At 71.7% G+C, this 98,444-nt stretch carries 86 protein-coding genes and 2 pseudogenes; 33 read left to right on the forward strand and 55 right to left on the reverse strand.

Going from position 1 to position 98,444, the window contains the following annotated elements:
* From ABZ342_RS26770 to ABZ342_RS26790, 5 genes are all read right to left on the reverse strand, one after another.
* On the reverse strand, positions 1–404 hold a 404-nt coding region (locus ABZ342_RS26770), incomplete at its 3' end, for an ATP-binding protein (RefSeq protein WP_360478290.1).
* A 20-nt stretch (positions 405–424) separates the two neighbouring features.
* Positions 425–784 carry an STAS domain-containing protein gene (locus tag ABZ342_RS26775; RefSeq protein ID WP_155541455.1) on the reverse strand — a complete coding sequence of 120 codons (360 nt, stop codon included), beginning with the start codon at positions 782–784 and terminating at the stop codon, positions 425–427.
* A 46-nt stretch (positions 785–830) separates the two neighbouring features.
* On the reverse strand, positions 831–1,271 hold the full coding sequence (locus ABZ342_RS26780) for a response regulator (RefSeq protein ID WP_155541454.1): 441 nt from the start codon (positions 1,269–1,271) through the stop codon (positions 831–833).
* Positions 1,255–2,787 carry an ATP-binding protein gene (locus tag ABZ342_RS26785; RefSeq protein ID WP_360478295.1) on the reverse strand — a complete coding sequence of 511 codons (1,533 nt, stop codon included), beginning with the start codon at positions 2,785–2,787 and terminating at the stop codon, positions 1,255–1,257. The genes ABZ342_RS26780 and ABZ342_RS26785 overlap by 17 nt, the downstream gene beginning before the upstream one ends.
* Positions 2,777–3,979, reverse strand: a complete 1,203-nt coding sequence (locus ABZ342_RS26790) for a SpoIIE family protein phosphatase (protein ID WP_360478298.1) — start codon at positions 3,977–3,979, stop codon at positions 2,777–2,779. The genes ABZ342_RS26785 and ABZ342_RS26790 overlap by 11 nt, the downstream gene beginning before the upstream one ends.
* Before the next feature lie 196 nt (positions 3,980–4,175).
* On the opposite strand from ABZ342_RS26790, the gene ABZ342_RS26795 reads away from it, so the two are divergent.
* Positions 4,176–4,535: a hypothetical protein gene (locus ABZ342_RS26795; RefSeq protein WP_360478301.1), complete on the forward strand. Its 360-nt coding sequence runs from the start codon at positions 4,176–4,178 to the stop codon at positions 4,533–4,535.
* Here the strand turns inward: ABZ342_RS26795 and ABZ342_RS26800 are convergent.
* The 5 genes from ABZ342_RS26800 to ABZ342_RS26820 form a co-directional block, all read right to left on the reverse strand.
* Positions 4,522–5,691 (reverse strand): DUF6596 domain-containing protein, encoded by a 1,170-nt coding sequence (locus ABZ342_RS26800; RefSeq protein WP_360478304.1) that lies wholly within the window; start codon positions 5,689–5,691, stop codon positions 4,522–4,524. The two genes, ABZ342_RS26795 and ABZ342_RS26800, sit on opposite strands and share 14 nt — an antisense overlap.
* A 50-nt stretch (positions 5,692–5,741) precedes the next feature.
* Positions 5,742–6,080 carry a YciI family protein gene (locus ABZ342_RS26805; RefSeq protein ID WP_360478307.1) on the reverse strand — a complete coding sequence of 113 codons (339 nt, stop codon included), beginning with the start codon at positions 6,078–6,080 and terminating at the stop codon, positions 5,742–5,744.
* A 66-nt stretch (positions 6,081–6,146) separates the two neighbouring features.
* A complete protein-coding gene (locus ABZ342_RS26810) occupies positions 6,147–7,484 on the reverse strand; it encodes a DUF2252 family protein (RefSeq protein WP_360478310.1) in 1,338 nt (445 codons plus the stop codon).
* A gap of 34 nt (positions 7,485–7,518) precedes the next feature.
* Positions 7,519–8,574: a DUF6801 domain-containing protein gene (locus ABZ342_RS26815; protein WP_360478313.1), complete on the reverse strand. Its 1,056-nt coding sequence runs from the start codon at positions 8,572–8,574 to the stop codon at positions 7,519–7,521.
* Positions 8,575–8,640: 66 nt separating this feature from the next.
* Complete coding sequence (locus tag ABZ342_RS26820) at positions 8,641–9,867, reverse strand: DUF6801 domain-containing protein (protein ID WP_155541447.1); 1,227 nt, start codon at positions 9,865–9,867, stop codon at positions 8,641–8,643.
* A gap of 318 nt (positions 9,868–10,185) precedes the next feature.
* Here ABZ342_RS26820 and ABZ342_RS26825 point away from each other — a divergent pair, with 318 nt between their 5' ends.
* On the forward strand, positions 10,186–10,749 hold the full coding sequence (locus tag ABZ342_RS26825; protein ID WP_230862347.1) for a hypothetical protein: 564 nt from the start codon (positions 10,186–10,188) through the stop codon (positions 10,747–10,749).
* Entirely contained in the window at positions 10,746–11,933 is a 1,188-nt protein-coding gene (locus tag ABZ342_RS26830; protein ID WP_360478317.1) for a lipase family protein, read from the forward strand. Before ABZ342_RS26825 ends, ABZ342_RS26830 begins: the two co-directional genes overlap by 4 nt.
* Here ABZ342_RS26830 and ABZ342_RS26835 read toward each other — a convergent pair whose 3' ends face one another.
* The gene (locus ABZ342_RS26835) at positions 11,934–12,533 is read right to left on the reverse strand and encodes a hypothetical protein (protein ID WP_360478320.1); all 600 of its coding nucleotides are present in this window, start codon (positions 12,531–12,533) and stop codon (positions 11,934–11,936) included.
* Between the two features lie 39 nt (positions 12,534–12,572).
* Here ABZ342_RS26835 and ABZ342_RS26840 point away from each other — a divergent pair, with 39 nt between their 5' ends.
* Positions 12,573–13,106: a GtrA family protein gene (locus ABZ342_RS26840; protein ID WP_360478323.1), complete on the forward strand. Its 534-nt coding sequence runs from the start codon at positions 12,573–12,575 to the stop codon at positions 13,104–13,106.
* Here ABZ342_RS26840 and ABZ342_RS26845 read toward each other — a convergent pair.
* On the reverse strand, positions 12,996–13,691 hold the full coding sequence (locus ABZ342_RS26845) for a GNAT family N-acetyltransferase (RefSeq protein WP_360478326.1): 696 nt from the start codon (positions 13,689–13,691) through the stop codon (positions 12,996–12,998). The genes ABZ342_RS26840 and ABZ342_RS26845 overlap by 111 nt on opposite strands.
* 120 nt (positions 13,692–13,811) lie before the next feature.
* The gene (locus ABZ342_RS26850) at positions 13,812–15,008 is read right to left on the reverse strand and encodes a helix-turn-helix domain-containing protein (protein ID WP_360478329.1); all 1,197 of its coding nucleotides are present in this window, start codon (positions 15,006–15,008) and stop codon (positions 13,812–13,814) included.
* Positions 15,009–15,204: 196 nt separating this feature from the next.
* Here ABZ342_RS26850 and ABZ342_RS26855 point away from each other — a divergent pair, with 196 nt between their 5' ends.
* From ABZ342_RS26855 to ABZ342_RS26870, 4 genes are all read left to right on the forward strand, one after another.
* Complete coding sequence (locus ABZ342_RS26855) at positions 15,205–16,413, forward strand: helix-turn-helix domain-containing protein (protein ID WP_360478332.1); 1,209 nt, start codon at positions 15,205–15,207, stop codon at positions 16,411–16,413.
* A 337-nt stretch (positions 16,414–16,750) separates the two neighbouring features.
* Positions 16,751–17,683 carry an alpha/beta hydrolase gene (locus tag ABZ342_RS26860; protein ID WP_360478335.1) on the forward strand — a complete coding sequence of 311 codons (933 nt, stop codon included), beginning with the start codon at positions 16,751–16,753 and terminating at the stop codon, positions 17,681–17,683.
* A gap of 216 nt (positions 17,684–17,899) precedes the next feature.
* Positions 17,900–19,255, forward strand: a complete 1,356-nt coding sequence (locus ABZ342_RS26865) for a helix-turn-helix domain-containing protein (protein ID WP_155541440.1) — start codon at positions 17,900–17,902, stop codon at positions 19,253–19,255.
* Positions 19,256–19,284: 29 nt separating this feature from the next.
* Positions 19,285–20,484, forward strand: a complete 1,200-nt coding sequence (locus tag ABZ342_RS26870) for a helix-turn-helix domain-containing protein (protein ID WP_360478338.1) — start codon at positions 19,285–19,287, stop codon at positions 20,482–20,484.
* A gap of 33 nt (positions 20,485–20,517) precedes the next feature.
* Here ABZ342_RS26870 and ABZ342_RS26875 read toward each other — a convergent pair whose 3' ends face one another.
* From ABZ342_RS26875 to ABZ342_RS26935, 13 genes are all read right to left on the reverse strand, one after another.
* Complete coding sequence (locus tag ABZ342_RS26875) at positions 20,518–25,791, reverse strand: acyltransferase domain-containing protein (RefSeq protein ID WP_360478341.1); 5,274 nt, start codon at positions 25,789–25,791, stop codon at positions 20,518–20,520.
* A 281-nt stretch (positions 25,792–26,072) separates the two neighbouring features.
* Complete coding sequence (locus ABZ342_RS26880; RefSeq protein ID WP_360478344.1) at positions 26,073–26,657, reverse strand: hypothetical protein; 585 nt, start codon at positions 26,655–26,657, stop codon at positions 26,073–26,075.
* Positions 26,654–27,151, reverse strand: coding sequence for a hypothetical protein (locus ABZ342_RS26885; RefSeq protein WP_360478347.1), 498 nt, complete (start codon positions 27,149–27,151; stop codon positions 26,654–26,656). The genes ABZ342_RS26880 and ABZ342_RS26885 overlap by 4 nt, the downstream gene beginning before the upstream one ends.
* On the reverse strand, positions 27,148–28,254 hold the full coding sequence (locus tag ABZ342_RS26890; protein WP_360478350.1) for an MlaD family protein: 1,107 nt from the start codon (positions 28,252–28,254) through the stop codon (positions 27,148–27,150). Before ABZ342_RS26890 ends, ABZ342_RS26885 begins: the two co-directional genes overlap by 4 nt.
* Positions 28,254–29,225 (reverse strand): MCE family protein, encoded by a 972-nt coding sequence (locus ABZ342_RS26895; RefSeq protein ID WP_360478353.1) that lies wholly within the window; start codon positions 29,223–29,225, stop codon positions 28,254–28,256. Before ABZ342_RS26895 ends, ABZ342_RS26890 begins: the two co-directional genes overlap by 1 nt.
* Positions 29,222–30,220 carry an MCE family protein gene (locus ABZ342_RS26900; RefSeq protein ID WP_360478356.1) on the reverse strand — a complete coding sequence of 333 codons (999 nt, stop codon included), beginning with the start codon at positions 30,218–30,220 and terminating at the stop codon, positions 29,222–29,224. Before ABZ342_RS26900 ends, ABZ342_RS26895 begins: the two co-directional genes overlap by 4 nt.
* Positions 30,220–31,230 (reverse strand): MCE family protein, encoded by a 1,011-nt coding sequence (locus ABZ342_RS26905; RefSeq protein ID WP_360478359.1) that lies wholly within the window; start codon positions 31,228–31,230, stop codon positions 30,220–30,222. The genes ABZ342_RS26900 and ABZ342_RS26905 overlap by 1 nt, the downstream gene beginning before the upstream one ends.
* Positions 31,227–32,243, reverse strand: a complete 1,017-nt coding sequence (locus ABZ342_RS26910; RefSeq protein WP_360478362.1) for an MCE family protein — start codon at positions 32,241–32,243, stop codon at positions 31,227–31,229. Before ABZ342_RS26910 ends, ABZ342_RS26905 begins: the two co-directional genes overlap by 4 nt.
* Positions 32,240–33,430: an MCE family protein gene (locus ABZ342_RS26915; protein ID WP_360478364.1), complete on the reverse strand. Its 1,191-nt coding sequence runs from the start codon at positions 33,428–33,430 to the stop codon at positions 32,240–32,242. The genes ABZ342_RS26910 and ABZ342_RS26915 overlap by 4 nt, the downstream gene beginning before the upstream one ends.
* Entirely contained in the window at positions 33,427–34,242 is an 816-nt protein-coding gene (locus tag ABZ342_RS26920; RefSeq protein WP_155541430.1) for an ABC transporter permease, read from the reverse strand. The genes ABZ342_RS26915 and ABZ342_RS26920 overlap by 4 nt, the downstream gene beginning before the upstream one ends.
* Positions 34,243–35,028 carry an ABC transporter permease gene (locus ABZ342_RS26925; RefSeq protein WP_155541429.1) on the reverse strand — a complete coding sequence of 262 codons (786 nt, stop codon included), beginning with the start codon at positions 35,026–35,028 and terminating at the stop codon, positions 34,243–34,245.
* Positions 35,025–35,753 carry a hypothetical protein gene (locus ABZ342_RS26930; protein WP_360478368.1) on the reverse strand — a complete coding sequence of 243 codons (729 nt, stop codon included), beginning with the start codon at positions 35,751–35,753 and terminating at the stop codon, positions 35,025–35,027. Before ABZ342_RS26930 ends, ABZ342_RS26925 begins: the two co-directional genes overlap by 4 nt.
* Before the next feature lie 118 nt (positions 35,754–35,871).
* Positions 35,872–37,443 (reverse strand): DUF6801 domain-containing protein, encoded by a 1,572-nt coding sequence (locus ABZ342_RS26935; RefSeq protein WP_360478371.1) that lies wholly within the window; start codon positions 37,441–37,443, stop codon positions 35,872–35,874.
* A gap of 254 nt (positions 37,444–37,697) precedes the next feature.
* Here ABZ342_RS26935 and ABZ342_RS26940 point away from each other — a divergent pair, with 254 nt between their 5' ends.
* Positions 37,698–38,633 (forward strand): ATP-binding cassette domain-containing protein, encoded by a 936-nt coding sequence (locus ABZ342_RS26940; RefSeq protein WP_360478374.1) that lies wholly within the window; start codon positions 37,698–37,700, stop codon positions 38,631–38,633.
* Positions 38,630–39,463: an ABC transporter permease gene (locus ABZ342_RS26945; protein ID WP_360478377.1), complete on the forward strand. Its 834-nt coding sequence runs from the start codon at positions 38,630–38,632 to the stop codon at positions 39,461–39,463. The genes ABZ342_RS26940 and ABZ342_RS26945 overlap by 4 nt, the downstream gene beginning before the upstream one ends.
* Positions 39,464–39,587: 124 nt before the next feature.
* On the opposite strand, the gene ABZ342_RS26950 is transcribed toward ABZ342_RS26945, so the two are convergent.
* The 5 genes from ABZ342_RS26950 to ABZ342_RS26970 are packed head-to-tail and all read right to left on the reverse strand — an operon-like array spanning position 39,588 to position 51,331.
* Complete coding sequence (locus ABZ342_RS26950; RefSeq protein WP_360478380.1) at positions 39,588–40,700, reverse strand: nucleotide disphospho-sugar-binding domain-containing protein; 1,113 nt, start codon at positions 40,698–40,700, stop codon at positions 39,588–39,590.
* Positions 40,697–41,473, reverse strand: a complete 777-nt coding sequence (locus ABZ342_RS26955; protein WP_155541424.1) for an alpha/beta hydrolase — start codon at positions 41,471–41,473, stop codon at positions 40,697–40,699. The genes ABZ342_RS26950 and ABZ342_RS26955 overlap by 4 nt, the downstream gene beginning before the upstream one ends.
* Entirely contained in the window at positions 41,461–41,745 is a 285-nt protein-coding gene (locus tag ABZ342_RS26960) for an acyl carrier protein (RefSeq protein WP_155541423.1), read from the reverse strand. The genes ABZ342_RS26955 and ABZ342_RS26960 overlap by 13 nt, the downstream gene beginning before the upstream one ends.
* Complete coding sequence (locus ABZ342_RS26965) at positions 41,742–45,566, reverse strand: beta-ketoacyl synthase N-terminal-like domain-containing protein (protein WP_360478384.1); 3,825 nt, start codon at positions 45,564–45,566, stop codon at positions 41,742–41,744. The genes ABZ342_RS26960 and ABZ342_RS26965 overlap by 4 nt, the downstream gene beginning before the upstream one ends.
* Positions 45,563–51,331, reverse strand: coding sequence for an SDR family NAD(P)-dependent oxidoreductase (locus ABZ342_RS26970; RefSeq protein ID WP_360478387.1), 5,769 nt, complete (start codon positions 51,329–51,331; stop codon positions 45,563–45,565). The genes ABZ342_RS26965 and ABZ342_RS26970 overlap by 4 nt, the downstream gene beginning before the upstream one ends.
* 214 nt (positions 51,332–51,545) lie before the next feature.
* Between ABZ342_RS26970 and ABZ342_RS26975 the strand changes: the two genes are divergently transcribed.
* Positions 51,546–52,334 (forward strand): SDR family oxidoreductase, encoded by a 789-nt coding sequence (locus ABZ342_RS26975; RefSeq protein ID WP_360478390.1) that lies wholly within the window; start codon positions 51,546–51,548, stop codon positions 52,332–52,334.
* A gap of 2 nt (positions 52,335–52,336) precedes the next feature.
* Positions 52,337–53,320: an aldo/keto reductase gene (locus tag ABZ342_RS26980; RefSeq protein WP_360478393.1), complete on the forward strand. Its 984-nt coding sequence runs from the start codon at positions 52,337–52,339 to the stop codon at positions 53,318–53,320.
* On the opposite strand, the gene ABZ342_RS26985 is transcribed toward ABZ342_RS26980, so the two are convergent.
* The 3 genes from ABZ342_RS26985 to ABZ342_RS26995 form a co-directional block, all read right to left on the reverse strand.
* Positions 53,312–55,921, reverse strand: coding sequence for a CHAT domain-containing tetratricopeptide repeat protein (locus tag ABZ342_RS26985; protein WP_360478396.1), 2,610 nt, complete (start codon positions 55,919–55,921; stop codon positions 53,312–53,314). The two genes, ABZ342_RS26980 and ABZ342_RS26985, sit on opposite strands and share 9 nt — an antisense overlap.
* Positions 55,922–56,012: 91 nt before the next feature.
* Positions 56,013–56,201, reverse strand: coding sequence for a hypothetical protein (locus tag ABZ342_RS26990; RefSeq protein ID WP_155541417.1), 189 nt, complete (start codon positions 56,199–56,201; stop codon positions 56,013–56,015).
* Positions 56,202–56,728: 527 nt separating this feature from the next.
* Positions 56,729–57,877: a serine hydrolase domain-containing protein gene (locus ABZ342_RS26995; RefSeq protein WP_360478399.1), complete on the reverse strand. Its 1,149-nt coding sequence runs from the start codon at positions 57,875–57,877 to the stop codon at positions 56,729–56,731.
* 101 nt (positions 57,878–57,978) lie between these two features.
* Here ABZ342_RS26995 and ABZ342_RS27000 point away from each other — a divergent pair, with 101 nt between their 5' ends.
* The 5 genes and pseudogenes from ABZ342_RS27000 to ABZ342_RS27020 all read left to right on the forward strand — a co-directional run bounded on the left by ABZ342_RS27000 (position 57,979) and on the right by ABZ342_RS27020 (position 61,802).
* On the forward strand, positions 57,979–58,401 hold the full coding sequence (locus tag ABZ342_RS27000; RefSeq protein WP_360478402.1) for a hypothetical protein: 423 nt from the start codon (positions 57,979–57,981) through the stop codon (positions 58,399–58,401).
* Between the two features lie 30 nt (positions 58,402–58,431).
* A complete protein-coding gene (locus ABZ342_RS27005; protein WP_155541414.1) occupies positions 58,432–58,794 on the forward strand; it encodes a VOC family protein in 363 nt (120 codons plus the stop codon).
* An 81-nt stretch (positions 58,795–58,875) separates the two neighbouring features.
* Positions 58,876–60,546: a hypothetical protein gene (locus ABZ342_RS27010; protein ID WP_360478405.1), complete on the forward strand. Its 1,671-nt coding sequence runs from the start codon at positions 58,876–58,878 to the stop codon at positions 60,544–60,546.
* A 15-nt stretch (positions 60,547–60,561) separates the two neighbouring features.
* Entirely contained in the window at positions 60,562–60,957 is a 396-nt protein-coding gene (locus ABZ342_RS27015) for an NUDIX domain-containing protein (RefSeq protein WP_360478408.1), read from the forward strand.
* A 77-nt stretch (positions 60,958–61,034) separates the two neighbouring features.
* Positions 61,035–61,802 (forward strand): annotated as a pseudogene (locus ABZ342_RS27020) (DDE-type integrase/transposase/recombinase).
* Here ABZ342_RS27020 and ABZ342_RS27025 read toward each other — a convergent pair.
* The 3 genes from ABZ342_RS27025 to ABZ342_RS27035 all read right to left on the reverse strand — a co-directional run bounded on the left by ABZ342_RS27025 (position 61,799) and on the right by ABZ342_RS27035 (position 63,263).
* Positions 61,799–62,536 (reverse strand): dihydrofolate reductase family protein, encoded by a 738-nt coding sequence (locus ABZ342_RS27025; RefSeq protein WP_155544258.1) that lies wholly within the window; start codon positions 62,534–62,536, stop codon positions 61,799–61,801. The pseudogene ABZ342_RS27020 and the gene ABZ342_RS27025 overlap by 4 nt on opposite strands.
* The gene (locus ABZ342_RS27030) at positions 62,533–62,799 is read right to left on the reverse strand and encodes a hypothetical protein (RefSeq protein ID WP_360478411.1); all 267 of its coding nucleotides are present in this window, start codon (positions 62,797–62,799) and stop codon (positions 62,533–62,535) included. The genes ABZ342_RS27025 and ABZ342_RS27030 overlap by 4 nt, the downstream gene beginning before the upstream one ends.
* Before the next feature lie 164 nt (positions 62,800–62,963).
* Positions 62,964–63,263, reverse strand: coding sequence for a hypothetical protein (locus ABZ342_RS27035; RefSeq protein WP_155544257.1), 300 nt, complete (start codon positions 63,261–63,263; stop codon positions 62,964–62,966).
* Between the two features lie 213 nt (positions 63,264–63,476).
* Between ABZ342_RS27035 and ABZ342_RS27040 the strand changes: the two genes are divergently transcribed.
* From ABZ342_RS27040 to ABZ342_RS27060, 5 genes are read left to right on the forward strand one after another with little or no spacing between them, the layout of a single operon-like run.
* Complete coding sequence (locus ABZ342_RS27040) at positions 63,477–64,385, forward strand: hypothetical protein (RefSeq protein WP_360478414.1); 909 nt, start codon at positions 63,477–63,479, stop codon at positions 64,383–64,385.
* A 33-nt stretch (positions 64,386–64,418) separates the two neighbouring features.
* Positions 64,419–65,600, forward strand: coding sequence for a histidinol-phosphate transaminase (locus ABZ342_RS27045; protein WP_230862345.1), 1,182 nt, complete (start codon positions 64,419–64,421; stop codon positions 65,598–65,600).
* A gap of 11 nt (positions 65,601–65,611) precedes the next feature.
* Positions 65,612–66,541, forward strand: a complete 930-nt coding sequence (locus ABZ342_RS27050; protein ID WP_360478417.1) for a phosphotransferase — start codon at positions 65,612–65,614, stop codon at positions 66,539–66,541.
* Positions 66,542–66,569: 28 nt separating this feature from the next.
* Positions 66,570–67,259, forward strand: a complete 690-nt coding sequence (locus tag ABZ342_RS27055) for a TetR/AcrR family transcriptional regulator (protein ID WP_360478420.1) — start codon at positions 66,570–66,572, stop codon at positions 67,257–67,259.
* 28 nt (positions 67,260–67,287) lie between these two features.
* Positions 67,288–68,139: a TIGR03620 family F420-dependent LLM class oxidoreductase gene (locus tag ABZ342_RS27060; RefSeq protein ID WP_360478423.1), complete on the forward strand. Its 852-nt coding sequence runs from the start codon at positions 67,288–67,290 to the stop codon at positions 68,137–68,139.
* On the opposite strand, the gene ABZ342_RS27065 is transcribed toward ABZ342_RS27060, so the two are convergent.
* Positions 68,140–68,856, reverse strand: a complete 717-nt coding sequence (locus ABZ342_RS27065; RefSeq protein ID WP_360478426.1) for a nitroreductase/quinone reductase family protein — start codon at positions 68,854–68,856, stop codon at positions 68,140–68,142.
* 172 nt (positions 68,857–69,028) lie between these two features.
* Entirely contained in the window at positions 69,029–69,856 is an 828-nt protein-coding gene (locus tag ABZ342_RS27070) for a hypothetical protein (protein ID WP_360478429.1), read from the reverse strand.
* Between the two features lie 61 nt (positions 69,857–69,917).
* Here ABZ342_RS27070 and ABZ342_RS27075 point away from each other — a divergent pair, with 61 nt between their 5' ends.
* Together ABZ342_RS27075 and ABZ342_RS27080 are read left to right on the forward strand one after the other, a co-directional pair.
* Positions 69,918–71,441: an AMP-binding protein gene (locus ABZ342_RS27075; RefSeq protein WP_360478432.1), complete on the forward strand. Its 1,524-nt coding sequence runs from the start codon at positions 69,918–69,920 to the stop codon at positions 71,439–71,441.
* Positions 71,442–71,506: 65 nt separating this feature from the next.
* The gene (locus ABZ342_RS27080; RefSeq protein ID WP_360478435.1) at positions 71,507–71,812 is read left to right on the forward strand and encodes a hypothetical protein; all 306 of its coding nucleotides are present in this window, start codon (positions 71,507–71,509) and stop codon (positions 71,810–71,812) included.
* A 119-nt stretch (positions 71,813–71,931) separates the two neighbouring features.
* On the opposite strand, the gene ABZ342_RS27085 is transcribed toward ABZ342_RS27080, so the two are convergent.
* The 9 genes from ABZ342_RS27085 to ABZ342_RS27125 form a co-directional block, all read right to left on the reverse strand.
* The gene (locus tag ABZ342_RS27085; RefSeq protein WP_360478438.1) at positions 71,932–72,369 is read right to left on the reverse strand and encodes a transposase; all 438 of its coding nucleotides are present in this window, start codon (positions 72,367–72,369) and stop codon (positions 71,932–71,934) included.
* A 184-nt stretch (positions 72,370–72,553) separates the two neighbouring features.
* Positions 72,554–73,657 (reverse strand): epoxide hydrolase family protein, encoded by a 1,104-nt coding sequence (locus tag ABZ342_RS27090; RefSeq protein WP_360478441.1) that lies wholly within the window; start codon positions 73,655–73,657, stop codon positions 72,554–72,556.
* Entirely contained in the window at positions 73,654–74,199 is a 546-nt protein-coding gene (locus tag ABZ342_RS27095; RefSeq protein ID WP_360478444.1) for a dihydrofolate reductase family protein, read from the reverse strand. Before ABZ342_RS27095 ends, ABZ342_RS27090 begins: the two co-directional genes overlap by 4 nt.
* A 53-nt stretch (positions 74,200–74,252) precedes the next feature.
* Positions 74,253–76,568 carry a molybdopterin-dependent oxidoreductase gene (locus ABZ342_RS27100; protein ID WP_360478447.1) on the reverse strand — a complete coding sequence of 772 codons (2,316 nt, stop codon included), beginning with the start codon at positions 76,566–76,568 and terminating at the stop codon, positions 74,253–74,255.
* On the reverse strand, positions 76,565–77,590 hold the full coding sequence (locus ABZ342_RS27105) for an LLM class flavin-dependent oxidoreductase (RefSeq protein ID WP_360478450.1): 1,026 nt from the start codon (positions 77,588–77,590) through the stop codon (positions 76,565–76,567). Before ABZ342_RS27105 ends, ABZ342_RS27100 begins: the two co-directional genes overlap by 4 nt.
* Complete coding sequence (locus tag ABZ342_RS27110) at positions 77,587–78,078, reverse strand: SRPBCC family protein (RefSeq protein ID WP_155541399.1); 492 nt, start codon at positions 78,076–78,078, stop codon at positions 77,587–77,589. The genes ABZ342_RS27105 and ABZ342_RS27110 overlap by 4 nt, the downstream gene beginning before the upstream one ends.
* A 69-nt stretch (positions 78,079–78,147) precedes the next feature.
* A complete protein-coding gene (locus tag ABZ342_RS27115; RefSeq protein WP_360478453.1) occupies positions 78,148–78,651 on the reverse strand; it encodes a helix-turn-helix domain-containing protein in 504 nt (167 codons plus the stop codon).
* Positions 78,652–78,683: 32 nt separating this feature from the next.
* Entirely contained in the window at positions 78,684–79,259 is a 576-nt protein-coding gene (locus tag ABZ342_RS27120; RefSeq protein ID WP_360478456.1) for a GNAT family N-acetyltransferase, read from the reverse strand.
* A 9-nt stretch (positions 79,260–79,268) separates the two neighbouring features.
* Positions 79,269–79,658: a cupin domain-containing protein gene (locus ABZ342_RS27125; protein WP_360478459.1), complete on the reverse strand. Its 390-nt coding sequence runs from the start codon at positions 79,656–79,658 to the stop codon at positions 79,269–79,271.
* Positions 79,659–79,701: 43 nt separating this feature from the next.
* Between ABZ342_RS27125 and ABZ342_RS27130 the strand changes: the two genes are divergently transcribed.
* Complete coding sequence (locus ABZ342_RS27130; RefSeq protein WP_360478462.1) at positions 79,702–80,667, forward strand: helix-turn-helix domain-containing protein; 966 nt, start codon at positions 79,702–79,704, stop codon at positions 80,665–80,667.
* On the opposite strand, the gene ABZ342_RS27135 is transcribed toward ABZ342_RS27130, so the two are convergent.
* The gene (locus ABZ342_RS27135) at positions 80,664–81,329 is read right to left on the reverse strand and encodes a TetR/AcrR family transcriptional regulator (protein ID WP_360478465.1); all 666 of its coding nucleotides are present in this window, start codon (positions 81,327–81,329) and stop codon (positions 80,664–80,666) included. The genes ABZ342_RS27130 and ABZ342_RS27135 overlap by 4 nt on opposite strands.
* Here ABZ342_RS27135 and ABZ342_RS27140 point away from each other — a divergent pair.
* Positions 81,310–81,771, forward strand: a complete 462-nt coding sequence (locus ABZ342_RS27140; protein WP_360478468.1) for a GNAT family N-acetyltransferase — start codon at positions 81,310–81,312, stop codon at positions 81,769–81,771. The two genes, ABZ342_RS27135 and ABZ342_RS27140, sit on opposite strands and share 20 nt — an antisense overlap.
* A 995-nt stretch (positions 81,772–82,766) precedes the next feature.
* On the opposite strand, the gene ABZ342_RS27145 is transcribed toward ABZ342_RS27140, so the two are convergent.
* The gene (locus tag ABZ342_RS27145) at positions 82,767–85,901 is read right to left on the reverse strand and encodes a TIM-barrel domain-containing protein (RefSeq protein ID WP_360478471.1); all 3,135 of its coding nucleotides are present in this window, start codon (positions 85,899–85,901) and stop codon (positions 82,767–82,769) included.
* Between the two features lie 480 nt (positions 85,902–86,381).
* Between ABZ342_RS27145 and ABZ342_RS27150 the strand changes: the two genes are divergently transcribed.
* Positions 86,382–86,708, forward strand: coding sequence for a hypothetical protein (locus tag ABZ342_RS27150; protein ID WP_360478474.1), 327 nt, complete (start codon positions 86,382–86,384; stop codon positions 86,706–86,708).
* A 40-nt stretch (positions 86,709–86,748) separates the two neighbouring features.
* On the opposite strand, the gene ABZ342_RS27155 is transcribed toward ABZ342_RS27150, so the two are convergent.
* Positions 86,749–88,233 carry an FGGY-family carbohydrate kinase gene (locus ABZ342_RS27155; protein WP_360478477.1) on the reverse strand — a complete coding sequence of 495 codons (1,485 nt, stop codon included), beginning with the start codon at positions 88,231–88,233 and terminating at the stop codon, positions 86,749–86,751.
* Between the two features lie 95 nt (positions 88,234–88,328).
* On the opposite strand from ABZ342_RS27155, the pseudogene ABZ342_RS27160 reads away from it, so the two are divergent.
* From ABZ342_RS27160 to ABZ342_RS27180, 5 genes and pseudogenes are all read left to right on the forward strand, one after another.
* Positions 88,329–88,418 (forward strand): annotated as a pseudogene (locus ABZ342_RS27160) (LacI family DNA-binding transcriptional regulator); the annotation flags it as partial.
* Between the two features lie 92 nt (positions 88,419–88,510).
* The gene (locus ABZ342_RS27165; protein ID WP_360478480.1) at positions 88,511–88,927 is read left to right on the forward strand and encodes a hypothetical protein; all 417 of its coding nucleotides are present in this window, start codon (positions 88,511–88,513) and stop codon (positions 88,925–88,927) included.
* Between the two features lie 77 nt (positions 88,928–89,004).
* Entirely contained in the window at positions 89,005–90,366 is a 1,362-nt protein-coding gene (locus ABZ342_RS27170) for an MDR family MFS transporter (protein ID WP_360478483.1), read from the forward strand.
* Positions 90,367–90,449: 83 nt separating this feature from the next.
* Entirely contained in the window at positions 90,450–91,946 is a 1,497-nt protein-coding gene (locus ABZ342_RS27175; protein ID WP_360478486.1) for an alpha/beta hydrolase, read from the forward strand.
* An 80-nt stretch (positions 91,947–92,026) separates the two neighbouring features.
* A complete protein-coding gene (locus ABZ342_RS27180) occupies positions 92,027–92,839 on the forward strand; it encodes an SGNH/GDSL hydrolase family protein (RefSeq protein WP_360478489.1) in 813 nt (270 codons plus the stop codon).
* Position 92,840: 1 nt separating this feature from the next.
* Here the strand turns inward: ABZ342_RS27180 and ABZ342_RS27185 are convergent, their stop codons facing one another.
* Positions 92,841–93,626 carry a DeoR/GlpR family DNA-binding transcription regulator gene (locus ABZ342_RS27185; protein WP_155541385.1) on the reverse strand — a complete coding sequence of 262 codons (786 nt, stop codon included), beginning with the start codon at positions 93,624–93,626 and terminating at the stop codon, positions 92,841–92,843.
* A 229-nt stretch (positions 93,627–93,855) separates the two neighbouring features.
* Here ABZ342_RS27185 and ABZ342_RS27190 point away from each other — a divergent pair, with 229 nt between their 5' ends.
* Complete coding sequence (locus tag ABZ342_RS27190) at positions 93,856–95,247, forward strand: DUF222 domain-containing protein (RefSeq protein ID WP_360478492.1); 1,392 nt, start codon at positions 93,856–93,858, stop codon at positions 95,245–95,247.
* Between the two features lie 326 nt (positions 95,248–95,573).
* On the opposite strand, the gene ugpC is transcribed toward ABZ342_RS27190, so the two are convergent.
* The 3 genes from ugpC to ABZ342_RS27205 are packed head-to-tail and all read right to left on the reverse strand — an operon-like array spanning position 95,574 to position 98,406.
* The gene (gene ugpC / locus ABZ342_RS27195) at positions 95,574–96,620 is read right to left on the reverse strand and encodes a sn-glycerol-3-phosphate ABC transporter ATP-binding protein UgpC (protein WP_360478495.1); all 1,047 of its coding nucleotides are present in this window, start codon (positions 96,618–96,620) and stop codon (positions 95,574–95,576) included.
* Positions 96,621–96,626: 6 nt separating this feature from the next.
* Positions 96,627–97,535 carry a carbohydrate ABC transporter permease gene (locus ABZ342_RS27200; protein ID WP_360478498.1) on the reverse strand — a complete coding sequence of 303 codons (909 nt, stop codon included), beginning with the start codon at positions 97,533–97,535 and terminating at the stop codon, positions 96,627–96,629.
* Positions 97,516–98,406 carry a sugar ABC transporter permease gene (locus ABZ342_RS27205; protein WP_360478502.1) on the reverse strand — a complete coding sequence of 297 codons (891 nt, stop codon included), beginning with the start codon at positions 98,404–98,406 and terminating at the stop codon, positions 97,516–97,518. Before ABZ342_RS27205 ends, ABZ342_RS27200 begins: the two co-directional genes overlap by 20 nt.
* Positions 98,407–98,444: the final 38 nt, after the last annotated feature.

The following is a 98,444-nucleotide window of genomic DNA, read 5'->3' on the forward strand; positions in this document are numbered from 1 at the left end:
TGAGGAACTCGTCGGTGCGCGCGTACCGGGCGTCGTGGTCGTGCCAGTCGCCGAAGCGCCGCTGCTCGACGGCGTCGCCGCCGGTGACGATGTTGCCCTCGCGCGGAAACCGGGCGTGGGTCCACCACCGGGGTCCGCCACTGCCCGTGGTCGCCGATGACCACTTCGATCCGGTCCGGGTACACCGCCGCGTCGAGGTCGACCACCCCGGAGCCCGTCGCGTCGTACGCGTGGTCGGCGACGTTCGCCAGCGCCTCGTAGCTCGCCAGCACGATGTCCTGCGCCCGGCCCTCGTCGACGCCCGCGGAGAGGACCCACGCCATCAGATCGTGCCGGAGCCGCCGCAGGGCCTGGGGCTCCGCCTGCACACCGTGGCAGCGGAACGGTCCCGGGGGTTCGTCCATCGGTCGCCTTTCCGGGCCCGTCACTGGCTGAGCGCTTCGTCGACCGTCGCGTGGATGCCGATCCACGTGTCGAGGCCCGTGGTCTTCAGCGGCCCCGACGTCACCTGCGAGTCGCTCACCACCCGCAGCCCGCGCTCGGGCAGCTTGCGGTGCGCCGCCGCGAGCACCTGCAGGCCCGCCGAGCAGAAGAACGTCACCGCGCGCAGGTCGACCACCAGCGTCCGCGGTTCGCCCGCCAGCACGACGCCGACGACTTCCTCGAACTCCGGCGCGCTCACCAGGTCGATCTCCCCCGCCACGGACAGCACCGCGGCCGAGTCCCGCCAGTCGAGCGTGACCGCCAGCTCGACGGCGGGAAGATCCCGGGATGAAGAGGTCACGGCGCTTTATGGTGCCCCAATCTCCGCCGCCACGCCATCGATGCCCTCACCGGTGCGGCAGCTGGACCACCGTGACCCAGAAGTCGTCGATCTTCCGGACCACCTCGACGAACTTCTCGAAGTCGACCGGCTTGGTGACGTAGGCGTTGGCGTGCAGGTCGTAGCTGCGCACGATGTCCTCGTCCGCTTCGGACGTCGTCAGCACGACCACCGGGATGGTGCGCAGGTCCGGGTCCTGCTTGATCTCGCCGAGCAGCTCCCGGCCGTCCTTGCGGGGCAGGTTGAGGTCGAGCAGGATCAGCCCCGGCCGCGGCGCCTTCCCGAAGCGCCCCTTCCGGTTCAGGAACTCGAGGGCCTCGACGCCGTCGCTCGCGACGTGCAACGCGTTGCGGATCTTGTGGTACTCGAAGGCTTCCCGCGTCATCAGCACATCGCCGGGGTCGTCTTCGACGAGCAGGATGTCGATCGGGTCATGCGCCTGCGTCATGCGTCCCCCTGTCCTCGGCCGCCGGGATGGTGAAGCGGAACGTGGTGCTCTCGGCCTCGGTGTCGAGCCAGATCCGGCCGCCGTGGTACTCGACGATCCGCCGGCACAGGGCCAGGCCGATGCCGGTGCCCGGGTACGCGGTGCGGGTGTGCAGCCGCTGGAACAGCGCGAAGACCCGTTCGGCGTACTCCGCGTCGATGCCGATCCCGTTGTCCGCCACCGAGAACACCCAGTCGTCGCCGTCGCGGTGGGCGGTGACCCGCACCTCCGGCGGCGTCTCGCCCTTGAACTTCAGTGCGTTGCCGATCAGGTTCTGGAACACCGCCGTCATCAGCGCCGGCTCGACGCGCACCTCGGGCAGCTCGCCGTGGTCGACCTTGCCGGCGCTCAGCGAGAGCGCGACTTCGAGGTTCGCGAGCGCGTCGTCGACCAGCCGGCCCGCGTCGACCACGACGTGCTCGCCCGGGTTCCGGCCGACCCGCGAGAACGCCAGGAGGTCGTTGATCAGGACCTGCATGCGTTTCGCGCCGTCGACGGCGTACTCGATGTACTGCTCGCCCCGCTCGTCGAGCAGGCCCTGGTAGCGCTTCTGCAGCAGCTGGCAGAAGCTCGCCACCTTCCGCAGCGGCTCCTGCAGGTCGTGCGAAGCGACGTAGGCGAACTGCTCCAGGTCGGCGTTCGACCGCTCCAGCTCGCGGGTCCGGCGGTCCAGCATCGCGTGCGCCCGCTCGAGCTCGGCGACCTCGTCGAGGATGCGCTGCCGCATGGCCTCGACGTCGGCGCCGAGCTGGGCGATCTCGCGCGGCCCGCTCCCGCTCACCGGCCGGTGGACGTCTTGGTCGGCGGCCTGGCGGACCTCGCCCGCCAGCCGCAGGATCGGCCGGGTGATGACCTGCCGCAGGCCGAGGAACAGCACCACGAACAGCAGGACGACCAGCACCGCGATGGCGACGAGCATGGCGGTCAGGAAGTTCCCCGCGCGCTCGAGGTCCGCCCGGCCGGCGTCCCGGACGGTGGTGAGGTGGTCGAACTGCGTGCCGAGCGCCTGCCGCACGGCGTTGAACAGGGTCCGGCCGCGCTCGATCTGCGCCTGCGTGAGCGGGCTCGCGCCGGGTTCGGCGCCGGGGGCGGCCACGGCCTGCCAGGCCACCGCCGCGCGCAGGACGGCTTCCAGGTCGTCGCCGGCCTGGGTGCCGGGGAGTGCGCCGAGCTGGCGCAGCTGGCTGACCGCGTCGCCTTCCGCCTGGCGGCCGTCGGTGTACGGGGTGAGGAAGTCGGGCTGCCGGCCGAGCTGGTAGCCGCGGATGCCGGTCTCCTGGTTCAGCAGCGCGGTCGACAGCTGCGTCGCGGCCAGCCGCTGGGGTCCGATGACGTCGAGGAGGCTGGTGCGGGCCTCGGTGAGGTTGTTCAGCGCGATCACCCCGCCGGCCACCGCGGCGAGCAGCAGGACGGCTTCGACGACGGCGAACAGGCTCAGCCAGCGGCGGATCGTCCACCCGGGTGCCTCAGCGCTCATCGGGCGCGCTCCCCGCGTCGTGGCTGAGCAGGGCGAGGGCGACGTCGTCGTCGAGCGGGCCGGAGTTGAGCCGTTCGGCGCGCGCGATCAGCTCGTCGAGCAGGTCGGTGCCGTCCAGCCCGGTCTGGTGCTGGATGTCGAGGACGATGGCGGCCATCCGCTCGTGGCCGAGCCGTTCCGACCCGGCGCCGACGCGGCCTTCGAACACGCCGTCGGTGTAGAGCAGCAAGGACCAGCCGGGTTCCAGCGGCACCTCGAGGGCCTCCCACTTCGTGCCTTCGACGACGCCGAGCGGGACGCCGAGCCGTTCGCCGGAGAGCAGGTGCCCGTCGGCGGGGGTGAGCAGCAGCGGCGGCAGGTGCCCGGCCAGCGACAGGCGCAGGGACCTCCGGTCCGGCGCGACGACGACCATGCAGACGGTGGCGAACAGCGGCTCGATCCGCTCGTGCACCAGGACCCGCTCGACCATGCTCAGCACGTCGGCCATCGGCAGGCCGGCCATCACCAGCGAGCGCCACGCGATCCGCAGCGCGACGCCGAGCGCGGCCTCGTCCGGGCCGTGGCCGCAGACGTCGCCGATCATCATCTGCACGGTGCCGTCGGCGAGCTCGATCGCGTCGTAGAAATCGCCACCCAGCAGGGATCCGTTGCGGCCCGGGCGGTAGCGGGAAGCCAGTTCGAGGTGCTTGTCGCGCAGCAGCGGGACGGGCAGCAGGCCGCGTTCGAGCCGCGCGTTCTCGCGGGCGAGCAGCTGCTGCTGCAGGAACTGCTGTTCGACCTGCTCGGCGCGCTTGCGTTCCCGGGCGAAGCGCAGCGCCTTCACCAGCAACGGCCCGTCGACCTGGTCCTTGACGAGGTAGTCCTGCGCGCCCGCGGCGACCGCGGCGACTCCCGTGGCCTGGTCGTGCCCGCCGGTCAGGACGACGATCGCGACGCCGGGCGCGTGCTGGCCGAGCTTCGTCAGCCCGCTCAGGCCCATGGCGTCGGGCAGCTGCAGGTCGAGGAGGACGCAGTCAGCGGTGAGCGGACCGGCCAGCGCGGCGGCCAGCGTTTCGACGCGTTCGAGCGAGAACGGCACGGACGTGTCCGCCAGCATCTCCTCGACCAGCAACGCGTCGCCGTCGTCGTCCTCCACCAGCAGCACGCGCAAGCGGGTGCCGGAGTCCCACGATGAGTCGTGCGCGGCGGTCACCGGCTTCTCCCGTTCGGCTGCTCGCGAGCCAGCACATCCAGACGATCACCCTAGCGGCACCGGCGGCGGCCGCCTACGGCCGTGGAACCGGTCCCACTGGGGTAGCGCTTTATAGCACCCCGCCGTGTCACCGGGCGGGTAACGGTTCGGGTCGTGACCGTGCCGGAACCGGACGGTCCGGTTCTACGCTGCGGCCATGTCCCCGACGCGGGCGCCGCGCGCCGCTTTCGCCTGGTGGGGCGCGACTGCGTGCTGGTTCCTCGGCTCGCTGCTCGGCGGGCGCCGGACGGCCGTCGAAGCCGCCGTCCCGCTTCCGGTGGCGATCCTCGCCTACGCGGTCTGCGCCGGGCTGTGGGCGTCGCTCACCTACGGCGTGTACCGCGGCGTCAAGGGGACTCGGGTGACGCTGGCCGTCGTCGGCGCGCTCGGCGTCGCGGACCTGGTGCTGCAACTGTTCGCGGACATCGCCGTGGGCGCCCTCGTGCACGGCGCGTTCTTCCTGGCCGCGCTGCTCCTTTCGGCCGCCGGGTTCGTCCTGCTGCTCAGGCCCCGCTGAGCCGCGCGGCGAGGAACTCCTGCTCGACGGCGTTTTCGCTCAACGCCAGCGCGGCGCGGTAGGCGTCGGCCGCTTCGGCGTCGCGGCCGAGGCGGTGCAGCAGGTCCGCTTTGGTGGCGGGCAGGTAGCGGTAGCCGGCGAGCCGTCCGTCGTCCTCCAGCCGGGCGATCTCGGCCAGCGCCGCCGCCGGGCCGTCGACCATCGCGACGGCGACCGCGCGGTTGAGCGCCACCACGGGCGAGGGCCACAGGCGCAGCAGCACGTCGTAGAGGGTCAGGATCTGCGGCCAGTCGGTTTCGGCGTAGCTCGGCGCCTGGGCGTGCAGGGCGGCGATCGCGGCCTGCACGCCGAACCGTCCGGGCGGGCCGCCCTCGAGCGCCTCGACGACGAGCCGGTCGGCTTCGGCGACCATCGCGGTGTCCCAGCGGGACCGGTCCTGGTCTTCGAGCCGCAGCAGGCGGCCGGCGTCGTCGGTGCGGGTGGCCCGGCGGGCCTGGTGGACCAGCAGGAGCGCGAGCAGCCCGGCGACCTCGGTGTCGGCGGGCAGCAGGGCCCGCAGCATCCGCGCCAGGTCCAGCGCGCGCCCGGTCAGCTCGTCGCGCACGAGGTCGTCACCCGACGGCGCGGTGTGCCCGGCCGCGTAGAGCAGGTGCAGCACGGTCAGCACGACGGACACGCGTTCCGGCAGGTCCTCGGCCGCCGGCACCGCGTACGGGATCCGCGCGGCGGCGATCTTCTTCTTGGCGCGGGTGATCCGGGCCGCCATCGTGGGCTCGGGCACCAGGAAGGCGTGCGCGATGTCGGCCGTCGCGACGCCGCACACGAGCCGCAGCGTCAGGGCGATCTGGGCCTCCTGCGCCAGCGCCGGGTGGCAGCAGGTGAAGACCAGCCGGAGCCGGTCGTCCGGGATCGGCCCGGCGGGCTCCGGCGGCTCGGCGGTGTCCGGCTCGACCAGCAGCGGCAGCTTGCGCCGCAGCACTTCCCGGTGGCGGACGCCGTTGAGCGCGGTCCGGCGCGCGACCGTGGTCAGCCACGCGCCGGGCCGGTCCGGGACGCCGTCGTCCGCCCAGCGCTTCAAGGCCTGGAGGTAGGCGTCCTGGACGGCCTCTTCGGCCTCGTCGAGGTCGCGGGTGACCCGCACCGTCGCGGCGAGCACGTAGGCCCACTCGCGACGGTGCGCCTCGGCGACGGCGTCCGGGACGGAGCTCAGTCCGGCACCACCTGGAAGTCGACGAGCGGCCGGACCTCGACGCCGCCCTCGACGACCGGCGTCAGCTTCGCGCACGCCAGCGCGTGGTCGAGGTCGCGGGCCTCGAGGACGTACACCCCGGCCAGCACCTCCTTGGTCTCCACGAACAAGCCGTCGGTCACCAGGTCGCCGCGGATCGCGGTCGCCGTCTCGTTGGGCTGCAGGGCCAGGCCGGCGGTCACCTTCCCGCCCAGCGCCGCGATCCGGTCCGGCAGCCCCATGTGCCCGTCCATGATCTCCTTCGGCAGGTCCTCCGGGGGCACTCGCTCGTAGATCAGCACCGCGTACTGCGCCATGGCCGTTCCTCCTGGTCGTCGGTTCCTTTCCTACTCCGTCACGCGGGAGGGGACCAATTCGACAGCTCAGAACAACGGGCGTCCGGAATTTTTCGCGGCGACGTAAGCGTGCCAGTCGGCGGTGACCTGGTCGGCGTAGCTCGTCGCGAACGCGCGGGTCTCGCTCTGCAGCCCGGAGACGGACGTGATGGCGCCGTCGATCGCCGCGTCCGCCGAGTACGCGAGCCCGGTCCCGGGGATGTCCTGGTCGGCGCGGGAGTGCGCAGCCGCGAGCAGGCGGCCGACGTCGCGGACGGTGTCGTCCCAGATCGCCGACGACGTCAGGTCGCCGATCTCCAGGTCCTCGGCGAACGGCGACTTCTCCTTGACCAGCACCGGGGTGCTCCCGACGCTCGCCCAGCCGGCCAGCGGGTCGGACTGGTTCGCGAGCCACCGCAGGGCCAGCGCCGGCCGCTGGCCGCCGGTGAGCGTCGTGGCGTTCGGCGCGAGCTGCTTCGGCGCCGGGTCGACCTCCTGCTTGAGTTCAAGGATCCGGTCGTCGGACGACGACGTCGTGTCGCCCTCGACGAGGACGTACCAGCGGAACCGGCCGAGGCTGCCGGTGCCCGCGCCGGTCCGCCGCCGCACGTCCTTCACGACCGCTTCCGACGTCTTCAGCGGCCGGCCCGCGGTCGTCCGGTAGGCCGCGACGGCGTCGACGAGCTGGGTGCGCGTCGCCGAGGACACGGTCTGCAGCTCGGGGTCGGCCTTGAAGTGGCCGCCGGTGGTCCACTTCGCGACGAGGTCGGCGCGCTTGTCCCCGGCCGACCGGTCGATCAGGTCGCCGACGAGGTCGGAGGTGGTGCTCGAAGTCAAGCGCCAGCTCGCCTCGTCGCCGGTCCCGTGGAACTTGGCGATCCACTGGGCGTATTCGGCGACGAACGTGTCGACGTCGGTGGCGATCTGGCTCGCGCCGCGCCCGTCCGCGCGGCCCGCCAGCACGATCGAGACGGCTTCGCGGCGCAGCTCCCACGTCCACGAGCCGCGCCAGGCGTCGTCGGTGTCGTTGATCGCGAACTGCTCTTCGTTGTCGGCCCCGCGGTCGGCGCCGGTGTTCTCCAGGTGGGCGTCGCCGGTCAGCCAGACGTCGCCGGCCGCGGTGGCGTACGCGGACTCCGGGAGTTCGCCGAGGTCGCGGTAATAGAGCGGCGACGTGCCGCGGAAGAACGCCCACGCGCTCGACGCGAGCGTCTGCGTCCGCAGCGTCAGCTCGTCGTCGGTCGCGCCGGCGTTCAGGACGTGGAGGGCGTGGTCGCGGTCGTACACCACCGCCACCGGGTCCCGGGTGAGGCCGGCGGTCTCCCCGGGCGCGGCGGTGGCGAGCAGCGTGACGACGACGAGGATCCCCACAGTGGTTCGGCGCATTCGCTCACAGCTACCGGACCGACGTGAACCCCGGTCAGCGCGCGGTCAACGTGACGGCGAACGTGTTGCTGTCACTTTGGAAGAGTGAACTCAGGTACGCCGTGAACGCGCCGCAGCCGGTCAGCGGCGGGATCGCGTACTCCCCGCTGACCGGGCCGCCCGACGCGAGCACGAACCCGCTGCCCGTCTTCAGGTCGACCGGGATCGGCGCGCTCGCCCGGCAGCCCGCGTCGGCGACCGGCAGCCCGAAGAGCGTCACCTGCGGGAGCGCGAGCGCGAGTTTCGCGTGCGCGACGAAGCCGTCACCGCTCAGTTCGCCGGTCTGCGGGCCGTCCGGGCTGAACACCAGGTCGGCCGTCCCGGGCACGAACCCGAAGACCTTGAACTCCGCCCGCGTCCGGTCGAACGCCGGGCTGAACCCGGTGAACGACCCGGTGACCGGCGCGGTCGCCCCGAGTGCCCTCAGCGTCGTCGAACCGGTGACGCCGTAGCTGTACTGCTGCGTGCCACCGAGGTCGAAGCTCAGCAGCACCGGATCCTGACCGGCGTCGAGCGTGCAGTCCGAGGTGAACGAGCCGAGCCCGGTGAACGAGCCGTCCGCCTTCTTCGGCGTCAACCGGGTGCTGAAGTCCCCGATGGTCAGCGTCGTCTTCCCGGCGTTCGGCAACCGCACCGGCGGAACCGAGCCGGTCGCCCGCGTGGTGAACGCCCCCGAGGACGGGACCGCCGTCTTCGCCACGGTCAGCGGCAGGGCGAGCGGCAGCGTCAGCGCACCGTTGGCCAGCGTCACCCCTGCGGACGCCGTCCCTTCGATGCTCGCCGCGCCGACCAGGGCCAGTCCGCGGGTGGACTTGTCCGGCACGGTCACCGTGACCGCGAGGTCGGACGTCGTGAACGTGCCGCCGGGCGCCGAAGGCACCTCGAACGACGCTTTGATCTCCACGTCCAGCTTCTGCAGGCCGATCAACGGGAACGGGCAGGTGTAGCCGAGCTTCTTGGTGACCGGCGTCGACGCGTCCGCGGCCGGGGCGGCGAACGGCAGCACCAGGCAGGCGAGGCCCGCCGCGAGCAACGACCGCGCTTTCCGCACGGGCTCTCCTTTCTCCGGGCATGGCACCGGCCCCCGCCGCGGCGCGGCGGGGGCCGGCAGTTCGGGTCACTTCTTGGCGAGCACGAGGTCCAGCTTGTTGCCGTCGCTCTTGGCGAACGCGCTGATGATGTCGTTGAACGAGCCGCAGTTCTGCAGCGCGGACAGCGAATAGGTGCCCGACAGCTTCCCGCCCTTGAGCAGGTCGAAGTCGGCGCCGGTGGTCATCTCGCTGGTCGACGACGTGGTCGTGCCGCACTTCGGGTCCGTGCTGATCGGGATGCCGAACAGGTTGACCGTGGTGAGGAACGTGTCGAACTTGATGTGCGCCTTGAAGCCGGTGCCGACCAGCTCACCGGTCTGCGGGCCGTTCTGCACGACCTTGACGTCCGAGCTGCCCTGGATGAACCCGAACAGCTTGAAGTCGGTGTGCGTCGGGTTCAGCTTCAGGTCGCCGGTGAACGTCTTGGCCGACAGGTTGACGTCGGCGTCGAACGAGCCGGTGATCGGCGCGGTGCTGCCGAGCGACTTCAGCGAAGTCGACCCGGTGATGCCGAAGGAGTACTTGATGCCCCCGCCCGGCGGGGTCGTGGTGGGCGGGGTGGTCGTCGGCGGCGTGGTGGTCGGGGGTGTCGTCGTCGGCGGGGTGGTGGTCGGCGGGGTCGTCCCGCCCCCGCCGGCGATGGTGATCGTGGCCAGGGTGTTGTTCTGGCCGGCGTCCTGCGTGCAGGGCGCGTCGATCGTGCCGTCCGGCGTGATGCCGGTGACCGAGCCGTCGGCCTTGCGCGGGGTGACCTTGAGGTTCAGGTCTCCGACGGTGATCTTCGCCTGGCCGGGCTGGGTGAACGTCAGCGACGGCGTCTTGCCCGCCGCGTTGATGTTCAGCTCACCCGAGGCCGGGATGTTCGTCTTGTCCAGCGTGATCGGGACGTTGACCGGCAGGTTGAGGCTCGGCGCGGCGACGGTCGCGGCCGCCGTCGCGGTGCCCTCGATCGTCGTGGCGCCGATCAGGCTGAGCCCGGCGACGGTGTCCGCGTTGATGGTGGACACGGCCTTGATGTCGAACGCGCCGGTCGGCTGGCCGGTGTTCACCGTGGTCGGCAGGTCGGTGTTGATCACCACCTTCAGCGACTGCGAACCCACCAGCGGCAGCGTGCAGTGGTAGTTCAGCGTCAGCGAGATCGGGTCGGCGGCACTGGTCTGCGCCCCGAGCACCAGTGCGGTGGCGACCAGCCCCACCGCCGCCGTGGCCGCGGCGGCCGCGACCGTCTTCTTCTTGCCTCTTGGGTGACTCACAATGGTCCTTCCGTGTATCAACAGTGATACGAAACGGCGCGCGTTCCCTGGAAATCGCGACCGGAACGTAAGTTAACGAGCGCCGCTGGCGCCGTTCAAGAGCTTTCGGTAAAAAGGTCACACGGCCACCGCAAATTGTCACACCGGCACGTCGGCCGGGCCCGGTTCCTAGCAGGCGCGGAAAGGTTTCCCCAGCACAGGGTGGCTGTCGAACCGCTGACGCACGTGACAATTCCTCACCGTGAAACGTTGACCCGGATGCCAACCGGCTATTCTCTCCTTGCTCACGCACAACCGCGCCGCGTAGCTTCGAAACCCATGAAAAGAATGCACAGCGCGGTGCTCGCAATGGCGGCGGCCGCACTTCTGTCGTGCGCCGCCTGCGGGTCGGACGCTCCGGCCGACCCCGGCCGGCACGCCGACCCCGCGGCGCTGGCCTGGGTCGACAAGGTCTGCACGGGGGTGGCGACGGGCTCGGCGAAGCTGGCGCAGCCGCCGGCGGTCGACGAGGCCGACCCGGTGAAGACCCGGGACGCGATGGTCGACTTCCTGGGCCGCCTGGGCTCGGCCCTCGACGACATGGCGGGCGGCCTGCGCACCGCCGGCGTCCCGCCCGTCCCGGATGGACAGTCCGCAGTGGACAAGGCGACCGGCAACCTCACCCAGACCCAGACGAAGCTGGCCGAGACGAAGTCCAAGATGGAGCAGGCGAAGGTGACCGACCAGCCGAGCCTGCGCCGGGTCATCTCGGAGGCCGACTCGACGATGGGTCAGCTCGCCGATCCGGAGGGCCCGATCAAGGACCTCAAGGCGAACCCCGAGCTGAACCTGGCCTTCAGCGAGTCCGCGACCTGCAAGCGCGTTTACGGGACGGGCTCGTGACGGCCCGCCGCGCGCTCGCCGCCCTGGTGGCGCTGGTGCTCGTCGCGGCGGTCGCGCCGGCGGCTTCGGCGGCGCCGGTGGGCACCGGCCCGTTCGACGACTCCTTCTACACTCCGCCTTCGCCGCTCCCGGCGGGCAAGCCGGGCGACGTCATCCGCTGGCGGACGTCGAACGCCGGGCCGCGCAAGGCATCCGTCGACGCGTGGCAGGTCATGTACCTGTCCACCAACGCACTCGGACAGCCCGACGCCGTCACCGGGACCGTGCTGGTGCCGAAGAACGCCGACCGCGCGACCGCGCCGATCGTGTCGTTCGACCCCGGTACGCACGGCCCGGCCTTCGAGTGCGCGCCGTCGAAGATGATCGACATCGGCGCGTTCTACGAGCAGCCCGGCCTCGACGACCTGCTCGACGCGGGGTACGCCGTCGCCGTCCCCGACTACGAGGGCTACCAGAGCGCGCCGAAGACGACGTACGTCGTGGGGAAGTCCGAAGGCCCGGCGGTGATCGACGGGGTCCGCGCGGCCCAGCGGCTCCCCGCGGCCGGGCTGTCCACGACGTCGAAGGTCGTCTTCCGCGGGTACTCCCAAGGGGGCGGCGCCGCGGCGTGGGCCGGGGAGCTGCAGCCGGCGTACGCGCCGGAGCTGAACCTGGTGGGCATCGCGGCCGGCGGGGTGCCCGCCGACCTCGTCCAGGTGACGCTGCAGCTCGACGGCAAGTTCGGCTTCGGCGTGTTCGCCTACGCCCTGCTCGGCCTCGACCAGGCGTACCCGGAGCTGCGGCTGGACTCGTTCCTCAGCGACAACGGCCGCGCGAGGCTGGCCGAAATGAAGCAGAGCGCGTGCACGTTCGAGCTGCTCACGACGTACGCGAACCAGAAGATCGCGGACTACACGACCGGCCCGGGCTACATCAAGCCCGCGTGGGTGGCGCGGCTGACCGAGAACAAGCTCGGCGGCAGCCCGCCTCGGGTTCCGGTGTTCCAGTACCACGGGACCGGCGACCAGCTGGTGCAGTTCGCGCAGGCCGACGCGCTGCACAAGGCGTACTGCGCGGCCGGGGTGGCGGAGACGTGGAAGACCTACGACACCGACCACATCACGCTGGTCTACACCGGCAACGCCGACGTGCTGGCGTTCGTCAAGGACCGGATCGCCGGGAAGCCGGCGACGTCGAACTGCTGATCAGCGGTTCGGCCTGCCGTGCGGGTGCTGCTGCTGCCACGAGCTGACCACCGAGCTCACGTACTGCTGCCACTGGTCCTCGGCCGGCGGCGCCGACGTCGTGGGGGGCGCGGGCTTGCGCCCCGCGGCGGCCGGCGGGTTCGTCGTCCGGACGGGCGAGTCGCGCACCTTCGCGGTGAGCGGCGGCGGCTCCGCCGAGGCGCTCATCGTTTCCACGGCGTCGCTCGAAGCCGGCGGCGCGGCCGGAGCGGTGGCGCCGGGCGGCGGCGTCGCCGTCCCGCCGACCTGCTGCGGCTGGAGGAGCACGACGGCGGCGAGCCCCAGCGCGACGGCCGCGCCGGCGGCGAGGACGTACGGCTTGGTCCGGCGGGACTCGGCGGGCGGCGCTTCCCGGGGACGTTCGTCCTCGGGCTCAGGGGCCGCCAGCTCGGCGTCGAGGATGGCCAGCGGGTCGGGCTTGGGGTCGGGCTCGGTCTCGATCCCGGCTTCCCTGGCGAGCATCGCGTCGAGGTCACCGCGGATCATCAGCGGTTTCGTCTGCGAGAGGTTCACCAGCTCGGCGACCGAGGGGAGCTCACCCTCACCGCCCGTGCGTGCCATCGAAAGACCTCCACCCTGTCGGCATCACCTGGAGGAACCATGCCCGAGCCGCGAGAGCTGCTCCGCTTCGCCGTCGTCGGCCTGGCCGCGTACGGGGTCACCCTACTGGGCGACTACAGCCTGAAGCTCACCGTGTTCCGTGAGAAACCGGTAACGGCGCTTTTCTTCGCGACGGTGGCCTCGACGGCGTTCGCGTACCTGCTGTCCCGCCGCTGGTCGTTCGCGGGCCGCGGCGGCCACCGGCGGGCCCGGGAGGCGGTGTTGTTCTTCGTGGTCAACGCGGGTGCGGTGGCCGTGAACCTGGTACCGCCGCTGGTGTCGCGCTACGCGCTGGGGCTGGCGGTGCCGCACGTGAGCTACCTGGCGCAGGAGGTCGCGGACTTCGTGGCGGGGATGGTCCTCGGCACGCTGGCCGGGACGACGTTCCGCTGGTACGGCTACCGGCGGTGGGTTTTCCCGAGGTCAGCGCCACCAATCGGCGACGCCCAGAGTGGTGAAGCCGAGCTTGTCGTAGAGCGGCGCGCCGGACCGCGAGGCGGTCAGCGTGACGGGGCGGTCCTCGAAGTGCCGTAGCACGGCGTGCATGAGGGCGCGCCCGACGCCTTTCGACCGGTGCTCGGGCATCGTGGTGACCCAGTAGACGCCGCCGACCTGGTCGTCGGCCATGGCGAGGCAGGCGCCTTCGCCGTCCTTGAGGAAGAAGGCCTGGCCCGGGGTGCCGGCCGGGAAGACTTTCCCGGGTTCGAGGGGCTGGTACTCCTCCAGCGGGAAGCCGTGGACGACGATGTCTTCGGCTTTCCGAAGCTCGGCGCGAGTTTTCACGCGGGTGACGGTGGGTTCTTCGGGGACGGGCGCGGGTTCGCGGACCATGACGGGCAGCTGCCGCGCGGCCATCCCGATCCCGCGCAGATCGAGCACCCGGAACGGGTCTTCCACCACGACGGTCCGGCCGTTTTCCCGCTGCCGCCGGGCAAGCGCGGCCAGCTCGGCCCGGTCCGGGTCGGCGGTCCTGACCATGATCCGGAACCGCCGGCCGTCGACGGCGGTGAAGGTGGGGCGTTCGCTGACACGATCACCCCGAGCCCGGGCCAGGGCGCTCCACATGGCGACGGCGTTGCCGGAGGCCTGACTCAGCCGCTGGTCGAGCAATCCGGTCATGCGGAGCAGCTTAGAACGGCAGTGGCCTGCCGGTCCCACGCGCCCGACATGGCGTTCATCGCCGGCCCTACCGCGAAGGGCAGAGCCAGCCCCACACAGTTCATCGCCCGCCCAGACCGCTCACTCCTCCCCCGGCAGCGCCCGTTCCGCCAGCAGCGCCAACTCCAGCCGCAGCCGCTCGCCCGGGTCCTCCAACCGCGCCCCGAACAACTCACCAAGCTTCTTCAACCGGGCCCGGATCGTCTGCGGGTGCAACTCCAGCAGCCGCCCCAGCTCGGGAGCGCTCCCTCGGGTCTGGACCAGCGCCAGCAACGTCTCCGCCAGCTGCTCCCGCCGCCGCCCGGACAGCTCCGACAGCGGCTCCAGTGTCGTCGATGCCAGCTGGGCCACCAGGAACTCGTCCGCCAGCAGCAACAACGTCGTCAGGTGGTCGCGGCACCACACCACCGGGCCCGGCGCGTCCAGCAGTCCGCGCGACGCCAGGTCGAGCGCGCGCCGGGCGACTCTGAACGACTCCGGGGCCGCTGCCGGGTTCACCAGGGGGCCGACCGCCGCCATCCAGCCGGCCGGTAGCGACGCTAGGCCCGCCAGGTCCGTGTCCGGGGCCGGCGTCAGCGCCGCCGGTGGGTTGCCCGACGGGTCGGCCGGGACGTGCTCGGGCAGCAGGCCCGGCGGGAACTCCGGTGCTCCCGGCAATGCCCGGAACGCCACCGCCGCCACGTGCGAAGGCGCCGGCAGCCCGGACGCCGCGACCAGACCGTCCACTTCGGCCGGTGTGCGGCCGCCGATCAGCGCGCGCAGCAGCCGGCGGTGCCTTTCGCCGGTGCCGGACATCGCCGCCTCCGCCGCGCTGTATCCCTCGGCGACCGCCGCCATCGACGTCTCGACGTCGGCGAACATCCCCTCGGCCGCGCCGTACAGGACATCGCCGGACAGGCCGGCATCCCGGGCGACGTCGGCGATCCACCGCCACGTCACCCGGCTCGACACGCGCACCGCCGCCTGCACCGCCTCGCGGCTCAGACCACTGTGGAACGCTTCACGCCCGTGCCCGCGGAACTCGGCCAGCCGGTCGGCCTGGTACATCGCGGGCGTGCCGACGCGGTCGATGTCCCGCTCGATCCCGCGCCGCGCCTGCTCGATCGCCGCCGTCCGGGTGGGACCGCGGCCGAAAGCAGCGGAATATTCCGGAATCTCGGCGGCGATGCCGTCGACGCAGGCCCGCGCGATCTCCGGGATCCGCGGGCGCACCGCGTCGCCGAGCTCGTGGGGCAGCCTGGCCCACACGGAGCCGTCCGAGGCAGAGGAACCGCGCATGGGAATTCGGTCCTCCACCGGAAATTGACACCGCAGAAATAGCCCCCACCATCTGACACGGAGCGTAGATCCGCCCACCCGTCCGTGTCAAAAGGACGTCACCGCGTCACCCTTTCCGGGATCATCTCGTTGATTTTTCAGTGACACAACGGTCGGATACGCTCTGCTCCGCCCGGACGAACTCGAAGGGGGATTCGTGGTCGAGTACCGCAGCTTCCGCCTGCTGGCCTCGCTGCCGCGCGCGCTGGGCGCGGGCCTGCGCCCGCACGTCGGGCACGCCGCGGCCTCGATGATCCAGGAGGTCCAGCGCACGGTCCCCGCCTACGGCCTGCCACTCAAGGGCGTGTTCGGAAAAGTCCTGGTCAAGAGCGTCGAGTACGCCGTGCGGCACTGCATCGACTCGATGGGCGAGCCGGGCCTGTCCCATGAGCACTGGGTCGACTTCTACCGCGGGCGCGGCCGCATCGAGTTCACCGAGGGCCGCAACCTCGACGCGTTGCAGGACAGCGCCACCATCGGGGCCCGGGTGGCGTGGCGGGCGATGCACCCCGGCGTCGTCGCCGCGGGGGTCGACCCGGCCGTCATCTCGGTCGCCGCCGAGGCCATCTTCGCCTACGTCGACGAGCTGTGCGCCACCGCGATCGAGGGCTACCAGCAGGCGCAGGCCGAGGCCGAGGGCGCCGTCCCGGTCCGGCGGCGACGGCTCCTGGAGCTGATCGTCCAAGGCCCCGAAGGCGCGGCGACCAGCATCGCCGGGCTCGCCGGCGGGGCGGGCTGGCCGCTGCCGGAGACCGCCGCGATGGTCGCTCTCGAACGCGGCCCCGACGCCGCCGACTTCCCGGCCGACCTGCTCGGCGACGGCGTCCTGGCCGACCTCGAGAGCCCCGAGCCGCACCTGCTCACCCGCGATCCCGACGCCGACCTCGCGCCCCTGGAGGCCAAGCTCGACGGCTGGCGGGCCGCGGTGTCCCCGACCGTGCCGCTGGCCGACGCCCCGGCCGCGCTGCGCACCGCCCGCCGCGCGCTGCTGCTGTCCGGCCCGGACATCCCCGGCCCGATCATCTGGTGCCGCGACCACCTCGCCACGCTCTGGCTGCTCGCGGAGGACTTCCTGGCCGCCGAGCTGGCCCGCCAGAGCCTCGACCCGTTCGCCTCCCTCAGCGAAAAGCAGCGCGACCGGCTCAGCGAGACGCTGCTGGCCTGGCTGGAGACGCGCGGCGGGGCACCGGAGATCGCGCAGCGCCTCGGCGTGCACCCACAGACCGTGCGCAACCGGCTGCGGCAGCTGGAGGAGCTGTTCGGCGACCGGCTCAAGGACGCCGACGACCGCCTCGGCATGCAGCTCGCCCTGCGTGCTCAGCGGCTCATGCGCGCGCACCGGCCGGACGGTGAGCGGGAGCGCTGAGGGCGCGGTCGAGCGCGTGCACGGGCATCGGCAGCACGCGCCGCCACGGACGGCGCCCCGGCCGCGGCGGCCGGAGCCGCTGACCGGGGGACGGAAAACTCGCGCGGCAGGACATCAGCGCATCCGGTGCGTCATTGCGACCATGCCTTCGAGGAATACGCGGATACCGGCGGAATGTCGATCCGCATTACCGGTGAAACCGCGAGAACGCGCACCCTCGATCGCCTTTCCGGCGCCGTTCTTGTCACGCGCACCCGCATTCGGGCGCAGTGGTGTTCACCACACCGCGTGCGAGTAGTCGGATGCCCTATTTTCGGGTTCGCGAGAAAGGCCGCCGATGACCCTCGAGACGTACACGCTCACCCTCCACGGCCGCCGGATCCGGCTGCACGAGCACTTGCCGCCGCCGGGTGCGGGCGACGAAGCGATCGTGCTGCTGCACGGGATCGCGGGCAGCGCCGAAACCTGGGCGCCGGTGTTGGCGCGGTGCGCCGCGCTGGGCCGCCGCGTGCTGGCGCCCGATCTGCCCGGCCACGGCGAATCGGAGGCGCCGCGCGCGGACTACGGCCTCGGCGCGATGGCGAGCACCGTGCGGGACGTGCTGGCGGTTTCGGGCGTGCGGCACGCGACCGTCGTCGGCCACTCGCTCGGTGGTGGCGTCGCGATGCAGTTCGCCTACCAGTTCCCGGAAATGTGCGACCGGCTGGTGCTGGTCGGCAGCGCCGGGCTGGGCCCGGAGGTCAGCCCGGTGCTGCGGGCCACGGCGCTGCCGGGCGCACCCGCCGTGCTGGCACTGACGGTGAACCGCGTGACGCTCGCGATCGCGCGGGCGTCGGCCCGCCTGGGACGCCGGCTCGGCGGGTCGTTGAAAACTGAAACACGGGAGCTGGCCAGGCATTTCGGCTCACTGGCCGACCCGGCGCGGCGGCGCGCGTTCCTCTTCATCGCCCGCAGCCTCATCGACCTGCGCGGGCAGCGCGCGAGCGCCGTCGAGAAGCTCTACCTGGCCGAAGCCGTGCCGACGCTGCTGGTCTGGGGTGCGCGGGACCCGCTCATCCCGCTGAGCCACGGCCGCCGGACCGCCGAGGTGCTGCCGAACGGCCGATTGACCGTGCGGGAAAACGCGAAACACTTTCCACATGTGTCCGATCCGGACGGGTTCTGCCTGCTGCTGAACGAGTTCGTCCGAGGGACCGAACCCGCACGGCTGGCCCTGGACGACGTCGTCGAGCGCCTGATCGCCCGGAATCCGGCGCGCGAGCCCCGCTGAAAAGTTGTCACTCGCGCACCATCCGCCCGAAGCGGAAGTGTCACCTCTCACCGCGCCGTTCCACCCGTTCGGGTGTAGTCCGGACGGGTTACCGCAAAGTCAGCGGAGAACCCGTTGACAGTGCCGTTCGTGCGAAATTATGTTGCCTGAGCCACAAAATCCGGACCGGCTTCGACGACGAAGAGGCCAGTTTTGTTGCCAGCAAGGATAAAACACATGACCGACGTGGACACCGGGTTTGCCACCGCCGCACTGCGGGCGGGCCGGCCTCACCCTGGCGAACGCTCTTCCGGACCGGCGTACCGGCAGCAGTCCGTGTCGGCCGACCGGCCCAGGACCACCTACCCACCGACCCAGCGGACCTCGGGGGAACCCCGGCCCGGGCGCGCTTCCGGCGCCATCGGCCTCTGGGCGTCGCTGCCCCGCGAGCTGGCGATCCGCTTCAAGCCGCGGGTCGACCCGCTGGCCCGCGCCATCCTGCAGGAGGTCCAGCGGGCGGTGCCCGAGTACCGCCAGCCCCTCGAAGGCGCGTTCGGGCACATCATCACGCAGGGTGTCCGGCAGGCGATCATCCAGTGCCTCGACAGTGTCGGCACCCCCGGTGCCGTGGCGCTCGAGACGTGGACGACCGTGTTCCGCAACCTGGGCAAGATCGAGTTCAACGAGGGCCGCAGCCTCGACTGCCTGCAGACGGCCTACCGCGTCGGCGGGCGCGTCGCGTGGCGGCACATCTCGGAGTTCGGGCAGGCCAGCGGCGTCGCCGCGGACACGCTGTGCACCAGCGCCGAGGCCATCTTCGCCTACGTCGACGAGATTTCCGCGCTCTCGATCGAGGGCTACACGGCGGCGCAGACCCGGGCCGCCGGCACCCGCGCGCGCCGCCGGAGACGGCTGCTCGAACTGCTGCTCGCCGACCCGCCGTCGGCCCCGCAGACGATCAGCGCGCAGGCCGCGACCGCCCAGTGGGCGCCGCCGGCCGAGGTCACGGTCGTCGCCCTCGAACCGCGTGCCGACCAGCACAGCCTCGCCGCGCCGGACCTGCACTCCGACGTCCTCGTCGACCTCGAGGGCAGCGAGCCGTGCCTGGTCACCGGCGACCCGGAGAAGCACCTGAAGAACCTCGCCGAGCGGCTGGGCGGCTGGCGCGCGGTGATCGGCCCGACCGTGCGGCTCACCGACGCACCGAGGTCACTGTTGTGGGCGCGCCGGACGTTGAAGCTCGTCCAGCGCGGCGTGCTGCCGGACGCGCCGGTCACGCGCTGCACCGACCACCTGTCCACGCTGTGGCTGCTCGCCGACGAGTTCCTGGTCCGCGAGCTGTGCACCCGCAGCCTGGAGCCGTTCCGGGACCTCACCCCGAAGCAGCGGGCGCGCCTCGGCGAGACGCTGCTGATCTGGCTGCAGTCCCGCGGCAGCGCGCCCGAGATCGCCAAGAAGCTCAAGGTGCACCCGCAGACCGTGCGGTACCGCATGCACCAGCTCATCGACCTGTTCGGCGACCGGCTCAACAACGCCGACGACCGGCTCGACATGGAGATCGCGCTGCGGGCGGAGGCCCTGCTCGATTCCTAGCTCCCTCAGGCGACGAGGTGGTGTGGCGTGTGACGGGACCGTCGGGCGAAACGACCTTCGGGCCGATGCTGGGCGGCGACGGCCGGCCGGGACAGCTGTGGGCCCTGCTCCCCCGGGAGCTGGCCGCGGTGTTCCGACCGCGGATGCTCGACGTCGCCGACGAGGTGCTGCGCGAGATCCAGCGGACCATCCCGGACTACGCGCGGCCGCTCGACGGCGCCTTCGGCAAGGCGCTGCGGGCGGGCGTGCAGGGGGCGATCCTGCAGTTCATCGACCGGATCGCCGCGTCCGGACCGCTGCCGGACTCGCGCCGGAAGCTGTTCGTCGGGCTCGGCGTGCACGAGCTGGCGCAGGGCCGCAACCTCGACGTCCTGCAAGCCGCCTACCGCGTCGGCGCGCGCGTCACCTGGCGGCGGATGGCCGAGGTGGGGACGCGGGCGGGCGTGCCGTCGCCGACGCTGTGCCTGCTGGCCGAGGCGATCTTCGCCTACATCGACGAGCTGTCGGCGTTGTCGATCGAAGGGCACGCGGCGGCGCAGGCCCGGGCGGCGGGCGCGCTCGAACGGCGTCGCCGCCGGCTGCTGGACCTGCTGCTGGCGGACCCGCCGGCACCGTCGCGGACGGTCCAGGAAGCCGCGACGGCGGCAGACTGGCCGTTGCCGCACCGGCTGGTCGCCGTGGCGCTGGACGGGCCGGTGGACATCGCCGGGCCGGACGTGCTGGAGGACTTCGAAGACGGGATGCCGCGGCTGCTGCTGCCGGCACCGCCGGACCGTGCGGAGCTGACGGCGGCGCTGGCCGGCCACCGGGCCGCGGTCGGCCCGCCGGTGCCCCCTCGCCAGGCCGCGCGGTCACTGGCGACGGCTCAGGAAGCGTTGCGGCTGGCGGCGGCCGAAGTCCTCCCGGACGAGCCGCTGACCTGGTGCGACGATCACCTGGCGACGTTGTGGTTGCGCAAGGAGCCGTTCCTCGCGACGGAGGTGTCCCGCCGCCGGCTGGCCCCGCTGACGGCGTTGAACCCGAAGCAGTACAACCGGCTGGCGGGGACGCTGCTGGCGTGGCTGGAAACGTGCGGCAACGTCCGCGAGGTGGCGGACCGCCTGGCGATCCACCCGCAGACGGTCCGCGCGCGGGCCCAGGAGCTGGAGACGTTGTTCGCGGATCACCTGCGCGACCCGGACGACCGCTTCGAAATGATCCTCGCCCTCCGCGCCACCTTGACGACCTAGCCGTCCGACCCTCCGGATACGCGGGCCGACCTCTCAGACCGGGGTGATGCCGGGGCTCGTGCGGCCGGCCAGCTCGGCGGTGAGGAGTCGAGCCGGCACCGCCACGTGCGGCGGGTCGAGCATCGTCCGGTGATCCCCCGGCACGGTCTCGACGTGCAGGTCGGCGCAGCACGCGGCCCAGCCCGCTACGGCCGCGTCCCCCGCCTGGTACAGCACGACGCGGCCCGCGTACGGCTCCGCTCCGAGCGGCGCTTCGGAGTCGAAGAGCACCACGACGTCGACTCGTTCGCCCGATGCGGCCAGCCGTCGCGCGGTCTCGAAGGCCAGCACCCCGCCGGCCGCCCAGCCACCCAGCCGGTACGGCCCGGACGGCTGCACCTCCCGCAGCGACGCGACGCAACCCTCCACATCGGACGCTTCGACGCCGCGGCACGGAACGCCCTCGAGCCGGTCCAGGAGCGGCCGGTACACCATGGACTCACCGAACAGGACCAGCGGCGGAATCCCCGGCCGCCGGTCGGGGGTGGCGACGGGCGCCCGGGTGCCCGTCACGTACTCGGCGAGGTCGTTCAGGTTCGCGCCGCCCAGCAGCAGCGGCACCGGCAGGGTCACGCCGAATTCGCGCTCGGCCGCCGCCCGCGCCCGCATCGCCGTCAGGGAGTCCAGGCCCAGCTCGACCAGCGGAACGTCCCGGGGTACCGCGTCGCCGAGCAGCCTGGCGACGATCGTCGTGAGCCGCTCGTGTGCGGTCTCCGGCACGGGAACGGCCGGCAGCACGGCCGAGAAGAACGGCCGCCGGCCGAGCTCCGGGAACCGCCCGGCGACGCGGCCCGCGTCGAGCCGCGCGATCCCGACCGACGACCGGTCCGCGGCGAGCACCGCGGGCAGGGCTTCGAGGGCCTCGGCCACCGGCATCGGGTCCAGCACGGGATCCGCGCCCCAGTTCACCGTCGTCGCGGGCAGCCCGCGCGTCCGCCGCCAGGTGGCGAACGCGTCCAGCCACGCGTCCGCGGTCGCGAGGGCCGTCCGGCCGGGCGCACCGATCAACGACGCCGACGACGAATACAGCAGCCACCAGTCCGGGGGCGCGTCGGCGGTCGCGTCGTGGAGCCGTCGCGCACCGAGCACTTTGGACCGCCAGAGCGACGCGACGTCATCGCCTGCCGCGTGCACGATTCCCCGCAGCGGCAGGCCGTCCGCGGTGGCGGCGGCGACGAGCTGTTCCGCGACGCCGGGCTCCGCGATGTCTCCGGCGACGACCACGACGTCCACTCCGGACAGTCCGATGTCGTCACCGGACAGTCCGCAAAGGACGATCCGGGTCGCACCGTTGCCGGCCAGCCAGCGCGCGGTGGCCGATCCCCGCGCGCCGGTGACCACGTACGCGCCCGGCCCGGTCGACACGCCGTCGACGAGCGGGACGCGGGTCAACCGGGCCGCGTACCGGACGTCGCGGCGCCAGCGCACCTCGTCGTCGGGCGCGCCCGAACGCAGTTCGCGCGCGAGAACGTCCACCTCGGACCGTGCGTCGCAGTCGACGAGCGTCGCCCGCAGTTCCGGTCGTTCGAAAGCGAGCACGCGCACCAGACCGCGCAGGAACGCCAGCCCCGGCTCGCCGCTCGACTGCGTGACCAGGTGGAAGCGGACGTCGAAGGCCAGGCGGGCGAGCACCGAGCGCACGGTGCGCAGCAGGTCCTGGGCGTCCTCGGGATCACGGTAGGCGTGCGGCGCCCCGGTGAGGAAGACGACGCCGCGCACCGGCCGTTCGGCCAGGAACGCGGGCAGCTCGTCGAGGTCGTCCTGCGGCAGGGAAAGCGCTTCGTCTCCGGCGGCGGCCAGCGCCAACGCGAGCGCGACGGCCCGGCCGAGCGCGGCCGGGTGCTCGTCGGTGAGCAGCAGCCACGAATTCCGCCTCCCCGAGGGAACCGGCGGCAACGGCGTTCGTGGCCAAGTGATCCCGAACGCGCGGGCGGCGAGCGGGACGGTGCCGGGAGCCTGGAGGCGGATGTCGCGGAAGTCGGCGACGACCTCGCCGTCTCGGGTGACGAGCTGCACGGTGCCGGCGTCGTCGGCCAGGCACCGCACGCCCCGGCCCGGGTCGCCGAGCAGCCGGACGCGGCCGAATCCGTCAGGCAGCGAGCCTTCGGGCAAGGTCGCGGCGAGAGTGCCAGCGAGGCTGGACTTCGGTGCGATTGGACGAGTTCGTTCGTCCACTTCGGACAGAATGGCCGGTGCGGGTTCGGTGTCGGCCGAGACCCACGCCGTGGCGTGGCGGACCCAGCTCGCTCCGGCCTTCGCCCGCACGACGGCGGCACCGTCGTCCCGGATCTCCGTGCTGAGCACCGTTTCCCCGGTCACCGCGAGCATCCGGTGCACCTCGAGACCGTCGACGCGGACGCTTCCGGTGCCGAACCGCTCCCGGGCGCCGGCCAGGACCAGCTCCAGGAACCCGGCCGCCGGGAAGACCGGGACGTCGTGCACCCGGTGCTCGTCCAGCTCCTCGGGCGCGATCGTCGTCTGCCACAGGTGGCGCCCCTCGTCGGGCACCTCGACGCGGGCGCCGGGCAGCGGATGGCCGGCCGGCCGTGGCCGGAACGTCCGGCGCTCCCAAGGGGGTGGGGGCAGGTCGAGCACCGGCGCCTCCGGGTACCGCCGATCGAGCACCGCCGGGTGCCCGGCGGTGTGCAGTTCGGCCAGGGAACGTGCGAAAGCGTTTTCTTCGCCGTCGCGCCGGCTCAGGGTGGGCAGCGTCCGGACGCTCCCGGCCGTCTGCTCGACGGCGGGCAGCGCGATCGGGTGCGGCGAGACCTCGACGAACCACCGGTGCCCGTCGGCGACGGCGGCGGCGACGGCTTGGGTGAACCGGACCGGACGCCGCAGGTTGGCCATCCAGTAACCGGCGTCGAACGCGGGTGTCGCACGCGGGTCGTCGAGCACGCTCGTGTAGTAGGCCGTCTCGGGTGGTCGTGGCCGCAGGTCGCCGAGCCCGGCCCGGAACCGGTCCAGAATCGTTTCGACGGCGGCGGAGTTCGCGGTTCCGGCCAGCCGGCGAGCCCATCGGCCGAGTCCGTCCACATGGGATACGAGCACGGCGAGGTCCTCGGCGGTGCCGGCGACCGTGCATTGCGCCGGCGACGCGTGCTCGACGACAGTGATGCCCGGAAAGTCCAGCGCGCGCACCTCGGCGGCGGACAGCTCGACGACGGCCATCGTCCCGGCGGGCAGCTGCGAGAGCAGGTTCGCCCGGCTGACGACGATGTCGAGCCCGGCGCCGGCGTCGAGCGCGCCGGCCACGACGGCCGCCGCTATCTCACCGGCCGAATGCCCGAGAACGGCAGCGGGCTCGACGCCGTGCGCTCGCCACCACCCGGCCAGGGCGACCTGCAGGCCGAACACGAGCGGCGGCACCACGGCGGGATCACCGAACGGCCGGCGCAACGCGCCCCGCAGCGAGAAACCGGCTTTGGCCAGGAACAACGGTTCGAGCGCGCCCACCGCGGCCCGGAATTCGGGCTCGGCGCCCAGCATCCGCCGTCCCATGGCGGGCCACTGCGCCCCGGCGCCCGAGAACACGAAGACCGGGCGCGGCGGCACCTGACCGGCCGTGCCCCGCACGACGTCCTTCGTGGTCCCACCGTCGGCGAGGGCGCGCAGGCCCGCCACCAGCGCGGCCCGCGACGACGTGACAACAGCGGCCCGCAGAGGCAGGTGTTCCCGCCGCCGGGCGAGCGCGGCGGCGAGGTCACCCGGGGCGGTGACACGGCCGGGCCCGGCGAGCCAGTCCGCCAGGTCGCCGGCCCGCCGCCGCAGGGCGGATTCCGACCGGGCCGAGACGGTGAAGACCTGCGGCCGGCCGTTCCACCGCGAGCCCGGAGTGGCGGGTTCCAGCGGTTTCGGCCATTCCTCGACGACGACGTGTGCTCCGCTGCCACCGGCCCCGGAAGCCGAAACACCGGCGCGCGCGGTTCCGGCGTATCGGGGCCAGCCGGTGGATTTGTCCACAGGGGACAGCCGAGGCGAGTCGCCGGGCGAGGCCCTCGGGTGGCGGTCACGACCAGGTGCGGACCCGAGCCGAGCGCGCCCAGTCGCGAGTTCAGCCGCGTCGGCTAGCGGACCCGGCGACGGCGCGAACCGATCGTGCCCCGTCGCGGGCTCGTTCCCACTCGGCAACCGACCCCGTGATGGCGGGAGCCGGTCGTGCCACAGGGCCAGCACCACCTTGATCAACCCGACGATCCCCGATGCCGCGCCGAGATCACCGAAGCTGCCCGACATCGAACCGACCAGCATGGGCCGCTGCAGAGAGCGGTTTCGGGCGAGGGCCTGCGCCTCGGCCGAGCCTCCCTGCGTCTCGACATAGTCCACAGTAGACAAGCTCGACCCGGCGACAGCATGAGCATCGGCCAAGATCTGATCCTGGGCGGCCCAGCCCGTCGCACTGCCGCGGATCACCGCCAGTACCCGGTCCGCGTCCCTGCGGGCGTCGGTGAGCCTCTTCAGCACCACCACCCCGCACCCCTCGCCGTACACCGTGCCGTCGCGCGGTGGTGGGGACAGCACCTGGACCCCGGCAGCCAGCGTCAGGTCCGCCTCGCCCGCGGCCAACGCTCGAACCGCCTGGTGGACGGCCACCAGCGCCGACGACCCTGCCGTATCCACCACCACGCTGGGCCCGCGCAGGTCGAACCGCTCCGACACCCCGTTCGCGATCATCGACGCCGCGAACAGCGCGTGGTCCGCGGCCGAAGCTCCGACGAACACGCCCGTCCGGCTGCCGCGCAGGGTGCCGGGCGCGATACCGGCGTGCTCCAGTGCAGCCCACGTTGTCTCCAGGAGGATCCGCCGGCGCGGGTCCATCGCCGCTGCCTCGGCCGCGTCGAACCCGAAGAACGCCGCGTCGAACCCGTTGACGTCGGAGAGGAAGTCGCCCGGACGGGGGTCGGGCGGCGGCCCGGTGACGTCGGTGCTGGTCAGCAACGCGTGCCACAGCTGGTCCGCCGACTCGATGCCGCCCGGCAGCCGGCAGCCGATGCCGAGCACCGCCACGGGCTCCGCGGTCCGCGGCCGGGTATCCGGTCCGGCCAGCGCCGTGACCAGCGCGGCGATCGACGGGTGCCGTCCGAGCAGGCCGAGATCGGGTTCGCGGCCGAGCCGCTCACCGAGTTCGGCCGCGACGGTCACCGCGTCCCGCGACGACAAGCCCAGCTCGGCCAGCGGGACGCGTGCGTCGAGGTGTTCCGGTGCGACACCGGTGAGCCCGGCGATCCGCTCGGTGAGCCACCGGCGCAGCTCACCGGGGCCGGTCATCGCCGGCCGTCCGGGGTGAGCCGGACGCCGGGGCACCGGGCGGGTTCTTCGACGATATCGACCACCCCATGCCCGCCGGTGTCCCGGAGGGAAAGCGCGGCGGCTTCGCCGAAGACCCGTTCAGAACTCGTGAGCATGGATTCCTCGCGCATTTCTCGCGGCGGGCCGGTGATTCACCGTATTTCCCCCGTTGAATCCCTGTCAACGACCCGGGAATGCGCGGAAATACTTTGTCATTTCGCTCACTGCGGCACGGGCACCACGTGTTGTCACCGTGATAGTCACGCGGCGGACATCCCGGTGACGCGCCACTTTCCGGCCACGCGTTCGGCCGTGACGCTCAGCTGGGCGGCACCGGTGCTGTGCTGCCCGTCGCCGCGCGTGCCGGTCTGGTCGAGGAACACGAGCAGCGCCGCGCGGTCGCCGTCCAGCAGCTTCACACCGGACGCGACGGCGGTCGAGGTGACCACGAGCTTCTGCTCCGCGGCGAGCTTGCGGACCTGGCCGAAGAGCTGGTCGTACTGCGCGAGCGCGGGACCGCTGAGGAGATCCTTCGCCGCCCGTTCGTTCTTGGCCGGGTCGTCGTAGCGGTAGGAGAACAGCGTGCCGAGCGCGGCGCTGACCTGTTTCCCGGCGTCCGCGGTGCCCGCGACGTCGGAAAGCGCGGTGTTGTGCGTGACGACCGCGTTGGTGCTCCGCGCCTCCAGCGTGAACCACACCGCGAGCCCCGCCATCACGACGGCGACCGCGACGGCCACCCACGGCACCCGGCGACGGGGTTCCGCCACCTCCTCCGGGAGCTCCGGCGCCGGCTCGTGGTGACGGCCGGCGACCTTCACCGAACGCTTCTTCGTGGGCACGGTCATGGTGCCTCCCCGGTCGGGACCTGTCCCAAGCCGGTGACCCGCCAGCCGTCGGAGCCGCGGGTCAGGTCGGCCTGGAACCGGTTGCGTTTCGTCACGGCGTCCCCGCCGTCGGGCGCCACCACCAGCTCGACCGACGCGATCAGCTTCGCCGTGCCCGCGCCGGTGTCCACTTCGGTCACCGCCGCGTCGGTCACCTTGCCGGTGGTGACGGTCTTCGCCTGCGCGATCCGGTCGAGGCTGCCCTGGCGATCGGCGGCCAGCTCGTCGTGCAGCGCGCCGCCCGACAGGTCGAGCCAGCGCTGGTACCCCGGCGCCGCCTGCCGGTAGTCCAAAGTGGTCAGTCCGGCGACGGCGGCCCGGCCGGCTCCCAGCGCGTCCTCCCGGACGACCGCGCGCGCGACGCCGTCGTCGTGCGCCGCCTGCCACCAGGTGAACCCCGACCACCCGGCCGCCGCGGTCGCCAAGACCGCGGCCAGCCACACGAAGATCTTCACGGCCGTCCTCCCGGTGCGTTCTGCGAACCCCGCACGTTCGTCGGGTCGCCCTTCGGCAGCGCGCAGCGCGCGGCCGTGTTCAGCGGGCGGGTCGAGGTGTCGAGGCCGTCGTGGTACGGCGTCGTGTACCCGGTGGTGCACGGCGGCGGATCGAAGAAGGTCAGTGACAGCCCGAAGTGCGCGCCGTCCGGCCGGATGACCGCGGTGCCCGCGGCGACCGCCTGCGGCGCGGTGATCAGCAGCTGCCGCAGCCCGCCCCGGCGCGCTTCGAGGACGTCCGCGGTGGTCAGCAGGTTGGCCAGCAGCACCCCCAGCTGCGGCCCGGAATCGCGGATCAGCGCGCCGACCTCGTTCGCCGCCGCGGGCACCGCCGGGATGAGCGTGCGCAGGTCGCCGTCGGACTGTTTCAAGGTCGCCGCCAGCAGCTTCGCGTTGGCACCGAAGCTGCGGATCGCGCCGGCCTGCTGCACCTGGGTGTCGAGCACGACGTGCGCGTCGGTGACGAACCGGGTCAGCGGCGCCACGTGCGCGCTCGCCGCCTGCACGAACTCGATGCCGCGGCCGACGAGCTGGTCGAGCGCCGGGCCGGCGTCGGACGTCGCGCTGTACAGCTCGTCGACGACCGTGCGCAGCGCCGGCTGGGGCACGGAGTTGGCGAAGGAATCCACTGTCGACAAGACGACGTCGACCGGCAGCGGGATCTTCGTGTCGGCCTGCGTGATCACCGAGCCGTCCCGCAGTTTCGGCCCGCCGTCCGTGCGCGGGCGCAGGTCGACGTACTGCTCGCCGACGGCCGAGCGGTCGGCGACGACGGCTTCGGTGTCGGCCGGGACCGGCGCGGTGCCGGAGTCGATCTCGAGGTCGGCTTCCATCCCGGCCGCGGTCAGCCGCAGCTCGCCGACGCGGCCGATCGGCACGCCGCGGTAGGTGACCTCGGCGTTCGTGAAGATGCCGCCGCCGGTCGGGAACTGCGCCTTCACCGTGTAGCCGCGGTCGAAGAACACCTTGTCGAGACCCGCGTAGGTGGCGCCGACGTAGGCGACGCCGAGCACGGCGATGACGACGAAGAGCGTCACCTGCACGCGCACGAACCGGGTCAGCATCAGTGGCCCACCTTGAGGAACCCGTTGAGGTAATCGCCGCGGATGGCGTCCAGCGCGGCGTCCGGGAACGGGAAGGTGAAGATCATCTCCATCGCCTTCGGCAGCTTGTCCCCCGAATCGGCCAGTCTCCGCAGCAGCGGTTCGAGGGCCTTGAGGTCCGCGACGAGGTCGTCCTTGCTGCGGTTCACCGTGTCGACGGCGACCGACGTCAGCCCGTCCAGCGCCTTGAGCATCCCGACCAGCGCCTCGCGCTGCTGGTTGAGGACGCCGATGCCGGGCGTCAGGCCGTTGAGCGTCGTGGTGATCTGGTCGGTGTGCGCGTTCAACGTCCGCGCGAGCTTGTTGACGCTCTCGATGGCCCGGGTGATCTCGGTCCGGTGCTCGTCGAGGCCCTTGACGAAGGCGTCCAAACTGGACAGCAGGCTGCGCGCCGCGGTTTCGCGGCCGCCGAGGGCTTCGTTGAGCTGGTGGCTGATGTTCTGGATCTGCGCGACGCCGCCGCCGTTGAGCAGCAACGACAGCACGCCGAAGACCTCCTCGATCTCCGGCGTCAAAGTGGACCGATCGAGCGGGATGGCCGCCCCGTCGAGGAGCCGGCCCGACGGCGTCGCGTCGTCCGGCGGAGCCAGCTCGACGAACTTCTCGCCGAGGATGCTCGCCTGCCGCAGCCGCGCGACGGCGTTGCCCGGCAGGTCGACGTCGCCGTTGAGGAGCAGGTCGACGAGCGCGCTGTGCCCGTCGGGCGCCAGCTCGACCTTGACGACCTGCCCGACCGGCACGTCGTTGACCTTGACGCCCGACTGCGGCACCAGGTCGAGGACGTTCGTGAAGCTCGCGGTCACGTGGATCGGGTGGTCGCCGAGCGCGGCGCCGCCGGGCAGCGGGATGTCGTAGACGCTGACCCCGCGCCCGCAGCCGGTGGTGACCAGCGCCAGCGTCACCACCGCGGCGACCTTGACCAGGGACTTCATTTCGGCTCCGGGAACTCGAGGAGGTTGCCGCGGCCGTCGATCGTCCCGTTCGCCTGGTCGTAAGCGGCCAGCAGGTTCGTCAGGGCGTTCGGGGCCGCTTGGAGGGCTTCGGCGAGGGAGTCCTTCTGGTTCACCAGCACCTTCGTGACGTCGGCCAGCTTGTCCACGTTCGACTGGACCTTGCCGCGGTTGTCCTTGATGAACCCCTGGACGACGCTCAGTGCCTGGGTCAGCTCGGTCAGCGCGCCGGAGAACTGGTCGCGCTGGTCGGCCAGCACCTCGCTGAGCGACGCGATCTGCGAGATGGCCTGCTTGACCTGCCCGTCGTTGGCGGCGAGCATCGCGGTGAACTTGCTGATGTTGTCGACGGAGCCGAAGAGGTCGTCCTTGGAGTCGCTCGCGGCGCGGGCGAACTCGCCGAGGTTCTTGATCGCCGTGCCGATGGTCTGCCCGTTGCCGTTCAGGTATTCCGCCGACTTGGTCAGCACCTCGCTGACCGCGCCGTCCTTGTTGGCTCCCTGCGGGCCGAGCGCCGTCATCAGCTGGTTCAGGCTGTGCAGGAGGTCGTCGACCTCGACCGGGGTCGCGGTGCGCTCGCGCGGGATCGACGCGCCGTCGGCCAGCTGCGGCCCGCCCCGATAGACGGGCGTGATCTGCACGTACCGGTCGGCGACCAGGCTCGGCGTGATGACGACGGCGCCCGCGTCGGCCGGCAGCTGGACGTCGGGCTTGAGCGTCATGGTCACCTTGACGTCGGTGCCGTTCGGTTCCACTTTGGACACCGACCCGATCGCGACGCCGAGGACGCGGACGTCCGAGTTCGCGTAGATGCCGACAGCGGCGGCGAAGTACGCGGTCAGCGTGCGCTCGGCGGGCCGGGTCGCGAGTGGCCAGACGGCCGAGACCACGAGCGCGAGCACGACGCCGAGCGCGAGCGCCCGCAGCCGCGTCCGGCGTCGCGCCCGGGCTCCCAGGTCGATGAGCTGGTGCGCCATCAGCGTCCCCCGTTCTTGGGCGGCAGGCAGCTGCCCGGCGTGGTGCCGGTGGGGATGAGCCCGCAGATGTAGGTGTCGATCCACCGGCCGTTGCCGACGGCGTTGCCGAGCAGCCGGTAGAACGGGCCGGCCAGGCGCAGGCTGTCCTCGAGCTTGCCCTGGTTCCGCTGGAGCACGGTCGCGACGCGGTCGAGCTGGTCGAGGGCCGGGCCGAGCGTCTTCTGGTTGTCCGCGACCAGCCCGCGCAGCTGGATCGAGAGGTTCTTGATGCCGCTGAACAGGGACGCGATCGCGTCCTTGCGGGCGTTCAGCTCGGTCAGCAGCGTGTTGCCGTCGCGGATGAGGGCCTGGATCTGGCCGGAGCGCTCACCGAGCGTCTTGGACACCTGGTTGGTGTTCTGGAAGAGCTTGACCAGCTCGTCGTCACGGGACGCAAGCGTTTGCGACAAGGCGGCGATCCCGTCGAACGCGGTCCGCACGTCCTGCGGAGCCGATGCGCCGAGCGTGTCGGAGAGGACGCGGAACGCCTGCGCGAGCTGGTTCGTGTCGATGGCCCCGACGGTGCCGGCGAGGTCGTTGAACACCTCGGTGACGTCGTAGGGCGAACTGGTCCGCTCGGGCGGGATCGGCTGGTCGGGGTTCAGCTCGCCGTTGCCGACCGGGTCGAGCACGAGGTTCTTCTGACCCAGCAGCGTCTTGATCTTGATCGCCGCCGTCGTCCGGTTGCCGACCCAGGTGTCCTTGACCCGGAACAGCACCTCGACGTGGTCGCCGGCCAGCCGCACGTCGGTGACCTCGCCGACCTTCACCCCGGCGACGCGGACCTCGTCGTTCGGCTTGAGCCCGGCGGCCTCGTGGAACTCGGCCTTGTACGTGGTGCCGCCACCGACGAGCGGCAGGTCGTCCGAAAAGAACGTCGCACTGCCGATCAGCGCCATGACCAGCGCGGTCACCGCGCCGACGGCGATCGGGTTGCGGCTGCGGAACGGTTTGATGCGCGGCGGTTTCATCGGCACCTCGCGGCGGTCACGGGGATGCCCGGTGGGGGTCCGCCCGGCGCGGGCTGGGCGTCGGACTCGACCGCACAGAGGTAGAAGTTCGCCCACGAGCCGTAGGAGAAGAGCGTGCCGATGCGGTCGAGCTTCTTCGGCAGGTTGTCGATGAACTGCTGGAACACCGGGGTGTTGTCGGCGAGGTTCTTCGACAGGTCGCCGAGCGCGGTGATGCTGTCCTTGAGCGGCTGACGCCCTTGCTGCAGCAGCCCGGCGGTGGCCGTGGTCAGCTCGCCGAGCCCGCCGATCGCCTGCCCGATCGGCTTCGCGTCCGCGGCGAGGCCGGTGACGAGCTGCGCGGTCGTGTCGACGAGCGCGTCGAACTGGTCACCCTGGGCGTTCACGGTGTCGAGCACCGTGTTGAGGTTGCCGATCACCTGGCCGATCACGGCGTCCTTGCCGGCCAAAGTGGACGTCAGCGACGCCGTGTGCCGCAGCAGGCTTTCGATCGTGCTGCCCTCGCCCTGCAGGACCTGGATGATCTCGAACGACAGCTGGTTGACGTCGCCGGGCGACAGCGCTTGGAAGAGTGGCTTGAATCCGTTGAACAACGCGGTGAGGTCGAGCGCGGGCTTGGTCCGCTCGAGGGGGATCTGCGCGCCTTCGCCGAGGGTCGGCGACGTGTCGGTGGCGCCCGGGTCGACCGAGAGGTACCGCTGGCCGACGAGGTTGCGGTAGCGGATGGTGATCGAGGCCGACGCCGTCAGCCGGTGCGTGCGGTCGACCGAGAAGCCGACGTCGGCCAGCCGGTGGTCGACGACGCGCACGTCGTCGACCTGGCCGATCCGGACGCCGGCCATGCGGACCTCGTCGCCGGGGTTGACCGAGGTGGCGTCGGTGAACCGGGCCGTGTAGCCGATGGTGGCGCCGACGCTGGAGTTGGCGATGGTGATCGCGAGGATCCCGGTGGCCACCGCGGTGACCAGGAAGAAGATCAGGCCCTTGATCGCGGGGCCCGCGACGCTCCTCATCGGACGGTCACCTCCGTCCCGCGCAACGCCGGTCCGATCAGGACACTGCTCCAGTCCGGCACGTCCCCCAGGGCAGGCTTGAGGATCTCCGCGACGAGCTGCCGTTCGGCCCGCGAGTTGGCCGGACCGAGGTCGCCGTCTCCTGGGGCCGCCGCGCCGCCGCCGTAGCACTTCGGACCGCCGGTGGCGTCGAACCGCGGGGTGTCACGGCCGGGCACGTACTTGCCGCGTGGGTCCCGCACGGTGAGCGTCACGTGCAGGCCCGGCTCGTTCGTGCCCTTGCCGAGGGCCTTCTCCATCAGCGGCTTGAGCCGGTTCACCGCGTCGAACAGGCACGGGAACTCGGGCGAGTACTGCGAAAGCAGCTCCAGCGACGGCCGGCTTTCCACCGAGACGCCGATGATGTTGTCCTTGTTCTTCCGCAGGAAGTCGTTCAGGTGCCCGGTCGCACTGGTGACGCTCGTGTAGAGGTTGTCGAGGTCCGCGCGGGTGTCCACAATGGTCTTGGCGGTCGTCGAGAGGTCGGTGAGCGCCTGCAGGATGTCCGGCGCGGCGCCGGTGTAGACGTCGGCCGCGTTCGCGAGCCCGGTGATGCCCGCCTTGAACTGCGGCATCAGTGGGTTCACCTGGGCCAGCAGGTCCTGGAGCTTGACGATGCTGTCGCCGATCGGCTGCCCGCGGTTGTCGAGCGCCTGCGAGATCGCGCCGAGGGAGCTGTTCAGCTTCTGCGGCTGGACGGCGCGCAGCAGCGGCAGCAGGTCGCCGAGGACGCGTTCCAGCTCGATCGCGTTCGACGAGCGGTCCTGGGCGATGACGTCCCCCGCGCCGAGTTTCCCTTGTGGACGGTCCGGCAGCACGAGGTTGACGTACCGCTCGCCGAAGACGGTCTTCGGCAGCAGCCGCGCGGAGACGTTCCCGGGCAGCGTCCCGATCTTCGCCGGGTCGAGCGCGAGGACGATCTCGGCGCCGGTGCGCGTGCTGCGCACCGCCCGGACCTTCCCGAACGGCACGCCCTTGACCTTCACCTCGGCGGTCGGCGCGAGCTGGTTGCCGACGCGGTCCGCCCGCAGCGTCACCAGCTCGGAGTCGTCGAAGTCCTTGTCGTAGATGGCGACCGCCAGGTAGCCGAGCAGGACGAGCACCCCGAGGAAAGCGACCCCGGCGAGCTGCGTGCCGAACCGGCTCATCCCGACACCTTCACCGTGGTCGTCGCGCCCCAGATGGCCAGGGACAGGAAGAGGTCGAGCACGCTGATCAGCACGATCGACGTCCGCACCGCGCGGCCCACCGCGACGCCCACGCCGGCCGGTCCGCCGCTGGCCCGGTAGCCGTAGAAGCAGTGGGTCAGGATCACGCCGACGCTGAACACCAGCACCTTGCCGAACGACCAGAGGACGTCACCGGGTGGCAGGAACAGCGTGAAGTAGTGGTCGTAGGTGCCACCCGACTGTCCGAAGAAGACGACCGTCGTGAGCCGCGAGCCGAGGTAGGAGATCAGCAACCCGATGACGTACAGCGGGATGATCGCGATGAACCCGGCGACGATCCGCGTGGTGACCAGGTACGGCATGCTCCGCACGGCCATCACCTCCAGCGCGTCGATCTCCTCGGAGATCCGCATCGCGCCGAGCTGAGCGGTGAACCCACTGCCCACAGTGGACGACAGGGCGAGCCCGGCGACCAGCGGCGCGATCTCGCGCGTGTTGAAGTACGCGGTCAGGAACCCGGTCATCGCGGAGATGTTGATCTGGTTCAGCGCGCTGAAACCCTGCAGCCCCACGGTGACACCGGTGAACACGCACAGCCCGACCATCACCCCGATCGTGCCGCCGATCACCGCGAGCGCGCCGCTGCCGAACGTCACCTCGGCCAGCAGCCGCACCACTTCGCGGGAGTAGCGGGTCACGGCGAGCGGGACGGCGGCGAGCGCGCGGACGTAGAAGAGCAGCTGGTCGCCGAGGTCGAACAGCCGGTCGCCGGGTTTGCCGAGGATGGCCACTCAGGTCCCCTTCGCCGGAACGAGTTGCAGGTACAGGGCGGTGAGCACGGTGTTGACGAAGAACAGCAGCAGGAAGGTGATGACGACGGACTGGTTGACGACGTCACCGACGCCTTTGGGGCCCCCCTTGGGGTTCAGGCCGCGGTAGGACGCGACGACCCCGGCGAGGTAGCCGAAGATCACCGCCTTCACCGAGCTGACGACGAGGTCGGGCAGCTGCGCGAGGGCGTTGAAGCTGGCCAGGTACGCGCCGGGCGTGCCGCCTTGGATGATCACGTTGAAGAAGTAGCCGCCGAGCACGCCGACCACGCTGACCAGGCCGTTGAGCAGCACGGACGCGCAGACGGCGGCCTGCACCCGCGGCACGACCAGGCGCTGGATCGCCGAAACGCCGAGCACCTCCATCGCGTCGATCTCCTCGCGGATGCTGCGCGCGCCGAGGTCGGCGCAGATCGCGCTGCCGCCCGCGCCGGCGATGATCAACGTCGTCACGATCGGGCTCGCCTGCTGCACGACGGCCAGGACGCTCGCGGCGCCGTTGAACTGCTGGGCGCCGATCTGGCTGGTGAGCGAGCCGAGCTGCAGGGAGATCACCGCGCCGAACGGGATGGAGACGAGGATCGCCGGCGCGATGGAAACGCTGGCGATGAACCAGAACTGCTGGACGAACTCGCGCACCTGGTAAGGGCGGCGGAACATCGCGAGGATGATGTCGAGGCCCATCGCGCACATGCGGCCGAACTCGCGCAGGCCGTTCGCGGCTCGCTGCTGCACCTGGATCGTCATGCCTTGCACCCGGTGCTGAAGCAGCGCAACGTGAGGTTCGAGACGAAGGTGTTGCCCGGTCCCGAAACCAGGCCGGTGAGCAACCGGCTCAGGTCCTCGTGCCCGACGCAGCCGGCGAACGCGGGCGTGGTGAAGGTCGAGGTCACCTTCACCGGCGGGGCCGGCAGCGAGATCGGCACCAGTGCCTTGATGGTCACCGCCGCGGGCTGCGCCGTCCGGCAGTCCGGCCCGACGGCGAGGGCCTTGCCGTCCACTTCGACGTCCGAGAGCTTGATGAACACCTTCGCGGTCACGTCGGTGTCGGCGCAGATGTTCGTCTGCGTGGCCTTGCAGTCCTTGTCCTTGCCCGTGTGCACGGTGGCCGTGCCCGTGGCGTCCCCGTCCGGGATGATCTCGACCCGGCCGGTGGTGGCCATGAACCGGAACGCGACGAAGTAGCCGTTTGTGGCTGGGATGGCCAGTTTTCCGGTGATCGGCACGGTGCTGGTGAGGCCGCCCAGTGCGCCGTCGAAGGTGCCTGGTGGGAAAGCGATGTCGGAGCCGAGCTTGGCGACGTGGCTCGTGGTGGGCTGCTGCGCGTCCCCGAGGGTGAACCCGAACGGGATCGACGTGGCCGCTTGGGGCTCGACGGCGTTCTCGCCCGGCGCGGCTTCCGCGGCGCCGAGCGAGAACGCGGTCAGCGCCAGCACGAGCAGGAGCGGCACCGCGCGTGTCAGCACTGACATCCGGAGTTCCTCATGGTTCGTAGTTACTCACGATTCCCTTTGTCACACAAGGAATCCGCTTTTCTTGTCACGCCGCTCAGTGGTGCGCGGCGCGGTTTTCCCGCGCCGCGTCACAACTTCACTTCCTGGTCAGGTTCACTTCCAGCTTGTTGCCGGGGCCGGAGGTGATGCCGGTGATCAGGCCGGTCAGGAAACCGCAGCCGGTGAACTGCGGGATGCCGTACGTCGCGGTCAGCTTGCCGCCCTTGAGCGGGTCGAAGCCGGGCGCCGAGGCGAGCGGCACGTCGGCCGGCTTCACCGTGTGGCAGGAGTTCGACGACAGGATCGGGAAGCCGAACACGCGGACCTTGGTGAGCTGGACGTCGACCTGCGCGTTCGCCTTGACCGCACCGCCGGTGAGCGTGCCGTTGATCGCGCCGACCTGATCGAGCTTCACGGTCGCGGACGCCGGGATGAAGCCGAGCACGCGGAAGTACACATCGGACTTCGGCAGCGAGAGCTGGGCACCGAACTTGCCGGACGTCGCGTCGAGCTTGGCGTTCAGGCTGCCCGGGCCGAGCGGCAGCGTGGCGTGCAGCTGCTTGAGCGTCGACTTGCCCTTCACCGAGTACTTGACGTCGATGCCGCCCGGCGGCGTGGTCGGCTGGGTCGTCGGCGTGGTGGGCTCGGTGGTCGGAGTCGTGGGCGTCGTCGGCTCGGTTGTCGGGGTCGTCGGCTCCGTGGTGGGGGTCGTCGGTTCCGTCGTCGGGGTGGTCGGCTCCGTGGTCGGAGTCGTCGGCTCCGTCGTCGGAGTCGTCGGCTCGGTCGTCGGAGTCGTCGGCTCCGTGGTCGGAGTCGTCGGCTCCGTCGTCGGAGTCGTGGGCTCGGTGGTGGGAGTCGTCGGTTCCGTGGTGGGCGTCGTCGGCTCGGTCGTCGGCGTGGTGGGCTCGGTGGTCGGAGTCGTCGGTTCCGTCGTCGGAGTCGTGGGCTCCGTGGTGGGCGTCGTGGGCTCGGTCGTCGGGGTCGTCGGCTCCGTGGTCGGAGTCGTGGGCGTCGTCGGCGTGGTCGGCGTGGTCGGCGTGGTCGTGCCGCCCACCGGCTTGATCTCGAAGGTGCCCAGCTGCTGGTTCTGCCCCGGGACGGCGACGCAGTCCGAGGTGAACGTCCCGAGGTCGGTCGGCTGGCCGTCCGCCGTGCGCGGCGTCATGGTGGTGCTGAAGTTCCCGACCGTCACCGACGCGGTGCCGGGGCTGGGGAACGTCACGGCCGGCGCCTTGCCGCTGCTCTTGACGTGGAACGCGCCCGACGCCGGCACCGGCGTCGACGCGATGGTCAGCGGCAGGTTCAAGTTCAGCGTCTTGTCCACCGGGTACTTGAGCTGGGCCGCGGCCTTGGCCGAGCCGTCCAGTGAGGTGGCGCCGACCAGCGTCAGGCCCTCGGTCGCGGTCTCCGGCACGGTGACGTCGACGTCGAACGTGATCGGCGTCGACGACGAGCCCGCGACGGCGTCGTCGGGCAGGTTCGTGTCGATCTTGACCGCCAGGACCTGGTCGCCGATCAGCGGGAACGGGCAGTTGTAGTTCAGCGTCAGGCTCACCGGCGCGGCCTGGCTCGGCCCCGCCCCGACCAGCGCGACGGTCGCCGCGACACCCGCTGCCGTCGCGACGGCGAGGCCGTAGGCGGGCTTTCTCGACTTCCACGGAAACTTCACGGCTCGTCACCTCGGGGAATGGGGGAATTTCAGCGAAAAGTACCTCCGCAAAACCGGGCCGACAAGCCGCGCTCGATTCTTTGTCACGCGCGAGGGATCGGCCACTTCGCGAAGGGTCACGCAGGTCAGCGGTTGTCATGCGGGTGATATCCGGCTTCGCGAAAACTGTCACGCGGGCGGCGAATGGCGGCCATCTTCTTGCTCCTCCACGCAGTTTCCCGATACCTTTTTTCCGAGCAGGGAAAGGAGCGGCCATGAACCAGCCGGTCATCGCCGTGACTGACCTCGCGAAGCAGTACGGCGAAGTCACCGCGCTCGCCGGGATCAGCCTCAGCGTCGCCCGCGGCGCGGTGCTGGCGGTCCTCGGCCACAACGGCGCCGGGAAGACGACGCTCATCGACATCCTCAGCACGCGGGTCCGGCCGAGCGCCGGCACCGCCCGCGTCTGCGGCTACGACGTCGTGCAGCGCGGCCGCGCGGTCCGGCGCCGGATCGGGCTGACCGGGCAGTTCACCGCGGTCGACGACGCCCTGACCGGCCGCGGGAACCTGACGCTGATCGCCCGGCTGCTGGGTGCGAAGCCGCGGCAGGCGCAGGCGCGGGCCGCCGAGCTGATCGCGTCGTTCGGCCTGGAGGACGCGGCCGACCGCCCGGCAGGCACCTACTCCGGTGGGATGCGGCGGCGGCTGGACCTCGCCGCGGGCCTCGTCGGCGCGCCGCAGGTGCTGTTCCTCGACGAGCCGACCACCGGGCTCGACCCGGTCAGCCGCTCCGGGCTGTGGTCGGTCGTCGAAGGCCTCGCGGCGCGGGGCACGACCGTCGTGCTGACCACGCAGTACCTCGAGGAGGCCGACCGGCTGGCCGACCACGTCGTCGTCCTCGGCTTCGGCCACATCACCGTGTCGGGGACGCCGTCGCAGCTCAAGGCACGGCTCGGCAACCGGACGGCGACGCTGGCCTTCGGCACCGAGCTGGCGTTGCGACGCGCGGTGGACGCGCTGGCGCACCTCGGTCTCGCGGCGGCCCGCGCCGGGCTGGTGCTCTCGGTGCCGCTGAGCGGCCCGGGCGACGTCCCGGTGCTGGTGCGCGCGCTCGACGCGGCCGGCGCGCCGCTGCGGGACCTGACGGTGACCGAGCCGACGCTCGACGACGTCTACCTTTCGCTGCACCGCACGGCGGTGGCGTCGTGACGCAGGCCCGGCACCACGCGGCGGTGGCCGCCCTCGCCGACCCCGCGGCGTGGCCGGAATCCGGCTTCTGGACGCAGGTCCACGTGCTGGCGGCCCGGTCGCTGCGGACGGCGTTCGGCGACCGGCGGCTGGTCTTCTTCGGACTGGCGCAGCCGGTGGTGCTGCTTCTGTTGTTCAGCCAGGTGTTCAGCGGCGTCGGGTCGCTGCCCGGGGTCGCGGCGTACCAGGGTTACGTGAACTTCCTGGTGCCGGCGACGCTGGTCACCATCGCGATGACGACGGCGATGAGCTCGGGCGCGGGCCTGCTGGCGGAGATCTACGGCGGTTTCACCGGCCGGCTGCGGTGCCTGCCGATCTCGCTGTTCTCGGTGCTGGTGGCCCGGACCCTGGCCGATGCCACCCGGCTGGGTGTCCAGCTGGTGGTGACGGCGCTCGCGAGCGTCGTCTTCCTGGGTTTCCGGCCGGCCGGCGGGGTGCTCGGCCTCGGGCTGGCCCTGCTGCTGACGGTGGTGGTCGGCTGGTGCCTGAGCTGGGTGTTCGTCGCGATCACGACGTGGCTGCGCAAGGCCGAGACGCTCCAGGCGGCGTCGTTCGTGGTGATGTTCCCGCTGATGTTTTCGTCGAGCGCGTACATGCCGCTGGACACGATGCCGGCGTGGGTCCGCGCGGTCTCGGCGGCGAACCCCCTGACGTACGCGATCGACGCGACCCGCGCCCTGGCCCTGGCCCGCCCGATCGGCTGGTCGGTGGTGACGGCGCTGGCCATCGCCGCGGCGGCCGCGATCGCGGGCTCGACCCTGGCCGCCCGCACCTTCCAGAACCGCGCTTGACACACGTGATCAGAACGCCAACTCGCGTGATTGAAGGGTCAACTCGCGTGATTGGAGCGACGACACGGCCCGGCCGCCGACCCGCGCCGTGTCGACTCCCCAATCACGCGTGTCGACCTCTCGATCACGAGCGGGCGAGGGATTCGAGGTGGGTTGCTGCCTCGTCCGCGCCGCCGGCCGCGGCGAACGACTCGCGGACCTTCTGAGCGCCGGGCCGGTACTGGTCCGCCGACTCGATCGCTTTGCGGATGTCCGGGGACTTCGCGCGGTCGAAGCGGAGACGGACCCCCGCCGACGCCGACGTCACCTGCTCGGCCAGCATCATCTGGTCGTCGCGGATCGGGGCGACCACCAGCGGCACCCCGGCCGCCAGTGCCTCGCACACCGTGTTGTGCCCGCCGTGGCAAACCACCACCGACGCGCGCGCGAACACCGCGACCTGCGGAATCCGCCGTTCCAGCCGCACGTTCTCGCTGACCAGCCGACCCGCCGGATCCACCACCAGCCCCTGCACGGAAGGCATGCCCGCCAACGCGTCCACGCTCTCGGCGAGGAACCGTGACCCCGCCGAAGCGTTCGACGTCCCCAGCGTCACCACGACCAGCGGCCGATCGTCCACAAGAGACCACTCGCCCGAGGCGTCGGGCAGTGCAGGACCGACGTAAGCCACCGGAGCCGCCAAGCGGGACGGACCGGCCAGCGCCCGCGTCGTGAACGCCAGCACCAGGTGCGGCGAGAACCGCAGGTCACCGAGCAGCACGCCGTGCCGGGCCCGCAGCCCGGCTTGGAGATCGGAAACCCAGGACGCGATCTTCGGCAACGCGCCCAGCGGGTCGGCCAGCTCGGTGGACGTCGACGCCGAGGTCGCCCACGGCAGCCCGCACCGCGCGGCGACCAGCCCTCCGGCCATCGCCTGCTGGTCCACCACGACCACGTCGGGGTCGAACGACGAGACGGCCGCCTGCACCCCCGGCACCATCGCGTCCGCCAGGGGAACCAGGTAGGACTCCCACAAGTACTTCAACGCGGCGAAGCCCCGCAGCTCGGGCGGCCGCAGGGAAAGCGAAAACGGCGCGGAGTCCCCCGCCGGAAAGACCACTCCGGGGACCAAAGTGGACACTTCCGGCGAAGGACCGCACCAGGCCACGGAATGTCCTCGCGCCACCAACGCCGAAGCCACCCCGCGCAACGGCGCGACGTGCCCCGCCAGCGGCGGCACCACCAGCAGGAATCTCACGCCGCGTGCCGTTCGATCCAGCGCAGCACCAGCTCGCGCACCTCCCGGTGCTGCTCCACCAGCACCGAGTGCCCCTGCCCCTCGAAGACGTGCAGCTCGCCGTGCGGCAGCACCGACGTCAGCGCTTCGAGGTCGTCGGCCTGGTAGCCCTGGCTGCCCAGGATGGACAGCACCGGGCAGCCGATCGCCGCCACCTGCTCCCACGTCAGCAACGGCCCGAGCGGCACCTCTTCGGCCATCTTCGTCGACGTGATCCGCTCGGCCGCCATCCGCGCCAGCCGCCGGTGGTGGGCGCTGAAGTTCGCCTCGATCCAGTCGAAGCTCTCCTCGACCTGCAGGAACTTCACGGTGTACGCGAGGATCTCGCTCATCTTCCCGGCCCACACCTCGGTCGCGGGCTCGGACTCGATGCACACGATGCTCCGGACGCGCGCCGGCTGAGCCACCGCGTAGCTGTAGGCGAGCGTCCCGCCGAAGCTGTTGCCGACCAGGTGCACCGGCCGGTCGACGCCGAGCTGCTTCAGCAGGTCGTCGAGGTCGGCGACGAAGTCGTCCAGGGTGTAGCCGCGGACCGGACGCTCGGTCTTGCCGTGCCCGCGCAGGTCGTAGCTGATGACGTCGATGCCGGCGGCGGCCACCGGCGGCGCCAGCGTGAGGTAGAAGCTCGCCAGGCTGTCGGTGCCCATGCCGTGCAGGAACACGACGGTCTCGGTACCGCCGGCGGGCACGAGCTGCACGTTGGTGCGCAGCCCGTTCACGGTCATCGTCGGCACGTGCGCTCCCCCACGAACCGGGCGATGTCGCCGACGGTCAGCCCGATGACGTCGTCGAGGTCCTGCTCCGCCAGGTACTCGGCGAGGTTGACCTCGGCGCCGAAGTGCTCGGTGAGGATGCTCGCGAAGGTCACCAGGTCGATGCTCTCCAGCTGCAGGTCCTCGTGGAAGGTCGTCTCGGGCGTGATCTCGATGCCGAGCACGTCGCCGACGAGCTCGGTGAGCAGTTCGGCGACGACGTCGAAAGTCGCGGACGCGTGGTCGGTGGTCATGGCGTGCTCCTGAGGTGTGCGATGGCGGTGTCACCGTTCAGCTCGACCGTGACGGCGAAGTCCGGGAGTGCGCGGCCGCGGCCGGACACCCGGCCGTCGTCGTGGACGCGGATCTCCGCCGGGTAGACGGGTTCGGCGAGCCGCGCCCGGACCGCGTCCTTCGCGGCGATGCGCTTCAGCAACCAGCCCCGCTGCGCGCGCGGCGAGACCGAAGCGAACTCGGCGCGTTCCTCGGCGCTGAGGTAGATGCCGGCGTAGATGTCCCGCGCGGCGACCGTCGGCCAGCGGTCGGTGACCGCGGCCGAGCCGTCGTCGCGTCGTTCCGCGAGCTGGTGGCGGTCCGGGAAGGCGTACACGCGGTGGGCCGCGCGGTCGCAGGGGAACCGGACGTCCCGCCAGCCCTCGATGGTCGCCAGCACCCGGCCGTCGCGCACGAGTTCGGCGTCCATCTCGAGCACGTCGGGCCGGGGCAGCCGGACGCGGATCACGCAGGCGACCCGGGTCCCGGGCGCGGGTTCCGGCGCGTGCCAGGTGAGCCGGCCGATCGACCGCGGGAAGGCGAGCAGGCCGTCGGAGCGGGCCGCCATCAGCCAGCAGCCGAGCAGCTGGCCGACGTTGTCGAGCAACCCGCCGGGTGCTTCCGGGACGACGAGCTCGCCGCGGATGTGCTGCTCGCCGAGGCCGGTCAGCCGGGACAGGCCTCGGTACGCCGGGCCGTGGAACATCTCGCGCTGCGCGTAGATCTCCTCCGCGGTCAGCGGCGGCGGGGTCTCCGGCCCGGGCACCCCGGCCGGGGACGGCGGCGGGGCGAACGAGCCCAGTTCGACGGTCAGCAGCGCGTACGGTCCGATTTCGACGGTCACGCGGTCGCCGTCGCGGCTCATCGACAGCGGCACGCGCTGCGCCGGCGACGCGATCAGCCACCGGGAGAACACGGCGTCCCGCACCGCGACCGCCGTCGTGCCCGGCCAAGTGCGCTCGACCGCCCGGCAGGCGAGGTCCACCAGCGTCGTGGCCGGCACCACCGGCCGGAAGTCGGACTCGTCGGGCCAGTCTTCGCGCTGCCGGAAGAACCGGTGGTCCCGCAGGTACGGCATCGCGGTCAGCGAGACGTCCACAGTGGACTCGACCCGCTTGCGCGCGGCCGCCGCCACGACGTCCGCCGCGGTCCGGCGGGTCTCGTCGAGCAACGCGGTGAACTCGGCGACGATCGCGTCCGGCACCCCGGCGGGCACCGCGGGGGCGTCGAGCAGCCCGCGAGCCGCATCTCCCAGCGACAGCAGGGAGTTCCCGGTGGTGAGCCGGATCCGCGGCGGCTCCAGGGCCGCGAAGTCCGGGTTCCCGCCTTCGGTCCACAACGCGGTCGCGACCCGGCGCAGCTGCGCGAGGCCGGAGCGGGTGCCGGACGCGGCCGCGACCACGAGGTGCCGCCGCTCGCCGAGCGTGTCGGTGATGTACGAACCGAGCTGCCCGGCACCGACCTGCACGAACGCGCGGAACCCGGCGTCGTGCAGTGCTTCGGTCAGCTCCCGGAACCGGACCGGGCGGATCAGGTGCACGAGGTAGAGCTCGCGGACCGCGTCCGGCTCGGCCGGGTAGGGCCGCGCGGTCGTCGCCGACCACACCGGCAGCGCCGGCTCGCGCAGGTCCAGCTCCGCGGCGAGCCGGGCGAACGGCGCGAGGTGCGGCCGCATCAGCGGGGTGTGGAAGCCCGACCGGAACGGCAGCGTCCGCGCCACGATCCCGAGGCCGCGGCACGTCTCGGCGAACTTCGCGACGACATCGGGCGGGCCGCACACGATCGTCTGCTTCGTCGCGTTTTCGTGGGAGACGACGAGGTCACCGGGGAGCAGCTCGGCGACTCGCGCGGCCGGGCAGCCCAGCACCAGGTAGTCCGCGTCGGGCAGCTCGAACCCTTCGGGCCAGTAGCGGTCGAGAAGGCCCGGCTCCGCCCGGTACATCCCGGCGGCCTGCATCGCGGTCCACTCGCCGACGCTGTGCCCGGCCAGCGCGTCCGGCCGGATCGCCAGCCGCCGCAGGGCCTCGTCGAGCACCAGGCCGGTCGCCGACACGCTCGCCGCGCGGTCGAGCACGCTCGCCGTGGACCACTGTGGACGGTCGAGGCCGAAGTGCTTCGCGACGTCGTCGATGCGCGGTCCGGCGCCGGCCTCCAGTCCCGGGTGGACGAACGCGATCTTCCCGTTCGGCAGCAACGGGTCGACCGAGCACCAGATGTCGCCGCCACCGTGCCACGACCGGCCTTCGGCCGCCACCTTGGCGATCACCCTCCGGGCCGCGGCCAGCTTGCGCTCGTCCACGCCGGCGATCCCGATCCGGCAGGGGCCGTCACCTTCGCCGGGCCGGTCGAGACGCTCCAGCAGCTCTTCGGGGGTGTTCGCGGCCAGCCGCAGCACGCGTTCGGGCTCGTCGACGCGCGCCCGCCGTTTCGGCGCCGGGTCCCCGGCCTCCAGCACGACGTGCGCGTTCACACCGCCGAAGCCGAACGCGTTGACCGCGCCGACGCGGGGCAGCGCGCCCCACGGCTCGGCCTCGGCCAGCACCCGGAACCGGGTCTTGTCCAGCAGCGGGTTCGGGTCGGCGCAGTTCAGCGTCGGCGGCAGCACGCCGTGGTGCAGGGCGAGCGCCACCTTGACCAGCCCGGCGGCCCCGGCCGTCGGCAGGGTGTGCCCGATCATCGACTTCACCGAGCCGATCACCGACCGCGGTCCCGCGACCTGCCCGAAGAAGTCGGCGACGGTGGTCAGCTCGGCGGCGTCCCCGGCGGGCGTGGCCGTGCCGTGGGCCTCCAGCAGGCCGATCTCCGCCGGGTCGAGCCCGTCCCAGGCCCGGCGCAGCGCGAGGGTCTGCCCGGCGACGGACGGGCTGAGCAGGCTCGCGCCCCGCCCGTCGCTCGACGTGCCGCTGCCGCGGATCACGGCGTACACGCGGTCGCCGTCGCGCCGCGCGTCGGCCAGCCGCTTGAGCACGACGAGCGCGGTGCCCTCGCCGATGAGCATGCCGTCGGCGTCGCGCGAGAGCGGGCTGATCCGCTGGCTCGGCGACAGCGCGCCCAGCTGGGTGAACAGCGACCAGAGCGTGTCGTCGTGCGTCTGGTGGACGCCCCCGGCCAGCACGACGTCGCAGCGGCGCCGGGTCAGCTCGCCGATCGCCTGGTCGACCGCGACCAGCGAAGACGCGCAGGCGGCGTCCACTGTGTACGCGGGGCCGCCGAGGTCGAGCCGGTGGGCGACGCGGGCGGCGGCGAGGTTCGACACCAGCCCGGCGGCGGTCTCCGGCCGGAACTCGCCGAGGGGTTCCAGCAGCGCCGTCCGGAGCCGGTCCAGGACGTCCGGCCCGGCCGACGGCATCAGCTCGCCGACCGTGCGGGTGACCTGCCGGACGGTCCGGACGCGCTGGTCGAAGCCCCGCAGCCCGGGCGAGAGGTAGCCGCCGCGGCCGAGCACGACGCCGACGCGCTCGAGGTCGCCGAGCCGGCCGAGGCCACCGGCGTCGCCGACCGCGGCCAGGGCGACGGCCAGCGCCGTCAGCTGGTCCGGCTCGGCGCCTTCGAGCGACATCGGCGGGACGCCGTGGGCGATCGGGTCGAAGTCCAGGGTGTCGGGGGCGAACCCGCCGCGGCGGCCGTGGGTCCGGTCCGGCGCGGTCGCGTCGTGGCCGTGGAACGCCGGGTCGCGGCGGTGCGGCGGGATCTCGGTGACGGCGTCGACGCCCTCGGTGAGGTTCCGCCAGTACTGGTCCACTGTGGACGCACCGGGCAGGAACACGTCCATGCCGACGATCGCGACCGGCTCCTGGCTCACCACAACGACGCCGTGTACAGGACGGCGCGGTCGGTGCCGTAAGCGAGTTCGCGCAGCAGGGCGGCGGTGCCCTCGTCCGCGTCGAGCAGGCTGATGTCCCGGCGTTCGTACTCGCGTGCGAGTTCGGGTGACACCATCCCGCCGTGGTCGTCCGCGGGCGCCCACGGTCCCCAGTGGACGGTCACGGCGCGGCCGGGCCAGCCGGCGCCCACCGCCTCCAGCGCGTCGTTCGCCGCGGCGTAGTCGGTCTGGCCGCGGTTGCCGAGCACCGCGGCGATGCTGCCGAAGAAGGTGACGAACCCGGGTTCGACGCCGGTTTCGGCCAGCGCGGCGAGGAGGGAGCGCGCGCCGTCCACCTTGGGCTCGAACACGGTCCGGAAGGAGTGCTCGTCCTTGTCCGCCATGAGCTTGTCGTCGAGCACGCCCGCCGCGAAGACGACACCGTCGACCCGGCCGTCGAGGCTCTTGACGAGGTGGCGGACGGCGTCCGGGTCGCGCACGTCGAGCGTCCGGTAGGCCGGGTCACCGCCGGCGGCGCGGATCTCGTCGAGGGTGCGGCCGATTTCACGCTGGGCCAGCACGGTCCGCACGCGGTGTTCGATGTCGGCGACCGAGCCACCGCGCCCGGCCAGCACCGCGCGCATCGCGGCCGGGTCGGCGGGCAGGTCGTCCGGCTCGCCCGGCCACGGCGTCCGCCCGGCGAGCTCGAGCCGGCACCCCGAGGCGGCGAACGCGATCGCCACGCGGGCGGTGATCCCGCGCGCCCCGCCGACCAGCAGGACGACGGAGTCCGGGCCGAGGCCGAGCGCGGACAGCTCACCCCCACCCGGCCCGGCGCCGGAGTAGGCGATCGCCGGGAGGTCCGCGGGCCGGGGTTCGATCGTGAAGCGGCCGGTCTCGTCGTGGCCGACCACCGCCGGCCCGTCGCTGAGGGCCTCGTCCACCAGGGTCTTCGCCACGTCCTGCGTCACCTCCACGAGCCGGGTGACGTCGTCGCGTTCCAGCGCGGCCGACCGCACCAGGCCGCGGAGCCCGGGGACGCCGGGTTTCGCGGCGACCAGGACGGTGCCGCTCGTGGCCTTGAGCCGGGTGAACACCCGCAGGACGTCGTCGCCGAGGAGGACGGTGATGTCCGCGTCGCCGGTGACGACCTCCGCCCCGGCCGCGGCGAACGCGGCCCGCACGGCGTCGTCCTCGGCGGCCACGGTCTTCCCGCGCAGCCGCCCGGGATCCGGGTCCAGCGGCACGGGCACCCGGTCGAGCCGGTACCGCGTGGGCGCGGCGGCCGCCGGGGCGGGGTTCAGCCAGCTCTCCAGGTGCGCGGCCAGCGCGTCGGCGGTCCGGTCGCGGCTGAGCTGGTCGGTGCGGTCGTCGGCCGGGAGCCCCAGCCGGGACAGCAGGGTGCCCGCGATCTCGGTGCGCTTGATCGAGTCGATCGACAGGTCGGCTTCGAGGTCGAGGTCGCCGGCGATCATCTCGGCGGGGTAGCCGGTGCGCTCGCTGATCACGCCGAGCACGGTGGTCTTGACGTCCGCCGGGGCTTCGGTCACCAGTTCGGGTTCGGGTTCGGGGATCACGATGGGTGCGGGCGTGGGGGCGGGCGCGCTGCCCAGGTAGCCGAGCATGACCTCCCGCTGGGCGGCGACGAGTTCGCGGGTGGTGCGGAGGAAGTCGACGACCGCCTGGTCGCGGCCGGGCGCGGGCTGGGTCATGGCTGAACTCCGGATTCGTCGGGCCGGGGGCAGGGCGGGAGCCTCGGCGCCGGGCGCGCGGACGGACCGCCCGTCGACGGCCCAGGCGGTCGGGGAGGGTGCGGGACGTCGTCGCCGGTTCAGACGCTCGGTCCGGACGTCGACACCGGCTCGCGCGAGAGTGCGCAGGGCGGTCAGGAAGGCCTTCAGATCGGGCCCGCAGGCGACGACGGTGTGCGGACGGTCGCCGAGGATCTCCCCGACCAGCCGGGTGAGCACCCGCCCCGGCCCGACCTCGACGAACGTCCGCGCCCCGGCGTCGTACATCGCGTCGATCTGGTCGAGGAACCGGACGGGTGCGCCGATCTGGGCAACGAGTTCGCTTCGGACGTCATCTTCGTACGGCTTCGCGGTGCGGTTCGACCACACCGTTCGCCGGGGGGTCCCGATGTCCTCCCGGGCGAGTGCGGCACCGAAGAGATCACCCGCCCCGGCGACCAACGGGCTGTGGAAGGCGCAGGCGACGGGGATCCGCTGGGCGGTGATGCCGGTTTCGCGCAGCCGCCGGACAGCGCGCTCGACGGCGGCCGTGGGTCCCGACAGGACGACCTGCTCGGGCGCGTTGTGGTTGGCGATCACGACGTCCGGGCCGATGAGGGTCGGGGTCAGCAGGTCCTTCGCCGCTTTGACGGCGGCCATCGCGCCGGGCCGGGCGACGTCCGCGATGGCGTTCGCGCGGGCCCGGCTCAGGCGGAGGAGGGTCTCGGTGTCGAAGGCCCCGGCGACCGACAGCGCGACGAGCTCACCGTAGGAGTGCCCGGCGAGGAAGTCGGGGCGCACGCCGACTTGGCCGAGAAGTCTCGCGACGGCGGTTTCGACGAGCCCGAGCGCGGGCTGGGCGACGCGGGTGTCGGTGAGGGCTTGTTCCTGCGCCTCGGCGGTCGCTGAGGCGAAGGCTTGGGAGGGAAACGCTTTCGCGGCGACGTCGGGGGCGAGCTTGAGGAGGTCGGCGAGTTCGGGGAAGTACACGAACAGCTCGGCGAGCATGCCGATGCGCTGGCTGCCCTGGCCGGGGAAGAGGAAGGCGACCCCGCCCGGATCGGCCTCGCCCGAGACGGATTGACCCGCAGTACCGGCCGTCAGCGGCTCGCCCGTGCTTTGCCCGATCCCGGCCAGCACCTCCTCCGCCTCCGGTGCCCAATCGCGCGGGCCGTGACGACGGTCCGGGGCCACCGGTCCCGCGCCCAGCACCGCGTGGAAGTTCGTCCCGCCGAAGCCGAACGCGCTCACCCCCGCCAGGCGGGCCGGGTCGGCCCACGGCCGCGCGCTCGTCGTGAACGTGAACGGGCTCGCCGCCGCGTCCCAAGCCTCGTTCGGCTTGCTCAAGTGCACCGTCGGGGGTACCACCTCGTGCCACAGCGCCAGCGCCGCCTTGATCAAGCCGGCCAGGCCCGCCGCGCACTTCGTGTGGCCGATCTGGCTCTTGACCGACCCCAGCACACACGAGCCGGGCGCGGCACCCGCGTCGGCGAAGAAGCGGGTCAACGTCCGCAGCTCCGTCGCGTCGCCGACCACCGTGCCGGTTCCGTGCGCCTCCACCAGACCCACGTCCACCGGGGATACTCCGGCGTCTCGGTAAGCCCTTTCCAGGGCCCGGTGCTGACCCTCCGGACGCGGCGCGGTCAACCCCAGCGCCTTGCCGTCGCTCGCCGCGCCCACGCCCTTGACCACCGCGTAGATCCGGTCGCCGTCGCGTTCGGCGTCGGACAGGCGCTTCAGCACCAGGCACGCGACGCCCTCGCCCAGCGCGATCCCGTCGGCCGCCGCGTCGAACGGGCGGCAGCGGCCCGTCGGGGACAACGCTCCCGCCGAGGTGAACATCAGGTAGTCGTGGATGCCGTTGTGCAGGTCGACCGCGCCGCACAGCACCAGCGAGCTCGTCCCCGCCCGCAGCTCCTTCGCCGCCAGGTCGAGCGCGGCCAGCGACGAGCCGCATGCGGCGTCCACCGTGTAGTTCGCGCCGCCGAGGTCGAGCCGGTTGGCGATCCGGCCGGAGATGACGTTCGCGAGCGTGCCGGGAAACGTGTCCTCCGTCGGCGCGGGCAGCTGGGCGAGCAGCTCGGGCGGCACCTCGTCGAGGTAGCCGTCGAGCAGCGACCGCATCGCGCCCGCGTTGGCGAGGTCGCCGCCCGCCTCCGCGCCGAACACGACGCTGGTGTGCTCGCGGTCGAACTCGCGCTCGCCGTACCCCGCGTCGGCCAGCGCCCGGCGCGCGGTCTCCAGCGACACCAGTTGCGCGGGATCGATGCTGCCCATCGCGGACGGCGGGATGCCGTAGTCGAGCGGGTCGACTTCCAACGGAGGCAGGAACCCGCCCCACTTCGAAGTGGACTGTCCGAAGTAGACGGCGGGATCCCAGCGTTCCGCCGGGACCTCGGTCACCGCGTCCTCGCCGCGCAGGACGTTCGACCAGAACGCTTCGAGGTCGGGCGCACCCGGGAACGTGCAGGCCATGCCGATGACGGCGATGTCCCCGGTGTCCGAGGTCGACGCGGGTTCCGCCGCCCGCGCAAAGGATTTCCCGGCCGTCACCTCGGCGTGCAGGGCGGCGATCGTCGTCCGGCGGTCGCGCAGCACGGCGACCTCGCCGGCCATGAACATCCCCTCGGCGAGCTGGGTCTCTTCGGCCAGCGGCGAGCCGTCGCGGCGGACGCCCTTGCTCGCGACACGCAGCCGTCCGGTGTTCAGCTCTTCCAGCCGCTGCCACGCCTCCTGCGCGGGCACGTCGCTCAGCCCGGCCTTGACCTGCTCGAACTCCGCCGTGTACGGGCTCGGCAAGCACCGCGTGCGGTGGCCCGGCGCGGTCTCGAGCGTGACCGTGCGGTCCGCGGCGAGCGCGCGTTCCTGGAACAGGCCGGTGATCGCGCCGTGCGTCACGGCTTCTTCGGTGAAGAGGTACGCGGTGCCCATCAGGACGCCGACGGCGTCGAGCGGCGCCGCCATCGCGGTGACCATCGCGGCCGACCGGGCGTCGTGGATCCCGCCCGCGAACAGCACTTCGACGTCCTCGGCCGCGCCGAGGACGTCGAGTTGTTCCTCCCACAGCGCGAAACTCGGCCGCGGGCCGACGTGCCCACCGCATTCGGCGCCCTCGAAGACGAACCGGCGGACCCCGGCATCGAGGTACTGCCCGAGCAGGATCGGCGACGGGACGTGCACGAACGTCGCGATCCCCTCGGCCTCCAAAGCCTTGACCTGTCCGGGTTTCCCGCCCGCGATCAGCACGCACCGCGGCCGCGCGGCGCGGATCGCGGCGAGCTGCTCGACGCGCAGGGCGTCGGGCACGAAACCGAGGATGCCGGCGCCCCACGGCCGGTCGCCGAGACGCTCGGCGGTGCGCGTGAGCAGCTCGGTGGTGCGCGCGCCGTTCGCCGTGGCCACCGCGACGAACGGGAACCCGCCCGCTTCGGCGACCGCGGCCGCGAACCCCGGCTGGTCGCTGACGCGCGTCATCGGGCCTTGGACCACCGGGAGCGCGCTGCCCAAGGTCCGGCACAGCCGATCCGACGACGCGACCGCCGGGACCGTGGCGCCGACGACCCGGCGGACGTCCGCTTCCACTGCGGATTCGAGGAGCATTCCGGCCGCGCCGCCGGCGAGTGCTCCCACCGCCGTCCGCGGGCCGGCCACGCTGCCCCACACCGGGACGTCGAACGCGCCGAGAAGCTGTTGCAGCAGAACGAAGTCGCTCAGTTCGCCGCCGCGGGCGAGCAGCCCCAGCGCGCCACCGGCGACGGCCTCCCCGGCCGTCGCGAGGTCGGACACCTCGGCGAGCGAGCCGGTCCACGGCGCCGTCGTGCGAACGGCGAAGGCGACGCCCTCGGGAACCGGACCGTCCGTGCGCACCCCGTAGGGCACCCGGACCCGCGCCGCGACGAGCCGGAGATCGGCCGGATCGGCGCCGTCCAGCACCCCGAGACCGCCGCTGCGGGCGACGGCGGCCACCGCGTCGGGGTCGCCGATGCCCAGGCATCGCAGCCGTCGAGCGTGCGACGGCGGGACGAGCTCGGCCATCGGCGGACCTCCTGTGCGGGGTGGGTGATCTTCACGCAGACCAATCACAGGAATAACGCACCGGACCCGTAAAAAGCAATACTCGTGCTAGGGTGTGAAACTGTGAAGACCGCACGATCATGGCCCTGACCAGCACTTTTATCATACGCATTCTAAACGGGAAATGCTATTCGCTCACCTGCGTAACAATAGCCCGGAAAATACTGGAGTCCGCGTGGAACTGACCGGACGCGTCGTCGTGCTGACCGGCGCCGCACACGGAATCGGGGCCGCCATGGCGCGGCGCTTCGCCGCCGAGGGCGCGGCCGGGGTGGTCGTGTCCGACGTCGACGCCGCGGGCGCCGGGCGCGTGGCGGACGAAATAGCCGACGCGGGCGGGCGCGCCGTCGCCGTGACCGCCGACGCGACGTCCAAAAAGGACCTGAAGACGCTGGTCGCGGCGGCCCGCGCCGAGTTCGGCGAGGTGGACCTGTTCTGCGCCAACGCGGGCGCGGCGTTCGGCACCGGCGTCCACGCCGCGGACGAGCAGTGGACGAGGTCGTGGGAGATCAACGTCATGCAGCACGTCCACGCCGCGCAGGTCGTGCTGCCCGCGATGCTCGCGCGCGGCGAGGGCTACCTGCTGATCACGGCGTCGGGTGCCGGGCTGCTCGGTACCCCCGGCGACGCGCCGTACTCGGTCACCAAGCACGCGGCCGTCGGCCTCGCCGAATGGCTGGCGATCACCTACCGGCCGCGCGGCGTGCGGGTCAGCGCGCTGTGCCCGCTGGGCGTCCGGACGGCGCTGCTCGAACCCGGCATCGCCGCCGGCCACCCGGCCGCGCTGGCGATCGCCGCGGCCGCACCGCTGCTCGAACCCGAGGACGTCGCCGACGCGGTCGTGCGCGGCCTCGGCACGGAGGAGTTCCTTATCCTGCCGCACGCCTGCGTGCGGGAGTCGTTCGTGCGCAAGGCGGGCGCGGTCGACGCGTGGATCGACGAGATGGCTGTCCAGGGAGGCTGAACGTGGAGTACCGCAGGCTCGGCGCGAGCGGGCTGGCCGTGAGCGAGATCGCCTACGGCAACTGGCAGACGCACGACGCACCCGGCTGCGTCGCCGCGGCGCTGGACGCCGGCGTCACGACGTTCCACACCGCGGCGGCGTGGGACGGCGGCGCGGCGGAAGCGTCCTTCGGCTCGGCGTTCTCCGGTGTCCGGCGCGACGAGATCGTGTTGTGCACCGGCGTGTTCTGGCCGGAGGGCCCGGGGCCGAACGACGCCGGGCTGAGCCGCAAGCACGTGATCGCGTCGCTGGAAGGCTCGCTGCGGCGGTTGCGCACCGACCACGTCGACGTCCACCAGCTGCTGCGCTTCGACTACCGGACGCCGGTCGCCGAGACGTTCCTCGCGCTCTCGGATCTGGTGCGGCAGGGGAAGATCCGGTACGTCGGCACGTCGGAGTGGACGGCCGAGCAGCTGCTGCAGGCGCACGAGGCGGCGGTGCGGTACGACGTGCCTTTCATCGCGAATCAGCCGCACTATTCGATGCTGTGGCGCGTGCCGGAGGCCCAGGTGATGCCGGTCGGCGAGCGGATCGGCGTCGGGCAGTTCGCGTCGATGCCGCTGGCGCAGGGCGTGCTGACCGGCAAGTACCGCGCCGGGCACATCCCGGCGGGCTCGCGCGCGGCCGGGCCGGCGCACGCGCGGCCGCTGCTGATGCCGGAGCTGCTGGAGCGGGTGGAGCTGCTGCGCGGCGTCGCGGACGACGCGGGCCTGACGATGGCGCAGCTCGCGTTGGCGTGGACGTTGCAGCACGAGACCGTCGCGTCGGCGGTGGTGGGGGCGAGCACGCCGGAGCAGGTCACCGAGAACGCGAAGGCCGCCGGCGTCCGGCTGGACCTCGACGTGCTGACCCGGGTCGACCAGCTGCTCGGCAGCTTCGTGCAGACCGATCCGCGGCTGGTGTGGTCCCCGCCGGCGTTCTCAGGGTCCTCGGCGTCCTCAGCCTGAGCCGAGGCAGACGAAGGGCCGTCGGAACGGGTCGACGGCGATCGCGTCGGCCAGGGCCAGCGCGGGGCTGTCCCGGACGGCCAGGGCGCGGTAGTAGTCGTCCATCGCGGCCGCCGAGGCCAGGTCGCCGACGCGCGACAGCGGCGCGATCACCGTGCGGGAGCCGCTGGCGAGCAGGGCGCTGGCGAAGCCGAGGGCTTCGTCGCCCGGCCGGATCCGGTTGAGCGCGAGTTCGCAGGCGGCGAAGACGACCTGCCGCGGCGGTTGCCGCAGCCCGGCCATCTCGTGCCCGAAGAGGGCGCCGTCGGCGAGCTCGAGGCGGGAGAACAGCGCGTTCTCCGGCTCGTGCGCGCCGTGCGCGGCGAAGTGGGCGAGCTTGGCGCCGTCCATCGCGCGCAGCACCGACTTCACGGTGGCCTTGGCACCGGTCATGGTCGTCGCGGTGCGGTAGTGCGTGGTCAGCTTCTCCAGCTCACCGCGCGCACCGGCGAGGCCCGGCCCGCGGACGAGCACGATCTTGCGGGCCCGCGGCGACTTCGTCAGCTCGGCGGCAAGCCACGCCCCCGCCGACGGCGCGACGACGGTGGGCCGCCCCCGCAGCCCGGGCAGGACGCCCCAGGGAACGGCGTAGAGCGGCCCGGTGGGGACGATGACCAGCTCGCGATCGCCGAAGACCTCGGCCAGCGGCTGGATGAGCTGGGCGTCGAGCTTGTCGGCCTGCTTGCGCGCCGACGCCATGACGACCTCGGCCAGCCGTTCGGGCAGGTTGTCGGGCGCGAGGGCGTCGAGGTCGACGTTGAGCACGCGCCCGGACTCGGCGGCGGCACCGGCGGACCCGAGCCGCACGAGCCGGCACTCACCCCCGGCGACGACGACGGCGACGAGCTCGTCCCCGGACGCGGCGAAGCTGACCAGCGCCCGTTCCCCGAGCTGCGCGACGACCTCGTTCAGCCCGGCCACCGGCCGCGGCCGCCCCCAGCCCCCGGTGTGCCAGCCGAGCCGCTGAGCCTCGCGGAGACGCTCGTTGTACTTGGCCCGCAGCCCGGCGATGGGGTGGCCGTCGTGTTGCGCTTCCTGGATGGCCTGGCCCAGACCCCGCACCTCGGCGACGCGCGCGGCGAGCTCGGGATCGGTCCCGGCGGAGAGCGGCTCGTACCGGTAGGTCTGCGCGCGGGTCCGTTCGAGCCAGACGAACAGGCGCCGGGCATCGCTGCGTTCGAGCACGAGCTTCACGGCGAGGTCGGCGAGCTCCTGGCCGTGGAGAGCGGTCCCGGACACGAGGTCCAGCCCACCCATACGATCGCGGACGGCATCGAGTTCGGTGAGCCCCGACCGGATCTCGGTGAGCGCCTTGGCCCGGCTCCCCTGAGCGACGGCGAGTTCGGCCCGGCAGAGGCGGCGCAGCATCCGGTAGTCGATGGGGGTGAGCTGCCCGGGGCGGGGCACCTTCTGGAGCGTTTCGACGGCGCGTTTGAGGTTGCCGCGCCGGATGTCCAGGCGGACGGCCAGCATCCGCGCGGTGGCGGCCTGCTCGGTGAGCATCGGCAACGGCATCTTCGCCGCGATGCGGATGGCCCTGGTGGGCAACGCGGCCGGCACCTCGCCCGCATGCAGAGCCGCCCGCACATCGGCGTGCAGCCCGATGATCACGGCGTTGGCAACACAGGTCTGGCACCCGGCCCGGCGCATGCCCCGCCGGGCGGCCGCGGCCATCTCGCGGGCGAGGTCCAGCTCGTCGTTCTTCAGGGCGGCCGATGCACGGTAGAGCTCGACCCGGGCCTGTTCGCGAGCGACGCTGGGCTGAGCGCTCATCTCCAGCAGAAGGTCGTCGAGATGCCTGCCGGCCTCGTCCGCCAGTCCCGCCGCCAGCAGGGCTTGCGCCTGCTCGATGCGCAGCAGCGCGGGCAACTCCATGTCCAGGGCCCGGTAGGTCCGCTCGGTCTCCTCGTAGAAGCGCAGGGCCTCGGGAACGTCCCCGGTCCGCAGGGCCAGCGTGCCCAGGTTGCGTCGCACGTCGGCCACCATCGCCCGCAGCTCGTACTTCTCGGCGAGCTCCAGTGATCGGGTCAGGTCGGCGCGGGCCTGCTGGACGTTGCCCAGCCTCGTGTGCGCCCATCCGCGCGAAGACAAGCTCCGGACGAGCGAATCCATGCGCGACTCCGGATCGGCGGCGTGCGCCATCCGGTATTCCTTGTCCGCGATCGAGGCGTCGAAGTAGCCGAGGCTCTCCTCGTTGCGGCCGACAGCCATCAGCTTGGCCGCGTAGTTGTAGTTCAGCGCCCCGCTCAGCTCCGCGCGGAGCACGGGATCGTCGACCGTCTTGACCAGCAGTCGCACGTCGTCCAGACCCGCCAGTCCGGCCGCCAGGTCCCCGCTGATCTCCGACGACATGGCGACCAAGGTGCTCGACAGGCGGATCCGTGTCACCAGCCAGTCCGTCCGGATGCCTTCGGGCACCGGGTGGATCGAGTCCAGCAGCCCCATCCCGCGCCGCAGCAGCCGGACTCCCTCGTGGTACCGCGCCAAACACGAAGCATCAGTTGCGGCTCGCTGGAGCTTGCGGACCTCATCGACGACTTCCGACGGGTCCAGGTTCGTCACAGGCACTCCACCATGACAGCACAGGCTGTAGCAGAAGACGCCCGCCTACCCTGTGAAGATCGGCAGGCGGGCGATTACAACTTGGTCAAGCTCAGCGTGCGACCTCGAAGCAAGGTGCGCCGCAGTTCGGCGTCACGATGGTGCCGTCCTTCGGCTTCTCCGGCACGTGATCGATGTGCACCCAGCCGAACTCGTCGGGCTCGGGGTGCGGAACCACCGGGCCGGCCTTTTCGACCGGCTCCGGGGTTTCTTCAGGCTTGGTGTCCGTGGGCGTCGACATGGTCGATCTCCTCTCCCCTGGGGATCTGCATGGGGCCGCTCGCCGTGACGGTGAGTCCCCCTCGCGGGGCCCTCTCCCCGCGAACGGACCAATAGTTACACAACGGAGCAGTGATCGGGAGAGTTTTCGCTACGGAAAGTCAGACCAACTTGCGTGATCAGGCGAAACGTCCCGACAGGAACGTCCTAACGAGTGAACTCTGTAACGACGTCCATTGCGGACGTGCATCCCGCCGGGTGGCCGAGCGCGGGCCGGGGCCGTCCGGGGTGAGGTGTTGCGCCGGGTGCGGATGGCAATCATCGCCTCACTCGGCGATGCCTGCTGCCTGGTTCGCCCGAAGGCTCGGCCTGGGCGGTCAGGCATCGACGGCCGACTACACGCCGACATCCGGCCGACGGCTCGCGGGCCTGCTCACTCCGCGCCCGGTCAGCACCGCCCCGAGCCCACGGGTGCAAGCCGTTCTGGGCGTGCGCTCTCCGCTCTCCTGACCGATCGGCCAGGAGAGTCCTTTGTGGACCGCTAGCTCGTCATGCCCGCTTTTCGGTCACCGCCTTGTGGATCGCGCTTACCAGCCTCGCGTTCTCCGGGGCCGCTCCGCCGGGGAATGCGAACCGGCGGCGGTTGTAGCCGTAGGCCAGGCCGCTGCGGGGGTCTGCGAACGCCTGGGAACCCGCCGCGCCGCTGTGGCCGAATGCTCCCTGTCCGAGGACCGGGTAGTCGTCCGAGACGATCGCGAAGCCCAGACCGAACGCGTTGTGGTTGCGGGTCGACAGGTCGTCACCCCGTGAATGAATCTGGGCGAACTCTGCCGCCGTCTCCGGGCGCAGGAGCGGCTCGGGGCCGCTGATCGTCGCCGCGTACATGCCGGCCAGGCCTCGGGCCGATGCCACGCCGCCCACCGAGGCCGGGCTCAGGCGGCGGACCACCTCGAGGTTCGGGAGGTCCCAGAGCTCCGGCGCCTTCGGGTGGTTGCGGTTGAACGCGATCCCCGTGATGCTGTCCGGCGCCGTCGCGTTCGCTTCCAGCTGGGCCAGCTGCTCCGGTGTCGGCAGCATCGGCTGCGTCGTCAGGAACCGGGGCTCCAGCTCCTCCGGCAACCCGAGGTAGAAGTCCAGGCCGAACGGCCGCCGGACGCGCTCCTCGTAGTGCTCCTGGATGCTGTGGCCGGTGACGCGCCGGACGACCTCGCCGGTCAGGGCGCCGATCACCAGCGCGTGGTAGCCGAACGCCGTGCCGGGGCGCCAGTACGGCCGCTGCGGAGCGAGCCGCTCGGCGATCACGCGGTCGTCGGCGATCTCCTCGGCCGTGAACCCGGCGTCCGCGCCCACGACACCGGCGCGGTGCGCGAGCAGCTCCCGGAGGGTGATCGCCTCCTTGCCCGCCGCGCCGAACTCCGGCCAGTAGTGGCTCACCCGCTGGTCGAGGTCGAGCACGCCGTCCTGGACGAGCAGCGCCACCACCAGGTGCGCCGCCCCCTTGGTCGAGGAGAACACGCCGGTCAGCGAGTCTGCGGTGATCTCGGGGCCGTTCCACAGGTCGACGACGCGCTCGCCGTCGACGTGCGCCACGAGCTGGGCGGCGTAGTCGCCGCCTTCGGCGGTCGCGACGGCGGCGAACTCCTCGCGGACGGACTCGAACCCGTCGGCGACGGTCCCCCGGATGTGCTCGGACGACATGGCGGCTCCCTCAGTGATCCTTCGCCTGTGCCTGGGATCAACCCACGCGGCGACGGGGTATTCCGCGTAACGCCGGGGCGCCCCGGAGGGATGTTCCCGGTGTGGGGGCACCGGAATTCGAAGCCGGAACGACCGATACCGCGCGAGCCGGCCGTGGCCTGGCGATCGCGTCGCTGGCGATCGGCGCCTCCGGGTTCACGCTCGCCGTCGCCACCTGGGCGGCCTGGCTGATCGTGCGGCCGCCGGTCGTGACCGCGTGGGTGTACTCGTGGGTCGCGCAGGCGTTCGTGCTGGTCCTCGGCGCACTGTGGTTCGCGTTGCTGCCGATCAGCGTGCTGGCGCTGGTCTTCGGCGTCCACGCCGGTGCGCGCACCCGGCCAGGGCCGGGTCGGATCGGCGCCACCCTCGGCGTGATCACCGCGCTGCTCGCGTTGTCGGGGGCCGCGGTGTTCGCCACGACGTCGTGGCACCAGGTCGGCCCGCCCGTCGCCTACTTCGACACCCGGACGGGCCCGGCCCGGTAGAAGGCCCGCGCCGGCGGGTACCACCGGGTCATGAAGCTGACCTCCACCGTGCTCGGCGCGCCGGAACCGCGTGCGCTCGCCGAGTTCTACTCGAAGCTGCTCGGCTGGCCGATCAAGACCGACGAGCCGGAGTGGGTGACGCTGCGCCCGGACGACGGCAGCGCCGGGCTGTCGTTCCAGCTCGAGACCGAGCACCTCCCGCCGGTGTGGCCGCCCGCCGGCGGTGCCCAGCAGATGCAGCTGCACCTCGACATCGAGGTCGACGACCTCGACGCGGCGACGGCGGCCGCGACCGCCGCGGGTGCCACGGTCTCGGACTTCCAGCCCCAGGAGGACGTCCGCGTCTGCTTCGATCCGGCCGGGCATCCGTTCTGCCTCTGGACGCGTGAATGAGGTGACGCCCCGCGTTCGCCCGGTCACAGGATCCGCTATGTTCGCCTGAGGTCCTGTTTCCGGCGAACGGAGTTGAGTCCTGTGGGGGTGCACCGGATCTGGCACCACGGACTGGTCCCCACCGAGGGGAAACGCCCCCTGGACGCCTTGCGCAGCAGGCTGATCACCCGCCAGCGGCAGCACGACGACTACACGGTCGCCGATCTCGGCTCCTCCGACGACGGTGGTTCGCGCCGGTGCGACCTGAAGTTCGGGTGGACGGGCGGCGAAGGCCGCTACTCCGTTCAGGTATTGCTTTCGCTGTGCTACCACGCCGGCGAAGACCGCGTGGCGTGGTTGCTGGCCGCCGCGTGCACGCGGCCGTGGCGCAGCTGCCACGAAGCGCCGGCGCACCGGATCGGGCTGGAGGAGCTCGGCGCGAGCGGGAGTGACGAGATCCCGATCGAAGCGCCGGTTCTCGCGATGCGCGGCTGGTCTCGCAAGGAGTGCGACCGCGTCGCGGAGCTGCTGGGCGAGGCGCTGGTGGCGGACTGGCGGACGTCGGCGGTGCTGGTGCTCACCGAACCGCCGACCGTGCCGGTGGACGGCTGGCCCGGGCTGGTCAACGTCTTCGACGTCGACGACCGCTTCCGCCGCACCCTCAACCAGCACGTGCCGCTCGGCTACGAGGTGCCGCTGGGCGCGCGGCTGTACGCGCCGTTGTGCGACCAGCTCCCGGACTTCGTCGAGACCGCCAGCCCGGTCTCCGGCGAGGCGCTCCAGGGCGCGATCACGCGGCTGCTCCAGACGCGCGGCCGGACGCCGCTGCCGGCGGAGTGGGCGGAGGTGCCGAGCGTGAAAGCGTGGTACGCCGCGGATCCGTTCGACGCGCCGGAGCGGGAGCCGGACGCCGAGCTGACGGAGAAGCTGGACCGCGCCGAGCGCGAGCTGGCGGAGGCGCGGGGCGTGATCACGATCCTGCGCAAGAAGTCGAAGGCCGACGCCGAGGACCGGGATCGGCACGCCGGCGAGGCCAAGGTGCTTCGCCGCCGGCTCGAAGACCTGTCCGCGATCGACGTCGCGTGCCTGCGGACGCAGCTCGCGCAGCTGCAGGGGGAAGTGGACGACTACGCGCGCGCGTTCGAGGAGACGGAGACCGAACGCGACGAGCTCAGACGCGTGAACGGGCTGCTGGCGGGCACACTCGCCCGGTACCACGGCGCCGGCGACGAGGTCGCCGCCACCGAGCGTCCGCCCGAGGAGTTCCCGAGCTTCGCCGACCTGATCGGCGCCGCCGCGGCGACGCTCAAGCACCTCGCGATCACGGCCGACCCGGCTCCCGCCGCGATCCTCGACCACCACCCGAAAGCCGGTGCCTGGCGGCGCAAGGCGTGGGACGCGCTCCGCACCCTCGACGCGTATGCGTGCGCGCGGACCACGTTGCTCGACGCGGGCCAGGACCCCGGGCCCGAGCTGTCGGACGTGCTCGCGTTCGCCCGGACCGGCCAGCCGGGTTCGCTGATCAGCGCCAACATCATCGCCCTGGCCGAATCGGACACGGTGACCACGAACGAACGGCTCCGGCAGGCGCGGACGTTCCGCGTCGACCCGCGGACGAACCCCGCCGGCCGCGACTACTTCGGCGCCCACATCGCCTTGGAGCGCTTCAAGTCGCCGGCGCCGAGGCTGCACTTCCTCGACGACACCGACCGCACCGGCACGGTGTACGTCGGCTACCTCGGCGCCCACCTGCCGACGTCGAAGACCAACTGAGCGAGAATCGCGCGCATGACGGAGATCGCGCGGAAGCACCTGGCCTACTGCTGGATCGCCCGCGGCGACCGGGTGTTGTTCCTTCGGCGCGGGCCCGGCGTCTTCCTCGCGGGACGGTGGGAACCGCCCGGCGGGACGGTCGAGCCGGGCGAGGCTTTCGAAGCCGCCGCGGCCCGCGAAGTGGCGGAGGAGACGGGGTTGCGGGTGCGGGTCACCGGTGAGCTCGCCCGCGATTCCTGGCCGGACGTCGGCGGGCGCGCGCTGGAGATCCACGCTTTCGTTTACACGGTGGAAGAGGACGGCTCCGGAGCTGTCGTGCTCAACCCGGAAGAGCACGACGACTTCGCTTGGCTCGCACCGCAAGACGCCCGGCGCCTCGAGATGGCGGAGCATTTTCGCCGGCTGCTGTGAACGCCGCGGGTGCGGCGCCGGTCTTCGGTGGCCGGACGGGGGAAGAGTGGTCATGCCACCGACGTTACCGAACACGCGTGCGAAAGATCATCGCTGAATCGGGTGAACCGCGAACTCGGCATCGAAGCGGGGTTTCTGTTGCGACACAAGGGAAACGCGCGTAGGAAGCCCCCGATTTCCACGCTACCCGAAGGCACCGACAAAATGGTCCAGGGGACTCGTCACGGCCGCGCACCAGCCCGAACCGCACCCCCACCCGCACCGAACGACGGATCATCAAAGTCCGTCTCCTGCGCCGATGGGGACGGGCTCGCTCCGCCTACCTGCTTAGGCTGAACCCCTCCACGGTGCATCGGGTCCTGACCCGCCACCGGCTTGCCCGCCTGACTCACCTCGATCGGGCCACGGCCGCCCGGTCCGCCGCTACGAATACGCCGCACCCGGTGACTTGGTGCACGTGGACATCAAGAAGCTAGGCAACATCCCCGACGGCGGAGGCCATAAAGTCCACGGACGGGCCGTCGGCGGGCGTCATAGCGCCGCCCACCGCGACCCTGCCCGGCCGCGCAAAGTCAGTGGCCGCGCCAACCTCGGCTACAGCTATCTGCACAACGCCATCGACGACCACTCACGCCTGGCCTACTCCGAGATCCTGCCGGATGAGACCGAGGAAACCGCAGCCGCGTTCTGGACCCGCGCCCAGCAGTTCTTCACCGACTGCGGGATCACCGTCGCGCGGGTGCTGACCGATAACGGCTCCTGCTACCGGTCCCGGCGGCCACACCGCACTCGCTGGCAAACCACCCGCCAGTCGCGTCCCCAACCTCACGGGTCGATACAGCTAGCGGGGGATCACATACCGCAGCAGCACGCTTTTCCCGTCGGTCAGCACCGAAGCCAGCTCCAGCGAAGCCGGGTCGATCACCCCGCCCACCGCCGCGCGGCTCGACGCTCCGGCCACCAGGAACGGCGCCACCGTCAAGCGGAACTCGTCGACCACTCCCGCTTCGATCAACGACCCGAACAACCGCGGCCCGCCCTCGCAGTCGATGCGGCCCAGGCCCTCGGCCACCAGCGTCGAGACCACCTCGGACGCCGGCACCTCCGTCGCACCCACGACGAACACCCTGGCGCCGTTCGCCGCCCATTCGTCACGCAGCGACGACGGGGCCGCCGCGGACGTGAACACCAGCGTCGGGACCGCCGCCTTCGTGATCACCGGGGCGTCCGGGGGCAGGGACCGCCCGGTCGTCACCACCGCGACCGGGGCGATCGGAGCCAGCCCGAACCGCCGGCGGCGGTCGGCGGAACGCTCGTCGGGGCGCATGCCCTCGAACCCCTCCGCCATCGCCGTCCCCGCGCCCACCAGGACCACGTCCGCGAGGTCGTTGCCCAGCCGGTAGACGATGCGGTCGGCCGGGGTCGACAGGCTCGCCGAGCGGCCCTCGACCGTGATCGCGCCGTCCGTGCTGGACACGAAGTTGACCGCCACCCACCGGGGGTCGGCCGGGTATCGGTAGAGCTGCTCCAGGTCGTGGTCGTCGAGGCCGCGCTCGACCGGCCAGATCTGCCGGATCACTCCCATCGGACCGCCTTCGCCGCCACCGGAGCTTCCGCGGCGCCGACCGCCAGGACGAGATCAGGGAACTTCGAGCGGGCCCCCGCGACCAGGGGTTCGACGCCGGTTCCGGCGAAACCCACGAGATCGGCGCCCTCGTCGACGGCGCGAAGGACCGATTCCCGCGCCGCGTGGGGCTCCGGGAGCGCTGGGACCGCGACCGGCACCAGCGCGCGGTCAGCGCTCGACCAGCCGCCCCGGAACACGAGGTCGGGGGTCTTCATCGCACTCTCCCTGCTGGGCATCCGGGCGTCCCGATCATAAGCGAGACCAGCAGGTGAGCGAGGCGGCTCAGGCGGCCGTCACCGGTTCGCACCGGACAGCCACACTTCTTCGCCGGCAGGTGGCGGGGCCTCGTCGCCGGGCCACCCGACCGTGGCGGAACTCCTCAGGAGGCGATGGCCTCGTTGATCGCCAGCAGCTCCTGAGCGGTGCGCGTGGCGGTGAACTCGATGACTTCGTAGCGGGCGAGGCGGCGGACGACGAACGGATCACTGGCGAGCACGGCGTCGAGCTTGCCGCGCAGTACCGACCGCGTGAGGATCACCTGGTCGGCCGCGCCGTTCCCCTTTCCGGAAACGAGGAATACTCCCTTCGTGAATTGGTTGCGCACCCAGTCCGAATGGTCCGGAAGCGCGTAGTCGACTTCTGTTTCGGGTGCCGTGTAGGTCAGCAGGGCGATGTACATGATTCGATGGTAGAACTCTTCCGGCCGCACCGCATCCGCCTGCCGAGTGTCGGCGGACACGTGTTTTCCTTATTTTCCGGTCAAGAACAACGCAATTCCTTTACCAACACTTTTCGGCATTTCTCCACGATTGCCGTACGCCCGTCGTCGTACGCCGCGGTGCCGCCACCGGGCCGACGCGCCGATCCCCTCCCGGGCGCCACACTCGACGCCATGAACGCACTGACCCGGATCCGGCACGACGCCAGGCGAGTCGAAAAGGTCGCCTACGCCGTCGGCGCGGCACTGTTCCTGAGCGGCGTCGTGCACGCGGTCGCGCTCCTCGCCACCGGCGGCTCGTGGCTGGGACCGCTGTCGATGCGCAAGGCCGTCACGTTCGGGCTGTCGTTCGGGCTGACGCTCGCGTCGGTCGCCTGGGCGACGTCGTTCCTCACGGTCCGGCCCCGGCTGCGCACCGCCCTGCTCGGCGCGTTCACGGCCGCGAGCGTCGCCGAGGTCGTGCTGGTCAGCATGCAGGCCTGGCGCGGGGTGCCGTCGCACTTCGACTTCGAAACGCCGTTCGACAGCGCCGTGTCGATGACGCTCGCCGCGGGTGGCGGGGTGATCGTCCTGACGATCATCGGCTTCACGGCCGCGGCACTGGTCGAGCCCGGCCCGGAGGCGGCGAGCATGCGCCTGGCCATCCGGGCGGGCCTGGTCGTCCTCCTGGTCGCGCTGGCCACCGGCGCGGTGATGATCGGGCGCGGCGTCGTCGCGGCGCGCGGCGGCGACCCGCAAGGCGCGTACACCACCGCGGGCTCGCTCAAGCCGCTGCACGCGGTCGCGATGCACGCGATCCTCGTGCTCCCCGCGCTGGCCTGGGTCCTGCGGTTCACCCGCTGGCCGGAAGCGCACCGGCTGCGTGTCGTGCTCGCGGCGGTCGTGGCCGACGCCCTGCTCACCGCCGTGATCGGCGTCGAGTCGTTCACCGGCATCGACCCGCTGGCCGCGCCGCTGCCGCTCCTCGGCCTCTCCGCGCTGGCCGGCGCCGCGCTGGCCGGCCTCGGGATCTACGCGGTGACCGGTGTTGAACCGTCCGTCCGATTCACCCGTGTCCCCATCGGGAAGGCAAGGGGCCGGTGAAGCGGCGGACGGAGACCACGCGTGCGGCACGGCATGACCACCAGAGGCCTTTTCCAGCAGAGTGCGGCGCACAGCCCGTCGTTCTTCTCCGTGGCGCGCGCGATGGGCCAGCACGCGGACGACCTCGCGGACTTCTGCATCCCCTGCAACCCGTACTTCCCCACCGACGAGATGTTCGGCGAGCTGGAGCGCAACCTCCGCACGATCCTCAAGTTCTACCCGAGCGACGCGGGCGCGATCACCGCGCAGCTGGCGAGCGTGCTGCGGCTCAACCCGTCGACGATCTCGCTGGCCAACGGCTCGACCGAGCTGATCACCTGGATCGACCGGCTGCTCGTCGACGCCAGCATCGCCGTGCCGATCCCGACGTTCGGCCGCTGGACCGACCAGCCGTTGGAGACCGGCAAGCGCGTCGACATGTTCCTGCTCAAGGAGTCCGACAACTTCGAGCTCCGCGTGGACGAGTACGTCGCGTTCATCAAGCGCCGCGGCTCCCGGGTCGCGGTGCTGTGCAACCCGAACAACCCCGACGGCGGGTACCTGTCGCGCCGCGAGGTGATCCGGTTCATGGACGCCCTCGAGGACCTCGACCTCGTGGTGATCGACGAGTCGTTCATCGACTTCGTCGAGGCCGAGATGAACCCGTCGGTGGCCGCCGAAGCCGTCGTGCGGCCGAACGTCATCGTGCTGAAGAGCCTCGGCAAGAACTTCGGGCTGCACGGGATCCGGTTCGGCTACCAGGTGTCGAACCCGGCCCTGACGCGCAAGCTGTCGGGCGCGCTGCCGAAGTGGAACCTGAACTCGCTGGCCGAGACCGTCATCTTCATGCTCGCCGAGCACCGCGCGGAGTACGAGGAGAGCCTCAAGAAGCTCGCTCTCGACCGGTTCATGATGAACTCGCAGCTGAACCAGTTCCCGGAGCTGACGGTGTTCCCCTCGCAGGCGAACTTCCTGCTCGTCAAGCTGCCCGGGTCGGTCGACGGCGCCGAGCTGTGCGACTACCTGCTCGCCGAGCACCACCTGCTGGTGCGCCAGTGCGGCAACAAGATCGGCATGACCAGCCAGTTCATGCGCTTCGGGGTGCGGCCGGACACCGAGGTCGAGCGGCTTGTCGAGGGTCTGCGCGGGGTCGAGCGGCTGGGTGGCGGTGGCCGCCACACGCCGACGATCGAGCTCGTCGCGCACTCCCGCGAGCCGGAACGGTCAATCAGCTGAGCACCTGGGCCATGGCCGGCTCCACGGCGAACGACCGGCCGTTCGCCCGCCTGGACCGCTCGGGCCGCACCCGGCGCCTGCGCCGGCTCGCCGAAGCCGCCCTGACCGGCTACGACGTGCCGGTGGCCCGGCTGACGCCGCTGGGCCGCGGGCTCAACACGATGTTCCGCGTCGACGGCGCGGACGGCCACCGCTACGTGCTGCGGGTGCAGCGGGCGGACGGCCCGGGCACCGCGCAGGTGCGGTCCGAAATGGCGTGGCTCGCCGCGCTGGGCCGCGAGACCGACCTCGTCGTCCCGCGTCCGGTGCCGACGCGGGCGCGGGACCTGGTCACCGTGGTCGCCGACCCGGCGGTGCCGGAGCCGCGCACCTGCGTGCTCTGCCACTGGGTCGACGGCCGGTTCGTCGACGAACGGCTCAGCGCGCCGCAGCTCTACGCGGTGGGCGAGTTCACCGCGCGGCTGCACCTGCACGGCGCACGGATGAACGGTCTCGACCGCGGCCGCGTCGACGACCTGACCGAGTTCGGCCGCTCGCAGGTCGACGGCCTCTCCGACGCCGTGCTCGACCGGGCGGTCGCGCTGGCCGGTGGCGACGAACGGGTCCGCGCCGCCGCCCGGCGGGTGCGCGCGGTCCGCGCCGAGCTGGGGTGCGGCGCCGACGTCTTCGGCCTCGTCCACGGCGACCTGCGCCAGGAGAACTACCTGTTCCACCGCGGCCGCGTCCGGGCGATCGACTTCGACGACTGCGGGTACGGGCACTACGCGTACGACCTCGCCGTGGCGCTCGACGAGCTCAAGCACCTCCCGCAGCGGGACGAGCTGCGGGAGTCGTTCCTGGACGGCTACCGGTCGGTGCGCCCGGACGCGGCGACGACCGACCCCGCGGTGCTGAACGCCTTCGCCGGGCTACGCCGGGTGCAACTCCGGCTGAGAACCTGACGTTATACCGCGGCGCTACAATTGCTACATGGCCGGACGATCGAGCAGCACCACCAGCACCCGCGATCGCCTGCTGCTGGCCGCCGGGCAGCTCCTGCACGAAGCCCAAGGCGGGCCCGTGTCGACGCGGGCGATCTGCGAGCGCGCCGGCGTCCAGGCACCCACGCTCTACCACCACTTCGGCAGCAAACAGGGCCTGCTCGACGCCGTCGTCAACTACGGCTTCACGCAGTACGTGCAGGCTCCCGCGCCCGGCGGCGACCCGGTGGACCGGATCCGCGCGGGCTGGGACCGGCACGTCGGGTACGGCCTGGAAAACCCGCAGTTCTACGTGCTGCTCTACGGCCAGATCGAGCCGGGCGTGCCGTGCAACCTCACCTCCAGCGCCGAGGCGATGCTGCTGGAGCTGTTCACGCCGCTCGCACGGGACGGCCGGCTGCGCGTCGAGGCGGCGGAGGCCGCGCGGCAGTTCGCGGCGGCCAACAGCGGGGTCACGCTCAGCCTGATCGCCCAGCCCGAAAACAGCCGTGACCTGGCGATGTCCACGCAGGTCAGGGAGGCCGTCCTGGCCGGGCTGCTCGCCGAGCGGCCGGCCGAAGGCTCGTCCGTCGGCGCGCTCGCGGTCGCTTTGTCGACCGCACTCGCGGACGACGTCGACCAGCTGACCACGACCGAGCGGCAGCTGCTGCGGGAGTGGTTGCACCGCCTCTCGAACTGACGCCGCTATATTTGCTACATTGACCACCATGGCAAATGTAGCGAACCTCGGTACCTTCGGCGTGTTCCTGTCCCCGCACCGCGACGACGCGACCCGCAAGCTGCACGCCGTCGCGGCGGACAAGCTCGGCTACGGCACGGCCTGGCTCGGCACCGGCCGGGCCTCCATCAGCGACCTCGCGTTCGTCGAGGACATCCTGGCCTCGACCGAGCGGATCACCGTGGCGACGGCGATCGTGAACGTCTGGGCCGACGAGCCGGAGGCGCTCGCCGAGTCCTATCACCGGCTCGCGGGCCGGTACGGAAAGCGCTTGCTGCTCGGGATCGGCGTCGGCCACCCCGAGTCGGTCACCGGGTACCACAGCCCGTACGACACGCTCGTCGGCTTCCTGGACCGGCTCGACGCGGCCGGCGTGCCCGAAGAGGCCCGGGTACTCGCCGCGCTCGGCGACCGGGTGCTGAAGCTGGCCCGGGACCGCACCGCGGGCGCGCACCCGTACCTCGTCCCGGTCGCGCACACGCGGCACGCCCGGTCGGTCCTGGGCGCGGGAAAGATCCTGGCCCCGGAGCAGAAAGTCGTCGTCGGCAGTCCCGAGGAGGCTCGCGAAATCGGCCGCGCCTTCATCCGCGAGCCCTACCTCGGGCTGCGCAACTACGTGAACAACCTGCTGCGCCACGGGTACACGGACACCGACGTCGCCGGGGGCGGCAGCAACCGGCTGATCGACGACCTCGCGCTGCACGGCACGCCGGAAGAGATCGCGAAGGGGCTACGGTCCCATGTGGACGCCGGCGCCGACCACGTGGCCGTCCAGGTCATCGGCCGGTCCGCCGAGGTGGAGGCCGAAAACCACCGGAAGCTGGCCGAAGTGCTGCTCTGATCAGCCGGGCGCGGGCAGGAGGGCGTTCAGCGCGGTGACGATCGTGCGCTCCTCGTAGGCGAAGTGGTCGTCCAAAGCGGACGCCAGGCGGTCGAACTCCGCCCGCAGCCGGGCCGGATCGGTCTCTTCGTCGACGAGCCGCTGGATCTCCTCCTGCAACCGCGCGACGACGACGTGGTCGTCGGCCAGCTTGTCCAGCGTGGGCGCGAGCGCCGGGAACCGCGTGGCCAGCATGGGGAAGATCGCGGCGCCCTCCCCCGAGTGGTGCCGGGTGAGGGCGGCGCAGAAGCCGGTGCACCGGGTGCTCAGGCGATGCGGCTCGCCGTCGCGCAGCTTCCGCAGCTCGGCGCGCAGCCAGTCGTGCACCTCGACGAGCCAGTCGCCCATGCGGCGCACGGCATCGAGCCGGTGCAGCTCGACGACCGGCAGCACGCGGGTCGTCCTCGCCTGGTACTCCGCGAACCCCGGTTCGCGCGCGACGACCTCGGCGAACAACGCGTCGCGGTCGGGCGGGAGCGCGGCCATCGCGTCGAACGTCTCGGTACCGGTTTCCACGGTGACCAGCGGGTTGTGGCGGATGTTGTGGTACCAGGTGGGGTGCCTCGGCGAGCCCATCGCCGACGCGACGACGACCAGGCGGCCGTCGATGTCCAAGTCCCCCAGGGGAATGCGGTGCTTTCGGCCGGTGCGGGCACCGGTCGTGGTGAGCTGGATCAAGCTGCTCCTTTGGCGACGAAGTGATCGCCGGAGGCCGTGAAGCGACACGGAACGGGCGCGCGGAGGGCACACTTCTGCCTGGGACGGCAGAACGTGTCGATTCAAGGGGGCTGAGTAGCCACTACCTCCGTGCGTAGGCCCATCCGGGGCGCGCTTTCACGCTACCACGTAATCAGCGTGCTTCGGCAGCCTTTCGCGCTTCCTCGGCGGCATTGTCGGCCTGCTCGTAGGTTTCCTTCGCCTTCTCGAACTCCGCCGTCGCGCGCTCGGCGCGTTCCTCCGCCTCCGCGAGACGCGTGCGGAGGTCTTCGACGCGGGCCGTGGCCTGCTCGGCCGCGCGTTCGGTGCGGACGAGGTCGCGCTCGGCCACGGCGCGCTCCTTGGCCAGCTCGGCGGCCTCCTTGCGCAGGCGCTCGCGCTCGGCCCTGGCCTGACGGCGTTCCTCTTCCTCGCGCCGGTGATCCCTTTTGGGCTTGGCCGGTTCGGCCTTTTCCACCAGCTTCGCCGGGCGCTTGCCCGCGGACGGCGGAGCGGCGTTCGCGGCGAGGGTAAACCACTGGTCGGTGTCCTGGTGCGCTACGGACGTCAGGCGCCCGGCCACAGCCAGCTCCGCGGTGCCCGGATCGGCCGCGACGGCTTCCAGCGTCGCCTCGACCTCGCGCGAGACGGTGTCGCTCATCGACGGCAGCCCGTGCACGATCCGCCGGACCAGCTCGCCGCGGCGCCGGGTCAGGGCGCGCAGGTCGTCCCCGGCCAGGCGGGTGTGGGCGTCGCGCAGCTCGTCACCGAGCTCGGCCAGTTCGCGCAGCTCGGCGTCGTCTTCCCGGGCCAGCCGGTTGACGATCGCCGCGGCCGTGGTCGGCTTCCGCAGCTCGCGGATCTTCGCCGCGAGCTCGGCGTTCCCCTCGGCTTTCGCGGCCTTCGCCGCCGCGTTGCGCGCGCTGACGAACTCCGCGAGGTCACCCCCGTAGAGCTCGCCGGCCACCGTGTCGAAGTCCATCGTGTCCCAGCGAACCACATCGGACTGGTGCGGGCACCTGCGAAGAGTCATCATCGGGGGCATGTTCTTCGATCTGGGTGTCCGGGACTTCCTCGACCGCGCGGAAACGGTGTACCCGGACCGCGTCGCGGTGGTCGACGAGCCGGACCAGCCCGCGCCGAGCTGGGGTTCGCTCACCTACCGCGAGGTGGCGCGGCGGGCCCGCGCGCAGGCCGCCAACCTCGACGCGCTCGGCGTGCCGGTCGGCGGGCGCGTCGCGATGGTGTCGCACAACGCCGCGCGGCTGCTCGTGTCGTTCTTCGGGGTGTCCGCCTGGGGCCGGGTGCTGGTGCCGGTGAACTTCCGGCTGGCCCCGGCCGAGGTCAAGTACATCGTGGAGCACTCCGGGGCCGAGGTGCTGATCGTCGACCCCGAGCTCGAGCACCTGCTGGACACCGTGACGGCGAAGCACGTCTTCGTCCTGGGCCGCGACGACGACGCGATCTGGGGCGGCGACGGGACACCGGCGCCGTGGGCCGGCGACGAGTCCGCGACGGCGACCATCAACTACACCTCGGGCACGACCGCGCGGCCGAAGGGCGTGCAGCTCACCCAGCGCAACCTCTGGCTGAACGCGGCGGTGTTCGGCCTGCACACGACGTTGAGCGACGACGACGTCCTGCTGCACACGCTGCCGATGTTCCACTGCAACGGCTGGGGCATGCCGTACGCGGTGACCGGGCTGGGCGGGCGGCACATCGTGCTGCGCAAGGTCGACGGCACCGAAATCTTGCGGCGCATCGAAGAGCACGGCGTGACCATCCTGTGCGCGGCGCCGGCGGTGGTCACGGCGGCGCTGGACGGCGCGGCGACGTGGGAAGGCGAGATCCCGGGCCGCGACCGCGTCCGGATCGTCGTGGCCGGCGCACCGCCGCCGACGCGCACGATCGAGCGGGTGCGGGCGGAGCTGGGCTGGGAGTTCATCCAGATCTACGGGCTCACCGAGACGGCGCCCCTGCTGACGGTCAACCGGATGCGCAGCGAGTGGGCGGACCTGGACCCGCACGAGCAGGCCCGCCTGCTCGGCCGCGCGGGGACGCCGGCGCTGGGCGTCCGGATCGCCGTCGACACGGACGGCGAGGTGCTCGCGCAGTCGAACCACAACCTGGACGGGTACTGGGAGAACCCGGCGGAGACCGCCCGGGTCCAGGAGGGGAACTGGTTCCACACGGGTGACGGCGGGACGTTCGAAGACGGGTACCTGACGATCGCGGACCGCAAGAAGGACGTGATCATCTCGGGTGGCGAGAACGTGTCGTCGATCGAGGTGGAGGACGCGCTGATCTCGCACCCGGCGGTCCGCGAGGCGGCAGTGATCGGCATCCCGGACGAGAAGTGGGGCGAGCTGGTGACGGCTCTGGTGGTCACGTCCGCGGACGTGACTTCGGAGGAGCTGATCAAGCACTGCCGCGAATATTTGGCGGGGTACAAGTGCCCGAAGCGGGTGGAGTTCCTGGACGAGCTTCCCCGGACGGCGACCGGGAAGATCCAGAAGTTCAAGCTGCGGGAGCCGTTTTGGCAGGACCGGAACCGTCAGGTCAACTGAGGTTCTTCTTCGACGCGGGCTCCGGGGCCGTGCTCTGGGGTGACGTGGGGCCGGTGGACCCGCCGATGAGCCGTGCGTTGCGTGCTTCGCTGGACAGCTTGATCGAGCAGTACGACGAGTCGATGAACTGGGACTACCCGCCGGACCCGGGGCCGTGGCGGGAGGCTCGGTGCGTGCGGTTCAACGCCGACGTCCGGGCGGCGTTGGCGCGGTTGCGGGCCGAGCTGGGACGGGAGATCGAGGACGGGTTCACCGAGCTGCACGAGGATCCGGACTTGGACCGGTACCTCGCCGACCCGAAGGGCTTCAAGCGCCAAGGCATGTCTGACATGCATTGGTCCAGGTCATCACGGCGTGAAGGCAACCGCTGACCGGCGACGCCAGGTCCAGATCACCGGACAGCATCCCAGCCGCCGGCCGAGACCTTTGCAGCCAAGACCTTTGTCCGACGCGCGCTGGGTCAGGTCTGACAAAGGCTCGGTCCAGGCGATCACGGCATGAGGACGACCGCGCAGCGGTAAACGGTAGCGAACTTGTCGTAGCGAGTGGCCAGGCGGCGCCACTGTTTCAGCAGGGTGAAGCGGCGTTCGACGACGTTGCGGCCGCGGTAGCCCACCGCGTCGAACGCCGGTGGCCGAACGCCGCGGGAACCGCGGCGCTGGCGATGCCCGACCTGGTCGGCAGGTTCGGGGATCACAGAAGTGATGCCGCGTGCACGCAGATGCCCGCGGATCGCCCGCGAGGAGTAAGCCTTATCGCCACGAACACGGCCGGGCCGAGTGCGAGCCCGGCCGCGTGCGAGCCGAGCGACGCGCAGATGACGCATGAGGTGCGGGAACATCGGCGCGTCGCCGACCTGCCGGGGCCCGACCAACACCACCAGCGGTCGACCTTTCCGTCGACGAGATGATGCACTTTGGTGCTCCAACCGCCGCGGGAGCGGCCGATCGCGTGATCAGGCGGCTCGGTCAGCAGATCCGGGTAATTCGACCCAGCCCCCTGTGGCGCGGGTGATGGTGGTGGCGTGCTGATGCGCTCGCGCGATCGTGGAATCGACCGACACCGACCAATCCACCAGGCCGGCCGCTGCCGCAATCTTTGTCCGGCGCGCGTTAGCGGACCAGGCGGAAGAACGTCCGCACCTCGTCCGCGAACAGCTCAGGCTGCTCGTAAGCCGCGAAGTGGCCGCCCCGCGGCAGCTCGTTCCAATGCCGGATGTCCGTGTACCGCTTCTCCGCCCACCGGCGTGACGGCCGGGGCATCTCCGCCGGGAAGATCGAACAGCCCGTCGGCACGTCCACCGTGTCGTCCGTCGACTCCGAGAACCACCGCTGGACTTTCCGGATGCTCTCCCAGTACAACCGCGCCGACGACGCCGCCGTGCCGGTCAGCCAATACAGCGTGACGTCGTCGAGGAGCTCGTCGCGGGTGAACGGGAAGCCGTCGGACCACGCGTGGAACTTCTCCACCAGCCAGCCGCACAGGCCCGCCGGGGAGTCCAGCAGGCCGTACCCCACCGTCTGCGGGCGGGTCGACTGCAGCACCGAGTAGCCGTCCTCCCATCGCGAAGCGTGGTCCAACGCGGAAAGCGCGGCCCGCTCGGCCGGAGTCAGGTCGTCGAACGTCGCCGGGTCGGGGGCCGCGATCGGCGGGTTCAGGTGGATGCCCGCCAGATGGGCCGCGTCCCGCTGGGCCAGCGATGTCGTGATCGACGTCCCCCAGTCGCCGCCCTGGGCGCCGTAGCGGGAGTAGCCGAGGCCGGCCATCAGCGCGGCCCACGCCGCCGCGATGCGCTCGATCCCCCAGCCCGGCGACGACGGCTTGTCGCTGAAGCCGTAGCCCGGCAGCGACGGGATCACCAGGTGGAACTCGCGGGACAGCGGCTCGATCACCTTCAGGAACTCGACGAACGACCCGGGCCAGCCGTGCGTCAGGATCAGCGGGAGCGCGGCGGGATCCGGCGAACGCACGTGCAGGTAGTGGATCCCCAGACCGTCGATTTCCGTGCGGTACTGCGGAAAACGGTTCACCCGCGCTTCCAGGGACCGCCAGTCGTAGCCGGAAGCCCAGTAGTCGCACAGAGAACGCAGATATCCCAGCGGCGTGCCCTGGCTCCAGTCGTCCGGCCCGGCCTCGGGCCAGCGCGTCGCCCGCAGTCGCGCCCGCAGGTCGTCGAGCGCCTCCTGGGGGACGTCGATCCGGAACGGCGTGCTCACGCCGGGACGTAGGTCAGCTGGACGACGCCGTTGCCGAACGTGGACGACTTCTTCAGCACCAGCGGAAACGTCGGCCCTTCGGCGGGGAACAGCCGTTTCCCCCGGCCCACGACGATCGGGTACAGCAGCAGGTTCAGCTCGTCGACCAGGCCCTCCGACAGCAGCCAGCGCACCGCCGTCGTGCTGCCGCTGGTCATGATGTCGCCGCCGGGTGACACCTTCAGGGCCCGGACGGCCGCGGCCGGGTCGCCGGTCAGCAGGGTCGAGTTGTTCCAGCTCACATCGGACAACGTGGACGAAAGCACGTACTTGCGTACGTTGTTCATGAACTCGGCACCCTCGTCGTCCTCGACGGTCCGGCCGGGCCACGCCTCGGCGAACCCTTCGTAGGTGACGCGCCCGAGCAGCATCGCGTCGGCCGCCGCCATCCCGCCGCCGACGGCCTGGCCGATTTCGTCGTTCCAGTACGGGAGAGACCACTTGTCGGGCGCCTCGACCACGCCGTCGAGCGAGATGAACAGGTTCGAAACGATCTTGCGCACCGGGCCCCCTTTCGGTTGAGGGGTACCACTATGACCGAAAACCCGGGGAAACGCTAAGACCGTCCACTCGCGACGGTCTCGCGGACGCGCGCGCTGTCGGCTTCCGCGCGGGCTCGTTCCTCCTCGGTCGCCGGCTCCAGGCGGGCCGGGACGTCCTTGTGGTGCGGGGTGCCCGCGATCGGGTCGCGGTCCAGCGCGTCGGTCAGCAGGTTGATGCGCGGGCCGCTGACCACGCGGTTGCCGTGCGCGTCCGGGTGGGCCATGCCGTAGCCGTGCGGCAGGGAAAGCTGACCCGGGCGCAGCGCCGGGTCGGCCTCGGCGCGGACGACCACCCGGCCCGCCGGCGTCACCACCGCCACCCAGTCCCCCGCCGAAGCGCCGGCCGCGGCCAGCTCTTCGGGACGCGCGCGCAGCGCACCGTCGGGATCCGTGCGGCGCCAGCGCGGGTCGCGCAGGATCTGGTTCGCGTTGTGCGCCCGGCGCTGGCCGTTGATCAGGGAGAACGGGAACGCCGGATCCGGACGTTCGGCCGCCGGGTCCAAGGAGCCGAGCCAGTCCAGCAGCTCCGGTACCGCCAACCGGACCCGCGAGCGGCGCATCAGGCTCCACACCTCGTCCTGCTCGTGGGTCGAAAACGGCGTGGGACCGGCCAGTACGCGGGCGAACAACTCCTCGCCGAGCGAAAGACCCGTGGCGGAACTGCCCAAAGCGCGTTGCACCGGCACGGTCATCGTCTTCGCCGCCCGGTGACACCCGGCCCACAGCGGCGCGATCGACGCCGCGCCGCCGGGCAGCGACGCGCCCAGCGTCCGGTACAGCAGCACCGGCAGGATCGCGGACCGCTCCGGCATCGCCTGCACCAGCGCCCCGATCCCCGCCTGCAGCTCCGCACGCGGCCCGGCGGCCAGCGACGCGAGGACGTCGGACGGCGGCAGCACGCCCAGCGCGTCGAACAGCCGCGTGTAGATCTCGGCTTCGACGAGCGTGCCCGGCAGCGGGTCCAGCAACGGCGGCCGCAGCTGGAAGTAGTTCGTCGGCCATTCGAAGGTGAAGAGCGTGAACTCCCACTTCTCGTGCTGGGACGCCGCCGGCAGCACGTATTCCGCCAGCGCGGCCGTCTCGGTGTAGGCGACGTCGACGACCACGGACAGCTCGGCCTCCCGCACCGCCCGTTCGACCTCCCGCGTACCCGCGTAGGTGTTGGCCGGGTTGGACGACTCGACCCACAGCGCGCGGACGCGGTTCGGGTGATCGGTCAGGATCTCCTCGGCCAGGGTGTTCGCCGGCAGCAGGCCGCCGATGTACTCGAACCCCGTCACCTCGGACCGGCGGCCGCTCGAAGACCCCCACAGCGGCAGCAGCCACGAGTGCAGGTTGTTCGTGCCACGACGGCCGAAGTGCCCGGTGACCAGGTACACGAGCTTCTCGAGGTAGCTGTTGAGCGTCGAGTGCCTGCCCTGCTGGATGCCCAGCTCGACCCGCACGGTCATCGCCGACGCCGCCAGGATCAGGTCGACCGCCTTCTCGACGTCCACACGGGACACTTCGGCGTGCGCGATCCACTCGTCCACCGGGATCTTCCCCAGCGCCGCCGCGACCTCGGCGAAGCCTTCGGTGCGCTCGGCCAGGAAGGCTGAATCTTCGCCGCCGCGTTCCAGCACCAGCGCCAGGATCGCGCCCAGCAGGTAGGCGTCGGTACCCGGGCGCAGCGGCAGGTGCAGGTCGGCGATCTCCGCCGTCTCGGTGCGCCGCGGGTCGATCACGATCATCTTGCGCGCGGGGTCGTTCTTGATCGTGTTGAGGGCGTGCCGCGCGTTGCTGAACCCGTGCGCCTGCCAGGGGTTGCAGCCGAGCACGACCAGCAGGTCGCAGTGCTCGACGTCCTCGGCGGTGTGCACGAGCGGCGAGCCGAACAGCTGCCCGTTGACCCAGAAGTCGCCGGTCTTCTCCTGCGACAGCGCGTTGAAGTGGCGCGTCGAGTTCATCCACTTCAGCAGCGACGCGCCGTACGCGCCGCCGGAGTGGTTGCCCTGGCCACCGCCGCCGACGTAAGCGAACGAGCCGGGCCGGCCGGCCGCGGTGTCGGCGTCCCGGATCGCGTGCAGCTTCGCGGCGATCTCGGTGAACGCGGTCTCCCAGTCGATGGGCTCGTGGGTGCCGTCGGGACGCCGGCGCAGCGGGGTCGTCAGCCGGTCTTCGTGGTCGCCGTACCAGGTCAGGCGCTGCGCCTTCTGGCACAGGTACCCGGCCGAGCGGGGGTGCGCCTTGTCGCCGCGGACGCGGGTGATCTTCCGCCCGTCGAGCTGCACTTCCAGCCCGCAGTTGAGGTAGCAGAGGCTGCACGCGGTGCGGTGCCACTCGCCGGTCATATCAGCTCCAGTGCGCGGCCGAGCGTCGTGAGACGCGCGTCGAGGGTTTCGCCGGCCGGGTAGAGCCGGACGGTGTCGATGCCGGTGTCGCGCCAGACGCCCAGCCGGGCGCGGACCATTTCTTCGGTGCCGATCAACGTCGTGCCGAGCACCATCTCGTCGGTGACGAGGGCGGTCGCGCCGTCGCGGTCACCGGCCTGCCAGCGCTCGCGGACCTCGGCGGCGACGTCCGCCCAGCCCTGCCGGCTGTAGGCGTCGTTGTAGAAGTTCGTGGTGGCCGAGCCCATGCCGCCGAGGCTGAAGGCCAGCTCCTTCTTGCGGCTGCCGACCATCACGCGCAGCTCGTCCTCGTTGTCCGCGAAGGCGACTTCGGCGCCTTGGCAGACGTCGATGTCCGCGCGCGTGCGGCCCGACTTCGCGAGCCCGGCGTCGAGAGGACCGAAGTAGGCGTCGGCGCCTTCGGGGACGAAGCTGGTGCCGAGCCAGCCGTCCGCGACCTCACCGGTCAGCTCGAGGAGCTTCGGCGACAGCGTCGCGAGGTAGATCGGGATGTCCGGGTTCGGGGCGGTGGACAGGCGCATCGGCCGGGCTTCACCGGGCAGCGGCACGTCGAACGCCTTGCCGGAGAACGAAATCTTCTCCCCCGCGAAAGCCTGGCGGATGATTTCGACGGTCTCCCGCATCCGCGTCAACGGCTTCGCGAACGGGACGCCGTGGAGCCCCTCGATCACCTGCGGCCCGGACGGGCCCAGCCCCAGTGCGAACCGGCCGCCGGAGAGGTCGGCCAGCGTCAGCGCGGCCTGCGCGATCGCGACCGGCGTGCGCGTGCCGAGCTGGATGATGCCCGAGCCGAGCCGGATGCGGTCGGTGCGGGCGGCGAGGTAGCCGAGCGCGGACGGCGCGTCCGAGCCCCAGGCTTCGGCGACCCAGCAGACGTCGAGGCCGAGCTTTTCCGCCTCCAGCACGAAGTCCAGCGTCGTGCGCGCGTCCCGGGAGAACTCGACCGTCGTCGCGGTCCTCATCGGCTTTCGATCCGGTCCTTGATCGCGGCGAGGTTGCCGGTCATCGCGGCTTCGAACTCCCGCAGCCGCACGAAGACGATCTTCTGCTCCTTCTCGGGCATGCGGTCGATGGCGAACGACAGCCCGGACCGGCCCGGCCCCATCTGCATCCACTGCGAAAGCCGCGTGCCGCCGTTGTCCGGTTCGAGGGTGAATCGCCAGACCGCGCTCGGCTCGGCCGGGTCCGCGACGGCCCACGCGAACACGCGCGGCTCTTCGCACTCGACGACGTACGACGTCGTCTCCCACTCGCCGAACGCGTCGTGCTTACTGCGGCCGATGAACGTGCGACCGGCCTCGCACCATTCGACGGACTGCAGTTCGGGGCTCAGCGAAGGCATCAGCTCGATGTCGGAGACGACCGGCCAGACGTCCTCCGGCGCGGCGTCGATCCAGGTCGAGACCTCGGCCGTCGGCTTGTCCGCATACCGTGCGCCTGTCCACTCCATCGTGGTCGCCACTCCTCTCGGTGAGCCTCTGACCACGATAGTTGCGTAGATAGACCTAGCCTGTCAACGTCACTCCTGCCGGGCGAACCGCGCTTCGACGTCCGGGCGCTGCGCCAGTCGCGGCGGGAAGCCCGGGCCGCGGCGCATCCGGGTGTCGTCCGGCGCCATCGGCTCGCGGCACTCCGCGCAGACGATTTCGGCGTGCGTGTCGTGCCCGCAGGCGACGTGGTGCACGGTGATCGGCGGGCCGGCCTCGCTCGAAAGCCACTTGTCACCCCAGCGCGTCATCGCGAGCAGCACGGGGTAGAAGTCGCGGCCCTTCTCGGTGAGGACGTAGTCGTAGCGCACCGGCTCGGTCTGGTAGGCGACCTTCTCGAGCAGGCCTTCGTCGACCAGCCGCTTGAGCCGGTCGGCGAGGGTGTTGCGCGCGATGCCGAGCGCCTGCTGGAACTCGTCGAAGCGGCGGACGCCGTAGAAGGCGTCGCGCAGCACCAGCGGGGTCCACCAGTCGCCGAGCAGGTCCATGGTGCGCGCGATCGAGCACGGCCACTGCGCGAACGAGGTCCGTTTCATTCGGCCGAGGATACGCCGTTGTCCAGAGAGACTCAGCAGGTCAGCCGCATGACGACCCGCCGCGCGGTCGGACGGCTCACCTCGGTGAAGCCCGCGTCGGCGAAGATCCCGGCCGTACCGACGAACAGTTCGGCGGGCCAGGCGACCTTCTGCCCGGGAGCGACCAGCATCGGATAACCCTCGACCGCGCGAGCCCCGCGCTCGCGCGCGAAGCCCGGGACCGCCTGCGCCAGCGCGGCGCTCACCCCGCGGCGCCGGAAGCCCTTGCGGGTGACGAAGCAGGTCACCGCCCAGACGCTGTCGTCGGCCGGGTCCTCGTCGCGCCCGGCCCAGACGACGCGACTGCCGAGCAGGTGCGGGTAGGCGGTGCGCGGTTCGACCGCGCACCACCCGGCGGGCTCGTCGTCGAGGAAGGCGACGAGCCCGGTCGCGTGCTCCGCGGTCTGGGCACGGAACCGCTCGGCGCGCCCCTGAGCGGTCCCCGACTTCCACTGCGCGGGCGTCTCCTTGAAGTACTGGCACCGGCAGCGGGCCGGGTCGCCGCGGTCGCCGAAGATCGCCTGCAGGTCCGCCCAGGACGCCTGGTCGACGGGTACGACGGTCAGCATCCCCCGAAGCTAGACCAGGTGGCCGGTGGTGACGTCGACGTGGTCCGGCACTTCGTCGTGCTCGTCGCCGACCGAGAGCGTCCCCGCCGGCTCCACCAGGAGCACGCTCGCGCCCGCCTTCGACGACGGCTTGTGGAACGTCCCCTTCGGCACCACGAACACCTGGCCGCGCGCCAGCGTCACCACGCGCTCGTCCGGGTCGCGCACGCCGATCTCGATCTCGCCGTCGAGGACCAGGAAGAACTCGTCGGTGTCCTCGTGGACGTGCCAGACGTGCTCGCCGTCGAAGCGCGCGAGGCGGATGTCGTAGTCGTTCACGCGGGTGACGATGCGCGGGCTCCAGGCGGCGTCAAAGCTCGCCAGGACTTCGTTCAGGTCGATCGGGTTCATGCTCACCATGGTCGACCTGGCGTTTCCGCCGCGCGAGTGCTAGGAATCGCACATGCCGCAAGAATTCTCGCACCGGGTCGTCGCGATCGTGACCGAGGAGTCCAACCCGTTCGAGATGGGCGTCGCCACCGAGCTGTTCGGGCTGCGGCGGCCCGAGCTGGACCGGCCCTGGTACGACTTCACGCTCTGCTCCGCGACCCCGGACGTGCGGATGAACCTCGGCATGTTCACGCTCACCGGCGTCGCCGGGATCGAGGCCGCCGACACGGCGGACACGCTGATCGCGCCGGCCCGGCCGGACACCGGCGTGCCGACGGACCCGGCGGTCATCGCGGCGATCCGCCGGGCCGCCGACCGGGGCGCCCGGCTGGTCAGCTTCTGCACGGGCGCGTTCGCGCTCGCCGAAGCCGGCGTGCTCGACGGCAGGCGCGCGACGACCCACTGGCAGTGGGCCACCGAGTTCGCCGCCCGGTTCCCGAAGGTGCACTGGGAGCCGGACGTGCTGTTCGTCGACGACGGCGACGTCCTCACGGCAGCCGGCAGCGCGGCTTCGCTCGACCTCGGCCTCCACCTGATCCAGCGCGACCACGGCGCCGAAGTCGTCAACGCGGTCAGCCGCCGGCTGGTCTTCACCGGCCACCGCGACGGCGGCCAGCAGCAGTTCATCGCACGGCCGGTGCCGTCGGTGCCGGACACCTCGCTGGCGCCGGTGCTGGCGTGGGCGCTCGGCCGCCTGGACCGGCCGTTGACGGTGAACGATCTCGCGACCCGTGCGGCGACCAGCCCGGCGACGCTGCACCGGAAGTTCCGCGCGGAGCTCGGCACGACCCCGCTGGCGTGGCTGACGACCGAGCGCGTGACGCTGGCCTGCCGCCTGATCGAACGCGGCGAGCTGCGCCTGGACCGGGTGGCGTCGGCGAGCGGCTTCGGCACGGCGGCGAACCTGCGCCTGCAGCTGAGGCGGCACACGGGGTTGAGCCCGAGCGCGTACCGCCGCCGCTTCGGCCCGGCCGCCTAGCCGAGCGCGCTCAGGGCCGCCGCCAGCGCCTCCTGCTGCACCCGCGCCGGGTAGCCCGCCGGATCGGCCGCGGCCAGCACGTTCAGGCCTTCGACCAGCGCCACCAGGCTCTTCGTCGTCAGCTCGAGCCGCTCGTCCGTCCACTCCGGACGGTAGGCCGCGATCAGCCGGCGGATCCGCGCCAGGAACGAGTGGTTCGCCGCGCGGTGACGTTCGGCCAGGTCTTCGTCGGCCAGGGCCGCCGCGAGGAAGCCGACCCAGACGCGGGACTCGTCGTGGTGACCGTGCGGCAGGTCGACCGCCTGGCCGAGCACCGCTTCCAGCGCTCCGAACGCGTCGGTGCTCGCGGCTTCGGCGCCGTCCGCGCGGACGGCGGTGCGCTCGTAGAGCAGGTCACGCGCGTGCAGTAGCAGGGCTTTCTTCGTCGGGAACGTGTGCAGCACCAGGCCGGTCGTGCAGCCGGCGCGCTCGGCGACGGCGCGCAGCGTCAGCCCCGGCAGGCCGTCATCGGCGAGCACCTGCCACACCGCGTTCGACAGCAGCTCCCGCTGCGCCCCCACGTCACGCTGTCTCGGCACGAAACCTCCTTCACACGGAAGCGTAACAGCTGCTACGGTAACACTTGTTACGGAAAGGAGCACCGTGCCCACCACCATCGCCATCGCGGCCGTGACTTGGGACGATCCCGACGCCGTCCGGCTGCGCGCGGCCCAGCGCACCGAACTCGACGCGCGCTACGGCACCGACGACCACGAGCCCGGCGCCACGCCGACCGCCGAGTCCGTCGCGGTGTTCCTCGTCGCCCGGGACGCCGAGGGCACCGCCGTCGGCTGCGGCGGGCTCCGGCTCCTCGAGCCGGGCTCGGGCGAGATCAAGCGCATGTACGTCGACCCGGCGGCCCGCGGCACCGGCGTCGCGACCGCCCTGCTGCGCGCACTCGAAGACCACGCACGCGACCTCGGCATTCCCCGGCTGCTGCTGGAGACCGGCACCGGGCAGCCCGACGCCATGCGCTTCTACCAGCGCGAGGGCTACGAACCCATCGAGGCGTACGGACCGTACGTCGGCGAGCCGCTATCGCGCTGCTTCGCCCGCGACCTGTGATCGGATTTTCGATGGCCGCCCCAGCCTGAGCTATTGGTGGCCGGGGGCGCACCGGGCCTACCGTCGAAGGCACGGCGATCTGGGGTTCTCTTCGCCGTTCCCCTTCAGCAGACGGAGTTTCCCTTGCGCATCAAGCAGATCGGCGCCGTGCTGGCCACGGCCGCCGCGTTCGTCCTGCCGGCCACGCCCGCGCTCGCGGCGTCGAGGATCGTTCCCCTCGACCTCGCCGCCGGGCAGCAGCCGGAGAACATCGCCCTGGAGCCCGACGGCTCCGCGGACCTGACCTTCGCCTACACCGGCGAAATCGGCCGGGTCACGCCCGGCGGACGCATCAGCGTCCTCGCCCGCATCCCGGTGCCGGACGACGGCGACGTCCCGGTCGTCCACAGGAAACTGTTCCTCGGCGGCATCGTCCGGGCGCCCGGCGGCGACCTGTACGTCGCGGTCTCGACCGGCACCGCGGCGACCGGCCTCTACCGGGTCCGTCCCGGCTCCGCGCCGGTCCAGGTCGCCGCGTTGCCGCCGGCCGGGTTCCAGAACGGCGTCGCGCGCGACCCGGCCACCGGCGACCTCTTCGTCGCCGACTCGTTCGGCTCCACGGTCTGGCGGGTGTCTCGCGGACGCGTCACCGCCTTCGCCACCGGCGCACTGCTCGCGCCGGTGAGCGGCTTCGGCGCCAACGGGATCAAGGTCCACGACGGCGCGGTCTGGGTGTCCAACCTGGACCGCGGCACGCTGGTCCGGTTCCCGCTCACCGGCGGGCCGGGGAAGGTCGTCGCGACCGGTCTCGGGCCGGTCGACGACTTCGCCTTCCACGGCGGCACCGTCATCGCCGCGATCAACCAGGAGAACCGGGTGGTCACGGTCGGCCGGGACGGGGTGAAGACGATTCTGTCCACTTCGGACGGACTGGCCAACCCGACCGCGGTCGCCGTCCGTGGCGACACGGTGTACGTCACGGACGGCGCCTACTTCGGTGGGTCGCCGAACCTCCTTCAGGCGACACTCGCGGCGAACACGTGCACCGCCGAATTGGACGGCAGCGTCACCGCCACGACCTCCTTGCCCGCGGCGAGCGGGACGGAGTTCGCGAACACCCGGTACGGCGTGGTCGGATAGGCCGGGCCGGTCCGGGTGTTCTTGCCCAGGACGGTCGCGACGGTCGTCGCGCCGTACTGGGCGGGGTCGGCGCAGCACCAGTTCGGCAGGCCGAGGTCGGCCTGCCCGGTGCTGCCGTCGGCGTACCGGACGACGACGGTGCCCTGGGCCGTCCCGGTGCCGGTGCCGGCCAGCACGAGCTTCGAGCCGGTACCGCGCACGGCGATGGTCTGCCCGGCCGCGACGACGTTGTCCGGCTGGCCGCTCCCGGCGTCCGGCCAGGTCAGCCGGGCCCCGCTCGCCGTGAACGCCGCTCCGGGCGTCAAGCCCGCTTCGGCGAGTCCTTCGGCGCGGAAGCTGCTGCCGCCACCGTCGAGGTCCCCGGCTCCGACGTGGGCCGCGTCGGTGACGCCGACGTTCCCGTACGCCGCGGCCAGGGAGGCGTACGGGACGGTGACGGTCGCGGAGTCGACGGCCTCGTGCGCACCGAGCCGCGCGAGGTAGGTCGCGGTGGCGGTGACCTGGTAGTCCGCCGGCTTCAGGCCGGCGTCCGGGGTCAACGTCACCGGGACCTCGACGGTCTGGCCGGGCCACACGAGCTTCGGCGCGGCCGCGACGTCGGCGTGGAACCCTTCCGCCTGAACCGCGAGCGTCACGTCCCGCACCGGGAGCGGCGTGCCGTTGGTGAAGCTCACCGTCGCGGCGGCGGCCTGGCCCGGAGCCGCCAGCGATGGCGCGGTCAGCGTCACCGCGCCCCGGTCGTCCGCCGGGAAGATGCCACCGACCGCGCTCGCGCCGTACAGCCGGACGTCCTGCCGGGCGCTCGCGCCGACCTGCCCGGTCTTGACGCGCACCACGCCGTGCGCGGCCGGGTCGTACCACCAGCCCGACTGCGCCCGCTCCAGCTCCGCCTTGCTGCCGTACTGCCGTAGAGTCCCGGCGCCCGCCTGGACGGCGGCCGGTTTCGCTCCCGTGTGGACGGACAGCTGGTAGGTCCGCGCGGCCGGCTTCCCGGGGTAGGTGCCCGTGCCCGCGCCGATCCCGACGGTCACCGTGCCCGGCCCGGACACCGGCGCGTCGACCGTGAACGTCTGCTTCGCCTGCTCACCGCGCTGGTAGCCGCGGGTGACGCCGTCGTCCTCGGTGAGCGTGAAGCTGCCGTGGCCCTGCGGGTAGACGTCGAGGTCCAGCCGGGACTTGTCCCGCGTCTGCCACGACGTCGTGCCTTCGGCCCACATCGGCACGACGGCCCCGGCGCGGACGAACAGCGGCAGCGTGTCGAGCGGTGCGTCGTAACCGTCCACAGTGGTCGGTCCGGTGTAGGTCTTGCCGCTCCAGTAATCCACCCAGGTGCCCTTGGGCAGGTAGATGCCGTTGCGGACGGTCGACTTCTCGTAGACCGGCGCGACCAGGAAGTCCGTGCCGGACAGGAACTCGTACTTCGCCTTGTCCGTCCACACGTTCGGATCGTCCGGGTACTCCAGCGCGAGCGGGCGGACCTGGCCGACGCCGGTCTGGTGCGCCTGCGCCGAGTAGCTGTAGGTGTAGGGCAGCAGCCGCTCCTTGAGCAGCAGGTACTTGCGGTTGATCGACGTGTACGGCTCACCCTGGCGCCACGGCTGCTTGTCCGCCGACGCCCAGCCGTCCATGGTCATCGCGGCCGGCAGGAACGTCTTCCACTGCAGGTCGCGGACGTAGGTCTGCGGGCTGCCGCCGAAGATGCCGTCGATGTCACCGGTGTTGTAGGCGATCCCGGACGTCGTCGCGCCCGCGTACGTCGGGATCTGCCACTTGATGTAGTCGTAGGAGCCGGACTGGTCGCCGCTCCACAACACGCCGCAGCGCTGCGCGCCGGCCCAGCTCACCGGCTGCCAGACGAACCCGCGCGCGTCGCTGTTGTCCTCGATGCCCCGGTGGGCGGTATCGCAGGCGTCGAGCGCGAACTGGTAGCCGGGGCCGACCCAGGCGACGTCCAGCTTGCGCACCCGCACACCGGCCTTGACCTCGTCGGACTGGTTGGGGACGCCGTCCTCGGTCCAGAGGCCGAGCTGCATGGTGTTCTTTCTCAGCCCCTCGCCGGTCTGCTGCAGATTTTCGTAGCCGCAGCCGTAGCCGTCGTTGACGAGCATCCAGCCGTTCGGCATGCCGTTCCCGGTGTAGCCGTCGGCGACCTTCACCGCGTCGAGCGTGTGCCGCTCACCGCGATTTGCATTGTGCAAATAGCAATCCGAATCTCCCGTTTCCAGGCCGTAGATCGGCGGCAGGAACGGCTTCCCGACGAGGTCGGTGTACCCGCCGATGACGTCCTTGAGGGTGTCGCCGACGACGTAGGTCGCGTCGAAGCGGCGTTCGTCGTGGGTCGTCTTGACCGGGGCCGTGAAGGAGTAGCTGCCCGGCGCGAAGGTGTTGCGCAAGACCCCATAACCCGAGGTGGAGGCGTAGAACGGCTGCGAGTTGGGCGCACCGCCGTCGTTCCAGTTGTCGTCGGCGAAGATCCGGATCGTCTGATCCCGGTGACTGAACCGCCCGTTCTGCTCACCGCCGCCGACGAACTGCTCGGTCGCGGTCCTGACCAGGCTCTGCGTGGTCGTGGTGCCGGTCCAGGACAGCGGGGCGGACTCGGCCCAGAGCTGCTTGCGGTCGGCGGCGTCGTGGAGCGCGAACTTCAGCGGGCGCTTGTACGCCCGCAGGGTCGCCTTCGGCGTCGAAATGGCCCAGTAAGCGCCCTTGTCGACGCGCTTCGGCGTCGCCGGGACAGTGGTCTTCGGCAGGACGATCTTGTCGCCGGCCGGGTCGGTGAAGGTCCCGTCGGGGGCGAGCCAGACCCGGACGGCGCCTTCGGCCGGGAAGCTCACGCGCACGGCGGCGGCACCGGACTTCAGCGTCACCGCCGGGCCGTCGGCCGAGATCCCGGTCAGGTCCCCGAGCTGGCCGGCGGGCGCCGCGGCCGGCTCGGCGTACGCCGCCGTGGGCGCCAGTCCGAGGGCGGCCGCGGCGGCCAAACAGCCGAGTGACTGCGCAACTCTGCTCATTAGTCACACCTTTCGCGCATCAACACGCATTGCTGGCTCTGTATAGCGCAGGTTTCGCGCAGTGTCACCCGCCGAACCGGTCCAGGAGCCCGACTCACGACTTCCGTCGGGTCTCACGCTGCGCACCCGAACGGTCACCCGGCGAGCGTCCACAGTGCACACTCCGGGCGCCGGGGACGTGCCCCGGAATTCGCCGGTGACGCTCCTGCCTCTTTCGGTGAACGGTCGAATGCGCGGCCTTGATCGGCACGTGCATCCGCACGCGAGCCGTGCACGATCGACACCGCAGCGGGGAAATGGTTGCTGTGCGCCAAATCCGTCGGTATGTTTGCGCCGTCCCCGGAGAACCGCATCGGTCGCGGGGGTTCGCGCTGCTCGGTCACGGTGGGGAGGCCTGCACCGGGATAGCGCTTTCCGGCGGTAGGGGTCACCGCCGGGGAGCAGGAGGGAAGCAGTGCCTTGGCGTACTCGGGGACGGTCATGGACGACCGGGTGACCGAGCCGTACCTGGTCGGGCTGGAAGCCATCGCGGGTGAGCTGCTGCGCGGCAAGTGGTGCGTCTACCTGCACGAATGGCTCGGTGACGAGCACGATCTCGCCACCTGGCGCGAGGAGGTGGCGACGCACGCGGCGGAGTCCGGCGTCGAGGTGTGCTTCGTGGAGATCCCGCGCAAGGACATGACGCTCGTGGCCAACGTGCACGCGCTGCCGAGCTTCGAGCAGGTCACGCAGTCCGTGGCGGCGCTGGAACACCACCGGCACGCGGTCGCGGGCCGCCGGCGGCGCGGGCGCCGGTCAGCGCGGTGACCGGGACGTGGGGCGGCCCGGCTGAGCCCGCGCCCGCCGATCAGACCGTCGCCGCGCGCTGCTGGGCCGCCAGGAAGTGCGCCGTCTCCGCCGTCGTCTCGTACAACGCCCGGTAGTGCCGGTAGAACTCCTCGTACCGCGCCCGGTTCCCCGCGTCCGGCGTCACCGTCGCGGCGATCGGGTTCCCGCGCGAGGCGTCCATCCCCACCGCCTCGGCCGCGAGCAGCGCGTCCCCGAGGCACGCGCCGATCGTCTCCGCCGGGATCTGCTGCGGCAGCCCGGTCACGTCCGAGACGATGCGCGTCCACAACCCGCCCTTCGTCCCGCCGCCGACCGCGACCAGCCGCCCGGCCGCACCCCCCGCGGCCGCCATCGCCTCGAGGTTGTGCCGCACGCCGTAGGCGATCCCCTCCAGCACCGCGCGGTAGAGCTCGGCCCGGCCGTGTGACGTCGTCAATCCGGCGAGCACACCCCGCGCGTCCGGGTCGAACAGCGGCGTCCGCTCCCCCGCGAAGTACGGCAACGCCAGCAGCCCGCGGCTCCCGGCCGGCACCGAAGCCGCCTCGTCTACCAGGTCCGCGAACGACGCCCCGACGAGTTTTCGCAGCCAGTCGGTCACCGCACCGGACGTCGCCATGCCGGCCGCCAGCGTGAAGCTGCCCGGGACGACCCCGCGCGTGCCCCACAGGCCGGGATGCGGGCGCGGTTCGGTCAGCACCTGGACGAGGAACATCGTCGTCCCGTACATCACCATGACGTCACCGGGCTCGCGAACGCCGACACTCGTCGCCTCGGCCCAGGCGTCGACCGTCCCCGCTGTCACCGGCAGTCCCACGGGCAGCCCCGTGAGCGCGGACGCCGCCGAGGTGACCTCGCCCGCGACTTCCGTCGGCCACAGCAGTTCCGGCAACGGCAGCCCGGGCGCGACGCGCTCGGCCCAGTCCCCGGCCCAGCCGCCGGCCACGAGGTCGTACATCGGCGTGCACTGGCTCGCCGAGTGGTGGTCGAGGACGTACCGGCCGGTCAGCCGGTGCACCAGGAAGGAGCTCGCCATCAGCAGCTTCTCGGTGCGCGCGAAGACATCCGGCTCGTGCCGCGCGAGCCAGCGCACCTTAGGCCCGACCGCCTGGCTGGTCAGCGGCGAACCCCCGCGGGCCAGGATCTCGTCCGCGCCGAGCTGTTCGTTGAGTGCGACGATCTCCGCGCTCGCACGGGTGTCGACGCCGTAGAGGATCGCCGGCCGCAACGGCGTGCCTTCGGCATCGGCCGGCAGGAGGCACGGCCCGATCCCGCTGACCCCGAGCCCGGCGAGCGGCCGTCCTTCGGCGGCGCGCAGCAGGTCGGCGACGATGCCGGTGAAGTCCGCCCACCAGACCGTTTCGGCGTCGTGCTCGAACCAGCCCGGACGCGGTGTCGAGACGGCGTGTTCGCGGACCGACCGGGCGAGCACCGCGCCACCGGGGTCGACCAGCACGCCCTTCGAGCCCGCCGTGCCGATGTCCACGCCGAGCAGCAGTCCCGTCATCCGCCCCTCCACGGAGAAACCGCGGGAAATCGATTTCCACCACGTTATGGTGTGCCGGAAGCACTGTCAACGAACCAGGCTGGACGAGGACGCGGGTGGCGACGATCTCCGACGTGTCGGCGCTGGCCGGTGTCTCGACCGCGACCGTGTCGCGAGCGCTCAACGGAAAGTCCACTGTGGACCCGGTGCCCGCCGAGCGAGGCCAGGGCCGCGGAAGAGCCGGGCGCCGCGAGCCGGAAACACGCGGCAGCTCGACCCGCTGATCTATCCTGGGGACATGCTCGACGCTGTCATCGAAGGCCTGCTCGGCTTGCTCGATGGCGCGATCTCCGACCGGAGAACGCGCAGGAGAGCCGAGAAACGCCAAGCCGGGTTCGCCGAGGGCGCGGACGTCAAGATGCGCTGCTCGCTGCGCCGGCCCGACGACTCCGGTACGTGGACGCACGGCACCCTGCGGCCGGCCGCGGACGGCGTCGTCTGGCAGGCCCGCCTGAACCGCGACGAGCCGATCGCCCTTTCTCCGCGCACCGTTTCTTGGGCCGGTTCGCGGCCCGCGGGCCGAGGGGACCGATTGGCCGTCCCCACCGCGATGGAGGTGGTCACGCTCGACGACGGCGGCAGCCGCCTCGAGCTGGCCGTCTTGACCAGTGATCTGACCGCACTCCGGGAAATTCTCGGCACCCGCCGGAAGTAACCCGACCGGGAAGCGACTTCCGCGCCGCCCACTCCGCGGTTGACTTCAACCTTGCTTCAGCTTTTACCGTCGGAGCCATGACCGCTCCTCCCATCCCCCGCACCGTCTGGATCGCCTCCGGCGTCATGGCCCTCGGCGGCTTCCTCGGCAACATGGACGGTTCGATCGTCGCGGTCGGACTGGAGTCGATGAGACTGCGGCTCGGGGTCAGCCTCATCGAAATCCAGTGGGTGGCGACCGCGTTCCTGCTCGGCCTCTCGGCGGCGCTCCCGCTGACGCCGTGGCTGGTGAAGAAGCTCGGCGCCGGAAGGCTGTGGCTGTGGGCACTGGCGGCGTTCCTCCTCACGTCGGTGGCCTGCGCCCTCGCCCCGGACGCGGTCACGCTCATCGCGTTCCGCACGGTGCAGGGCATGGCCACCGGCGTCATGGTCACGGCCGGGCAGACTGTGATCGGGCTCGCCGTCGGGCCGGAACGGCTCGGCCGCACCATGGGCACGCTGGGCCTGGTCGTCGGGCTGGCGCCGGTCGTCGGGCCGAGCGTCGGCGGGTTCCTGCTCGCGCACTTCTCGTGGCCGGTGCTGTTCTGGCTCAACCTGCCGATCGGCCTGGTCGCGTTCGGCCTGGCGCTGCGGTACGTCCCGCGCGGCGAACGCGGGCAGCCACCCAAGCTCGACTGGCCCGGCCTGACCTTGATCTCGCTCGGCCTGCCGCTGCTGGTCTACACGCTCACCGAACTCGACGCCGTGTTCGCGGCCGTCGGTGTCCTCGCGCTCGCGGTGTTCGTCCGGCGCTCGCTGCGCGTCCCGCATCCGGTGCTGGACCTGCGGCTGGCCGCGCGGCCCGTCATGGGTTCGGCGCTGGCGTCGGTCCTGCTGGCCGGCGCCGGGATGTTCGGCGCGGTCCTGCTGCTGCCTCTGTGGTTCCAGGTCCGGCTCGGCGCCGGACCGGCCGAGGCCGGCGTCCTCCTCGCGCCGATGGGCCTGGCCACCACGGTGTTCGTGCTCGTGGCCGGGCGGCTGACGGACCGCTACGGCGGCGGCACCGTCTCGCTCACCGGGTCACTGGTGGTGCTGGCGAGCACCGTCCCGCTGCCGTGGCTCGGCCCGGACACGCCGACGTGGCTGGTCCAGGCGTTGCTCGTGGTCCGCGGTGCGGGGCTGGGGCTGTCGATCATGCCCGCGTCGACGGCGGCCTACGCCTCGGTCCGCGCGGCCGAACTGGGCCACGCGACAGCGTTGGTCAACATCGTGATGCGCGTGGGTGGCGCGGCCGGCGGCGCGGCGTGCGTGATCGTGCTGTCCCGCGGCCTCACCGCCGGCCCGGCGACCGGGTTCGGCTGGGCGTTCGGGGTGCTGGGGGTCGTCTGCGCGCTCGGCGTGGTGGCCACCGCCCGGCTCCGGCGCGCCGAGCGTTCGTCCACAGTGGACGTCACGGGGTGATCCACCAGGGAACCTGGCGCGAACCCCGGAATGGTGATTTCCTGGAGTCGCTCAACCACTGTCGGTAAGGGGAGAGGCTGACGATGTCGGGGGTAGCGAAGCGGCTGGTGACGGCCGCGGCCGCGGCGGCGGTCCTGGGGAGCCTGGTGACGGCGGCGCCGGCATCGGCCGCGCCGTCGATCGACTGGACGCCGTGCGCGGACGCGCCCGGCGTGGAGTGCGGCGCGGTGACCGTGCCGATCGACTGGGCGCACCCGGACCGGGGCACGGCGAGCATCGCCCTCGCCCGGCGCAAGGCGACGGATCCGCGGGCGCGCATCGGGTCGGTCCTGATGGACCCGGGCGGTCCCGGCGGGGCGGGCGCCGGCGAGGTCAAGGACGGCTGGTCGTTGTCGCCGGAGATCACCAAGCGCTTCGACACCGTGGGCTTCGACCCGCGCGGCATCGGCGGCAGCACGCAGATCAAGTGCGGGCTCGACGAGGTCATCGCCGACCACCCGGAGGTCCCGCACAACCAGGCCGAGTTCGACCAGCTCGCGGCGTACAACCGGAAGCTCGGCGAAAGCTGCAACCGGCTTTCCGGGCCGCTGGGGCAGTTCGCCGACACCGAGAGCGTCGCGCGGGACATGGACGCCATCCGCGCCGCGCTCGGCGAGAAGAAGCTGACGTACTACGGGGTTTCCTACGGCACGCTGATGGGCCAGCAGTACGCCGAGCTGTTCCCGGACAAGGTCCGCGCGCTCGTGCTCGACAGCAACATGGACCACTCGCAGTTCACGGCGTCCGGGTTCCTCGACAGCGAAACGCGGTCGCTGCAGGCGGAGTTCGGCGAGTTCGTGAAGTGGTGCGGCCGGACGCCGAGCTGCGCGCTGCACGGCCGGGACGTCTCGAAGCTGACGCGCGACCTGCAGGACAAGGCCGCGCGCGGGGAGCTGAAGGACCCGCGGAGCGAGGAGGTCATCACCCCGCTCTCGCTGTCGTCGATCATCCAGGGCTCCTTCTACGGCCCGAGCTGGGATCGGCTGGCCACGGTTCTCAAGTCGTTCGCGGACGGAACGCCGCCGGCGGCGTCGGTGCGGCTGAAGGACGACATCCCGGTCAACACCGTGTTCCAGAGCGTGTTCTGCGACGACTGGCGCCTGCCGGTGCACAGCTACGCGGAACTCGAGGCCTACCGGCGGACGGCCGCGGCCTTCGCCCCGGACGTCAAGGTCAACTCCCTGGGCTGGCAGGCGGTCACGGCGTGCATCGGCTGGCCGAACCGCACCAGCAACCCGCAGCACCCGCTGCGGGTGCACGGCGCGCCGCCACTGCTGATGCTGAGCAGCGAGTACGACCCGGCGACGCCGTACGCGTGGTCGCAGGCCGCGGCCCGGCAGAGCGGCAGCACGCTGCTCACCTACGACGGCTGGGGCCACGGCGCGTACGGCAAGAACAGCCCGTGCGTGATCAAGGCGACCGACGACTACCTGATCACCGGCAAGCTGCCGGCCCGCGGCACCCATTGCGCCGCGGTCGAGCCGGGATCGGCCGAAGCCCGGATCGCCGGGCCGAAACCGCCGTCGGCGATCGGCTTCTGACGCTTCTGCCGCTTCCGCCGCGGGGCCGGAACGAGGCACAATCGTTCCGGCCACGCGACGTCGCGGGGAAGGAGCCGAGGATGCTTCGTCGAATCTTCGTCATGGTCGCGGCGGTCGTCGCGGCGAGTGCACTCCTCACGGCACCGGCGGACGCGTCCTCCCGCCACGGCGGGTACCTCGCGCTCGGCGATTCCGTCGCGTTCGGTTACCGGCCCGACGCGGGCGCGGCCTACTTGAACGCGGCCAACTTCAGCGGTTACGCGGAGAAATACGCGTCGCTGCGCGGGCTCCGGCTCGCGAACGCGTCCTGCCCCGGCGAGACGACGGGAAGCCTGCTGGCCGTCACCGCGCCGAGCAACGGCTGCGAGAACGGCTACCGGCTGGCGTTCCCGCTGCACGTCGCGTACGCGGGAAGCCAGATCGACTACGCGGTGCAGTACCTGCGGACCCACCGGGACACCCGGCTCGTGACGCTGACGATCGGCGCGAACGACCTGTTCCTGTGCCGGGACACGACACCGGACCACTGCACGGGTGCCTCGTTCACGGCCGCGTTGAACCAGGTGAGCCGCAATCTCGCGGCGATCCTCTCGGCGGTGCGCGCCCACTACCGCGGCGACCTGGTGCTGGTGTCGTACTACTCGCTCGACTACCGCGACCCGGCGCAGGTCGCGCAGGTCAAGGCGATCGACGCGGCGTTGACGCAGGTGACCCGCCGCTACCACGGCAAGATCGCGGACGGCTTCACGGCGTTCTTCCTGGCGTCCCTGCGCGCGGGCGGCGACCCGTGCGCGGCGGGACTGCTGATCAAGCTGCCGACCGGCGGCTGCGACGTCCACCCGAGCGCGGCCGGCCACCGCGCGCTGACGGCGGCGCTGGCGTTCGCGCGCTGAGTCAGACGGCCTGAACCTCGACGCCGGCGGCTTCGAACGCCCGCACGGCCTCGGGGTCGGCGTCGGTGTCCGTGACCAGGGCGTGCACCTGCGTCGTCTCACAGATCCGGGCGAAGGCGCGCCGGCCGAGCTTCGACCCGTCCGCGACGGCGACCACCCGCTCGGCGCGTTCGACCATCAGCCGGTTGATGCTGGCCTCGCCCTCGTGGTGGGCGAAGGCACCGGCGTCGACGTCGAAGGCGTCGACACCGAGGAACAGCAGGTCGATGGTGAGCTCGCTGAGCACCCGAGTGGCGAGCGGGCCGCTCAGTTCGAACGACTGCGGCCGCGCGACACCACCGGTGACGACGATCTTGACGTTCGGCCGCACGGCCAGCTCGTGCGCGATGTTGAGGGCGTTGGTGACGACGGTGATACCCGGAGCGTCCCCGCGTCCGCCCAGGTCGGAGCGCATGGCCAGCGCCCGGGCGACGCCCGCGGTGGTGGTCCCGCCATTGAGGCCGACCACCATCCCCTTGGCGGCGAAAGCAGCGGCGGCGGCACTGATCCGCTGCTTCTCGGGCACGTGCCGCGCGGTCTTGTAGCGCAGGGGGAGGTCATAGGCGAGATCATTGGCAACGGCGCCCCCGCGCGTCCGCGTGAGCAGCTGCTGTTCGGCGAGGTGGTCGAGATCCCGCCGGATGGTGGCGGCGGAGACGTCCAGCTCCACGGCGACGTCCTCGACGTCGATCTTTTCCCGCTGTCCCAGCATGTCCAGCAGGGTGCTCAACCGTTCGTGCCGGACCATCGGCGGTACTCCCTAGCTTTGACTCTCCGACAGCCTATCGCGCATGGGGTTGCACTGTTGGGTGCCGTTTCGAGCATTATGGTGCATCGAGGGATGTCCGCTGCGGGCGGCACGCCGGTGGGGGTCGCGGGCATCGGTTCACCGACGCGGCTTGGTTGCTTGCTTGCTTGCGTCTGCTTCCACCTGATCGAGTGATGAACAGGTGTGCGACCGTCGGTAATCTTGGTTTGTGGACAGCGAAGCGGTGTGGCGTGCGGATGCGGTGGCTTTGGCCGACCGTATCTCTGCCCTGCTCACTGTTGTGCGGTCTGCTGAGGCGGAGATCGGTTCGCTGCTCGCGGAGATCGAGTCGCGCGGAGTTGTGGAGCTGTTCGGATATCGTTCTGTGGCAAGGTTATATGAGCATCTGGCCGATGTTCCCAAGGCTGCCGCTGAGGCTGTGGTGAAGCGTGCCCGGGCTCTCACCTCCGGTCGCACTCTCGACGGCATTACCGCTGTCGCTCCCGCCACCGGGGTTGCCGCCTTGGATGGCCGGTTGAGCACTCCGATGATCGACACGATCGTCGGGGTGATGGCCCAGGTTCCGCCCGAGCACCGCGTCGATGTTGAGCAGCATTTGTTGTCTTTCGCCTCCGATGCTGGGCACAAGCAGGTCGCGGCGTTGGGTGCGCGGATTCTGGCGCACCTTGACCCTGACGGTGTCGAGCCGGACGCGACCGAACCGGCCATCCCTCGCCGCGAGCTCTCGTTGCGGCGCAAAAGAACCGGGACCGGGGAGCTTCAGGGCCGGCTTGACGACGAGACCGGCACCCGGGCCAGCGCCCTGCTGGATTCCCTGGCCCAGCGCCGCACGACCGACGAAGGCCCAGACTTACGCTCCCCACTGGAGCGCTACGGCGACGCGTTCTCCGACGCGATCGACCTGGCGTTGAACTCGCCGGAGTTGCCGATGCAGGCCGGGGAGCGAGCACACGTGATGGTCGCGGTGTCGTTGGAGGACTTGAAGTCCAACCTCGGCCAAGCGATCCTCGGCGACACCCCTTGCACCGGCCACGCAGAGCCCGGCGACACTGGGACCATGCCTGCAGCTGGCAGCAACCCAGCAACGGTCGGCGGCGATGGAACCTTGCCCCGGGGTCGCGGCCCAGCGACGCTCGGCGGCAATAGGACACCGGCCAAGGCCGGTCGAGCCACCCTTGGCGATCTTGGCACGATCTCCGCGGCCGAGGCTCGGATCCACGCCTGTGACTGCATGCTCATCCCCGCCGTCCTGGGAGCGAAGAGCGAACCTCTCGACCTCGGCCGCCAGCGCCGCCTGGTCCCACCCGGAATCCGCCGCGCGCTCTACCTACGCGACCGCGGCTGCGCCTTCCCCGGCTGCCACCGCCCACCCCGCCACTGCCAAGGCCACCACATCCGCCACTGGGCCGACGGCGGCCCCACCGAGCTGAGCAACCTGGTCCTGATGTGCGCCCACCACCACCGACTCCTGCACCGCTCCGGCTGGCAAGTCCGCATCGCCACCGACGGCCTACCCGAGTTCTTGCCACCGGTGTTCCTGGACAAACGCCGAAAACCCAGACGCAACAACCTCCATCAACCCCTACCGTTCGCAGCCTGAACACGACATGGGAAAGGCCCGCAGCCACCGGCTGCGGGCCTACACCCACGCCCAAGACCCGCAGAACAAGCAAACCGCCATTCGCACACCACAACGCAACGCCCACCACCACGGCACACCGGACCCGGGTCACCCGATGCTCCGCGTCAGACAGTCACCCACTCCAGCCGTGCACCGATCTCGAAGGTTCGCGTACCCACCTACTCGGCCCTGGTCCACCACCCCTGTCACCCCGCCGACCCGCCGACCCGGCCCGCGCGACCAACAACCGGGCCGGACCTGCCGCAGACTCACCCCCACCGCCGAACCAGCAGCCCCGCCCATCATCAAGGCAACCGCAGCCCCGTCGCCGCATCGAACAAATGGACCGACTCCCTCCTCGGCTCCAGCTTGATCGCCTCTCCCCGCCGCCACGGCGCCATCCCCGGCGTCCGCACCGTCAGCACCTCCGACGAAGACTCCGCCCGGCAATACAAATACTGATCACTCCCCAGCTCCTCCACCACCTCGACCACGGCATCGACCCCAGACCCGATCGCCCACCCCTCTGGACGAACCCCCACCACCACTCCGGGCCCTGTCAACGCCGAACGCTGAGCAGGCGTCAGCGGCACCGACCACGGCCCCTCCACCGTCGTCGTCAGCAGGTTCATCGCCGGGGATCCGATGAAGCCCGCCACGAACACGTTCGCCGGCCTCGCGAACAGGCCGATCGGGGTGTCGCACTGCTGCAACACTCCGTCGCGCAGTACTGCCACCCGGTCGCCCATCGTCATCGCCTCGACCTGGTCGTGCGTCACGTACAACGTCGTCACGCCCAGGCGTCTTTGCAGCGAAGCGATCTGCGTGCGTGTCTGCACCCGCAGCTGTGCGTCCAAATTGGACAGCGGCTCGTCCATCAGGAACACACTCGGCTCACGCACGATCGCCCGGCCCATCGCCACCCGCTGGCGCTGGCCGCCGGAAAGCCGCGCCGGCTTGCGGTCCAGGTACTCCGTCAAGTCCAGCAACGCCGCCGCCTCGGCGACCCGGCGACGACGCTCCGGCACCGGCATGCGGGCCAGCTTCAAGTGGAAGCCGATGTTCTCCCCGACCGTCATGTGCGGGTACAGCGCGTAGTTCTGGAACACCATCGCGATGTCCCGGTCCTTCGGCGGCAACGCCGTCACGTCGCGCTCGCCGATGTGGATCGAACCGTCGTCGACTCCCTCCAGGCCCGCCAGCATCCGGAGCGTGGTCGACTTCCCGCAGCCGGACGGGCCGACCAGCACCAGGAACTCGCCGTCGGAAACCGTGAGGTCGAGGCCGTCGACCGCCGGGCGGTCCACTCCCGCGTAGAACCTCGTCGTGTCCTCGAAAGTCACCGTGGCCATCGCGTCCTACTTTCCGGCGCCGAGCGTCAGGCCGGAAATGATCCGGCGGGCGAGCACGAGGTAGAGCACCAGCATCGGGAGCACGACGATCGCCACCCCGGCGATCAGCCCGCCGTACTCCGACTGGTAGCTCGCCGCTCCGTAGAACGTGAACAGCGCGCGGGACAGGGTGAAGTGCGCCTGGTCCTTGAGGAACACGATCGCCAGCAGCGTCTCGTTCCACAGCCCGATCGCGTTCAGCGTCAACGCCGTGATCAAGCCGCCGCGGGCCAGCGGGAGCATCACCGAGAAGAACGTCCGCATCGGCGACGCGCCGTCGAGCGCGGCCGCTTCCTCCAGCTCGTCCGGCAGCGAACGGAAGAACCCCGTCAACAGGAACACCGTGAACGGGATCGACAAAGCGACGTACAGCACGAACAGCCCGTACTCGTTGTCCAGGTGGATCCGGCTCAGCACCACGAACAGCGGGATGATGACCGTCTGGAACGGCACCCCCATGCCGATCGCGACCGCGTTCGTCATCGGCCCGGACCCGCGCACGCCGAGCCTGGTCAGGGCGTACGCGCACGGCGCCGACACCGCCACCGTCGCCACGGTCGCCAGCCCGACCAGCACCACGGTCGTCAGGACCGCGTCGCCGAAGCCCGCGTTGTTCCACGCGTAGACGAAGTTGCGGAACGGCTTGCCGAGGTGGAACCACTGGTACGGCAGCGCGAACGGCTTGGTGAAGATCTCCACCGGCGTCTTGAACGCCGCCGTGAGCAGCCAGTACAGCACCAGCACGTTGCCGGCGGTGAACAACCAGACGATCGCCGACCCCACCAGCCGCAGCGGGCTGAACCGGCGCGAACCGGGCGCCGGACGCGGCTTGCGCGGCACCTTCCGGACCCGGACCTCAGAACTGGAGAGCGTCACGGCGCATCACCCGCCTCAGCAGCACGACCAGCACCGACACCAGCGCGATCATCGCCACCGCGCAGGCGCACGCGGCCCCGAAGTCCGGCGTGCCGTTCGAACCGAAGGTCCGGTCGAACACGTAGACCCCGAGCGTCCACGCCTCGTTCGGCGGGGCGTACGTGCCCGGCCCGGCCAGCACGAACACCAGCTCGAAGATCTTCAGCGCGTTGATCGTCCACAGGACACCGGCGACGCCGACGACGTCCCACGTCATCGGCAGCGTGATGTTGCGGAACTTCTGCCACGGCGACGCGCCGCCCAGCTCGGCGTCCTCGTAGAGGTACGGCGGGATCCGGTCGACCGCGGCCATCAGGATCGTGATGTAGAACCCCGAGCTGGCCCAGATCAGCGACGCCGTCACGACCCCGGTCACGTTGGCCGGGGCCAGGAACTTCGCCGCGTCCGCGCCGGCGTGCTCCAGCACGAAGTTCGCGAGGCCCTGCTTCCCGGGCTGGTACTTGAACACGAACCCGAGGAACATCCCCAGCGCCACCGGTGCGACGATGTTGGGGAAGAACAGGATCGCCCGGACGACCTTGCCGCCGCGCATGTCGCGCAGCACCATGGTGAACAGGAACGCGAGCGCGAACGTGCCGATGCCGCCGAGGAAGACGTACACCAGCGTGTTGCCGAACGCGTACCGGAACGAGTCGCTCGCCCACATCCGCGTGTAGTTGGTGACGCCGTCGGGCCGCGGCGTGTCGCCCGCGCCGGCCCAGCTGGTGAAGCTCAGCACCACGGTCGCGAGCGTCGGCAGCACCAGGAAAGCCAGGTACAGCACCAAAGCGGGGGCCGCGAACGGCCAGAACAGCCGTTTCTTGCGGCGCAGGTGCGCGCCACCGGCGTCGCGGGTCTCCGTGACCCGCG

This window comes from Amycolatopsis sp. NPDC005961, from assembly GCF_040629235.1.
Classification (GTDB): domain Bacteria; phylum Actinomycetota; class Actinomycetes; order Mycobacteriales; family Pseudonocardiaceae; genus Amycolatopsis; species Amycolatopsis camponoti.

Excerpts from the sequence above, each read along its gene's own strand:
- ABZ342_RS26860 (WP_360478335.1), top strand. The coding sequence starts at position 16,751 with ATGACCCTCGAGACGTACACGCTCACCCTCCACGGCCGCCGGATCCGG.
- ABZ342_RS26925 (WP_155541429.1), bottom strand. The coding sequence starts at position 35,028 with ATGACGATCCAGGTGCAGCAGCGAGCCGCGAACGGCCTGCGCGAGTTC.
- ABZ342_RS27005 (WP_155541414.1), top strand. The coding sequence starts at position 58,432 with ATGAAGCTGACCTCCACCGTGCTCGGCGCGCCGGAACCGCGTGCGCTC.
- ABZ342_RS26880 (WP_360478344.1), bottom strand. The coding sequence starts at position 26,657 with ATGACCGTGCCCACGAAGAAGCGTTCGGTGAAGGTCGCCGGCCGTCAC.
- ABZ342_RS27180 (WP_360478489.1), top strand. The coding sequence starts at position 92,027 with ATGCTTCGTCGAATCTTCGTCATGGTCGCGGCGGTCGTCGCGGCGAGT.
- ABZ342_RS27080 (WP_360478435.1), top strand. The coding sequence starts at position 71,507 with ATGAGCCGTGCGTTGCGTGCTTCGCTGGACAGCTTGATCGAGCAGTAC.
- ABZ342_RS27030 (WP_360478411.1), bottom strand. The coding sequence starts at position 62,799 with ATGAAGACCCCCGACCTCGTGTTCCGGGGCGGCTGGTCGAGCGCTGAC.
- ABZ342_RS27175 (WP_360478486.1), top strand. The coding sequence starts at position 90,450 with ATGTCGGGGGTAGCGAAGCGGCTGGTGACGGCCGCGGCCGCGGCGGCG.
- ABZ342_RS27045 (WP_230862345.1), top strand. The coding sequence starts at position 64,419 with ATGACCACCAGAGGCCTTTTCCAGCAGAGTGCGGCGCACAGCCCGTCG.
- ABZ342_RS26835 (WP_360478320.1), bottom strand. The coding sequence starts at position 12,533 with ATGGCACGCACGGGCGGTGAGGGTGAGCTCCCCTCGGTCGCCGAGCTG.
- ABZ342_RS26940 (WP_360478374.1), top strand. The coding sequence starts at position 37,698 with ATGAACCAGCCGGTCATCGCCGTGACTGACCTCGCGAAGCAGTACGGC.
- ABZ342_RS27060 (WP_360478423.1), top strand. The coding sequence starts at position 67,288 with ATGGCAAATGTAGCGAACCTCGGTACCTTCGGCGTGTTCCTGTCCCCG.
- ABZ342_RS27100 (WP_360478447.1), bottom strand. The coding sequence starts at position 76,568 with ATGACCGGCGAGTGGCACCGCACCGCGTGCAGCCTCTGCTACCTCAAC.
- ABZ342_RS27130 (WP_360478462.1), top strand. The coding sequence starts at position 79,702 with ATGCCGCAAGAATTCTCGCACCGGGTCGTCGCGATCGTGACCGAGGAG.
- ABZ342_RS27110 (WP_155541399.1), bottom strand. The coding sequence starts at position 78,078 with ATGGAGTGGACAGGCGCACGGTATGCGGACAAGCCGACGGCCGAGGTC.
- ABZ342_RS26875 (WP_360478341.1), bottom strand. The coding sequence starts at position 25,791 with ATGACCGGCCCCGGTGAGCTGCGCCGGTGGCTCACCGAGCGGATCGCC.
- ABZ342_RS27185 (WP_155541385.1), bottom strand. The coding sequence starts at position 93,626 with ATGGTCCGGCACGAACGGTTGAGCACCCTGCTGGACATGCTGGGACAG.
- ABZ342_RS26785 (WP_360478295.1), bottom strand. The coding sequence starts at position 2,787 with ATGAGCGCTGAGGCACCCGGGTGGACGATCCGCCGCTGGCTGAGCCTG.
- ABZ342_RS26960 (WP_155541423.1), bottom strand. The coding sequence starts at position 41,745 with ATGACCACCGACCACGCGTCCGCGACTTTCGACGTCGTCGCCGAACTG.
- ABZ342_RS26795 (WP_360478301.1), top strand. The coding sequence starts at position 4,176 with ATGTCCCCGACGCGGGCGCCGCGCGCCGCTTTCGCCTGGTGGGGCGCG.
- ABZ342_RS27150 (WP_360478474.1), top strand. The coding sequence starts at position 86,382 with ATGGACGACCGGGTGACCGAGCCGTACCTGGTCGGGCTGGAAGCCATC.
- ABZ342_RS27135 (WP_360478465.1), bottom strand. The coding sequence starts at position 81,329 with ATGGCGATGGTGGTGGGCACGGTGCTCCTTTCCGTAACAAGTGTTACC.
- ugpC (WP_360478495.1), bottom strand. The coding sequence starts at position 96,620 with ATGGCCACGGTGACTTTCGAGGACACGACGAGGTTCTACGCGGGAGTG.
- ABZ342_RS26780 (WP_155541454.1), bottom strand. The coding sequence starts at position 1,271 with ATGACGCAGGCGCATGACCCGATCGACATCCTGCTCGTCGAAGACGAC.
- ABZ342_RS26910 (WP_360478362.1), bottom strand. The coding sequence starts at position 32,243 with ATGAGGAGCGTCGCGGGCCCCGCGATCAAGGGCCTGATCTTCTTCCTG.
- ABZ342_RS26905 (WP_360478359.1), bottom strand. The coding sequence starts at position 31,230 with ATGAAACCGCCGCGCATCAAACCGTTCCGCAGCCGCAACCCGATCGCC.
- ABZ342_RS26930 (WP_360478368.1), bottom strand. The coding sequence starts at position 35,753 with ATGTCAGTGCTGACACGCGCGGTGCCGCTCCTGCTCGTGCTGGCGCTG.
- ABZ342_RS26865 (WP_155541440.1), top strand. The coding sequence starts at position 17,900 with ATGACCGACGTGGACACCGGGTTTGCCACCGCCGCACTGCGGGCGGGC.
- ABZ342_RS26805 (WP_360478307.1), bottom strand. The coding sequence starts at position 6,080 with ATGGCGCAGTACGCGGTGCTGATCTACGAGCGAGTGCCCCCGGAGGAC.
- ABZ342_RS26825 (WP_230862347.1), top strand. The coding sequence starts at position 10,186 with ATGAAAAGAATGCACAGCGCGGTGCTCGCAATGGCGGCGGCCGCACTT.
- ABZ342_RS26850 (WP_360478329.1), bottom strand. The coding sequence starts at position 15,008 with ATGCGCGGTTCCTCTGCCTCGGACGGCTCCGTGTGGGCCAGGCTGCCC.
- ABZ342_RS26845 (WP_360478326.1), bottom strand. The coding sequence starts at position 13,691 with ATGACCGGATTGCTCGACCAGCGGCTGAGTCAGGCCTCCGGCAACGCC.
- ABZ342_RS27105 (WP_360478450.1), bottom strand. The coding sequence starts at position 77,590 with ATGAGGACCGCGACGACGGTCGAGTTCTCCCGGGACGCGCGCACGACG.
- ABZ342_RS26900 (WP_360478356.1), bottom strand. The coding sequence starts at position 30,220 with ATGGCGCACCAGCTCATCGACCTGGGAGCCCGGGCGCGACGCCGGACG.
- ABZ342_RS26840 (WP_360478323.1), top strand. The coding sequence starts at position 12,573 with ATGCCCGAGCCGCGAGAGCTGCTCCGCTTCGCCGTCGTCGGCCTGGCC.
- ABZ342_RS26970 (WP_360478387.1), bottom strand. The coding sequence starts at position 51,331 with ATGGCCGAGCTCGTCCCGCCGTCGCACGCTCGACGGCTGCGATGCCTG.
- ABZ342_RS27050 (WP_360478417.1), top strand. The coding sequence starts at position 65,612 with ATGGCCGGCTCCACGGCGAACGACCGGCCGTTCGCCCGCCTGGACCGC.
- ABZ342_RS27040 (WP_360478414.1), top strand. The coding sequence starts at position 63,477 with ATGAACGCACTGACCCGGATCCGGCACGACGCCAGGCGAGTCGAAAAG.
- ABZ342_RS27170 (WP_360478483.1), top strand. The coding sequence starts at position 89,005 with ATGACCGCTCCTCCCATCCCCCGCACCGTCTGGATCGCCTCCGGCGTC.
- ABZ342_RS27115 (WP_360478453.1), bottom strand. The coding sequence starts at position 78,651 with ATGAAACGGACCTCGTTCGCGCAGTGGCCGTGCTCGATCGCGCGCACC.
- ABZ342_RS27070 (WP_360478429.1), bottom strand. The coding sequence starts at position 69,856 with ATGGACTTCGACACGGTGGCCGGCGAGCTCTACGGGGGTGACCTCGCG.
- ABZ342_RS26915 (WP_360478364.1), bottom strand. The coding sequence starts at position 33,430 with ATGAGCCGGTTCGGCACGCAGCTCGCCGGGGTCGCTTTCCTCGGGGTG.
- ABZ342_RS26810 (WP_360478310.1), bottom strand. The coding sequence starts at position 7,484 with ATGCGCCGAACCACTGTGGGGATCCTCGTCGTCGTCACGCTGCTCGCC.
- ABZ342_RS26890 (WP_360478350.1), bottom strand. The coding sequence starts at position 28,254 with ATGCTGACCCGGTTCGTGCGCGTGCAGGTGACGCTCTTCGTCGTCATC.
- ABZ342_RS27035 (WP_155544257.1), bottom strand. The coding sequence starts at position 63,263 with ATGTACATCGCCCTGCTGACCTACACGGCACCCGAAACAGAAGTCGAC.
- ABZ342_RS27155 (WP_360478477.1), bottom strand. The coding sequence starts at position 88,233 with ATGACGGGACTGCTGCTCGGCGTGGACATCGGCACGGCGGGCTCGAAG.
- ABZ342_RS27145 (WP_360478471.1), bottom strand. The coding sequence starts at position 85,901 with ATGAGCAGAGTTGCGCAGTCACTCGGCTGTTTGGCCGCCGCGGCCGCC.
- ABZ342_RS26895 (WP_360478353.1), bottom strand. The coding sequence starts at position 29,225 with ATGAAGTCCCTGGTCAAGGTCGCCGCGGTGGTGACGCTGGCGCTGGTC.
- ABZ342_RS26995 (WP_360478399.1), bottom strand. The coding sequence starts at position 57,877 with ATGTCGTCCGAGCACATCCGGGGGACCGTCGCCGACGGGTTCGAGTCC.
- ABZ342_RS27015 (WP_360478408.1), top strand. The coding sequence starts at position 60,562 with ATGACGGAGATCGCGCGGAAGCACCTGGCCTACTGCTGGATCGCCCGC.
- ABZ342_RS27125 (WP_360478459.1), bottom strand. The coding sequence starts at position 79,658 with ATGGTGAGCATGAACCCGATCGACCTGAACGAAGTCCTGGCGAGCTTT.
- ABZ342_RS27075 (WP_360478432.1), top strand. The coding sequence starts at position 69,918 with ATGTTCTTCGATCTGGGTGTCCGGGACTTCCTCGACCGCGCGGAAACG.
- ABZ342_RS27055 (WP_360478420.1), top strand. The coding sequence starts at position 66,570 with ATGGCCGGACGATCGAGCAGCACCACCAGCACCCGCGATCGCCTGCTG.
- ABZ342_RS27165 (WP_360478480.1), top strand. The coding sequence starts at position 88,511 with ATGCTCGACGCTGTCATCGAAGGCCTGCTCGGCTTGCTCGATGGCGCG.
- ABZ342_RS26990 (WP_155541417.1), bottom strand. The coding sequence starts at position 56,201 with ATGTCGACGCCCACGGACACCAAGCCTGAAGAAACCCCGGAGCCGGTC.
- ABZ342_RS27120 (WP_360478456.1), bottom strand. The coding sequence starts at position 79,259 with ATGCTGACCGTCGTACCCGTCGACCAGGCGTCCTGGGCGGACCTGCAG.